The sequence below is a fragment of the Erwinia sp. 198 genome, assembly GCF_003937915.1.
GTDB classification, from domain to species: domain Bacteria; phylum Pseudomonadota; class Gammaproteobacteria; order Enterobacterales; family Enterobacteriaceae; genus Erwinia; species Erwinia aeris.
The window spans coordinates 1-99,741 of sequence record NZ_RHUM01000004.1; the positions used below are offsets into that span (position 1 = coordinate 1).

At 55.5% G+C, this 99,741-nt stretch carries 106 protein-coding genes, 1 pseudogene and 1 riboswitch; of the genes and pseudogenes, 59 read left to right on the forward strand and 48 right to left on the reverse strand.

Annotation, left to right across the window (positions count from 1 at the left end; genetic code table 11):
- Positions 1–508 (forward strand): flagellin (locus EGK14_RS21565; RefSeq protein ID WP_255416520.1); only part of this gene is annotated, 508 nt, incomplete at its 5' end.
- 100 nt (positions 509–608) lie between these two features.
- Here the strand turns inward: EGK14_RS21565 and EGK14_RS06760 are convergent.
- Positions 609–842 (reverse strand): hypothetical protein, encoded by a 234-nt coding sequence (locus EGK14_RS06760; RefSeq protein ID WP_125288333.1) that lies wholly within the window; start codon positions 840–842, stop codon positions 609–611.
- 174 nt (positions 843–1,016) lie between these two features.
- Here EGK14_RS06760 and EGK14_RS21735 point away from each other — a divergent pair, with 174 nt between their 5' ends.
- The 6 genes from EGK14_RS21735 (at position 1,017) to EGK14_RS06785 (ending at position 6,192) form a co-directional block, all read left to right on the forward strand.
- Positions 1,017–1,142: a hypothetical protein gene (locus EGK14_RS21735; protein WP_255416521.1), complete on the forward strand. Its 126-nt coding sequence runs from the start codon at positions 1,017–1,019 to the stop codon at positions 1,140–1,142.
- Positions 1,143–1,239: 97 nt separating this feature from the next.
- On the forward strand, positions 1,240–1,440 hold the full coding sequence (locus EGK14_RS06765) for a hypothetical protein (RefSeq protein WP_125288334.1): 201 nt from the start codon (positions 1,240–1,242) through the stop codon (positions 1,438–1,440).
- Positions 1,441–1,675: 235 nt separating this feature from the next.
- Positions 1,676–2,350: a hypothetical protein gene (locus tag EGK14_RS06770; RefSeq protein WP_125288335.1), complete on the forward strand. Its 675-nt coding sequence runs from the start codon at positions 1,676–1,678 to the stop codon at positions 2,348–2,350.
- Positions 2,351–2,451: 101 nt separating this feature from the next.
- Complete coding sequence (locus tag EGK14_RS06775) at positions 2,452–3,912, forward strand: sugar porter family MFS transporter (protein WP_255416530.1); 1,461 nt, start codon at positions 2,452–2,454, stop codon at positions 3,910–3,912.
- Between the two features lie 378 nt (positions 3,913–4,290).
- Positions 4,291–5,580, forward strand: coding sequence for an MFS transporter (locus EGK14_RS06780; protein ID WP_125288337.1), 1,290 nt, complete (start codon positions 4,291–4,293; stop codon positions 5,578–5,580).
- A 315-nt stretch (positions 5,581–5,895) separates the two neighbouring features.
- Complete coding sequence (locus EGK14_RS06785; protein ID WP_125288338.1) at positions 5,896–6,192, forward strand: hypothetical protein; 297 nt, start codon at positions 5,896–5,898, stop codon at positions 6,190–6,192.
- Between the two features lie 25 nt (positions 6,193–6,217).
- On the opposite strand, the gene EGK14_RS06790 is transcribed toward EGK14_RS06785, so the two are convergent.
- Positions 6,218–7,261, reverse strand: a complete 1,044-nt coding sequence (locus tag EGK14_RS06790; RefSeq protein ID WP_125288339.1) for an FUSC family protein — start codon at positions 7,259–7,261, stop codon at positions 6,218–6,220.
- Positions 7,262–7,424: 163 nt separating this feature from the next.
- A riboswitch (Fluoride riboswitch) is annotated at positions 7,425–7,498 on the forward strand.
- Positions 7,499–7,567: 69 nt separating this feature from the next.
- On the opposite strand from EGK14_RS06790, the gene crcB reads away from it, so the two are divergent.
- Positions 7,568–7,948, forward strand: a complete 381-nt coding sequence (gene crcB, locus EGK14_RS06795) for a fluoride efflux transporter CrcB (protein ID WP_125288621.1) — start codon at positions 7,568–7,570, stop codon at positions 7,946–7,948.
- Between the two features lie 50 nt (positions 7,949–7,998).
- Here crcB and EGK14_RS06800 read toward each other — a convergent pair whose 3' ends face one another.
- Together EGK14_RS06800 and EGK14_RS06805 are read right to left on the reverse strand one after the other, a co-directional pair.
- Positions 7,999–8,781, reverse strand: a complete 783-nt coding sequence (locus tag EGK14_RS06800) for a hypothetical protein (protein WP_125288340.1) — start codon at positions 8,779–8,781, stop codon at positions 7,999–8,001.
- Between the two features lie 86 nt (positions 8,782–8,867).
- Positions 8,868–10,316: a sugar porter family MFS transporter gene (locus EGK14_RS06805; protein ID WP_125288341.1), complete on the reverse strand. Its 1,449-nt coding sequence runs from the start codon at positions 10,314–10,316 to the stop codon at positions 8,868–8,870.
- Between the two features lie 267 nt (positions 10,317–10,583).
- Here EGK14_RS06805 and iraP point away from each other — a divergent pair, with 267 nt between their 5' ends.
- Positions 10,584–10,874, forward strand: coding sequence for an anti-adapter protein IraP (gene iraP / locus EGK14_RS06810; protein ID WP_125288622.1), 291 nt, complete (start codon positions 10,584–10,586; stop codon positions 10,872–10,874).
- Between the two features lie 20 nt (positions 10,875–10,894).
- Entirely contained in the window at positions 10,895–11,371 is a 477-nt protein-coding gene (locus EGK14_RS06815) for a nuclear transport factor 2 family protein (protein WP_199746393.1), read from the forward strand.
- Between the two features lie 183 nt (positions 11,372–11,554).
- Here EGK14_RS06815 and EGK14_RS06820 read toward each other — a convergent pair whose 3' ends face one another.
- The gene (locus tag EGK14_RS06820) at positions 11,555–11,758 is read right to left on the reverse strand and encodes a hypothetical protein (RefSeq protein ID WP_125288343.1); all 204 of its coding nucleotides are present in this window, start codon (positions 11,756–11,758) and stop codon (positions 11,555–11,557) included.
- Between the two features lie 165 nt (positions 11,759–11,923).
- On the reverse strand, positions 11,924–12,181 hold the full coding sequence (yjbE, locus tag EGK14_RS06825; RefSeq protein WP_125288344.1) for an exopolysaccharide production protein YjbE: 258 nt from the start codon (positions 12,179–12,181) through the stop codon (positions 11,924–11,926).
- A gap of 573 nt (positions 12,182–12,754) precedes the next feature.
- Here yjbE and EGK14_RS06830 point away from each other — a divergent pair.
- Positions 12,755–12,985 (forward strand): hypothetical protein, encoded by a 231-nt coding sequence (locus tag EGK14_RS06830; RefSeq protein WP_125288345.1) that lies wholly within the window; start codon positions 12,755–12,757, stop codon positions 12,983–12,985.
- A 148-nt stretch (positions 12,986–13,133) separates the two neighbouring features.
- On the opposite strand, the gene EGK14_RS06835 is transcribed toward EGK14_RS06830, so the two are convergent.
- Together EGK14_RS06835 and EGK14_RS06840 are read right to left on the reverse strand one after the other, a co-directional pair.
- The gene (locus EGK14_RS06835) at positions 13,134–14,150 is read right to left on the reverse strand and encodes an acyltransferase (RefSeq protein ID WP_125288346.1); all 1,017 of its coding nucleotides are present in this window, start codon (positions 14,148–14,150) and stop codon (positions 13,134–13,136) included.
- 199 nt (positions 14,151–14,349) lie between these two features.
- Positions 14,350–14,601, reverse strand: coding sequence for a hypothetical protein (locus EGK14_RS06840; protein WP_125288347.1), 252 nt, complete (start codon positions 14,599–14,601; stop codon positions 14,350–14,352).
- Between the two features lie 649 nt (positions 14,602–15,250).
- On the opposite strand from EGK14_RS06840, the gene EGK14_RS06845 reads away from it, so the two are divergent.
- The gene (locus tag EGK14_RS06845; protein ID WP_125288348.1) at positions 15,251–15,445 is read left to right on the forward strand and encodes a hypothetical protein; all 195 of its coding nucleotides are present in this window, start codon (positions 15,251–15,253) and stop codon (positions 15,443–15,445) included.
- Positions 15,446–15,479: 34 nt separating this feature from the next.
- Here the strand turns inward: EGK14_RS06845 and EGK14_RS06850 are convergent, their stop codons facing one another.
- From EGK14_RS06850 to EGK14_RS06880, 7 genes are all read right to left on the reverse strand, one after another.
- Positions 15,480–17,051, reverse strand: a complete 1,572-nt coding sequence (locus tag EGK14_RS06850; protein WP_125288349.1) for an ABC transporter substrate-binding protein — start codon at positions 17,049–17,051, stop codon at positions 15,480–15,482.
- Positions 17,052–17,193: 142 nt separating this feature from the next.
- On the reverse strand, positions 17,194–17,856 hold the full coding sequence (locus tag EGK14_RS06855; protein WP_125288623.1) for an ABC transporter ATP-binding protein: 663 nt from the start codon (positions 17,854–17,856) through the stop codon (positions 17,194–17,196).
- The gene (locus EGK14_RS06860; RefSeq protein WP_370256051.1) at positions 17,849–18,697 is read right to left on the reverse strand and encodes an ABC transporter ATP-binding protein; all 849 of its coding nucleotides are present in this window, start codon (positions 18,695–18,697) and stop codon (positions 17,849–17,851) included. Before EGK14_RS06860 ends, EGK14_RS06855 begins: the two co-directional genes overlap by 8 nt.
- Complete coding sequence (locus tag EGK14_RS06865; RefSeq protein ID WP_125288351.1) at positions 18,687–19,547, reverse strand: ABC transporter permease; 861 nt, start codon at positions 19,545–19,547, stop codon at positions 18,687–18,689. The genes EGK14_RS06860 and EGK14_RS06865 overlap by 11 nt, the downstream gene beginning before the upstream one ends.
- Positions 19,544–20,596: an ABC transporter permease gene (locus EGK14_RS06870; RefSeq protein WP_125288352.1), complete on the reverse strand. Its 1,053-nt coding sequence runs from the start codon at positions 20,594–20,596 to the stop codon at positions 19,544–19,546. The genes EGK14_RS06865 and EGK14_RS06870 overlap by 4 nt, the downstream gene beginning before the upstream one ends.
- A complete protein-coding gene (locus EGK14_RS06875; RefSeq protein WP_125288353.1) occupies positions 20,596–22,161 on the reverse strand; it encodes an ABC transporter substrate-binding protein in 1,566 nt (521 codons plus the stop codon). Before EGK14_RS06875 ends, EGK14_RS06870 begins: the two co-directional genes overlap by 1 nt.
- Before the next feature lie 133 nt (positions 22,162–22,294).
- Entirely contained in the window at positions 22,295–22,963 is a 669-nt protein-coding gene (locus tag EGK14_RS06880; RefSeq protein ID WP_125288354.1) for a CPBP family intramembrane glutamic endopeptidase, read from the reverse strand.
- A gap of 222 nt (positions 22,964–23,185) precedes the next feature.
- On the opposite strand from EGK14_RS06880, the gene EGK14_RS06885 reads away from it, so the two are divergent.
- Together EGK14_RS06885 and EGK14_RS06890 are read left to right on the forward strand one after the other, a co-directional pair.
- Positions 23,186–25,783 carry an EAL domain-containing protein gene (locus EGK14_RS06885; protein ID WP_125288355.1) on the forward strand — a complete coding sequence of 866 codons (2,598 nt, stop codon included), beginning with the start codon at positions 23,186–23,188 and terminating at the stop codon, positions 25,781–25,783.
- A gap of 273 nt (positions 25,784–26,056) precedes the next feature.
- A complete protein-coding gene (locus EGK14_RS06890) occupies positions 26,057–26,353 on the forward strand; it encodes an I78 family peptidase inhibitor (protein ID WP_125288356.1) in 297 nt (98 codons plus the stop codon).
- On the opposite strand, the gene EGK14_RS06895 is transcribed toward EGK14_RS06890, so the two are convergent.
- Both EGK14_RS06895 and EGK14_RS06900 read right to left on the reverse strand, forming a co-directional pair.
- Positions 26,350–26,856 carry a redoxin domain-containing protein gene (locus tag EGK14_RS06895; RefSeq protein ID WP_125288357.1) on the reverse strand — a complete coding sequence of 169 codons (507 nt, stop codon included), beginning with the start codon at positions 26,854–26,856 and terminating at the stop codon, positions 26,350–26,352. The two genes, EGK14_RS06890 and EGK14_RS06895, sit on opposite strands and share 4 nt — an antisense overlap.
- A gap of 351 nt (positions 26,857–27,207) precedes the next feature.
- The gene (locus EGK14_RS06900; protein ID WP_125288358.1) at positions 27,208–27,462 is read right to left on the reverse strand and encodes a biofilm development regulator YmgB/AriR family protein; all 255 of its coding nucleotides are present in this window, start codon (positions 27,460–27,462) and stop codon (positions 27,208–27,210) included.
- A gap of 111 nt (positions 27,463–27,573) precedes the next feature.
- Here EGK14_RS06900 and EGK14_RS06905 point away from each other — a divergent pair, with 111 nt between their 5' ends.
- From EGK14_RS06905 to EGK14_RS06920, 5 genes are all read left to right on the forward strand, one after another.
- Positions 27,574–27,834, forward strand: a complete 261-nt coding sequence (locus tag EGK14_RS06905; RefSeq protein ID WP_125288359.1) for a hypothetical protein — start codon at positions 27,574–27,576, stop codon at positions 27,832–27,834.
- Positions 27,835–27,966: 132 nt separating this feature from the next.
- A complete protein-coding gene (gene cspA, locus EGK14_RS06910; RefSeq protein ID WP_125288360.1) occupies positions 27,967–28,179 on the forward strand; it encodes an RNA chaperone/antiterminator CspA in 213 nt (70 codons plus the stop codon).
- A 451-nt stretch (positions 28,180–28,630) separates the two neighbouring features.
- Positions 28,631–29,833 (forward strand): multidrug efflux MFS transporter, encoded by a 1,203-nt coding sequence (locus tag EGK14_RS06915; RefSeq protein WP_125288624.1) that lies wholly within the window; start codon positions 28,631–28,633, stop codon positions 29,831–29,833.
- 324 nt (positions 29,834–30,157) lie between these two features.
- The gene (locus EGK14_RS21570) at positions 30,158–30,307 is read left to right on the forward strand and encodes a hypothetical protein (protein WP_233598457.1); all 150 of its coding nucleotides are present in this window, start codon (positions 30,158–30,160) and stop codon (positions 30,305–30,307) included.
- Between the two features lie 236 nt (positions 30,308–30,543).
- Complete coding sequence (locus EGK14_RS06920; protein WP_125288361.1) at positions 30,544–32,073, forward strand: FAD-dependent oxidoreductase; 1,530 nt, start codon at positions 30,544–30,546, stop codon at positions 32,071–32,073.
- Between the two features lie 40 nt (positions 32,074–32,113).
- On the opposite strand, the gene proC is transcribed toward EGK14_RS06920, so the two are convergent.
- The gene (gene proC / locus EGK14_RS06925) at positions 32,114–32,923 is read right to left on the reverse strand and encodes a pyrroline-5-carboxylate reductase (protein WP_125288362.1); all 810 of its coding nucleotides are present in this window, start codon (positions 32,921–32,923) and stop codon (positions 32,114–32,116) included.
- A gap of 98 nt (positions 32,924–33,021) precedes the next feature.
- Between proC and EGK14_RS06930 the strand changes: the two genes are divergently transcribed.
- The 3 genes from EGK14_RS06930 to EGK14_RS06940 all read left to right on the forward strand — a co-directional run bounded on the left by EGK14_RS06930 (position 33,022) and on the right by EGK14_RS06940 (position 34,525).
- Positions 33,022–33,540 (forward strand): hypothetical protein, encoded by a 519-nt coding sequence (locus tag EGK14_RS06930; protein WP_125288363.1) that lies wholly within the window; start codon positions 33,022–33,024, stop codon positions 33,538–33,540.
- 9 nt (positions 33,541–33,549) lie between these two features.
- Positions 33,550–33,993, forward strand: coding sequence for a DUF421 domain-containing protein (locus EGK14_RS06935; protein ID WP_125288364.1), 444 nt, complete (start codon positions 33,550–33,552; stop codon positions 33,991–33,993).
- A gap of 79 nt (positions 33,994–34,072) precedes the next feature.
- Positions 34,073–34,525, forward strand: coding sequence for a YaiI/YqxD family protein (locus EGK14_RS06940; protein WP_125288365.1), 453 nt, complete (start codon positions 34,073–34,075; stop codon positions 34,523–34,525).
- Positions 34,526–34,619: 94 nt separating this feature from the next.
- On the opposite strand, the gene EGK14_RS06945 is transcribed toward EGK14_RS06940, so the two are convergent.
- A complete protein-coding gene (locus tag EGK14_RS06945) occupies positions 34,620–35,312 on the reverse strand; it encodes a DUF2076 domain-containing protein (protein ID WP_125288366.1) in 693 nt (230 codons plus the stop codon).
- 298 nt (positions 35,313–35,610) lie between these two features.
- On the opposite strand from EGK14_RS06945, the gene aroL reads away from it, so the two are divergent.
- The 4 genes from aroL to ppnP all read left to right on the forward strand — a co-directional run bounded on the left by aroL (position 35,611) and on the right by ppnP (position 37,881).
- Complete coding sequence (aroL, locus tag EGK14_RS06950) at positions 35,611–36,135, forward strand: shikimate kinase AroL (RefSeq protein WP_125288367.1); 525 nt, start codon at positions 35,611–35,613, stop codon at positions 36,133–36,135.
- 129 nt (positions 36,136–36,264) lie between these two features.
- Positions 36,265–36,456: a YaiA family protein gene (locus tag EGK14_RS06955; RefSeq protein WP_125288368.1), complete on the forward strand. Its 192-nt coding sequence runs from the start codon at positions 36,265–36,267 to the stop codon at positions 36,454–36,456.
- 382 nt (positions 36,457–36,838) lie between these two features.
- Positions 36,839–37,546 (forward strand): AroM family protein, encoded by a 708-nt coding sequence (locus EGK14_RS06960; protein ID WP_125288369.1) that lies wholly within the window; start codon positions 36,839–36,841, stop codon positions 37,544–37,546.
- Between the two features lie 44 nt (positions 37,547–37,590).
- Complete coding sequence (ppnP, locus tag EGK14_RS06965; protein WP_125288370.1) at positions 37,591–37,881, forward strand: pyrimidine/purine nucleoside phosphorylase; 291 nt, start codon at positions 37,591–37,593, stop codon at positions 37,879–37,881.
- 36 nt (positions 37,882–37,917) lie between these two features.
- Here the strand turns inward: ppnP and rdgC are convergent, their stop codons facing one another.
- On the reverse strand, positions 37,918–38,829 hold the full coding sequence (gene rdgC / locus EGK14_RS06970) for a recombination-associated protein RdgC (RefSeq protein ID WP_125288371.1): 912 nt from the start codon (positions 38,827–38,829) through the stop codon (positions 37,918–37,920).
- Between the two features lie 92 nt (positions 38,830–38,921).
- Positions 38,922–40,286, reverse strand: a complete 1,365-nt coding sequence (gene eat / locus EGK14_RS06975; RefSeq protein WP_125288372.1) for an ethanolamine permease — start codon at positions 40,284–40,286, stop codon at positions 38,922–38,924.
- A gap of 218 nt (positions 40,287–40,504) precedes the next feature.
- Here eat and EGK14_RS06980 point away from each other — a divergent pair, with 218 nt between their 5' ends.
- Together EGK14_RS06980 and EGK14_RS06985 are read left to right on the forward strand one after the other, a co-directional pair.
- Complete coding sequence (locus EGK14_RS06980; RefSeq protein ID WP_125288373.1) at positions 40,505–41,509, forward strand: phosphotransferase enzyme family protein; 1,005 nt, start codon at positions 40,505–40,507, stop codon at positions 41,507–41,509.
- 62 nt (positions 41,510–41,571) lie between these two features.
- The gene (locus EGK14_RS06985) at positions 41,572–42,624 is read left to right on the forward strand and encodes an AraC family transcriptional regulator (protein ID WP_125288374.1); all 1,053 of its coding nucleotides are present in this window, start codon (positions 41,572–41,574) and stop codon (positions 42,622–42,624) included.
- Here EGK14_RS06985 and EGK14_RS06990 read toward each other — a convergent pair.
- Complete coding sequence (locus tag EGK14_RS06990; protein ID WP_125288375.1) at positions 42,621–43,022, reverse strand: cell envelope integrity TolA C-terminal domain-containing protein; 402 nt, start codon at positions 43,020–43,022, stop codon at positions 42,621–42,623. The genes EGK14_RS06985 and EGK14_RS06990 overlap by 4 nt on opposite strands.
- A 238-nt stretch (positions 43,023–43,260) precedes the next feature.
- Between EGK14_RS06990 and EGK14_RS06995 the strand changes: the two genes are divergently transcribed.
- The 3 genes from EGK14_RS06995 to EGK14_RS07005 are packed head-to-tail and all read left to right on the forward strand — an operon-like array spanning position 43,261 to position 44,950.
- Positions 43,261–43,938, forward strand: a complete 678-nt coding sequence (locus tag EGK14_RS06995) for a CsgG/HfaB family protein (protein WP_125288376.1) — start codon at positions 43,261–43,263, stop codon at positions 43,936–43,938.
- A gap of 11 nt (positions 43,939–43,949) precedes the next feature.
- Entirely contained in the window at positions 43,950–44,303 is a 354-nt protein-coding gene (locus EGK14_RS07000; RefSeq protein ID WP_125288377.1) for a DUF4810 domain-containing protein, read from the forward strand.
- Entirely contained in the window at positions 44,303–44,950 is a 648-nt protein-coding gene (locus tag EGK14_RS07005) for a DUF799 domain-containing protein (protein ID WP_125288378.1), read from the forward strand. Before EGK14_RS07000 ends, EGK14_RS07005 begins: the two co-directional genes overlap by 1 nt.
- 238 nt (positions 44,951–45,188) lie before the next feature.
- On the opposite strand, the gene EGK14_RS07010 is transcribed toward EGK14_RS07005, so the two are convergent.
- Both EGK14_RS07010 and EGK14_RS07015 read right to left on the reverse strand, forming a co-directional pair.
- Complete coding sequence (locus EGK14_RS07010; protein ID WP_125288625.1) at positions 45,189–45,659, reverse strand: DMT family transporter; 471 nt, start codon at positions 45,657–45,659, stop codon at positions 45,189–45,191.
- Positions 45,660–45,666: 7 nt separating this feature from the next.
- Complete coding sequence (locus EGK14_RS07015) at positions 45,667–46,101, reverse strand: DMT family transporter (RefSeq protein ID WP_125288379.1); 435 nt, start codon at positions 46,099–46,101, stop codon at positions 45,667–45,669.
- Between the two features lie 98 nt (positions 46,102–46,199).
- Between EGK14_RS07015 and EGK14_RS07020 the strand changes: the two genes are divergently transcribed.
- Positions 46,200–47,132, forward strand: coding sequence for a LysR family transcriptional regulator (locus tag EGK14_RS07020; RefSeq protein WP_125288380.1), 933 nt, complete (start codon positions 46,200–46,202; stop codon positions 47,130–47,132).
- Here EGK14_RS07020 and EGK14_RS07025 read toward each other — a convergent pair.
- On the reverse strand, positions 47,129–50,797 hold the full coding sequence (locus EGK14_RS07025) for an AAA family ATPase (RefSeq protein ID WP_125288381.1): 3,669 nt from the start codon (positions 50,795–50,797) through the stop codon (positions 47,129–47,131). The genes EGK14_RS07020 and EGK14_RS07025 overlap by 4 nt on opposite strands.
- Positions 50,794–52,002 carry an exonuclease subunit SbcD gene (sbcD, locus tag EGK14_RS07030; protein ID WP_125288382.1) on the reverse strand — a complete coding sequence of 403 codons (1,209 nt, stop codon included), beginning with the start codon at positions 52,000–52,002 and terminating at the stop codon, positions 50,794–50,796. Before sbcD ends, EGK14_RS07025 begins: the two co-directional genes overlap by 4 nt.
- Before the next feature lie 198 nt (positions 52,003–52,200).
- On the opposite strand from sbcD, the gene phoB reads away from it, so the two are divergent.
- From phoB to EGK14_RS07065, 7 genes are all read left to right on the forward strand, one after another.
- On the forward strand, positions 52,201–52,890 hold the full coding sequence (phoB, locus tag EGK14_RS07035) for a phosphate response regulator transcription factor PhoB (RefSeq protein WP_125288383.1): 690 nt from the start codon (positions 52,201–52,203) through the stop codon (positions 52,888–52,890).
- Between the two features lie 23 nt (positions 52,891–52,913).
- The gene (gene phoR, locus EGK14_RS07040) at positions 52,914–54,227 is read left to right on the forward strand and encodes a phosphate regulon sensor histidine kinase PhoR (protein WP_125288384.1); all 1,314 of its coding nucleotides are present in this window, start codon (positions 52,914–52,916) and stop codon (positions 54,225–54,227) included.
- 16 nt (positions 54,228–54,243) lie between these two features.
- Positions 54,244–55,167: a PstS family phosphate ABC transporter substrate-binding protein gene (locus tag EGK14_RS07045; RefSeq protein ID WP_125288385.1), complete on the forward strand. Its 924-nt coding sequence runs from the start codon at positions 54,244–54,246 to the stop codon at positions 55,165–55,167.
- A gap of 175 nt (positions 55,168–55,342) precedes the next feature.
- A complete protein-coding gene (locus tag EGK14_RS07050; RefSeq protein ID WP_125288386.1) occupies positions 55,343–56,446 on the forward strand; it encodes a cobalamin-independent methionine synthase II family protein in 1,104 nt (367 codons plus the stop codon).
- A 368-nt stretch (positions 56,447–56,814) separates the two neighbouring features.
- Positions 56,815–58,137, forward strand: coding sequence for a branched-chain amino acid transport system II carrier protein (gene brnQ, locus EGK14_RS07055; RefSeq protein ID WP_125288387.1), 1,323 nt, complete (start codon positions 56,815–56,817; stop codon positions 58,135–58,137).
- A gap of 67 nt (positions 58,138–58,204) precedes the next feature.
- Positions 58,205–59,560 carry a proline-specific permease ProY gene (gene proY / locus EGK14_RS07060; protein ID WP_125288388.1) on the forward strand — a complete coding sequence of 452 codons (1,356 nt, stop codon included), beginning with the start codon at positions 58,205–58,207 and terminating at the stop codon, positions 59,558–59,560.
- Positions 59,561–59,798: 238 nt separating this feature from the next.
- A complete protein-coding gene (locus EGK14_RS07065) occupies positions 59,799–60,293 on the forward strand; it encodes an Hsp20 family protein (protein ID WP_125288626.1) in 495 nt (164 codons plus the stop codon).
- Between the two features lie 157 nt (positions 60,294–60,450).
- Here EGK14_RS07065 and EGK14_RS07070 read toward each other — a convergent pair whose 3' ends face one another.
- Positions 60,451–61,029 (reverse strand): Ail/Lom family outer membrane beta-barrel protein, encoded by a 579-nt coding sequence (locus EGK14_RS07070; protein WP_125288389.1) that lies wholly within the window; start codon positions 61,027–61,029, stop codon positions 60,451–60,453.
- Between the two features lie 889 nt (positions 61,030–61,918).
- Between EGK14_RS07070 and EGK14_RS07075 the strand changes: the two genes are divergently transcribed.
- On the forward strand, positions 61,919–62,110 hold the full coding sequence (locus EGK14_RS07075; RefSeq protein ID WP_125288390.1) for a SymE family type I addiction module toxin: 192 nt from the start codon (positions 61,919–61,921) through the stop codon (positions 62,108–62,110).
- Between the two features lie 180 nt (positions 62,111–62,290).
- On the opposite strand, the pseudogene EGK14_RS07080 reads toward EGK14_RS07075, so the two are convergent.
- Both EGK14_RS07080 and EGK14_RS07085 read right to left on the reverse strand, forming a co-directional pair.
- Positions 62,291–62,740 (reverse strand): annotated as a pseudogene (locus EGK14_RS07080) (POTRA domain-containing protein); the annotation flags it as partial.
- A gap of 224 nt (positions 62,741–62,964) precedes the next feature.
- A complete protein-coding gene (locus EGK14_RS07085; RefSeq protein WP_125288392.1) occupies positions 62,965–64,206 on the reverse strand; it encodes a histidine-type phosphatase in 1,242 nt (413 codons plus the stop codon).
- 268 nt (positions 64,207–64,474) lie between these two features.
- Between EGK14_RS07085 and ycgZ the strand changes: the two genes are divergently transcribed.
- The 3 genes from ycgZ to EGK14_RS07100 all read left to right on the forward strand — a co-directional run bounded on the left by ycgZ (position 64,475) and on the right by EGK14_RS07100 (position 65,481).
- Positions 64,475–64,720, forward strand: a complete 246-nt coding sequence (gene ycgZ / locus EGK14_RS07090) for a regulatory protein YcgZ (protein ID WP_125288393.1) — start codon at positions 64,475–64,477, stop codon at positions 64,718–64,720.
- A 173-nt stretch (positions 64,721–64,893) separates the two neighbouring features.
- On the forward strand, positions 64,894–65,187 hold the full coding sequence (locus EGK14_RS07095) for a hypothetical protein (protein WP_125288394.1): 294 nt from the start codon (positions 64,894–64,896) through the stop codon (positions 65,185–65,187).
- A gap of 45 nt (positions 65,188–65,232) precedes the next feature.
- Positions 65,233–65,481 (forward strand): biofilm/acid-resistance regulator YmgB/AriR, encoded by a 249-nt coding sequence (locus tag EGK14_RS07100; RefSeq protein ID WP_125288395.1) that lies wholly within the window; start codon positions 65,233–65,235, stop codon positions 65,479–65,481.
- Positions 65,482–65,964: 483 nt separating this feature from the next.
- On the opposite strand, the gene EGK14_RS07110 is transcribed toward EGK14_RS07100, so the two are convergent.
- Positions 65,965–66,567 (reverse strand): peroxiredoxin C, encoded by a 603-nt coding sequence (locus tag EGK14_RS07110; RefSeq protein WP_125288397.1) that lies wholly within the window; start codon positions 66,565–66,567, stop codon positions 65,965–65,967.
- A 177-nt stretch (positions 66,568–66,744) separates the two neighbouring features.
- A complete protein-coding gene (locus EGK14_RS07115; RefSeq protein ID WP_125288398.1) occupies positions 66,745–67,326 on the reverse strand; it encodes an ACP phosphodiesterase in 582 nt (193 codons plus the stop codon).
- A 168-nt stretch (positions 67,327–67,494) separates the two neighbouring features.
- Between EGK14_RS07115 and queA the strand changes: the two genes are divergently transcribed.
- From queA to secF, 5 genes are all read left to right on the forward strand, one after another.
- The gene (queA, locus tag EGK14_RS07120) at positions 67,495–68,565 is read left to right on the forward strand and encodes a tRNA preQ1(34) S-adenosylmethionine ribosyltransferase-isomerase QueA (RefSeq protein WP_125288627.1); all 1,071 of its coding nucleotides are present in this window, start codon (positions 67,495–67,497) and stop codon (positions 68,563–68,565) included.
- A gap of 94 nt (positions 68,566–68,659) precedes the next feature.
- Positions 68,660–69,784 carry a tRNA guanosine(34) transglycosylase Tgt gene (gene tgt, locus EGK14_RS07125; protein WP_125288399.1) on the forward strand — a complete coding sequence of 375 codons (1,125 nt, stop codon included), beginning with the start codon at positions 68,660–68,662 and terminating at the stop codon, positions 69,782–69,784.
- 24 nt (positions 69,785–69,808) lie between these two features.
- Positions 69,809–70,141, forward strand: a complete 333-nt coding sequence (gene yajC, locus EGK14_RS07130) for a preprotein translocase subunit YajC (RefSeq protein WP_125288400.1) — start codon at positions 69,809–69,811, stop codon at positions 70,139–70,141.
- 27 nt (positions 70,142–70,168) lie between these two features.
- Positions 70,169–72,016 carry a protein translocase subunit SecD gene (gene secD, locus EGK14_RS07135; RefSeq protein WP_125288401.1) on the forward strand — a complete coding sequence of 616 codons (1,848 nt, stop codon included), beginning with the start codon at positions 70,169–70,171 and terminating at the stop codon, positions 72,014–72,016.
- Between the two features lie 10 nt (positions 72,017–72,026).
- Positions 72,027–72,995, forward strand: a complete 969-nt coding sequence (gene secF / locus EGK14_RS07140) for a protein translocase subunit SecF (protein WP_125288402.1) — start codon at positions 72,027–72,029, stop codon at positions 72,993–72,995.
- A 46-nt stretch (positions 72,996–73,041) separates the two neighbouring features.
- Here secF and EGK14_RS07145 read toward each other — a convergent pair whose 3' ends face one another.
- Positions 73,042–73,590, reverse strand: coding sequence for a DUF3251 domain-containing protein (locus EGK14_RS07145; protein WP_125288403.1), 549 nt, complete (start codon positions 73,588–73,590; stop codon positions 73,042–73,044).
- A gap of 6 nt (positions 73,591–73,596) precedes the next feature.
- The gene (gene lysM / locus EGK14_RS07150) at positions 73,597–74,037 is read right to left on the reverse strand and encodes a peptidoglycan-binding protein LysM (protein WP_125288404.1); all 441 of its coding nucleotides are present in this window, start codon (positions 74,035–74,037) and stop codon (positions 73,597–73,599) included.
- Between the two features lie 193 nt (positions 74,038–74,230).
- On the opposite strand from lysM, the gene nrdR reads away from it, so the two are divergent.
- The 6 genes from nrdR to pgpA all read left to right on the forward strand — a co-directional run bounded on the left by nrdR (position 74,231) and on the right by pgpA (position 78,290).
- Positions 74,231–74,680: a transcriptional regulator NrdR gene (gene nrdR / locus EGK14_RS07155; RefSeq protein WP_125288405.1), complete on the forward strand. Its 450-nt coding sequence runs from the start codon at positions 74,231–74,233 to the stop codon at positions 74,678–74,680.
- Positions 74,681–74,683: 3 nt separating this feature from the next.
- The gene (gene ribD / locus EGK14_RS07160; protein WP_125288406.1) at positions 74,684–75,784 is read left to right on the forward strand and encodes a bifunctional diaminohydroxyphosphoribosylaminopyrimidine deaminase/5-amino-6-(5-phosphoribosylamino)uracil reductase RibD; all 1,101 of its coding nucleotides are present in this window, start codon (positions 74,684–74,686) and stop codon (positions 75,782–75,784) included.
- An 89-nt stretch (positions 75,785–75,873) separates the two neighbouring features.
- Positions 75,874–76,344 carry a 6,7-dimethyl-8-ribityllumazine synthase gene (gene ribE / locus EGK14_RS07165; RefSeq protein WP_125288407.1) on the forward strand — a complete coding sequence of 157 codons (471 nt, stop codon included), beginning with the start codon at positions 75,874–75,876 and terminating at the stop codon, positions 76,342–76,344.
- Between the two features lie 16 nt (positions 76,345–76,360).
- Positions 76,361–76,780, forward strand: coding sequence for a transcription antitermination factor NusB (nusB, locus tag EGK14_RS07170; RefSeq protein ID WP_125288408.1), 420 nt, complete (start codon positions 76,361–76,363; stop codon positions 76,778–76,780).
- A 54-nt stretch (positions 76,781–76,834) separates the two neighbouring features.
- Positions 76,835–77,806, forward strand: a complete 972-nt coding sequence (gene thiL, locus EGK14_RS07175; protein WP_125288409.1) for a thiamine-phosphate kinase — start codon at positions 76,835–76,837, stop codon at positions 77,804–77,806.
- Entirely contained in the window at positions 77,790–78,290 is a 501-nt protein-coding gene (pgpA, locus tag EGK14_RS07180) for a phosphatidylglycerophosphatase A (protein WP_125288410.1), read from the forward strand. The genes thiL and pgpA overlap by 17 nt, the downstream gene beginning before the upstream one ends.
- 163 nt (positions 78,291–78,453) lie before the next feature.
- Here pgpA and EGK14_RS07185 read toward each other — a convergent pair whose 3' ends face one another.
- From EGK14_RS07185 to xseB, 5 genes are all read right to left on the reverse strand, one after another.
- Positions 78,454–79,428: an aldo/keto reductase gene (locus tag EGK14_RS07185; RefSeq protein WP_125288411.1), complete on the reverse strand. Its 975-nt coding sequence runs from the start codon at positions 79,426–79,428 to the stop codon at positions 78,454–78,456.
- Positions 79,429–79,619: 191 nt separating this feature from the next.
- On the reverse strand, positions 79,620–79,889 hold the full coding sequence (locus EGK14_RS07190; protein ID WP_125288412.1) for a hypothetical protein: 270 nt from the start codon (positions 79,887–79,889) through the stop codon (positions 79,620–79,622).
- Positions 79,890–80,115: 226 nt separating this feature from the next.
- Positions 80,116–81,981 (reverse strand): 1-deoxy-D-xylulose-5-phosphate synthase, encoded by a 1,866-nt coding sequence (gene dxs / locus EGK14_RS07195; protein ID WP_125288413.1) that lies wholly within the window; start codon positions 81,979–81,981, stop codon positions 80,116–80,118.
- A gap of 19 nt (positions 81,982–82,000) precedes the next feature.
- The gene (ispA, locus tag EGK14_RS07200; RefSeq protein ID WP_125288414.1) at positions 82,001–82,900 is read right to left on the reverse strand and encodes a (2E,6E)-farnesyl diphosphate synthase; all 900 of its coding nucleotides are present in this window, start codon (positions 82,898–82,900) and stop codon (positions 82,001–82,003) included.
- Entirely contained in the window at positions 82,900–83,142 is a 243-nt protein-coding gene (xseB, locus tag EGK14_RS07205; RefSeq protein WP_125288415.1) for an exodeoxyribonuclease VII small subunit, read from the reverse strand. Before xseB ends, ispA begins: the two co-directional genes overlap by 1 nt.
- A gap of 231 nt (positions 83,143–83,373) precedes the next feature.
- Between xseB and thiI the strand changes: the two genes are divergently transcribed.
- Positions 83,374–84,822, forward strand: coding sequence for a tRNA uracil 4-sulfurtransferase ThiI (thiI, locus tag EGK14_RS07210; RefSeq protein WP_125288416.1), 1,449 nt, complete (start codon positions 83,374–83,376; stop codon positions 84,820–84,822).
- A 161-nt stretch (positions 84,823–84,983) separates the two neighbouring features.
- Here the strand turns inward: thiI and yajL are convergent, their stop codons facing one another.
- A complete protein-coding gene (yajL, locus tag EGK14_RS07215; RefSeq protein ID WP_125288417.1) occupies positions 84,984–85,583 on the reverse strand; it encodes a protein deglycase YajL in 600 nt (199 codons plus the stop codon).
- Complete coding sequence (panE, locus tag EGK14_RS07220) at positions 85,543–86,457, reverse strand: 2-dehydropantoate 2-reductase (protein ID WP_125288418.1); 915 nt, start codon at positions 86,455–86,457, stop codon at positions 85,543–85,545. The genes yajL and panE overlap by 41 nt, the downstream gene beginning before the upstream one ends.
- Positions 86,458–86,607: 150 nt before the next feature.
- Between panE and EGK14_RS07225 the strand changes: the two genes are divergently transcribed.
- On the forward strand, positions 86,608–87,099 hold the full coding sequence (locus tag EGK14_RS07225) for a YajQ family cyclic di-GMP-binding protein (protein ID WP_125288419.1): 492 nt from the start codon (positions 86,608–86,610) through the stop codon (positions 87,097–87,099).
- A 162-nt stretch (positions 87,100–87,261) separates the two neighbouring features.
- On the opposite strand, the gene EGK14_RS07230 is transcribed toward EGK14_RS07225, so the two are convergent.
- The 8 genes from EGK14_RS07230 to EGK14_RS07265 form a co-directional block, all read right to left on the reverse strand.
- A complete protein-coding gene (locus EGK14_RS07230; RefSeq protein WP_125288420.1) occupies positions 87,262–88,626 on the reverse strand; it encodes an MFS transporter in 1,365 nt (454 codons plus the stop codon).
- A gap of 126 nt (positions 88,627–88,752) precedes the next feature.
- Entirely contained in the window at positions 88,753–89,640 is an 888-nt protein-coding gene (gene cyoE, locus EGK14_RS07235) for a heme o synthase (RefSeq protein ID WP_125288628.1), read from the reverse strand.
- A 13-nt stretch (positions 89,641–89,653) separates the two neighbouring features.
- The gene (locus EGK14_RS07240) at positions 89,654–89,983 is read right to left on the reverse strand and encodes a cytochrome o ubiquinol oxidase subunit IV (RefSeq protein WP_125288421.1); all 330 of its coding nucleotides are present in this window, start codon (positions 89,981–89,983) and stop codon (positions 89,654–89,656) included.
- The gene (locus EGK14_RS07245) at positions 89,983–90,597 is read right to left on the reverse strand and encodes a cytochrome o ubiquinol oxidase subunit III (RefSeq protein WP_125288422.1); all 615 of its coding nucleotides are present in this window, start codon (positions 90,595–90,597) and stop codon (positions 89,983–89,985) included. Before EGK14_RS07245 ends, EGK14_RS07240 begins: the two co-directional genes overlap by 1 nt.
- Positions 90,587–92,578 (reverse strand): cytochrome o ubiquinol oxidase subunit I, encoded by a 1,992-nt coding sequence (gene cyoB, locus EGK14_RS07250; protein WP_125288423.1) that lies wholly within the window; start codon positions 92,576–92,578, stop codon positions 90,587–90,589. Before cyoB ends, EGK14_RS07245 begins: the two co-directional genes overlap by 11 nt.
- A gap of 4 nt (positions 92,579–92,582) precedes the next feature.
- A complete protein-coding gene (gene cyoA, locus EGK14_RS07255) occupies positions 92,583–93,512 on the reverse strand; it encodes a cytochrome o ubiquinol oxidase subunit II (RefSeq protein WP_125288424.1) in 930 nt (309 codons plus the stop codon).
- Between the two features lie 788 nt (positions 93,513–94,300).
- Entirely contained in the window at positions 94,301–95,776 is a 1,476-nt protein-coding gene (gene ampG, locus EGK14_RS07260; RefSeq protein ID WP_125288425.1) for a muropeptide MFS transporter AmpG, read from the reverse strand.
- A gap of 44 nt (positions 95,777–95,820) precedes the next feature.
- Positions 95,821–96,399 carry a lipoprotein gene (locus EGK14_RS07265; RefSeq protein ID WP_125288426.1) on the reverse strand — a complete coding sequence of 193 codons (579 nt, stop codon included), beginning with the start codon at positions 96,397–96,399 and terminating at the stop codon, positions 95,821–95,823.
- A 285-nt stretch (positions 96,400–96,684) separates the two neighbouring features.
- Here EGK14_RS07265 and bolA point away from each other — a divergent pair, with 285 nt between their 5' ends.
- From bolA to clpP, 3 genes are all read left to right on the forward strand, one after another.
- Positions 96,685–96,999, forward strand: a complete 315-nt coding sequence (bolA, locus tag EGK14_RS07270) for a transcriptional regulator BolA (RefSeq protein WP_125288427.1) — start codon at positions 96,685–96,687, stop codon at positions 96,997–96,999.
- 321 nt (positions 97,000–97,320) lie between these two features.
- Entirely contained in the window at positions 97,321–98,625 is a 1,305-nt protein-coding gene (tig, locus tag EGK14_RS07275; RefSeq protein WP_125288428.1) for a trigger factor, read from the forward strand.
- A gap of 326 nt (positions 98,626–98,951) precedes the next feature.
- Positions 98,952–99,575 carry an ATP-dependent Clp endopeptidase proteolytic subunit ClpP gene (gene clpP, locus EGK14_RS07280; protein ID WP_125288429.1) on the forward strand — a complete coding sequence of 208 codons (624 nt, stop codon included), beginning with the start codon at positions 98,952–98,954 and terminating at the stop codon, positions 99,573–99,575.
- Positions 99,576–99,741 lie beyond the last annotated feature (166 nt).

The window sequence follows — 99,741 nt, forward strand, 5'->3', positions numbered from 1 at the left end:
CACCAACAGCGCCGACGATATCGACTCAATCCAGAAAGAAGTTGACGCGCGTCTGTCTGAAATCAACCGTATCGGTAAAGCTTCTACCTTCAACGGCACGGCGATTTTTGATACTACCGGCAGCGTAAAAATTCAGGTTGGCGCCAACGACGCTTCCGACGCTAACGTGATCAACATCGACCTGTCAGGCGCAGGCTTCCAGACTTCTGGCCTGGGCGCAACCTTCAGCGTGACCGGCGGCGACCTGTCTGACCTGGACGCGCGTATCAAGAGCGTCGATACCGCACGTAGCGGCCTGGGTGCGATTCAGAACCGTTTTGAGTCCACCATCAACAACCTGAACACCTCTGTGACCAACCTGACCGCGTCACAGTCACGTATCCAGGATGCTGACTACGCAACTGAAGTTTCTAACATGTCGAAGGCGCAGATCCTTCAGCAGGCTGGTACCTCCGTGCTGTCAAAAGCCAACCAGGTTCCACAGGGCGTGCTGTCTCTGCTGCAGTAAGTCTTACGCTACAGGACAAAACCCGGCTCAGGCCGGGTTTTTTTATGCATCAAAAAGGTTATGACACGCTTACATCCAAATAGCCGTACGGCTACAGCACTTATTTGTGGGTAAAAATAAAATGCTGTGGCACTTCATCGCTCAAAATATAATCTTCCTCACCTAATCGTTCGGATTCAAAATTAAATGTTTCCTGTAGTGCGCCGCTGAACAGCGCCGTGCTTTGCTCGGTTTTGGCAATAATTAGCGTTTTATCAAGGCCGCCGCCGGTCTGCGTTTCGCTGTATTCGGCCGGAAAGGTTAAATTGCCATACTTGACCGTCATTTTTTCCATTATTTTCCCCTTAAAGCGTTAACCAGTAAAAATTCAGCGTCATAACCTGTTAAAACCTTAGAGCAGCCTGGTTAAAAAGTCACCATGCCACGGGTTCGCCTTTCCGCCTTTCGGGACTCAGATCTTAAAATTGCGTTTATACTTATATTTCATTCGCTATTCAGGAGGTCACCTATGTTCATTTCTCATGCTACCGATCCGCGTTTTTCCGGTTTGCAGAATTGGATCGAAAAAGATCCCAAAGAGCAGAAAGACAGCCCGGATGATGCGCCAGAATCGGGCGACAAGCTCCCCGAATAAATCGCCGCGGGTTTTGTCGGATCTGTGATGCAGCGCGGGATCGGTTTGGTGCCAGCTTCTATAGTTAACTGACCCATATGGGGTGATGGAGGTGGCTATGTCTGAACGTCCGGATTACCAGGAACCGGTTCCTGATGACGCTGAATATCCAGCCGATGATGACCATGAAGATATTCCCGAAGGCAGCGATGAACTCGTCGATCCGCTGGAAGATGACGAAGAAATCGATGCGCCGCTGGAGGATGACGATCTCGATGATGAAGAAGAGGACGACGAGGATCGCCAGGAGGATGTCTGATTGAACCCGTGTCGTGAGCCGCCTCCGGAAACTGAGGCGGCTCGCTTTATTGTGCCTTACGCTGAGGCGATCCCTGCGGAAAGGGCAATAAAGAGCCGGCCTGGAGCATTATTAAAAGCAACGTGCTGGCAATCTTTAATAACAAAGAGCCGCTGGCATTGCCTAGTCGCTGTTTGCCCTTTCTCTCCCGCTGCTTCTACACTGGCATGCTTAACAGCGAACGGGGGAACACAGGGTGGAAGAGAAAAGCCTTACGCAAATCTATCATCAGCGCTCGCAGGAAACGCTGCACATCTGGCGCAATCCAACAACGGCTAAAGCGTACAGCGGCTTTTATCCGGAAAATCTAAAAGCCATCGCCACCGGTATTCAACCCGCGTTGACCCAGCCGATAAGCACGTTGCTGGCAGAGCTGCGGGAGGTGGTGCTGGACGATCCGCTTGCCGATATCATGCAGCCTGACCATTTTCATCTGACCTTTCTGGCCGTTACGCCTTCTTGTTACGATCAACGCCATCAGCCTGAGGGCGTCGAGGGACTAACGCGAATTGCCGCGGCGCACTGCCTGGAAAAAGAGCTTGTCGTCCGCGAGCTGCGGCTGGTGGCTTTGCCTAATCAATTACTTATCGCCGGTATAGCGAATGCGGCGGATATCGCCAGAAGAGAAGCTTTCTGGCAGGCGTTGCAGCATTCCGACTATGCGGGCCTGCTAAAAGAAAGGTATAGCGGCAGCGCCCGGCCACCGACATTCTGGCACAGCACGCTGCTGCGCTATAACGCTGCGGTTTTGCCCGAACGCCTACAGCAGTTTTTTAAAGCGCGTATGAATCAGCGATATGGCGAAATTACCGGCACTATCCAGCTACGTCTGGTGACCTATAACTGGTCGCAAACCGCCGCGCTGTCCTGAGCATGGCGCAGAGGAATGCGATCGTCATCACAACTTCGTGCGCCACAGCCATTTTATCCATGCCTGTGGACTTTTTAACATAACCTCCGGCCTGCGCGAGTCTGTATGTTACCGGCAGACAGGATAAAACCGGGGTTAAAAATATGTCTTCGATCAATAACAGTATGGTGCTGCCGCAGGCGCAGAAAAATAAAGTCCGGCGGATGAATCTCTTTATTTCCTTTTCGGCAGGTCTGGCCGGGCTGCTGTTCGGGCTGGATATCGGTGTGATTTCGGGGGCGCTGCCGTTTATTACCCAGCACTTTACGCTCGACAGCCATGAGCAGGAGTGGGTAGTCAGCAGCATGATGCTGGGCGCGGCAATTGGCGCCATCTGTAACGGCTGGGTGTCGCATCGGCTGGGAAGGAAATATAGCCTGATGGCGGGCGCACTGCTGTTTATCGTCGGTTCGCTGGGATCGGCGCTGGCAGTCAATCTGGAAGTTCTGCTCGCTTTTCGCGTGCTGTTAGGCATCGCCGTCGGCATCGCTTCCTATACTGCGCCGCTTTATCTTTCTGAGATGGCGACGGAAAATATTCGTGGCAAGATGATAAGCACCTATCAGCTGATGATCACCTTCGGCATTCTGCTGGCATTTTTATCGGATACGGCCTTCAGCTACAGCGGCAACTGGCGTGCCATGCTGGGTATTCTGGCGCTGCCCGCCGTTTTGCTGTTTGTGATGGTGATCTTCCTGCCCAACAGCCCGCGCTGGCTGGCGGCGAAAGGCCTGCATGTGGAGGCGGAAGAGGTGCTGCGGATGCTGCGCGATACGTCCGATAAGGCCAGGCAGGAGCTGAACGAGATCCGCGAAAGCCTGAAAATGAAGCAGGGCGGGCTGTCGCTGTTTCGCAAAAACAGCAATGTCCGCCGCGCCGTGTTTCTCGGCATGCTGTTGCAGGGAATGCAGCAGTTTACCGGCATGAATATCATCATGTATTACGCGCCGCAGATTTTTAAAATGGCGGGATTCCAGAGTACTCAGCAACAGATGATGGCGACGGTGGTCGTTGGCGTCACCTTTATGCTGGCGACCTTTATTGCGGTCTTCACTGTCGATAAGGCGGGCCGCAAACCTATTTTGAAAATCGGTTTCTCTGTGATGGCCTTTGCCACACTGATCCTCGGCTATTGCCTGATGAAAGTGGGGCAGGGCGAAGCCACCATGAACCTCTCCTGGGTGGCGGTCGGCATGACTATGCTTTGTATTGCAGGCTACGCGATGAGCGCTGCGCCGGTGGTGTGGATCCTCTGTTCGGAAATCCAGCCGTTAAAGTGCCGCGACTTTGGTATCACCTGTTCCACTACCACTAACTGGGTAGCGAACATGATTATCGGCGCGACCTTCCTGACCCTGCTGGGCAGCATCGGCGCGGCGGGCACCTTCTGGCTTTATACCGGCTTTAATCTGGTATTTATTGTAATCACCTTCCTGCTGGTGCCGGAAACCAAAAACATTACGCTGGAACATATCGAAAAGAATCTGATGGCAGGGAAAAAACTGCGGGATTTGGGGCAGTAATGCTGCTGCTACGTTAAAAGGTGTTGGCCCTGAGCCGACCAGGCTCAGGGCCAACAAATAGTGCTTATGCATTATTTATTGCGCGGTAAAGAATTACTAATCTGATTAAATAATCAGCCATAAAGATTGCGTTAAAGGTGAGAGTAATATATTCCCATTTGCTTTGTATTTGCTCACCGAACGGTGCAATTCAATGTTTCTGCTGAAGAAAATAATTGTCACTCCGCCTTTTTCTTGATTATTACAATGGCCTCGTCACAAGCTACGTGTTGTTTTTTGTCTGTTTTTCTGCCAGTTAAGCTTGCTGCCACGGCAAAAGCACGACTACCTTTTACAGTGCAGGTTTGCTTTTGTGGAATAAAAAAGACAGGAAGCGCAATGAAGAAAGTTCTCGGCACCTTTTTACCTTTATACAGCACCACGCTGCTGATGCTGTTGGGTTCCGGCCTGCTGACCACCTATGTTTCCCTGCGTCTGGCGCAGGAACAGGTTAGCGGCAGCCTGATCGGCGGTATTATCGCAGCCAACTACATCGGCCTGGTCATTGGCGGCAAAGTAGGGCATAACCTGATCGCGCGCGTAGGGCATATTCGCGCCTATGTCTCCTGCGCAGGCATCATTACGGCTTCCGTGCTGGGACACGGGCTGACGGAATGGCTGCCTGCCTGGATAGGCCTGCGGCTGATTATCGGCCTGTGCATGATGTGCCAGTATATGGTGCTGGAAAGCTGGCTGAATGACCAGGCGGAGCCGGGCCAGCGCGGTTTGATTTTTGGTTTCTATATGGTCGCCACCTATCTGGGACTGTCGTCCGGCCAGATTATCCTGATGACCCAGGCGGCAACCGGTAGCGCAAGCCTGCTGATTGTGGCGCTTTGCTTCGCGCTTTGCCTGGTGCCTATTGCGCTTACCACCCGTACCAACGCGCAGCCAATGTCGCCCGCGCCGATGGAGCTGGGCTATTTTTTTCGCGCGATCCCTCGCATCCTGCTGATTACGCTGGCGACCGGCATGGCCGTTGGCGCGTTTTACGGCATGGCCCCCGTTTACGCCAGCCAGCTTGGGTTTACCACGCAGCAAACCGGCTTGTTTATGGCCATTACGATTTTCGCCGGGCTGGTGTCGCAATTCCCTTTGAGCTGGCTCTCCGATCGTTTTAACCGCCATCGTCTGCTTTGCGGCACCGCGCTGTTTTATTCGCTGACGGCGCTGTTACTGACGCTGCCGCTGCATTTCACGTTCATCTGGGTGACCGGTGCGGCATCCATCACCAGCATGATGCAGTTCTCGCTTTACCCGCTGGTGGTGGCGATGGCCAACGACAGCGTGGCCCCGGAAAGGCGCGTTTCGCTGACCGCCTGCCTGCTGATGGCATTCGGCGTTGGTGCCTGCATCGGACCGATGATCACCGGCGCCCTGATGCAGCCGCTGGGCGGACACATGCTCTATCTGTTTTTCGCGCTTTGTGGCGTAATAATTGCGGTAATGAGCTGGCACCGTAGCGAAATCCAGCAGGAAAATGCCGAAAATCCTACGCCGCATGTCGCCGTACCGGACAGCCTGGCCAGTTCACCGCTGGCCGTCGCGCTGAATCCCTCGCTGGATGAAGAAGAAATTCAGGCGGCAATGGTTAACAGCGAGGAAGAGCAGGCCGAAGCGACTTCCTGAAAGCGCTAATCCACGGGCGGTGCCCCGGCATCGCCTTATTGGGATTAATTTTTATATGGAGTTTTTAAGTTAATAAAATCCGTTAATTTTGGAATAAAATAGTATTTATCTTTCCTGATGTATTACTAATAAAAAATATTACCAGCGGTTAACTATTGGAAGGGTGTTCTTAAGTATTTTATGTAATTAAAATAGAGCTTTTGAAAGTTAGTTGTTGAAATTTAAAGTACTGTCTTTTTGTTTAAAATTGATTGTGGCAGATCCCCTGTTGCGGAAATAATAAATGGATAGTTAATTTAGCCGCTATATTTTATAGTGGCGCTGTTTCTGACAGAGATAAGGAGCGTCAATGGGAAAATATTTATCAGTTCGCGGAAAGGTCTGGCTGATGATTGTGCTGGGCTGTCTGATATTCTGGATACTGTTGCTGCTGTGGGGGATAGCTTAATGACTACGCTTCCTGAAAAATCATGCCTGAAGGGCTGGAAAATGAATCAGCGACAGCGCCGTTTTCTGGAATCTTTCTTTCCTGAGGAAGAGAAAAAACCAAAACCCGCCGCAGAGGAACCCATTTTGCACACGGCTGAAAAACGCTCTGCAGCAAAGCGGTAAGCTCCAGCCGGAAAGGGCACCCTGTTCAGGCCGATTTACGCCGTCGCAGCAGGATCTGTTTGCGGGTAAACAGACGGGTCATCACCAGGGCAAACAGCGCGAACAGGCCGCCAATAGCGGTGGTTTCCAGACGATGAGTAGCAACAACAATTTGCGACGTTCCCAGACTGGCAATCATAAACACCACCATCATGGTAACGATAAAGGCAAATACGAAATAGGATTTCGCTATCAGCGAATAGGACCAGGTAAAGGCGGCGTAGCCAAACAGCATAAATCCGCCGATCAGATAAAGCGGAGAGTCACACAGATCGATAAGCGCCGCCGCCGCAATACTGCCCATCAGCGTGCCTGATACGCGTGCGCGCACCCGCGACAGCGAATCCCGATAGTTGTTACGCAGACAGATTAACAGCGTCATGCCCGCCCAATAGCCGTTTTTAAGATGAAAAAATTCCACGCCGGAGAGCGCCAGCCCCATCGCCATTAGCGCAAAGAAAACCGACCATTGCAGATGGATTTTGTGTTTATATTTGCCGGTTGTGACGCGTAAAAAACGCAGCCAGGCGCGCGGATAAACGTCTTTCAGATAAAAAGGGTAGCGGCGGAACACCAGATAGAGGAAAAACATCTGGATCAGGCCGCCAGCACCAACCAGCATAGCCCTGTCGGCGGCGTGTTCCGGCGAACCGGCAAAATAACCGGAGACCAGCCAGGCAATCGACCATTGCAACAGCATCCACCATGCACTGTCATCCACGTTTGCCATCGTCACGTAAACGGCCGCATAAAGCATCGCTCCGGCAATATAGAGCGGCGTGACGTTGCCCGCCAGACAGCCCAGTCCGGAAGAGAGCGCCACCCCCAGCGTGGTGGTGAAAAGCAGTGAAAAAGAAGAGCCGCCCCAGGTTTTATTGGCGCCGAACGCCAGCGTCAGCGCGCCGCTGGCAACCAGGCCTGCTGCCTGCACCTGTCCGAAGGTAAAGCCGCTCAGATAAATAACGAGCAGCGCCGGCAGGCAACACAGGCCCAGCAGTAAGTCATGTCGCGGCAGGGGAATTAAACGCATGCGGTAGCCAAATGTCCTTGTAGCCAATAACGAAAGAAAGCATAGCGCAGCCTGGCCGATCTGCTGTAAATTCTAATAAATTCATGGGAATGCTGCTGATGCCGTCGCCGGGGCCGTGGCCGGGCCGCAGGCTTGCAAAAGTTCACGCGACTGATTACGCTCAATGGCCCGAGGCGATGGTGTGCCGCCTTTCCCAACCGCCCTGGCTTATAAGGGGCTGATGACACCTGACAACGCTCTCTTTTAACCAGGAGGACTGCGTGTCGGGCTTCTTACGCAATCCTCGTCATTCTATTGAGGAAGATGATGTTTAAACCTCTGCTCGCTGTGATTATCGGCGGTTCGGCCGGCTGCGTTATTCGCTGGCTGCTGGCCGTCCGTCTTAACTCGCTGTTTCCAAATCTGCCGCCGGGTACGCTGCTGGTGAATCTGCTGGGCGGATTTATTATCGGCGCGGCGATGGCGTGGTTTTTACGTAATCCGCAGCTTGATCCTGCCTGGAAACTGCTGATCACTACCGGCCTGTGCGGCGGCATGACTACGTTTTCCACCTTTTCGCTGGAAATCGTTACGCTGATGCAGGCGGGAAACTATCTGTGGGCGATGGTTTCCGTATTAACGCACGTGGTTGGTTCGCTGCTGATGACCTTCGCCGGCTTCTGGCTTATCACTTTAATGATGGGCTGATGGGCTGATGGGCTGATGGGCTGATGGGGCGCACCAGCCCGAAAACCGCATCACTGCGGCGGCTGTTCCTCATCCTCGTCGCTATCGAAAGCTAACGCGCTGGCGCTGGCGGCATCAAACAGCGACAGGCTCTCTATTTGACTGAGCAGAATAACTTTACGGAACGCCATCGCGGACTTCGGTTCCGAATCCAGCGTAATATTATGCTCCGCATACCACTTGCTGTAGTTGTGCTCTACGCATAAATTCAGCGTCTTGCCGTCACGATAGCCGCTCAGCATCGGGATCAGCACGATATTAGCGGTATTCTCGATTTCATAGGAAGCCGTGTGGATCATACCTATATAGATGCGGCGCGATTTCAGCGTCACCCAGGCCAGCTCGCCTTCTTCCATGCACTGAAACAGAATGCCTTCAACGCCGTTAGAGCGCGAGAGTTCTTTATAGAGCTTTTTACGCCCCTTGCTGTTCAGCCTGGCGCTGCCGGACCAGTTAGAGCGGTAAAGACAAAATGCGACGGCAAAAGAGAGCATCACCACAACTGGCGCCTGGATGCCGAGAAAGCTCCAGTTCATAAATTCCATTTGCCAGTTGTGGTGATGACCGCCCGTAAGCTCAGGCATGATGTTCAGCAGAGTGGAGCAGGCGAGCAGAACGAGCCAGATTAGCCCGGTGGCAATCACGCCCTGCAAGACAAAAATACAGCCGTAAAGGGCGACCAGAAAGTAGACGTCCCAGCCAAAAGAACGCTTGATTTTAAAGCGGGTAGAAAGGTCGCGGCTGGTATACCAGTAGCCGCAAACCATCAAAACCATAAATATCGCCGTTCCCATTTCAGGCCTCTTTATTTGTTTACCTGCCCTGCAGGCTCAGAAAGTTTCCTTTGTCAGAAAGTTGTGCGCCGTCCCTGGCGCCTCGATTAGTTGTCCGTTTGCGGTACAGGATCGTCCTGGAGATGCTTTTTAAAGTGCTTCTCGATCTGTTCCAGCGTTTTCCCCTTCGTTTCCGGCGCGAACAGCACCGCGAAGATGCCGCCAGCGATACCGATAGCGGCAAAGGCAAAGAAGGTATTGGTCAGGCCGAATTTTTCCAGCAGCGTTGGGAAAAGAAACGCGATGGAGAAATTAGTCATCTGCATGGCAAAAACCGAGATGCCGTTAGCCATGCCACGGATACGCATCGGGAACATTTCCGACAGCAGCAGCCAGGTGACCGGCGACAGCGCGCCCTGCTGGAAGCAGAGGAAAATCAGCATGCCGGCCAGCACCAGATAGCTGCGCAGCACGTCCGGGTGACCATCAACCGTTTCCGGCATCAGCCAGGTCAGCAGCCCAATCGCCAGCAGCGTGCAGGTACAGCCGATCTGGCCGGTCAGCAGCAGCGGACGACGGCCAAAGCGGCTTAGCAACATAATCCCCACGAAAGTCATAATCACGGAAATGACGCCGTTAGCGATGGTTGCCAGCAGCGAGGCGTTAGTGCCCAGGCCGGTCGCCTGCAGCATAGTCGGCGCATAGAACATAATAGTATTTACGCCGGAGAGCTGTTGCAGCATCGCCACGCCAATACCCAGCGCCACCAGGCGCTTCATCCAGGTCGAAATCGTTTTTTTACGACGGGCGTTTTTCTCGCTTTTCGAGGTCATCGATTTACGGATCTCGCCCATCTCTTTCTCTACCATGCGCGAATGGCGGGTGCGCTCCAGCACGTCGCGCGCCTCACGATAGCGGCCGTGCATCGCATACCAGCGAGGCGTATCCGGCAGGAACAGCATTCCGACCCACAGCACAACTGCCGGGACGCAGGCTACGCCCAGCATCCAGCGCCAGGTGGTTTCACCGCCCCAGACCTCGTTTATCGCGGCGTTACTGGTATAGGCGATCAGCTGGCCAGAAACAATCATCAGCTCCTGAAGCGTCACGAACTGCCAGCGGCGATTGGCCGGCACGATTTCCGCGATATACACGGGAACAATAGCCGCCGCGCCGCCTACGGCCAGGCCGAGGATAAAGCGGAAGCCGATCATCATCTCCACGTTTGGCGCGGTGGCGCAGCCCAGCGAACCGGCCATAAAGATCACCGCCATCACCAGGATGACTTTTTTACGACCGAAGCGATCTGCCACGCGCCCGGCGAAGATGGCGCCGATGGCGGAACCCAGAATTAAGAAGCTGGTGACCATCCCGGTGGTCAATGACGTTAAATGCAGGTCATGCTTCATAAAAAGCAGGGCGCCCGCAATTACCCCGGTATCATAGCCGAACAGTAAACCGCCAAGCGTCGCGATAAACGCGATCACTTTTACCAGGGGTTCGGTCGGGGTACTCGTTTGAGTGCCGGCTGTCCCGCCGTTTGATGTCTGATTCACAAGTTACTCCCTTGCCAACGTTATTATTGTGATAATGATGTGATAAGCATCACAGGATTAAATCTACTCCACGCCGGGCATTTAGCCAGGCGAAACGGGAAATATAATTGCTTTTTCCCAGGGAAAATGGACATCTTGCTTATAAAACGCGCTAAAAAGGAAGAAAGTGGATCAGAATGCAACAGAAGGTGCAGCCAGCGGCGTTTCAGTTTGCTCGTCTCTGAGCGTAATGGTAATTTCTGGAATAATTTATTGCGGGGAGTAATGATGAAGCAGCTGGTTATCGATATCTTAATGAAGATGGCTAAAATTGAAGTTGATGCGAAAGAGCTGACGGCGCAGGTGGAAGCACAGTCGCTGCTGGTGGCGGCGCTGGTGCTGACGGCGGGGAAAGGCGACGGCGCATCGACAATTTCAGACAATATTCAAAACGCCATTGTGGCGGCCACGACATCCGGCGAAAGCTTTTTGCAGTCGGATATCGATCTGTTGTTAACCCATATTAATCGACTGCTGGCGGTTACGCGCTACGTCGATGAAAAAACTGAGGCACAGTAGCCTCGCCGCGAGGAAAAATGATGGCTGAACAGGAACGTCGTTTGCCGCTTCCGCCTTTTACGCGTGAAACGGCAGCAGAGAAGGTGCGCCTGGCGGAAGACGGCTGGAACAGTCGCGATCCGCAAAAAGTGGCGCTGGCCTATACGATGGATACGCAATGGCGCAATCGGGCAGAGTTTATTCATGGTCGCCAGGAGGCAGAGGCTTTTCTGAGGCGTAAATGGGCGCGCGAGCTGGAGTATCGCCTGATTAAAGAGCTGTGGGCTTTTACAGACAACCGCATCGCGGTGCGCTATGCCTACGAGTGGCGTGATGATTCCGGCAACTGGTTCCGCTCTTACGGCAATGAAAACTGGGCGTTTGATGACAATGGCCTGATGACCACGCGCTATGCCTGTCTTAACGACCTGCCTGTCAGGGAAAGCGAGCGTAAATTTCACTGGCCGCTGGGTCGTCGGCCGGATGACCATCCCGGTCTGAGCGAGCTGGGGCTCTAGCGTCAAGGCAAACCAGAAGCGGGCAGCCTGTACCAGACCGTCTGCTTCCGGGCCGTTCTGAGCAAACTTTCTGACGTTTGACGGGCATCGTACAGAAGCGCAACCAATAACCTGCTCAGTCAGCATCATGGCTTTTGAAGAGCCATCTTCATCTTTGTCACTGAACGCTCAAGAAAGACTGTCTCAGGGGTTTATATCCATCGTTTCGCTGCCATGGTTACGATAGACCTCGCCGCACAGCAATACCGCGGAAGGGCGGCGCTCATGAATACGCTCTGCCATGCGCTCACAGGATGCACGCGTCGGGAAAATATGCTCGGACACCGGTAAAGCGTCGCAGGCGTCGTGACCGCAGGCGCTAACCAGCAAAACGAAGCCGATTAACATTGTTCCCTCCCTAATAAAACCAAATCAGTCCCAAAGTATAGGCGAAAAGCGAGGCGGCCGACGAATGTCAGCTGACGATGCGGTACAGCCACGGGGTTAAAAAGCGAAGTGGACATTAACAAAAAGCCGGCCCTGTATGGCTAAAAGGCCGGCTGCATAACAAGATTAATGCGCCGTGGTGGAGGTGGTCGTTGTGGTGGTCCCGGTGTTGGAACCGTCGCCGCCACCGCCCATGGTCGCCAGAGCGATACCGAGCAGCGCGCCGACCGCGCCGACGCCAACGGCGTTGGAGTTACCGTCAGAAAGCGTGGTGGCTTCACTGCCGGCGGCGACGCCTGCGGCGGCGGCTGGTGCTGGTGCGGCAAAAGCGGCATGGCTGCCCGTCATCATCAGGAACAAAGCCAGCGCGGTGATTTTTTTCATTATTTTTATCCTCAGGCGTTATACAGGTGTTGTTGGCGGAAAGCTTAGTTTTAATCCTTTATGTTGCAAATAGCCGTAAAACAGCCCTTTTGCTTATTTTCTGTTTAAGAATGGCGTAAACAGATCCAGCAATTAACAGAGTGTGGAAAGTAAAAGAGGCTGGCACAGAAAGCGTTAAATCCGGCAGGCAGCAGACAGAGCGAGGTGAGCCGATAAAACTACAGAATAATCTTAATGTCCCGGACGGCGAGAAAACGATCGGGTCTGGCCATAAATAAGATCCGCTTAATACCAGAGGTTTGGCGCATTTTTAAGAATAAACGACGGCGTAAAATCTTCGATGTTAATCGCTGTTGCGACTTAAGGTAAATTTCGGCCCGAAAAGATGTGTGCTGATATTATTTCTCGTTAGTAAGTATGACCAAAAGATGACGGGGAACGGCTCAGTGACTGATTTCATTACAAAAAGATAAAAATAGCGACAGCAGAACGATAACCAGTTTAAAAGACTGAGAGATGGCAATCTCCCCAGCGTCTGCCAGACTTAAAATTTACCGGCAACAGGAGGAGACGATGAGTACAGATCACGATCTACTGGCTTCGAGCGATGAAGAGGTATGCACCATTATTGGTAAAGCGGTGGTTGACCTGAGCATAACAGGACAGCCTGTTAATAAAGCCACGCTGGCGCTTAAGCTGTTGGCGATGGCGGATCAGGACAGTGATGAAGAGCGAATTTTACTCTACTGGATTGCGCGTAGAGCAATCAATCAGCCACACAGGTTTGCCGCAGCCAGTTACTGACGGTCCGTGGCGCACCGGTAGTTTGCCGGAAGAACGGCCGCTTTTCGAGGCGGCCGTTCTTACTGCTTCAGGCGATCGGGCAAGACGACGTACCCGGGGGATATCGCGCCATCAGCCAATGCGGAGCGCGATAGGGGCCGTCGGCTCATCAGGTGATACGACGTATCCAGGGGATCTGCCGCAGTAGCCAGGTAATAGCGGCGGAAACAGCGAAGCAGGCCAGCGCGACGGCCGGAATAGTCAGCGCGGATGAATATCCTTCAAATTCGATATGCAACAGATGCAGCAGCGACTCCAGCACCATCAGGTGCACAAAGAAAATCCCCAGGCTCAGCCGGGATAGCTCATGGATAAGCCGTATGGCGCGCCTGCTGTAGTGGAAGGGCGCATTCAGCAGCATAAAGAAGCAGGCCAGCGAAACCACCACCAGCGTCGGCGCGGAATAAAACAGAAAAATGGCGTTGGGCGCAAAAGTGCTGATTGAAAGCGAGTAGGTCATTACTGCCGTTAGCACCGCAGACAGAATAAAGATAATGCCTGAAATCACGACCTTAGGATTGATATCAAAACGCCTCGCCACGCCGCCGATAATATAAAAACCGGACAGGTACACCACCATATCAATATTGCTGGGGGCGGGAATAGCGTGGCCTTCGAGCAAGTTCGCCTTGACGTTATCAAACAGCATATACACTGAAGCCAGCACAAACCAGACGGTAACGGTGTAATTAACACGCTGCTGGCTACCATTTTGAATAAAGGTATTCAGCAACGGCGTCACCAGATAAAGCAGGATCATTGTATAGACAAACCACATATGCGGATAGGCGGGCGTGCTCAGCAGCTCCAGCAGGCTGACCGGTGAAGTATCCGCGTTAACTTGTTTATTATAAATAATATAAATAACGGACCAGACAACCAGCGGGATCACCAGATCCAGCACGCGCGTTTTTAGCGTACTGAGCAGCGACTCATTTTTATTAAGCGAAACGTAGCCGGCAATCAGTAAGAAAAGGGGGAAGGCGATGCGCCCGAGCGCTTCATACATCACGGACACTGACCAGGCCAGATGGAAATAGCTGAAAGGAACGGCCGCCGTATGGAGCAAAACAACCAGATAGGTGGCAACCAGCGTCAGCAGCTTAATATTCATTTTTTTCAACACTTAACTCCTTGTCAGGAAGCGTAATCAGACGCGAGCAGTCAGATTATAGCCATTCGGCTAAAGGTAACATACTCCGTCGTACAGACGTATCTCCGGACAGGAAAAAAGCGTTCAGGTTTGACGCCTGGCCGCCCCGGTGGTTAGCGTAGCAGGGCAAAGCCGATCGGGCATGATGCGTTGCCGCCTCGCCGTTAACCTGTCAGGGCAAAGCCGATCGGGCGTGGTGCGTCGCCGCCTCAATAGTTAGGGTACCGGGGCAAAGCTGGTCAGGCTTGACGAGACGGTATTCTGCCTGGCCCTGGTGGATATACATGCAGGCGCGTCCTGCGGATCCGCCATCCTGCTCCTGAGAGAGCGTCAGCGTGACCTGCTGCGCCAGCGCGTTCAGCGGCAGCAACACGGCAAAAAGCGCTGGCACGGCCAGAGTAAGAAAAGTATTTGATCCATTCATTATAAACAGCCAGAAGTTAATAGAAGAGGCCCGGCTCTGCTTTTGCGGGGCACTGCCAGTCATAAGCTATGACGGTAGCGTCCCGACACGGCGACCTGCAAGCTTTCACGCATAATATCGGACGAAGCCTGGTCAAATCAGCTGGAAAACTCTTAATATAACTGGAGTCAAACCTTTTGCCGGTTTTACAGGGAAAGTGCACTAAATATCAAGAGGTTTTGATCGTCAGGAAAACAAGTTATTTTCTTTTCAGGGCCAGCATAATGTGGAACAAGATGAGAAGAGAGGGAATTTGGCTTAGAGGGAAAAATTGCCTCGGGAAGTGGGAAACCCTACTGCACTTCCTGAGGCTATGCAAATGCATAATACGTTACGCACGGGAATGTAGACTTTTTTAACGTCTTGTACAAGTTTTATTTAGGGTTGTACAACTTTTCGTTAATGCATAGTTATGCAGTGGCAATAAACGTTACGTCTGAAGGATCGCGCGAGAGAGGATCGCGATCGATCGGGATCGAAAAAGCGGGTGGCAACGCGTGTCAGTAGCAACAACCGCAAGCCGATACGGCGCTGGAAACAGAGAAAATATTCTGCCGAAAAGGACGAAAGTTGTTAAAATTACTCTTTACTCTTTTTCATGGAAGCCGCTATGTCATCAGAAATCGCTCATCCTTCAAGCAGCCCTAAACAGGCCGCGCTCCAGCTGGTTATTGAACTGGTTCGCGCCGGTAAACTCAGTCCGTTACAGGGCGATGCGTCGAACATGATCTCTATTTACGAGCAGTTTAAAACGCATTTTGAGTCCGATAAGCACAAGCACTCTGCCGACTCCGCTATCTCCTGATATCCCGGCGGGCGGTAAGCCGCCCGCTTCGCGCTTAACTCTTACTGACGCGGTCGTAGTAAAGCATACTCACGCCAATGCTCTGACGGGCGCCCTGTACGTTGCTGCGCAATCCGACCAGCTTCTGCCCCTGAAGCGTCACTACGTAAGGCGAATCCTGCTGGATCTGCGTTTGCAGCTGCTGATAAAGCGCGCTGCGCTTTTGTGCGTCGCTCTCGGCCGCTGCGGCCCGCGTCTCCTGGCTCAGCTGCGGGATGGCCCAACCCAGTCGCCAGGCCAGGGTTTTCGGCCCGCCCGGCACGTTGTAGGCAAAGGCGCTGGCGTTGGTGTTGGGATCGATATAGTCCGCGCCCCAGTAGATAAAGATCGACTGAAAATCCCGCCCGCGCATTTTCCCCCACAGCTCGGCTTCCGCCACCGGCTGAATAGCCAGCTCAATATCCGCTTTGGCAAAGCTGGCCTGTAACGCCTGCGCCACGTCGGTGTAAGGCGGTTGGTTAACGATAGTCAACGAAAAGCGGGTGCCAGGCTTAATGCCGCCCTGCGATAAAATTGCTTTAGCCTTTGCCAGATCGTAATGAAAGGGCTGGTTTTCCAGCGCGCCGTCGAAACCCTGCGGCAGAAAGCTTTGATGCACCTGATATTGCCCTTTCAGCAGCTGCTGCGAAATAGCCTGATAGTCGACCAGCCAGCGCGCCGCCTGCCACAGCGCCGGATTGCCTAAGGCGGGCTGCTGCTTATCCCGGGTATTGAAACCCAGATAGTAGACAAGGCTGGAAGGGAAGCTGGCGACGGTGACGCCCGGCTGGTTTTTCAGCGCCGCGAACTGATCTGCCCCTAAATCATAGGCGACGTCCGCATCGCCCTGTTGCAGCAGCAGACGACGCGAACCGGCATCAGCCACGCCCTTCAGGATGACTCTTTTTAGCTTCGGTGCCGGGACGGCGTGCGTGTTTTCCTCCAGCACCAGCGCCTGCTGCGGCACAAAGTTGCGAATGCCATAGGCGCCGCTGCCGGCGGAGTGCGTACGCAGCCAGCCGTTGCCGTAATCGTTGCCGCTGGCATGCTGTATGGCCAGCCTGCGGTCAATGATGGAAGCCACAGGCGCGGTCAGCAAACGCAGCGCCAGATCGCGGCCGATAGCGGCAGGCCACCGGATTTCCACCTGACTGTCGCTGTGGCGGATCAGCTGCTGGTCTATGTTCTCCGGCGTCCAGCCGAACCCGGCCAGGATAAACGAAGGCGTTTTATTCAGCTTCACTACGCGGCTCAGCGACCAGATAATATCGTCAACGGTAACCGGATTACCGCTGGCGAAGGTCGCGCCCGGCTTCAGGGTAAAGAGCAGGCTGTGTTCGCTGCCGCCCGGCTGCCAAGCTGTCGCCAGCTGTGGCGCCAGTTTAGTTGGATCGTCGCGATTGGCATCGACCAGCTTCTGATAGAGATTGATCAAACTGCTGGTGCTGACGGTTTCAAAGCTTTCCGCCGGATCGAAGCTGATGATGCCGTCCAGCGGAACGGCTACGATCAGCGTGTCGGCGGGCGTAGCGGCGTAAGCCTGCGCGGCGAACAGGCTGGCAAAAAGAGCAGAGGCAATCTTGCGCATCGGCATATCCTGAAGAGGGAGATATCAGGACTATAGGCGGAAAAAAGCGGCGGGGAAATGCGTATTCCGGCAAGGGTTAGCAGTTTAAGACATTAGCCAGATCAAGCGCTTATGGCTGAACACCGCGTTCAGCCATCGCCCATTATTTAATGTAGCCGCGCTCCATTCTCACCGCACGGTCGCACATATGATCGATCACGTCCGGATCGTGGCTGACCAGCACCATCGTCAGGTTATCCTGCTGCTTCAGATTGTTCAGCAGGTTGAGGATTTCGGCCTGCACCGACATATCCAGCGCGGAGGTCGGCTCGTCCAGCAGCAGAATTTTCGGCTCCAGCAGCAGCGCGCGCACGATAGCAACGCGCTGACGCTGGCCGCCGGAAAGCTGATGCGGATAGCGATCGGCCAGCGCCGGATCCAGCCCGACATGGCGGAATCCCTGCTCGATACGGTCATCGATATCGCGCACCTTCAGCAGCTTCAGCGGCTCCGCCAGCGTGCGCTTCAGACGATGGCGCGGATGCAGCGAAGCATAGGGATCCTGGAACACCATCTGCACGTCCCGACGCAGCTGCCCGGTAAAGGGTTTGCCGGACGTCGCCTGATGTCCGGCCAGCGTCATCGCGCCCTGCCAGTTTGGATTCAGACCGGCCATCACCCACAGCAGCGACGATTTGCCGCAGCCGGAGGGCCCGACCAGGCCGAAGCATTCGCCCGCCGCAACCTGAAGCGACACGTCATGCACCACGGTGCGCTGTTCATAGCCCTGGCGATGCGCGACGCTGAGGTTCTGTAAATCAATCATGCTCACGGTAAGCCTCCAGCGCGGCGCGATCCAGCGTCGGCAGCGGTTTGCCCTGCGTGGCTTTACTCGGGCGACACGACCACAGCGTGCGGGTATAGGGGTGCGTGGCCTGCGGCAGATTAGCGGCCGGCAGGGTATCCAGAATGTTGCCCTGATACATCACCATCACGCGCTCGCAGTGTTCGGAAACCTGCTGTAAATCGTGGCTGATCAGCAGCAGGCCCATATTCCGTTGTTCCACCAGACGGCGGATTAACGCCAGCACCTGATCGCGCATGGCATGATCCAGCGCGGAAGTCGGCTCGTCGGCAATCAGAAACTGCGGGTCGGCAATCAGCGCAATCGCCAGCATCACGCGCTGGCCCATGCCGCCGGAAAGCTGATGGGGATAACGCTGCATCAGCTGCGCGGGCTGCGGCAGGCCTACCGCATCCAGCATCTCGCAGACTTTCTCTTTGATTTCGGCGCGGCTGAGGCGGGCGTGCAGCTTCAGCGGCTCCGCCACCTGCCAGCCAATGGTGCGCATCGGATTCAGGGCATATTTCGGATCCTGCATCACCATCGCCAGCCTGCTGCCGCGCAGCTGGCTCCAGCGGTTTTCGCTCAGCGTCAGCGCGTTTTCGCCCGCTACGCTAAGGGTGGAAGCCTGTAAATGCAGGGCAGGAGAGAGCAGGCCCATCAGGCTGCGCGCGGTCAACGACTTGCCGGAGCCGGATTCGCCCACCAGCGCCACGCGCTCGCGGCCCAGCGTAAAGCTGATGTTTTTGACCAGCGCCACACCGGCAGCGCTGCTTATTGTCAGGTTGTCCGCCACAACCAGCGGCATAGAGTCAGTTGGCATTTCGGGTATCCAGTCGGTCACGCAGGCCATCGCCCGTCAGATTAAAGGCCAGGCTGGCGAACAGGATCGCGCCGCCCGGCGCGGCGGCTACCCACCACTGGTCAAAGATGACCTTGCTGCCTTCGGCGACCATCGATCCCCATTCCGCCGTCGGCGGCTGCACGCCCATGCCCAAAAAACCGAGGCCGGCGGCAGAAAGGATAATGCCGCCCAGGCTCAGCGCGGCGCGCACCACGGCGCTGGGCAGGCAGAGCGGCAGAATATGGCCGAACATCAGGCGCAGGCCGTTGATACCCTGCATTCTGGCGGCGGCCAGATAGTCGCTGCGGCGCAGCGCCAGCGTTTCGGCTCGCGCCTGACGAGCGAAAGGCGGCCAGCTGGTTAACGCCAGCGCCAGCGCACCGTTAAGCAGGCCCGGGCCGAGCATGGCCACCAGCGCCAGCGCGATCACCAGATTCGGCAGCGACAGGAAAATATCGGTAATGCGCATCAGCACGCGCTCCGTCCAGCCGCCAAGGTAGCCTGCGCAGATGCCGACCAGCATCCCGACCGGGATAGTCAGCAGCAGGATCAGCGATACCAGCAGCAGCGTAGGGCGAGAGCCGTAAATCACGCGGGAAAGCAGATCGCGGCCAAAGCCGTCGGTGCCCAGCCAGTGCGCGGAAGACGGCGGCAACAGGCGCGCCGAGATAATCTGCGCGTTGGGATCGAAAGGCGCTAATAGCGGCGCAAACAGCGCGGCCAGCAGCAGGATAGCCACCAGCGTGCCGCCGATAGCCAGCGACGTGACGCGTGGTCGAGGGCGTCGGCGCGGGGCGGCGGGTTCAAGATCGGTAAGATTTTGCGTCATCGGGTTCTCGGATCGGTGAGATAAGTTAACGCATCCGCCAGCCCGTTCAGCAGAATAAAGCAGCCGCCGATCAGCAGCGTAGAGCCGAGGATGGCTGGCGTATCGGACGCAAACAGGGCGGTGGTCATATAGCGGCCCACGCCGGGCCAGGCAAAGACGGTTTCGGTCAGCACCGAGCCTTCCAGCAGCGTGGCGTAAGAAAGCGCCAGTACGGTGATGAGGGTGCCGCGCACGTTAGGAAAAACGTGCAGCAACAGAATGCGGCCACGGCTGGCGCCTTTTGCCCGCGCCAGCGTCACGTACTCTTTACTGCTCTCTTCCAGCAGCGCCGCGCGCAGCAGACGGGTAATGCCCGCCATCGCCAGCAGGCCCAGCACCACGACCGGCAGCCACAGATGGGCAACCGCATTGCGGAACATCTCGGGATCGCCGGAAAGCCAGCTGTCGATCAGCACCAGGCCGGTTTTAGGCTCCAGCGTATAGATCCAGATATCGTCCAGGCGACCCGGCCCGGCTGACCAGTGCAGCACGGCGTAAAACAGCAGCAGGCCGAGCAGGCCCAGCCAGAACACCGGAACGGAATAGCCCAGCAGCGAAATCAGACGCGCCAGGTTATCCACCAGGCTGCCCGGTTTCCACGCGGCGACCAGCGCCAGCACGATGCCGAAAAAGGCGCCGAAAATCATGGCGCAGGTAGCCAGCTCGATGGTGGCTGGAAAAGTGCGTAGCAGATCGCTGGCGACGGGAGAATTGGTCAGGCGTGAAATCCCTAAATCGCCGTGCGCCAGATGCGTCAGATAATGCCAGAACTGCATCAGCAGCGGCTGATCCAGGCCCAGCTCGCTTCTTACCTGCGCGTAGGTTGATTCGCTGGCGTGATCGCCGGCAATCTGCAAAACAGGATCGACCGGCGACAGATGCGAAAGCGTAAAGGTGAAGGCGAGCAGGCCGAGCAGCGTTACCGTCAGCGAGACCAGGCCGGTCGCCAGGCGGCCGCCGCGCAGCCAGAACAGCCGGGCAGACCCGGCTTCAGCGGTAAAACGCGCCATTACTTACTGACCTGGCTGTAGTAGACCATATCCGGGTTGATGCCCTGCACGTAGCCTTTGAGATTGGCGCGCAGCGCAATCAGGTTGCGAGCCTGTAAGCCAATCACGTAAGGCGAATTTTTCTGCACTTCGCGCTGCATGTTTTCATACAGTTTGATGCGCTTTTCCTTGTCGCTTTCCGCCGTGGCCGCCAGCGTCTGCTTGTTCAGCTCGGGAATATGCCAGTTAGAGCGCCATGCCAGCGTTTTACTGCCGTCTTCCGGGTTGTAGGCGAAGGCGGAGGCGTTAGTGTTAGGATCGAAATAATCCGCTCCCCAGGCGTTTAGCGTGGCCTCATACTGATGGGCTTTGACGGCGGTCGCCACTTCGGTACTGATACCAGGGAGTAGCTGAACCTTGACGCCGCCGCGCGCAAAGCTGGCCTGCAACGCCTGAGCGATATCCAGGTAAGGCGGCTGGTTGCTGACGCTCAGCTTGAAGCTGACGTTTTTCAGTCCCGCTTTCGCCAGAATCGCCTTAGCTTTATCCGGATCGAAAGTGTAAGGATTGTCGTTCAGCGCGCCCAGGAAGCCCTGCGGCAGAAACGACTGATGCACCTGGAACTGGCCTTTCAGCAGATCGTCCGCGATGCCTTTATAATCGAACAGGTAGCGGGAAGCTTCCCAAAACGCCGGGTTTTTCAGCGCCGGGCTGGCGTCGATATTAAACTGCATGTAATACAGCGAGGCCATCGGCACCGCCATCGGCTTCACGTCCGTTTTGCCCTTGAGCGACGCCATCTGATCGGCGCCCAGGTTGCGGGCGATATCCGCATCGCCCTGTTCCAGCAGCAGGCGGCGCGCAGCCGGTTCCGGCACGTTTTTGATCAGCACGTTTTTCAGTTTTGGCGCACCCGCTGGCGAAGAAGCGTTAGCGGAAAGCAGCAGCACCTCATGCGGAATATATTTGCGGATCTGATAAGGGCCGCTGCCTGCCGAGTGCGCGATCAGCCAGCTGTTGCCGAAATCATTTTTTTGCGCATTAGCCATCGCCACTTTTTCATCCACGATGGAGGAAACCGGCGCGGCAAGCAGGCTCAGCACATAGGTCGGGCTGACGTCAGCCGTCCAGCTAATCTGCACGTGGCTGTCGTCGATCTTTTTCAGATGCGAGTCCACGTTTTCTTTGGTCCAGCCCAGCTGGGTCAGGATGAAAGAGGGGTCAAGGTTTAGCTTGACCACGCGTCCCAGAGAGAAGATCACATCTTCCGGGCGCAGCGGGTTACCGGAGGAGAATTTTGCGCCGTCGCGAAGGGTAAAAGTCAGGCTGCGGTTATCGCTGCCCGGCTGCCAGGCGCTGGCCAGCGTTGGCTGCAGATCGACGGGGTTTTGCGGGTCCGGCTGTACCAGACGCTGATAGAGATTGGTAAACGCCTGTACCGAGGTCAGCTCAAAGCCCTGCGCGGGATCGAAGCTGTTGGCGTCATCAATAGACTGCGCGATAACCAGCGTATCCGACGGCGTAGCGGCCTGTGCCGCAAAAGAACCTGCCAGCGCGACGGCAATGGCGGGAAGCAGAAGTTTCATGACGTTTCCTTACCCTGTTTTAATTTGTTGGCGAGTGTAGATTACCTGCTTACCGGATAAATAGTAGATTATCGGCTATCGATATGCGAATTGGTTATAAGCAAAACCTATTGGTTATAAACACTAACCATTGCTACCGCAGGAAGGTGGCCCACAGCCAGGGCGCGACGCCGATAAAGTTATTCAGCATATGCAGCACGACGGGCAGCTTCAGGCCGCCGGAATAAAAGCGGGCCAGGCAGAGCAGCAAAGAAAGCGCCGTGAGCGCCAGGAGCGTTTGCAGATGAACATACTGGGTGTGGAGTCCGGCAAAAATCAGCGAAGTGAGTAGCGCACAGGCCAGCCGCTGTCCCGGCACCATCGTTAACAGTGCCTGCAGTAAAAATCCCCGGAAAACAATCTCTTCCGCTACGGGCGCCAGGATCACCACCGCCAGCGAAAAGGCCAGCGTGCGCCAGGCTTCGATCTGTTCGTCGCCGTTTAGCTGCGTGGCGGTCCAGCTTTCCGGCTGTAAATAAAAAGACTGGGAAAAAATCAGGGTAAGCAGCAGCAGGCCGAACAGGAGCAGCGGGCGGAGCCGCAACGCGCCTGACGGCACGCCGTCATGATACCGGTTATACCAGCGCCAGAGCGGCACCAGCACGCTAAATTCCAGCAGGCAGAGCACCGGCATCAGCACGCCGTTTTCCGTTAAAAAAGCATGAAGCGGCGTGATGCCGATTAGGAGCGTTATACCGTACCAAATCAGGCAAATCCCCGTACAGAGCAGGGTTTCAGTCGCTTTATCCGTTTCTTTATTCATTAGCATGGGCGTGGGAAGCGTATCAGCCGATGGTAGCAAGGGCGAAGGGGAGTGTCGAGGCGGCAGAATTAGTGCGCGCTGCATCTAAATTGTTCTGCCTCCAGGCCGATAGTGCATTAACGATCGCGTCTGGAAGGGAAAAAGGACCTGCGATTTTCAGATAGCAGTCAGGGCGGGCAAACGGGAGACGTTTGTCTGCCCGCAGGATAAGGTTCGGAGTAAATGAATTTTCCCCCCATGCTTAGTCCCCAGGTGCCCTACGGCCAGAAATCCACCTTCTTTACCCGACGAATAGCCTTATCGCTTATTTTGTTGATGAGCGGCGTGACGCTGCTCGCCATGCTTATGGTGGTCGGTATCGCCTGGCGTCAGAACGAAGAGGCCGTTAAGCAGGAAAGTTTTTTACTGCATAACGCCTGGCAGGATGCTCGTCACGAGTTGATGACCAATATCCGCGATTATGCCTTTTGGGGTGAAGCCTGGAACCATTTACATCTGACGATGGATAAGGCCTGGGCATTTGAGCAGCAAAACCTGGGGCCGGGTTTATACAGCGAATTCCATTATGACGGCGTCTTTGTGGTCGACGGCGAAGGGCGCACCACCTATTCGGTGATTAACGGCCAGCTGGACGATCTCCAGCTGGAAAGCTGGCTGGGTATTCAGACCGCGCCGCTTATTGCCAGGGCACGTCTGCTGGCAAAGGAAGAGGGCGCGACCTCGCTGAATATGCTTATCGGTTCTACGCCGGCTATCGTAGCCGCTGCGCCGATCACCACAGGAAGAGTGCTGGGGTTGAAAGCCCGCTCGGGGCCGCCTTCGGTCATGGTGTTTGTCAGCCGCTACACGCCGGAAAAGCTGGCGCAGTTCGGCCGGACGGTGGGCGTGATGAATGCTCGCGTGCCGGGCAACGCGCAGGATACCGCTACCGAGCCTTTTTTGCTGGAGGCGGTATTCGACGGGATGCCGGTGGTGATCCGCTGGGATTCGCAGCAGCCGGGGCGGGCGCTGCTGCTGCTGCTGTTACCTGTGCTGCTGCTGGCAGTGGTGATGCTGACATTGGTGACGCGGCGCGTTATCAGGCATGCGATGTACAACGCCAGGCTTTGCGACGAGCGTTTTTTACAGCTGATCCACAGTCAGCAAGAGCTGGCCGTTAGCGAGGCTCGCTTTCGCGACGTGGCCGAAACCGCGTCTGACTGGATTTGGGAAACCAACGCCGAAGGCGTGCTGATCTACCTTTCCCGGCGCTTTACCGTCGCCACGGGCTTCGCGGTGGACAAGCTGCTGGATAAATCGATCGACGCGATCCTGCAGCACGATACGCAGCCGGTTTCCGAATGGTTGTTTCAGCAACGGCAGGGTGGGCATCGCCATACCCTGCGCTGCTATTCGATATCGGCCAGCGGCGAAAAACGTATCTGTAGCCTGGTGGCTAACGCTGTAGAAACGGACGGGCAGATTAGCGGCTATCGCGGCACGGTTTCCGACATTACTCAGGAAATCGAGTCTCAGGCGCGCATTCACTATCTGTCACAGCACGACGCGCTGACCGGGCTGCCAAACCGGCTCTATATGAGCGAGTTTTTGCTGAGCAGGCTACAGGCTCAGCCCACGGCGGAAAAACCGCTGGTGTTGATCAGTCTCGATCTCGATCATTTTAAGCCGATCAATGACACATGGGGCCATGCAGCGGGCGACAGCGTGCTGAATGAGGTTTCACACCGGTTGCGCAGCGTACTCAAAGCCGGCGATCTGGTGTCACGGCAGGGCGGCGACGAATTTATTATTATCGTTTCCGATCTGAACGGCGAACATGAGATCGACGCTTGTTGCCAGGCGCTGCTGGACGAGGTTTGCCGACCTTTCCAGCTGGGACAGCAGGAAATTTTTATCGGCGCGAGCATGGGGATTGCGCTGGCGCCTGACGATGCGATGCAGGCTGACGAACTGCTGCGGCTGGCGGATATTGCGCTTTATGAGTCGAAGCGGGAAGGGCGAAATCGTTGGACATGGTACAGCGCGGAAATGGCCGAACAGCTGGTGCTGCGTCGCGAGATGGAGCGCAATTTGCGTAAGGCTATCGCCGGAAACGAACTGAAGCTCTTTTACCAGCCGCGCTTTTGTCTGAGAAACACGCGGCTGGACGGCGCGGAAGCGCTGATCCGCTGGGAGCATCCGAGCCAGGGCCTGATTATGCCGGATAGATTTATTTCGCTGGCGGAAGAGACCGGGCTGATTATTGATATCAGCGACTGGGTGCTGCGTCGGGCCTGCCACGATGCGCTGGGCTGGCCGGAGCCGATGTACGTTTCGGTGAATATTTCGCCGGTGGAGTTTCGTAGCGGCAATCTGGCGCAGCGCGTAGCCAGCGCGCTGGCCGCCAGCGGTCTGGCAGCGCACCGGCTTGAACTGGAGATTACTGAAAACATTACTCTTGAAAATCCGCAAAGCGCGCTGGAAGTGATGCAGTCGCTCAAAGCGCTGGGCGTAAAGCTGACGGTGGATGATTTTGGTGCGGGCCATGCTTCGTTGGGCTATCTGAAAATGTTTCCGTTTGACGGCATGAAGATGGATCGATCCTATATGTGCGATTTCCCACACTCTCCGCAGGCGCTGTCGATTGTTGAAGGCATTATCGGGCTGGGCAAAGCTTTCTCGCTGACGGTAACGGCGGAAGGCATTGAAACGCAGGAGCAGTTGCAGGAGCTTCAGGCTATCGCCTGTCAGGAAGGGCAGGGCTACTATTTGGGTCGACCGATGCCGCTGGATCGCTTCAGGCAGCTGCTGGACGCGCCCTGCGACATTGTCCGCGGCTGAATAGCAACAGCCCGCTTTAAGCGGGCTGTTGATTAACGGACTTTCACCGCGACCAGCGTCATCATGGCCGCAATCAGCATGAACACTATCAGATCCATGAGTCGCTCCTTTGTTGAGATAATTCCTAAATTATAGCGGATTTTTCTGATTAAAATAAAAGCAATCCGTGCCATTTTCTGCTGGAATCGCTGCGCGAAAAGGCCGCATTTTTGCACCCTGGCGCTTATCTGCTACCCTTGCGACGACAAAAAAAGCAAGCTGAGGAGAAAAATCATGATCGGTAAGAAAACACTGGCCGCGTTCGCGGCGGCGATTCTGCTGGCGGGTTGTCAGTCGGGCGAGCAGTCCAGCGCGGCGTCCGGCCCGACGGATCCAGAGCTGGATCGCTGCGGCGCTTCCGACTACCAGCAGTACGTTGGTAAACCGCTTTCCGCCATTGACGGACTCCGCTTTGAACACCCGGCCCGTGCGGTGCCATGGAACGCAGCGGTTACCATGGATTTTAATCTTAACCGTTTGAATTTTATGGGCGACAGCCAGAATAAAATCACGCGCGTCTACTGCGGCTAATACCACTTATTCACCCACCAATGGCGCAGCCGAATACCGGTGGCGCTGGTCCAGCCGGTGGTGCTTTGCACCACCTTGCTTTTCTTCACGATTAACAGCGTTGGCATCACGTTTGTCTGCCAGCGTGCGGCTATAGCGCCGGTGGGATCGTTAATAACCGGCAGGGTAAGATGTTGACCGTTCAACAGACGGACGATCTGAATATCGCTGCCGGCATGTTGCACAATGGCCAGTACGCTATAGCCGCTGTTGCTCAGGTTAACGATATCGCGGGTGGTATAACGACAAACGCTACAGTCTCCACTCCAGAAGTAAATCAGCAGCGGTTTTTTTGCGCTTAGCTCGGCAATAGTCATCGTCCGGCCATCAATGGTATGGAAAATCTGTTGGGCAAAATCTTCTGGTGGTTTCGGTGCACGCAGCCAGTCCATCAGCCATAACACAAAAGCAATCGCCAGCAATAATGAAGAAATTGCCCGCAAGCCCTGTCTGATATTAGCCATGAGCTTGCCCCGCCGCGCGCGCCCGGGTCAGATAAGCGCAATAAGTCGTCGTAAAGCCTGTAAGCATGTCCCTTTACCTGAGTAGAAGCAACGGATCCGACCGTTGCTAATAAAGTGAAGTCCGTTCACTTTATCATTTGAAATGTCAGTCTCTTTCACGATACGAAAGGTTATCTGATTGTCATACGCCTGCAACAGGCGCGCTGTAGTTTACGCTATTAACAAAGGTGGAATTTTGATCTCGCCACAGACAGCTACGCCCGTTTGCTTCCCGCCTCGTGCGGGTTTTTTTTGGGGCGGGCATTAGCAGAAAAAGAATAAGACAAGCGCACTGCCGCCGCTTCAGAGGCGTTACCGGTCAGGGCGTTTTTCTTCCAGTAGCTGGGTCAGCAAGTTGCGATAGCCCTGCAGCCGGGTTTCGTCTATCTCGCCCTCCAGCCTGGCGATAACGGTAGCGATAATCGCTTTGCTGGTGGTTGGTCTGCCGTTACGCATCAGTTCGGTCATGATGGCTGCCAGCAGCTCGCTCTCTTTCGGCGCGTTGAAGGCGGGGCTATTAAAATATTCGGTAATTTCCCGGCCTGCGCCGTTAGCGTGATAAACCATGGTAAACCTCCTGCAAAGCGCCATCGACAGCCCGGCAATGAGATCGGGAAAGGCTTAACGGGCTAATTTATCAAACCGAATAAATTGCCGCTTAGCCTGGAAAATAACCAGATGGGGGTTTTTATTATTCTGGATGGGCCTGGCGGAATGTCCAGCGCCGCCGCAATATTTTTTTGTCGTTATGCCTTAGCAAAAGGCGTTGCGGGTGAGGTTTTAACTGAACGCGACGCAAAGACGAAAATTATCTCTATAAAAATCATCCAATTGACATTAAATTACTTTTTTTTAGTCATCAAGGCTTGTGCCGCAGCGCTGGTTATGAGTAAATGCACCGTCGGTTTTGAAACAGACAACGTATGCGAGCAATTTTAGTAAAGCAGTTTTCAGTTAAAGCGTTATCTCAGATATCTCTTCTTCCTGACTTCCTTCTTGAGTGCCCCATAAGTCTACCCTGTTGACAAACCTCGTGCCTTAACGGCTTTATACTTATTGAAGGAAAGACAAATGTCTAATAAAATGACTGGTTTAGTAAAATGGTTCAACGCTGAGAAAGGTTTCGGCTTTATCTCTCCAACTGACGGCAGCAAAGACGTGTTCGTACACTTCTCTGCAATCCAGAACCAGGGTTTCAAAACTCTGGAAGAAGGTCAGAAAGTTGAATTCTCTATCGAAAACGGCCAGAAAGGCCCGGCAGCTGCTAACGTAACTGCGCTGTAATTCGAGAGAAATTTCTGCCGCGACCTCGTCGGGCAGAAAAACAAAAACCCGCCTTATGGCGGGTTTTTTGCGTTTTACACCCTGCTCGCCGCCTGATACTGCTGTCTGTCTTCTGAGTTTATTTTTTGGCTTCTGTTTCTGGCCTGTGACTTCTTGCCCATTTCCGCCTTGTGTCATCCTCTGTTGTCTCCGTTTGCTGTATGGCCATGCGGCCTTTTGCGCTTTTACCTTTCCTGTGTTTTCTGCTCTCTTGCTTTGCCGTTATCCAGACTTTGTTACTTACCGCTTTGCTATTTATCGCCGGTGAGCGCGTATTGCGGACAGGGTCTCCTCGCGAAAACAACCGCTTATCAACCCTGCCGATGACCTTTAACGATGCCTGACCGTTTTGGCGTTCGGGCAGGGAGTTGTTACACTCATGGCTCGCATTCTCCTGCAGAGCATAAAAAACATGGAATCCTGGAAGGTTAACCTTATTTCGGTCTGGTTCGGCTGCCTGTTTACCGGCCTTGCTATCAGCCAGATTATTCCTTTTCTGCCGCTCTACGTGGAGCAGTTGGGCGTCACCGATCCCAGCGCGCTGACGCTGTGGTCAGGATTAATCTTCAGCATCACCTTTATGGTTTCGGCCATCGTCTCGCCGATGTGGGGCAGCCTTGCCGATCGTAAAGGGCGCAAGCTGATGCTGCTGCGCGCTTCGCTGGGCATGGGAATAGTCATCTTTTTACAGGCTTTTGTGACCAATGTCTGGCAGCTGCTGCTGTTACGGGCGTTGATGGGGCTGACCTCAGGCTATATTCCCAACGCCATGGCGCTGGTCGCCTCACAGGTGCCGCGCGAGCGCAGCGGCTGGGCGTTAAGCATGGTTTCCACCGCGCAAATCTGCGGCGTAATTATGGGGCCGCTGCTGGGCGGCTTTCTGGCCGACTGGGTCGGGCTGCGCGCCGTATTTTTTATTACCTCCTGCCTGCTGCTGACCAGCTTTATGATCACGCTGTTTCTGATCAAGGAAACCGGGCATCGTAAAATCAGCAAAGCAGAAAAGCTCAGCGGCACCATGGTTTTTCGTTCGCTGAGTCATCCCGGATTAATCATTAGCCTGTTTATCACCACGCTGGTTATCCAGCTTTGCAACGGCTCTGTTAGTCCGATCCTGACGCTGTTTGTACGTCAGCTGGAGCCGAACGTAGAAAATATTGCCTTTATCAGCGGGGTAGTGGCGGCCATCCCCGGCGTATCGGCGCTCTTTTCCGCGCCCCGGCTGGGCAAGCTGGGCGACCGCATCGGTGCACAGCGCATTTTGTTTGCCGCGTTAATGCTGACAATAGTGCTGTTTCTCGCCATGTCATGGGCAGGCAGCGCCTTGCAGCTCGGTGCGCTGCGTTTTCTGCTGGGTTTTGCCGAAGGCGCCATGATGCCGGCGGTGCAAACGCTGCTGCTGCGCTACTCCAGCGACCGCATTACCGGACGGATTTTTGGCTATAACCAGTCTTTTATGTATCTGGGTAACGTGGTCGGGCCGCTGATTGGCTCAGGCGTTTCCGCCATTGGCGGTTTCCGCTGGGTATTTACCGCCACGGCGATCGTGGTACTGATTAATACCGTACAGCTGATGCTGGTCTGGCGGCGCAGAAAAGCGGGTGCGGCGGCCTGATCACACCTCGTTTGCGGCTTTAAGCATCATGGCGTCGTCGCGGCCCGGTAAAAAAACAAAGTCGCCCTCAGGCTGCAAAGCGCCGGCGGCGATCTTCCGACCGTTTTGTCCAATCTGCCAGCGCAGCGCTGTGTTATCGGTTCCGCCCGCTGCAAATCCACCGCGCTTTTCCGGCGGCTTTTAAGGTTTTTCGCGCTTTCCCGCAAGGAAAGCGTTAAGCGTGGTTACGCCGGGTAAAAACAGGGGCTAACAGGATTTTTCTGCATTGTCGGCCCGTGCGGCGACGCTTACTATCAGCGCCATTGTTACCACGAGGAAAGAGCAATGAGTCGTTTGATTAAGGCAGTAAGTGTGGTCGCGCTGGTAACAGCATTAAGCGGGTGTCTGTTCCCGCCGCCGGGCGGTGGTGGCGGTCACGGAGGCTGGGGCGGTGGCGGCCCACGCGGCGGTTTCTCCCAGGGACCGGACCGCTAATAAATGACGGGCCGGCGTGATATGCGCCGGCCCGTTTTTCATCAGTATGCTTCTTTCCATCTCTTGCCAACAGCATGGCCTGCCCTTTAACCGGCATAAAATTTAATTAATATAAATAACAATAAGTTATACCAATTTGCGCGTGCGATGTTTCGCTTTAAGATGGCCGAACTCCCTGTTAATGCCAGGCTTATCAAGTCTGATAATACAAAAGCATAACAAGAAAGGAGCCTGTCGTGAGCTATCAAAACGCTATCGTCCTGCAGGATTTACCGCAGCTGAAACCGGTCAGGGTGCCCATTGGCGAGCAGGAGATCCTGCTGATTCGGCAAGATAATGAAATCAAAGCCTACCAGGCCAAATGTCCGCATTCCGGCGCGCCGCTGGAGCAGGGCGCTATCCGCGACGGCTATCTGGTTTGTCCCTGGCATAAGGCCAATTTCGATATCAGCGACGGCAGTCTGTGCGAGCCGCTGGCGCTAAGCGATCTGCAACGTTATCCGGTCAGGGTCGAGAACGGCATGGTGCAGGTGGATCCCGAAGCGCTTCCTCCGCTGTATCAATTCGCAGAAGAAGAAGACGAGCCGGTTTTCGCGATCCTGGGCAGCGGCGCGGCAGGCGCGGCGGCGGCCTGGACGCTGCGTCGGGAAGGCTTTAAGGGAAGGCTGGTGCTGGTCGATCGCGAAAAGCAGGCGCCCTACGATCGCACCGTGCTGAGCAAATTCGTGCCGTCCGGCAATATGGCGATTGATGAAGTGCCGCCTCTGCTGGATGATGATTTCTGGCACTATGCCGAACGTAAGCATGGCGATGTGGAACAGCTGGACAGCCGCGAGCAGCTGCTGCGCTTTGCTGATGGCACCACTCTGCATTATGACCGGCTGCTGATCGCCACCGGCGGGATCCCGCAGCGGCCCGCTTTCAGCGGCAAGGCGCTGTTCGGCGTACACGTGCTGCGCAGCCTTGAACAGGCGGCGACGCTGTTGCAGGAGGTGGATGAAAGCAGTCAGCTGGTGATTGTCGGCAACAGTTTTATCAGCATGGAGCTGGCTTCTGCGCTAAGAGCAAAAAAAGTGCAGGTGCAGGTTATCGCGCCCGATGCGCTGCCGTTTAAAAAGCAGTTCGGCGAGCAAATAGCGCGCTATTTTCGGGAGCTGCACGAAGACAACGGCGTGGAGTTTATCGAAGGCGAAGTGGCCGCGCTGCAGGGCGAGGCAGGCCACGTCAGCGGCGTCGAGCTTAAAAACGGTCGCGTGGTGCCCGCCACTGCCGTGCTGCTGGCAACGGGCGTCGCGCCCGGCACCGGGTTTATTCACGATCTGCCGCTGAACGATGACGGCAGCCTGACGGCCAGCGAGGAGCTGGAAATCGCCACCAACGTCTGGAGCGCGGGCGATATCGCCACCTGGCCCGCCGCTTCCGGCCCAATGCGTATCGAACACTGGCGCGTGGCGCAGCAGCAGGGCCGGGTGGCAGCGAAGAACATGCTGGGTCGTGGCGAGAAGTTCGATCGCGTGCCCTTTTTCTGGACGGCGCAGTTTGGTACGCGCTACGAGTATCTGGGGCATGCCAAAGAGTGGGACGACTTTCGGCTGTTTGGTTCGCTGAAGGAAAAAACCTTTGTGGCGCTCTATGGGCAAAGAGGGCAGCTGGCCGCGGTCGCCTCCTGCGGGCTGTATACCTTTACCGCCGATCTTGTGCGTCGGATGCAGCAGCCGATGACCATGGCCGAAGGCGCGGCGCTGGCGCAAAAAGCGCTGGGGTGAATACGCATTCAGCCCCTCCGTCACGAGGGGCTGAAGTCGGTCAATCTTTACTCATCCTTTCCGACTTGTTCATGCACTGCTGCATCGCTTCCATTACCGCCGCACGAAATCCTTTCTCCTCCAGCACTTTTACCGCTTCGATCGTGGTGCCGCCTGGCGAGCAGACCATATCCTTTAGCTCACCAGGATGCTTGCCGGTTTCCAGCACCATCTGCGCCGAGCCTTTTACCGCCTGCGCCGCAAACTGATAGGCCTGCGCTCTTGGCATCCCGCCGAGCACCGCCGCGTCGGCCATCGCCTCGATAAACATAAAAACGTAGGCCGGCGCAGAGCCGCTGACGCCGACCACGGCGTGGATTTGATATTCCGGCACCAGCGCCGCCTTGCCGAAGCTGTTAAAAATCGCCACGATTTCGTCCGCTTCTTCTTTAGTCACCAGCACGTTCGGCGTCACGGAGGTCATGCCCTCATTGACCAGCGCTGGCGTATTGGGCATTACGCGTACCAGTTTGCGATCGTGTCCCAGCGCCTGCGCCAGAGAATCAAGCGTGACGCCAGCCGCGATGGAAACCACCAGGGTATCCTTGTTCAGGCAGCCGGAAATGTCCTTGAGTACGTTAAGAATAACGTTGGGCTTCACCGCGCCGAATAAAATATCGGCCTGTTTCGCGACTTCCTCTGCGCTGGTGCCCGGTGTAATGCCGTACTGTTCATGCATCGCCTGGTTCGTTTCGGGCTTGCGATCGTAAACCCAGATGTCTTCTGCCTTGACCTGACCGGCGGCAACCAGGCCACCAATAATAGCTTTCGACATATTACCGCAGCCGATAAACCCGATTTTTTTCGTCATCCTTCTGCCTCTTTTTGTCTTTTCATTCCGTTCAGCTTACGTCATTACCCGGCTTAATTCAGCTTCGGCTACGCTTAAGCGACAACCAGGAGCCGCAGATGAATCTGAAGAAACAAGATGAAATGGACAGCCGCTGCTATCCGGTTCAGGAGCATATGCGCCTGCAGCGGATTGAATGGCGGATACAGCGTATTGGCTATCTTTTTCTGTTTGCCATCGTGATGCTGGGCGCCTGCGGGCTTTTCTCAAAAGGGGTGCTGAGCAACAAACAGGTGAAGTCGGCGGACGGCGCCCTGCAGGTGGAATACGAGCGTTTCGGGCGGCTGGCGAGCGATATGTCGATGACTATCCGCATCAGGCCGCAGCAGAACGGTGACTTCAGGCTGGTGCTCAACGGCGAGGAAATGGACAACTTTCAAATTCAGTCGCTTCAGCCGCAGCCGCAGCAGGCGTTCAGCCGAGGCAATGCCCTTGAACTGCATTGGTCTTCTGCTCGCTATCGCGACGGCGCGACGGTGTGGATTGGCCTACAGGCGCAGAACCCGGGGCGCTATCCGGTTACCGTAACGCTGGACGATAAAACCAGCGTGCAGTTTACCCAGTGGATTTATCCTTAGGAGCCAATTATGGAAACCGTTTTGCGGGCTGCCAGCATGTATTTATTGCTGCTGGTAGTGTTGAAAATCGCCGGACGCCGCACGCTGATGGAGATGACCTCGTTTGATTTGATCCTGCTGCTGATCATCAGCGAGGCAACGCAGCAGGCGCTGCTGGGCAACGATTTTTCGGTCACCGGCGCGTCGCTGACGATTATCACCCTGGTGGTGGTCGACATCCTGTTCGGCATGTTGAAGGCGCGTTTTCCCCGGCTGGATATGCTGATTGACGGCACGGCGCTAATCCTGGTGGAAAACGGCATCCTGCTGCCGGAACGGGCCAGAAAAGCGGGCATCTCCGAAGAGGATATCCTGAATTCTGCCCGCAGCACCGCCGGGCTGGAGCGGCTGGATCAGATCAAATTCGCTATTCTGGAGAAGAACGGCAAGATCAGCATTATCCCGCAGCGATAAGATACGTGAATAACAGGTTGCCATTCCTGAAAAGCCAGGCAAGATCGCAGGCAGTGTTGTGTTGATAAAGGAAAGGGCGATGCCAGTCTGGGTAGATGCCGATGCATGTCCAAAGGTGATTAAAGAAGTGCTGTATCGTGCGGCGGAGCGCGAGCAGGTCATGGTGACGCTGGTAGCGAATCAGTCGCTGAGCGTGCCGCCCTCGCGTTTTTTACGCACGCTGCGAGTACCGGCAGGTTTTGACGTGGCGGATAATGAAATTGTTCAAAGGGCGCAACCCGGCGATCTGGTGATCACGGCGGATATTCCGCTGGCGGCGGAAGTGATGGAAAAAGGGGCGGTGGCGTTGAATCCGCGCGGCGAACGCTACAGCGAGGCGACGATAAAAGAGCGGCTGACCATGCGCGATTTTATGGACACAATGCGGGCGAGCGGTGTACAAACCGGCGGCCCGGCGACGCTGAACCAGCGTGACCGTCAGCAGTTCGCCAACGAGCTGGATAAATGGCTACAGGCGCAGCGCAGCAAATAGCAAAAGGCGGGGAACTCCCCGCCTTTCATTTATGCGGCCAGCCCGGACTTTATTCAGACAAAGCTGTTTGTCTGTGGGGGCAGCCGGACTTTATTCAGACAAAGCTGTCGTCGTCGTCAAACCCGCCGTTGTCGAAATCATTATCGTAGTCGCTGGCGTAATCCTGCGGCAGTCCGGCATCCTGATTCAGGAACGGCGCGTCGGTGCCGTTGTTAAACGTATCCAGATTATTGTCGAAACTTTCCTGCGGTAGCGCCGGTTCGTTAATAATGTTTACGATCTCTTCCGGCTGCGAGTGGTGGAACATGCTGGTCAACATGTCCGCCATCACTACGCCGCCCGCCACGCCAACCGCCGTCTGTAGCGCGCCGCCTAAAAAGCCGCGGCCAGCCGAAGGCGCTGCGGGCGCAGAATAGGGCTGCTGCGCGTTATTCCACGGCTGCTGCTGCTGCGCATTGCCCCAGGCCGACTGCTGCTGTGGCGCGCTGTAGGATTGCTGCTGCTGCTGACGGCCGCCGCCAAAAAGGCCGGAAAGAAAGCCACCGCTGCTCTGCTGCGGCTGGGCCGCCAGCTTCGCTTCTAATTCGCTCACCCTATTGTTCAGCTGTTTCAGGGCCGCCTCCTGGATCAGGATCGCCTGCGCCATGTAATAGGGCGCGCCCGGCTGCTGCTGAAGCTGCTGCTGGATCAGTTTCTCCGCGGCGGCATCACGCGGTCCGGACTGGGTTTCAGCCTGTTTCAGTCGGCCAAACAGGCTTTCAATTAACTTTTGTTCTTCGCTCTGCATAAGAGATCCTCATTAACGGGCTGTTCCCTTATTTTGGGGCAGAATCGGGGAAAGTAAACGGGGTTCGGGTAAGGAAATGTTGCCGGGCCTGCCGCCGGGTCAAAATGCGTGTAACGCAATATTTACATGCTATTTTTGTTTTATATCAAAAAGATGAATAGTTCAGCCCCGGCAGGTGGTGTAAAGAAAAAGTGACTGCTGGTGACGGACAAAAATTCTCGGTATGATGCCTGCCTCTCATTATTCACTGCCGGTTGCTGCTAAGCGGCCAGTAAACAAGGCTGAGGAATTTTTCGCCATGTCCTTACCCCTCTATCTTATCGGCGCGCGCGGCTGCGGAAAAACCACGGTTGGTCAGGCATTGGCGCTGGCGCTGGGCTACGCCTTCAGCGATACGGACAAACATCTGCAGCAGATCACCGGACTGACCGTCACCGAAATTGTTGCGGCTGAAGGGTGGCAGGGATTCCGGCAGCGCGAGTCGCTTTCTTTACAGGCGGTAACGGCCGATCGGACGGTTATTGCTACCGGCGGCGGCATGGTGCTGGCAGGGGAAAATCGGCAATTTATGCGCGAGCATGGCCAGGTTATCTATCTGAAAGCCGATGCCGCCGTGCTGGCCGCCAGGCTGGAAGCCTATCCGGAACAGGCGCAGCGCCCCACGCTGACGGGCCGTCCTGTCGCTGAGGAGATGGTCGAAGTGCTGGCCGCCCGTGATAAGCTTTATCATGAGGCGGCCCACTATATTATCGATGCCATGCAGCAACCTGAGGCCGTGGTGGAAGAAATTATTAGCGCGCTGGCGCTGGCTCGCGCCAGTTAAACATACGATTTTTCCCAAGTTGTGCAGAGCGGACAGAGAATTATCAGGCTTTGTCTATACTTGAAGTACGGAAGCTGGCCATGCGGTAAATCCCGGCCAGCTCGGTAACACTTTAAGGAGGGAAAAGATATGCCTGGCAGACCGCCCTATCCTCGTGAAGCGCATATTGTTCCGATAAAAAAAGGAACGGAAGAAAATTGTGTCACCTGGTACGAACTTCGTGCCGATCATCCTAAACCGGATACGCTAATCAGTGAGCACCAAAGCGAGCAGGAAGCCGTCGACGCTAAAGCTCGTTATGAAGATATCGAAAAAGAGTAACGTATGACGGCATGGACGCCGTAAAACACCGGGACACAGCAAAGCGTGGTTAAAATGTAAGCGCTACCAATTGTAATTCAGGCGAATCTTCTGCCAAAACGACCGCTGCTGTTGCGACAGCAAGCTGTTTGGTTCAAGCGAAAAATAATTTTGCGGCAGAAGACAAATTACCAACATAATTTGCTGTGTATTCATATTTATATCATGGGATGCGGGCTTGACCTGAAGCGACTGGCGTCATATTTTCGCTGCAAGTTTATAAGCCTGACGCTTCCATCGCCTTTAACTGGACAGACCATTGACCGAGATCTTCACCACTCCGCTTTCCCATCCAAATCCGTCTTCTTTTTCCGGAACTGATATCCTGTTTTCCGGAAGTTTTATGTCCGATGTGTTCAATGATGCAGAAAGCAACACCCATAAACTGGCTACCTTAACTTTAGGAAAGGCGCCCCGCAGAGATCTGCTGCCTCTGCTGCTGGAACACCTGCCTGAAGAGAATATCGCGCACTTCGGATTGCTTGACGGTCTTTCAGCGGCCGACATCGAACAGCGTTATGGGCCGGTAGCGGGCGAAAAGGTGACGATGACGCACATGGAGGATGGTTCTTTCGTCATTCTCTCTGCTGCCAGGGTCGAGGCATCCCTGCAAACGCTGATCGCCAGGCTGGAAGCGGAAGGGTTTGAAAATATTCTGGTTCTTTGCGCAGGCGAGTATAAAAACCTGAAGACGAGCAGCGCTGTTGTGCTGGATCCATACCGTATGCTGCCGCCGCTGGTTAACGCCATTACCGATGGTCATCAGGTCGGCGTCATGGTGGCGCGAAAAGAATATCTGGGCGAGCAGGCCTATAAGTGGCAAAGTCTGTCTTCAAGACCTCGCTTTGCCGTGGCCAACCCCTGGGTAAAACACGACGACGAACTGATTGACGCCGCGCTGCAGCTTCAGGAGCAGGGCGCCGATGTCGTGGTGCTGGACTGCCTGGGCTATCAGCAGCGCCATCGTGATTTCTTACAAAAACTGCTGGGTATCCCTGTACTGCTCTCCAACGTGCTGCTGGCCGGACTGGCCGCAGAGCTGGTAGCTTAACGATTACGGGCCGCCCGTTTTCATCTCTGATAAAGGATAGTGCCATGCTCAACGTCAGCGAGTACTTTGAAGGAAAAGTGAAATCGATCGGTTTTGACAGCGCCAGCACAGGGCGCGCCAGCGTCGGCGTGATGGCGGAAGGGGAGTATACTTTTGGCACCGGCGATCCGGAAGAGATGACCGTGGTCAGCGGCTCGCTTAAAGTGCTACTACCGGGCGAAACCGAATGGCGTCACTACGATCCGGGCCAGGTTTTCAACGTCCCGGGCCACAGCGAGTTTCACCTGCAGGTGGCCGAACCTTCTTCCTACCTTTGCCGTTACCTGAAAGCGTGATGCAGAGAGGCCGGGCATCCGGCCTCCGTGCTTTGCTTAACGCTGCGCCTCGCCGCCCAGCGCTTCGATAGTATTGGCTATCAGTGCAGACAGCTCGCTGGTCATCAGGATAAAGTCGGCATCAAAGCGTGCCGCCACGTCTTCCCTGTCGATATCGTCATTCTGCTCGCGCAGCGTATCGGCGAACTTCAGGCGTTTCAACGATCCGTCGTCCGACAGCAGCAGCTGCACGCGTTCCTGCCAGTCCAGCGCCAGCTTCGTTACCAGCTTGCCCGCTTCGATATGATTGGCGATCTCATCGCACACCAGATCCTGCTTCTTACAGCGGATAACGCCGCCGTCTTCCAGCAGCGCTTTCAGCTCCGCTTCATCCATCAGCGCAAAGCCCGCTGGCGTATCGCCGGAGCGAACCCATTCGGTCAACGTCAGCTCAATCGGGCTTTCCAGCGTTAGCGGCACCACCGGCAGCGACCCCAGGCTTTTACGCAGCAGGGCCAGCGTATCTTCCGCTTTTTTGGCGCTGGCGCAGTCAACCATAATCATGTTGTTAACGGTGTCGATCCAGACAAAGGACTGGCTGAAGCGGCTGAAGGCGCGCGGCAGCAGGCTGTGCAGCACTTCATCCTTTAACGAATCCTTTTCTGTTTTCTTCAGCTTGCGCTGCTGCTCCGCTTCCAGCCTGCTGATTTTCGCTTCCAGCGCCTGTTTGATCACCGGCGACGGCAGAATTTTTTCCTCTTTGCGGGCGCAGATCAGGATTTGTCCGTTATTGACGTGGGTCAGCGCATCGCTTTTGGAGCCCATTGGCGCGACCCAGCCGGTTTTCGCCATGTCCTGACTGCCGCAGGGAGTGAAAGAGAATGCCTCAAGTTGTTTTTCCATTTCGTCTGCCGCCAGCGGGATCTCGCGATTCAGACGATATACCATCAAATTTTTAAACCACAGCATTGTACTTTCCCTCTCCGGCGCGTCATGCGCGCTCATTCAAAGTCAGCGCGCATGATAGCGAATCGGCGACGGGGTTTCATTGCCTTTTGTCGTTATTCTCCGGCCAGCATCGTATCGCGCGGCGCGCTGGCGCGCTGGGCTTTCGTCAGCAGGAAATAGCCGTAGCCAGCGGCCATTAACAGCGCAAACAGCCCGCCGATAACCGGGTTGAACCACAGCATCGCCCCCAGGCAGACCAGCGCCAGCAGCAGCGCGATGCCGGGCACGACAGGGTAGCCCGGCGCGCGAAAACTGCGTTCCAGATCCGGCGCGCTACGCCGCAGGCGGAACAGGCTTAACATACTCATCAGGTACATTACGATGGCGCCAAACACTGCCATAGCGATCATCGCCGCCGTCAGCGTCATGCCCTGAAGGTTGATCCAGCCGTCGCTTAAAATGGCGGCGATACCAATCACGCCGCCTGCGATAATAGCGCGGTGCGGCGTCTGAAAACGGGAAAGCTTCGCCAGCCCGGCGGGCAGGTAGCCCGCGCGCGAAAGCGCGAAGAACTGGCGCGAATAGCCAAGAATAATGCCGTGGAAGCTGGCGATCAGGCCAAAAAGACCGATCCAGACCAGCATATGCATCCAGTTAGAATGCTCGCCAACAATCATTTTCATGGCCTGCGGTAACGGATCGTTGATGTCCGAAAGCCTGCGCCAGTCGCCGGCGCCGCCCGCCAGCAGCATCACGCCAATCGCCAGCAGCACCAGGGTCAGGATCCCGGCGATATACGCCTTAGGGATGGTGCGTTTGGGATCGCAGGCCTCTTCGGCCGCCATCGCCGCGCCTTCAATGGCCAGGAAAAACCAGATGGCGAAAGGGATAGCGGCAAAAATGCCGGAGACGGCGGGCAGGCCGAAGCTCTCGCTACCCGCCCAGCCGTGCGCGGTAAAATTGCTCAGGCTGAAGCCCGGCGCGACCACGCCCATAAACACCAGCAGCTCGATCACCGCCAGCACCGTCACCACCAGTTCAAACATCGCCGCCAGCCTGACGCCCAGGATATTCAGCGTCATAAAAATCAGGTAAGCGCCGACCGCGGCATACTTAGGATCCAGCCCCGGATACTGCACGTTAAGGTAGGCGCCGATGGCCATAGCGATGGCCGGGGGAGCGAAGACAAACTCAATCAGCGTTGCCATACCGGCGATCAGCCCGCCGATTTCGCCAAAGGCGCGGCGGCTGTAGGCGAAAGGGCCACCCGCGTGCGGAAGCGCCGTCGTCAGTTCGGTAAAGCTGAAGATAAAGCAGGTGTACATAAGGGCGATCAGGGAGGTCGTCACCAGAAAGCCCATCGTGCCCGCCACGCCCCAGCCGTAGCTCCAGCCGAAATATTCGCCGGAAATGACCAGGCCCACCGCAATGCCCCACAAATGTATCGTGCCCAGACCAGGCTTTAGCTTGCTTGTCATATCGCTGTTCCCGCCAGTAAGTGTTGATTGATAATGCAGCCGTCGTCCCGGGGAAACTTGACGCGGGCGTAAGGATTTTTGCGCTCTGCTGTCAACTCACAAGCAAAAAAAGTGCCCGCTGTACGCTAAAGTCAAAAGAGGGTTACCTGCGGTCAAGCGATTGAGGAAGCGTCACGCCATGCTGGTTCAGGCCGTATAAACTTCTTTCGGGAGCTACACTGATGACCAGCCAATATGACGACCTTACCAATGCCGCGCTGCTGGCGCTTGCTCACCGCGCGCTGAGCCGCTATCCGGCCGCTTTACAGGGCAAGCTCAGCCTGCTTTGCCGCTCAGAGAACGCCACCTTTCTGCTGGAGGCCGCCGGAAAACGCTATGCGCTGCGCCTGCATCGCGGCAATTATCATCAGCGCGCCGATATCCTCAGCGAGCTGCACTGGCTGGACGCGCTGCGCGAAACGGGCATCGTGGTGCCGCAGGCGCTTGCCGATCGGCAAGGGCAGAACGTCCAGGATTTGCGGCTGGCGGACGGCAGCCTGCGCCACGCAGTGCTGTTTGACTGGATCGAAGGCGAAATGCCGGGCACCGATGTCGATCCTCGAGCGTTTCAGGATCTTGGCCAAATCACCGCGCGGCTGCATCAACACAGCAAAAGCTGGCAGAAACCGGCGGGTTTCCAGCGCATCATCTGGGATCATCACACCATGGTCAGCCCGCAAAGCCACTGGGGCGACTGGCGGGACGCGCCGGGCTTACCGCGCGCCGATTGCGGCGTGGTTGAGCAGGCGATAGTCCGCATTGGTGAGGAGCTGGCCGGATTTGGCAAAGATCCTAGCCGTTACGGTCTGATCCACGCCGATCTGCGTCTGACCAATTTGCTACAGCACAAAGGCGAAACGCGAGTGATTGACTTCGACGATTGCGGTATGGGCTGGTATCTGCACGATCTTGCGGCAGCCATCAGCTTTGTAGAGCACCATCCTCGTGCAGCGGAATGGATAGAGAACTGGATCAAAGGCTATGAGCAGGTGGCGCATATCAGCGACGCGGAGCTGGCGCTGGTGCCGACGCTGCTTATCCAGCGCCGTATTCAGCTGCTGGCCTGGGTCGGCTCGCACGCGCAAACCGCGATGGCGCTGAGCCTGGGGCCGCAGTGGGCTAATCATTCGGTACGCCTCTGCCATCGCTACCTTGAAACCAGCGAGCTGCCGGTGGGCGCCTAGCCGCCAGCTGGTATAGAAATTGCTGAGTAAGCAGAATGTTTTTTGCAGCGAGGCGATAAACGATGGAAAGTGGAGCGATCAAACGGCCTGAGATGGCGGCGGTGCTGAATGCTGGCTGTAACCATGGCGTGCTGGCCGCCGCTGCCAGCGGCCTCGGTGAATTTATCACGGAAAAAGGCGGCGACGTCGACCGCATTTTCGGCGTCAGCGGCATCGATCCGGAGCAGCTCGCCAGCCCGACGCTGAGCCTGGGGCTGGTTAATTACTGCCGGGTGATGGAGGAGGCGGCGCGCTGCTCGGGGTTTGATAACTTCGGTTTGCACTACGGCAGACAGTTTAAACCGCAGTCATTGGGCCTGATTGGCTATGTCGGGCTTTGCTCCGCCACGCTGGAACAGGCGCTGCACAATGTCGTCAACGCTTTTCCCTGGCATCAGCATGATACCCTGACGCGGCTGACCGACAAAGGCGACTGCTGGCGTCTGGACTACCAGGTGCGCCACGGCGCGATTTTATGCCGCAGGCAGGACGCTGAGCTGACAATGGGCATGTTTATGAATCTGATCCGCCACGTTGCCGGCAGGCACTGGGCGCCAAGAGAAGTGCACTTTGAACATCCTCGCCCCGAGCAGTGGCATGAACACTGCAAAGTCTTTGACGCGCCGGTTTGGTTTGAACAGCCCTGCAATGCCATGATCATTCCTAAAAAAGATCTGGCGCGCGCAATGCCGGAAAGCGATCCGATGCTGCTGCTGGTGATGCAGGACGCGATTCGACGTCTGAACAGCGCGACGCCGCGCCAGACAGTGGTCGATCGGGCGCGTTCGCAGGTGCGTCTGATGCTGATGCAGGGCGAACCGGCGCTGCCCGAGGTGGCGGAAAAAATGGGGATGTCGAGCTGGTCGCTGCAGCGCCGCCTGCGCGAAGAGAACCTGAGCTTCACCGCGCTGGTGGACAAGGTGCGCTGCGAGCTGGCGACCTGGTATTTGCAGCAGCGGCAGCTGCCGGTATCCGAAATGGCGCTGCTGCTGGGTTATTCAGAGGCCAGCGCCTTTTCGCGCGCTTTTCGGCGCTGGTTTGGCGTCAGCCCGCGCCAGTGGCGGCAGGCCAGCTAGTCAGGCTTCAGCTCGATAACCATTGAGGCCGGCAGCGAAGGTGGCGGCGGCGGCAGGTTTTCCGCGCTGCCGATCACGCCCCATGCCTTCAGGCAGAGCTGTTCATCGCCCTGGGTACTCTGTACGCCGTAGCGGCCGTTCTGGCGCCAGGTGACGGTGACGGTACAGGCGCGTCCATGATAGCGATGCGCATTGTAAAAATTGCGCTGGATGCCGTACTGCATCTCGGCAAAATAGCGACAGTTATTCTCCGTGCGGCCGCTACAGGCTTTGTCCGCCCACGCCTGCATCTCCTGCGGCGTGGCCGGTACAGGACGCGGCTCTTCTGGCGGAGAGTGGCAGGCCGTCAGCAGCAGCGCCAGCAGCGTCAGTCCGCTTTTAATCATTCCCGATGGCATTTTTTTCCCATGATTACTAAAGGTTTTCTGATGTAAGCCGATAGTTTAGCCTGTTAGCCTCAGGCTGACAGGTTATTCCGGCGATCCTGGGCCATTTACAGATTATTTCCCTGTCGGGGCCATGCAGTAAAATACCGCTTATTCGTCAATCGCTATTATTTCCTGTGTTTTTCTGCATCATTATTGTATTCTGCCCGCGGACGCTGGATGTGTTTTTTTATTCATGGAAAAGAAAAGAATGAAATATCGTTATAACCTTGTTGCTTTTTCTTTATTAAGCTGCACGCTGCTTAGCGGCTGCGCCACCGAATCCTCCCGAGCTATTGAAGCACCGCAGGTAGCTGCCGCCAGCCAGCCGGTATATCAGGGCGCAAAAAGCCCGATAGCCATTGGCAAATTCGATAACCGCTCTTCTTATATGAACGGTATTTTCTCTGACGGCGTGGATCGCCTGGGCAATCAGTCCAAAACCATTCTTATTACTCATCTGCAACAGACCGGGCGTTTTAACGTGCTGGATCGCGCCAACCTTGATGAGCTGAAAAATGAAGCGGGCTATAAGCACAGTACCCAGTCTATTAAAGGCGCGGATTACGTTATTACCGGCGATATTACCGAATTCGGTCGCAAAGAAGTTGGCGATCAGCAGCTGTGGGGTATTCTGGGCCGTGGTAAAACCCAGGTAGCCTACGCGAAGGTCAACCTCAACGTTGTCGACGTGGCGACCTCAGAAGTGGTCTACTCCGTGCAGGGCGCGGGCGAATACGCACTCTCCAACCGCGAAGTTATCGGTTTTGGCGGCACCGCCAGCTACGACTCCACGCTTAATGGCAAGGTCATGGATCTGGCGGTGCGCGAAGCGGTAAATCATCTGGTCAGCGGTCTGGAATCAGGCGCGTGGCGTCCGGTTAAATAACGGAGAAAAAAATGCAAGTGATAAAATATACCGCAGCGGTCGCCACGGCACTGCTGTTAACCGCCTGCGCGCAGAAAAAAGAAAATATCTATTACTGGGGCGATTACCAGAATTCGCTTTACAGCTTCTATCAAAACGGCAGCGCGCCGGAAAAAGAAATCGACACCCTGAATAAAGTGATTGAGCAGGCGAAAGCTAAAAATAAACCGGTGGCGCCGGGCTTACATGCGCAGCTGGGATTACTTTATGCTAATGCCGGCCAGCCCGATTTAGCTTTTCAGCAATTTACCGCCGAGAAAACGGCTTTTCCTGAATCCGCTTCTTATATGGATTTCCTGATGCGTAATAAGCAGGGAGCAAAATAATGAAAAAGCTTTTCGCCTTTACCGCTCTGCTGGCCGTTATAACGCTGACCGGCTGTGCAAAGAAAACGCCGCATGACTACAGCGCGTTTCGCGCCAGCAAGCCCGCTTCCATTCTGGTATTGCCTGCGGAAAACCATACGACGGATATCGCGGCGGCGCACAGCCTTACTTCGCTGGTCACCCAGCCGCTGGCGGAGTCCGGCTATTACGTTTTCCCGGTGGCGGTGGTTGAGGAAACCTTTAAGCAGAACGGTCTGAATAACGCCACGGATATTCGCAGCGTCTCCACCACTAAGCTGCACGATATTTTTAACGCCGACGCGGCACTGTATATCGATATCAACACCTACGGCACTAAATACCTGATCGTGGACAGCGAAACGCGCGTGACCGCTTCGGCAAAACTGGTGGATTTACGCAGCGGCAAGCAGATCTGGAGCGGGTCGGCGACGGCCTCCGATAATGAGAGTAGCAACAACAATCAGTCCGCGCTGGGGATGCTGATCGCCGCCGCCGTGCACCAGATCGCCAGCAACGTCTCGGATAAAGCCCACGATGTTGCGGCCATTACCAGCGCCCGCCTGCTGACGGCTGGCGACGACGGCGCGCTTCTGCCAGGTCCGCGCGCTAAGCCCGCGAAAATTTGATGATTTTTCGTCTGGCTAAGCAAAACGGGGAAGCCTGATGGTTTACCGTCTGGCTAAGCAAAACGATGAAATTTGATGATTTGCCGTCTGGCTAAGTAAAACGGCGAAATTTGCTGGTTTGCCGTCTGGCTATGTAAAACGGTAAAACCTGATGGTTCACCGTTTGGCCAGGGCAAAACGGCCCGGCCCGCATGAATACGTGCCGGGCCGTTGCTTTTTCAGGGCACAGCGGCGTGAGTCAGTCGCGCCCGACGGCCGCCGCGTTTTTACTGCGGTTGCTGGCGTAGATAAAGAACAGGGCAATGCCGAGACAAACAATGGCACCCAGACGGCTGGCCGAAAACGACACGGCCGCGTTGCCCAGCCAGCCAAAATTATCAATCAGCATACTCATCGCCAGCTGGCCGAAGATCACCGCTACCGTGGCGACCGCCGTGCCGATACGCTGTACCGCCAGCACCATAATCACAATGTAGGGAACGCCGCATAGCGCGCCCAGCAGCTGCCACTTCGGCACGTCAAGCAGGCTGACCGCCTGCCTCGGTTCAAAGAAAAAGATCAGCAGAGCCGTAATCAGCGCGCCGACGGAAAATGTCAAAAAGGCGCAGCGGAACACGCCCACTTTACTGCCCAGCTGGCCGTTGATGGCGGCCTGAATGCTCAGCATCGCGCCGCCAGCCACGGCCAGAATAATCATCAAAATCGTTATCATTGTTTTACCCCCTTGCCACCAGCACCAGCGCGGCGACGATAAATAGCAGTGCGATCAGGCGTTTGCCGTCCGTTTTCCTTTGCGGCGTGCCCAGCAGGCCGAAGTGATCGATAATCAGGCTCTTAAATACCTGCCCGGCAAGAATGCCGATCATGGTCATTGCGACGCCAATGGTCGGCGTGGCAACGGTGAGGATCACCACGTAAATCGGCCCCAGCACGCCGCCCAGCAACTGCCAGCCGGGCTGGGCAAAAAATGACGGGCTGTTACGCGGGCTGAAAAAAAGCATCAGCAAAAAGGTCAGCGCGGCGCCAACGCCGAAAATGCTGAAGGTTGCCCACAGGTCACCGACTTCTCCCCCCAGCGGCCCTAACAGACCGGCCTCTACGGACAGGCCCATGCCGCCAGCAATAACCAGGACAATCAATAAAAGTTGCATAGAAAAATTCCCCCGTTAATCAGGCGCGGAAGGTTAACGCGGTCGGGGGATGAGAGAAATGCTATAGTGCGGTAAACACTTTTGCAGGATATGCATTAATGCCGGGTCTGGAATCGGTCAATCTGCGCGCGATAAAACTTTTTATTGCGGTTTATGATGCGCAAAACTTCTCGGCGGTAGCCAGACGTGAGGGCATCTCCGCCTCTCAGGTGTCGCGCGTGATCCATCAGCTGGAGGATTCGCTGGGTCAGCAGCTTTTTTATCGTAATACCCGCGCGATAGCGCCCACGGAAAGCGGGCGGCTGTTTATCGACTATGCGCGCGGCATAACCGGCAATATGGAGGAGGCGCGCAGAACGCTGCATGAAAGAACGCTGGCGCCTTCCGGTCTGGTACGGATTAACGCGCCGATCTACTTCGGCCAGCGGCACGTCGCCCCCGGCCTTGCGGCATTAGCCGAACGCTATCCGCAGCTGACCATCGAGATGATGCAAACCGATGACTATATCGATCCGCATAAAGAACCGGCTGACGTGATCTTTCGTATCGGCGCGCTGACCGATTCTTCTTTTCACGCCCGCGTATTCGGTACGCAATACTATTATCTGGCCGCTTCGCCTGAGTATGTGCGTAAGCATGGCGCGCTTGCCCATCCCGACGAACTGCATCGCCACCGCTGTCTGGTTTACCGCGGCTCGTCCGGCCCGAACCGCTGGTTTTTCCGCCAGCCTGGCAGGGAGTGGATGCACTATCCCGTGTCGCCGCTGCTGGCGTCAAATCATGCGGAAACGCTGCTGGTCGCCGCGCTGGGGGGCATGGGGCTGCTGCTCTACCCGGACTGGCTGATCGGCGAGAGACTGCAAGCGGGCGAGCTGGTCAGGCTGCTGCCGGATTTTGCTGCCGCTATCACTACCGAGCCGCAGCATATCGCTGCGATTTACCCCCATACGCGGCATCCTCCTCTTAACGTCAGGGCGGTCATCGACCATTTTGTTGAGGCTTTCGGCTCGCCGCTTTACTGGCAGATTTAGCCCGGCACTTCCAGTCGGCTGTAGCCCAGGCCGTTGATTTTGCGCACCTTGATCTGTACCGGGATGCGCTCTTTCATCGCTTCCACATGGCTGATTACGCCAATGGTTTTACCACTGGCGTTCAGCGCATCCAGCGCATCCAGCGCGCCGTCCAGGGTGGCGGCATCCAGCGTGCCGAAGCCTTCGTCCAGAAACAGCGATTCGATCTGCGTTTTATGGCTGACCAGATCCGAGAGCGCCAGCGCCAGCGCCAGGCTCACCAGAAAACTTTCGCCGCCGGAAAGGGTGCGCGTATCGCGCAGCGCGTCTGCCTGCCAGGTATCCACGACCTGCAGCTCAAGCGCCTCCTGCGACTTGCGCTGGAGCAAATAGCGACCGTGCAGGCGGTTTAGCTGGTTGTTCGCCAGCCAGACAAGATGATCCAGCGTCAGGCCCTGGGCGAATTTGCGGAACTTATCGCCTTCCTTTGAGCCGATAAGCTGATTGAGATAGCTCCAGTCTTCCACCTGGCGTGTTTCCTGCTCAATGGTCGCCAGCAGATTTTTTTGCTGTTCGCGGCGGGCCGCGTCGCTGCTGAGCTGCTGCCGCGTCTCGCCCTGCTGACGGGCGTTTTCTTTCAGCTGTTGCGAGAGGCTCTCCACGGCGGCGTGTAGCGCTGAAGGATCTTCCGGCAGATCGTGCGGTTTTTCCGGCAGCGCCGTCAGATTTTTTTCTGCCTGAGCCAGCAGGATCGCCGCCTGCTGGCGTCGCTGCTCGTGCATTTTCTGTAGCGTTTGCAGCTGCCGCAGCCGCTCTTCATCCAGCAACGCCGCCGTAAAGGCCGCCTCGCTGCTGAAGTCGCTGGCTTCCAGCGCCGCGCTAAAGGCCTGCTGCGCCTGTTCCAGCCGCTGCGTCAGCACGGTCAGCTGTTCGTTCAGCGAATTATGCTGTCCGGTCAGGGTATTCAACTGGTTCTGCCGCTGCTGCCACTGCTGCTGTAGCTGCTGGCCGTGCTCAAGGTGCTGCTGCGACAGCGCACGCAGCTGCTGCTGCACTTCGGCCGCCACCTTATTGCCAAACAGCTGTCGCCGCTGGTCGCGCAGGAGGGCCAGCGCCTGTTGACCGGCCTGGCTGCGCTGCTCGCGCTGGATCAGCTGCGCCTGTTCGTGCGCGATCTCTTCCTGCAACGCCTGCTGCTGTGCGGCCAGCGCGGTCAGCTGCGAAGCCGAAGCCGTAAGCGACTGCGCAACAGTGTTCCACTCGTCCCACTCTTTCTGTCGTTCATGCAGCCAGTTTTCGGTTTCCTCCGCCGGCGGCAGCGTCAGATCCAGTCCGGCCAGCGCAGCGCGCAGGCTTTCAAGCTGCTGCTGCGCCTGCTGCTGCTGCTGGGCGAGCGACTGCTCAAGCTCTTCCTGCGTTCTGACAGAAGTAAGCAGTTGCTGACCTGCCAGTTCCTGCTGTTGCTGCATCTCGCTAAGCGCTTTCTGCATTTCCGCCAGCCGATCTTTCTGCTGCTGAAGCTGGCGGGCGCGCTGCTGCAGACCCAGCAGCCGCGTCTGCGTTTCGCTTTCCAGCCGTTCCTGAGCGGTCAGCCAGTCGCTGGTCTGTTGCACGTCGTCCGGCGAAGCGATCAGGCCCAGCGCCTGCGCCGTGGTCTGCCACTGTTCGCGCAGGCGCGCCGCTTCGCTGTCGCTTTCCGTCAGCTCGCGCTGCAGCTTGTCCAGCTGCGCCTGCAGGCTTTTCACCTGTTCGCCTCTGGCCGTGCCGCGATCCTTCAGCCGATCGACTTCCAGCCTTAAGGCGGCAAGACGCTGCTGGTTTTCAGAAAGCTCAAGCGCCTGATAGTCGGCTACGGCGGGATGCTGGCAGGAGCCGCACAGCGGGCAGGGCTGTTCCGGCTCCAGACGGGCGCGATACTGCTCAAGATCGGCAATGCGCTGTTCCAGCTCGCAGCGTTTTTCCAGGTCCTGCAAATGCTGCCGCTTCTCTTTCCAGCCGTTACGCAAGCTTTGCAGATCGCTCTGCGCCTGCTGGAGTTGCTGCTGCAACGCGGCGCGATCGCTCTGCTGGCGCTGGCTTCGCTGCATCAGCGGCGGCCACTGCGAGGCGATCAGCGCCAGGCGTTGCCGCAGCGGTCGCTGCTGCTGTAGCCTGGTCAGCGAGGCCTGGAGCTGCTCTTCGGAACACTGCTGCCGCTGGCTGGTCAACGCCGCTTCGGCTTCTGCGACCTGTTTTTGCTGCGCTTCAAGCTGAGCCTGTTGCGGCTTCGCCTGCTGTTCCGTCTGGACGATCTGCTGCCGTAGCCGGCTGACCGCCTGCTGCTGTTCGTGGATACGCTGGCGCAGCGCGGCCAGCGCCTGTTCGCTTTGCTGCCGCTGTTCGAAGCGCGCGTGCCATAGCGGCAGCGATTCCCCCCAGCGGGCAAAATGGGCGTGCTGCTGCTGCCAATGCTGCTGCTCCTGCTGGCGCGCCGCGCTTTCCTTGTGCTGGCTTTGGGCCTGATGCAGAGCGGCCTGGCGCGCGTTAAGATGAAGTTGGTGATCGCTCACTTCTTTTTCCAGCGCCTGGTTCTGCTGGGCCAGCGTGTCGATACGGTTATCCAGCGGCAGCAGCTGTTCGGCGATCAGCGTCTCCTGCTGCTGCCTGTCGTTTTCGTGCTGCTGCCGGGCCGCCTCCGCCTTTTTCAGCTCGTCGGCCAGCTCGTCCAGTTGTTTTTGAGTCTGCTGGCGCTGCGCATTGATATGCTGCTGCTGCTCGGCGAGCGCGAGCCGATCCTGCTGGTGCTGATTGCGCAGCAGCCACTGAGGGCGCAGCTTTTCCGCCGGTTCGGCCTGTTGCAGCGGGTTCAGCTGCGGCATCGCTTCCTGCCAGGCCGCTTCTACCTCCTGCTGCCCGGCAACGGCCGCTTCTTTTGCCTGTAGCGCCGTCTGGTACTGCTGGTGCCAGTGCAGCAGCTGCTGCCGATGCTGAAGCTGAGAAGTGAGCGCCTGCTCCTCTGCCAGCAGCCGGGCTGACTGTAACCTAAGCTGTTGAACCTGTTCATTATCCAGCAGCGCCATCCCGGCGGCCTGCGCCCGCAGATTCTCCAGCGCGCCACGGGCGTTTTTATGTCGTTCAAAAACGCTGGCGGAAAGGCGGCCGTAGATTTCCGTGCCGGTCAGCTCCTCCAGCAGCTCGGCGCGGCTGTTGGCATCGGCGTTAAGAAAGGCGGCGAACTGTCCCTGCGAGAGCATCATCGACTTGGTGAAACGCTCAAAATCCAGCCCGGTCAGCTCGGTCAGCATCTCCAGCTTGTCTTTTACCTTGTCGGCGACGATTTTATTATTTTCGCAGCGGGCCAGCTCGACGCGCGGCGCCTGAAGATTACCGTCTACGGCGCCGCGCGCGCGGTTCTGGCTCCAGAATGCCCGCCAGGCCACACCTTTTACTTCAAACTCCACCTCGGCCAGGCATTCTGAGGTATCCCGCGTCATCAGGTCGTTCTGCGACTGTGACAGTTTCCCCAGCCGCGACGTTTCGTGATAAAGCGCCAGGCAAATGGCATCCAGCAGCGTGGTTTTGCCCGCGCCGGTTGGGCCGGTAATGGCGAACAGCCCGTTACTGGCGAACGGTTCGGCGGTAAAGTCGATTTTCCATTCGCCTTTCAATGAGTTGAGGTTTTTAAACCTTAGCGTCAGGATCTTCACGATGGCTCCTCCATGTCCGCCAGCGTCTGGCTGAACAGCAGCGTGGCGCGCGCGATGCGCTCCGGCTCTTCTTCTTCAGCGGCCAGGCGGCGCTGAAAGACTTCCTGCACGCTCAGCTCGCTCAGGGTTTCATTGTTCTGTCGGCTGATAATACTGTCGCGCTGCTCGCGGCTGCGGCGCAGCAGCACCACCTCGACCGGCAGGCTTTCCGTCAGTTCCTGGATACGCCGCTGGAGGTCGTTGAGCCAGGTTTGCGTAACGATTTCGATATCCAGCCAGACTTTCTGCCCGGTTTCCGGTGGCTGGATCTCGCGCAGCTGGCGCTCTATCTCTTCCAGCGAGCCTTTAATCATCTGCATGGGCTGAAAAAGCGGCACCGTCAGCGGCACGACCTGCTGTAGCTGGCCGTCGGCGAAATCGACCAGAAACACGCTTTTTTCGCGTCCCAGCTCGTCAAAGCTGAGCGGGATGGGCGAGCCGCTGTAGCGAATATAATCCGTATCGGCGATGCGCTGCGCGCGGTGAATATGGCCCAGCGCGATATAATCCGCAGGCGGAAAGGCCTGGGCGGGAAAAGCGTCCAGCGTGCCGATATAGATATCGCGTACGGCGTCGCTTTTGGTAACGCCCATCGTGGTCAGATGGCCGGTGGCAATAATGGGCAACGGCAGCTCGCCGCGCATTTGCACGGCCGCCGCGTAGCTGCGCTGATAATGGTGGGTAATCGCTTCCAGCAGCGTCTGCTGTTTTTCCCGTCCCGACTGGCCCGCTTTGCTGACGGTAATATCGCGTGGACGTAAAAATGGAATAGCGCAAAGCACCGCGCCAGGCTGGCCGTCCCGCTGGTTCAGCATCAATACCTGATCGGCCGGATCCTCGCTGGCGGCGGCAATGACGCGCGTATTCAGACAGGCCAGCAGCTCGCGCGATTCGTTCAGCATGGCGACGGAGTCGTGATTGCCCGCCAGAATAATCAGCTGGCAGCCGGTCTGATGCAGCCTGACCACAAACCGGTTGTAAAGCTCGCGCGCGTAGCTGGGCGGCGAGCCAGTATCAAACACATCGCCCGCGACGATCACGGCATCGACCTGATGTTGCTCAACCTGTCCGACCAGCCATGTCAGAAAAGCGTCATGCTCCGGCGCCCGGCTTTTGGTGTAAAAAAACTGGCCCAGATGCCAGTCGGCGGTATGAATAAGTCGCATAGCGTCCCTTCAGTGTCAGGTAAGCGAAACGCCGATTATAAACGCCTGGCCAAAAAACCTCAGCTACGCATTTCCATCCTGCTGAAAGTGTTATAAAACTGATGATTGGCAGGCGCTTTTTTCATAAAAGTGTCATAAATCTGACGCATAATGACGCCGCATATCCAGTGACATTCCGTCACAAACGCAGGAGCAATAATGGCTAAGCGCATTCTGGTGGTCGAAGATGAAGCCCCAATCCGTGAGATGTTGTGTTTTGTGCTGGAGCAAAATGACTATCAGCCGATAGAAGCGGAAGATTATGACAGCGCCATTAATCTGTTGATTGAGCCGTGGCCCGATTTGATCCTGCTGGACTGGATGCTGCCCGGCGGCACCGGTATTCAGTTTATCCGCCATCTGAAGCGCGAGGCGATGACCCGCGATATTCCGGTGATGATGCTGACCGCGCGCGGCGAAGAGGAAGATCGCGTGCGCGGGCTGGAAGTGGGCGCGGACGATTATATTATCAAGCCTTTTTCGCCCAAAGAGCTGGTGGCCCGCATCAAAGCGGTGATGCGCCGTATTTCGCCCATGGCGGTGGAAGAGGTAATTGAAATCCAGGGCCTGAGCCTGGATCCCTCCTCGCACCGCGTGATGTCGGCAACGCAGCCGCTGGAGATGGGGCCGACAGAATATAAGCTGCTGCACTTCTTTATGACGCACCCTGAGCGCGTCTACAGCCGCGAGCAGTTGCTTAATAACGTCTGGGGCACTAACGTGTACGTGGAAGATCGTACTGTAGACGTGCATATTCGCCGTCTGCGTAAAGCACTTGAACTGACCGGGCACGATCGTATGGTGCAGACAGTGCGCGGAACGGGTTACCGCTTCTCTGCGCGTTACTGATTGTCCCCACTGGAGTTTTCATCGTGCTGGAACGCCTCTCCTGGAAGAGATTGCTGCTTGAGCTGCTGCTCGCCTGCCTGCCAGCGCTGATTGTCGGTCTGCTGGTCGGCGGGCTGCCGTGGTGGCTGCTGCTGGCCGTACTGGCCGTGCTGGGCTGGCATTTTGCTAACCTGCTTCGTCTTTCCCACTGGCTGTGGATCGATCGCAGCATCACGCCGCCAACCGGACGCGGCAGCTGGGAACCGCTTTTTTACGGCCTTTACCAGATGCAGGCGCGCAACCGTCGCCGTCGCCGGGAGCTGGGCCATCTGATTAAACGCTTTCGCAGCGGCGCGGAATCCTTGCCGGATGCGCTGGTGCTGACCACGGAAGAGGGCACGATTTTCTGGTGCAACGGTCTGGCGCAGCAGCTGCTGGGGCTGCGCTGGCCGGAAGACAACGGCCAAAATATCTTAAACCTGCTGCGCTATCCCGAATTTACCCTTTATCTGCGCCAGCGCGATTTTTCGCGACCGCTGACGCTGGTGCTGAACAGCCATCGTCATCTTGAGTTCCGCGTGATGCCCTATAGCGAAGGCCAGTGGCTGCTGGTGGCGCGGGACGTGACGCAAATGCATCAGCTGGAAGGCGCGCGGCGTAATTTTTTCGCCAACGTCAGCCATGAGCTGCGCACGCCGCTTACCGTACTTCAGGGCTATCTGGAGATGATGAGCGACGCGGTGCTGGAAGGCCCGGCGCGCAATAAGGCGCTGCATACCATGCAGGAACAAACCCGCCGCATGGATGCCCTGGTTAAACAGCTGCTGACGCTGTCGCGGATCGAAGCCGCGCCCGCGCTCGATTTACAGGAAAAAGTCGATGTGCCACTGATGCTACGGCTGCTTCAGCGCGAGGCGGAAACGCTTAGCCAGGGTCGGCACGACATCCACTTTTCCGCCGATCCGCAGCTGCGGGTATTCGGTAACGATGAGCAGCTGCGCAGCGCCATTTCCAATCTTGTCTATAACGCCGTCAACCATACGCCGGACGGTACGCGTATCACCGTCAGCTGGCAAAAGACTTCGCACGGCGCGCAGTTTAAGGTCTGCGATAACGGGCCTGGCATCGCCGCCGAGCATATCCCTCGCCTGACCGAACGTTTTTATCGCGTCGATAAGGCGCGCTCGCGACAGACCGGCGGCAGCGGGCTGGGGCTGGCTATCGTCAAACACGCGCTCAGCCACCACCATGCTCGTCTGGAAATTACCAGCCAGCCAGGTAAAGAAACCTGTTTCTGCTTCTCGCTGCCTGCAAGGTTGATCGTCAACGGCGAACTGGCTCAGAATGCGGTTCACTGAGTTGGCGGATAAAAAAATGAAAAAGTGGTTTTTGGCGCTGCTGCTGCTGTGCGGCACGGCAACTGGCGCGAATGAAGGGATGCTGGCGGGTAACCTCAGCAGCGTGGGGTCGGATACGCTCGGCACGCTGATGGCGCTGTGGGGTGAAAGCTTTAACCGCCATTATCCGGGCGTCAACGTACAGATTCAGGCTGCGGGATCGTCGACGGCGCCTACCGCGCTGGCGGCGGGCGCAGCACAGCTTGGCGCGATGAGTCGCCCTATGCAGGCGGTGGAGCGCCAGCTGTTCGAGAACCGCTACGGCTATGCGCCGCTGGCCGTGCCGGTAGCGATGGACGCGCTGGTGGTGGTGGTCAATCAGGATAATCCGCTACAGGGCATCAACGCTCAGCAGCTCGACGCTATTTTCTCCGTAACCCGCCGCTGTGGCGCGACGTTTACCGTACGCAACTGGGGCGATCTTCAGCTTAAGCAGCGGGAATGGGCGCAGCGGCCTGTGCAGCGCTTTGGCCGCAATTCCGCATCCGGCACCTGGGGATTCTTTCGCCAGCAGGCGCTGTGCAACGGCGATTTTCGTAACGACGTGGGCGAATATCCCGGTTCTGCTGCGGTGATCCAGGCGGTGGCGAGTACGCTGAACGGTATCGGCTACGCGAGCATGGGGGCGCATATGACCGGGGTAAAAACGCTGCCGGTCGCCCTTGACGGCGCTCGCGAGGTTGCGCCTTCGGTAGAGAATATTCGCAGCGGCCGCTATCCCTACGCGCGACCCCTCTATATCTATGTCAACAAAGCGCCGGGCCAGCCGCTGGAGCCGCTGACGAAAGCTTTTTTACGGCAGGCGCTGTCAACGCAGGGCCAGGCGCTGGTTACGCAGGCGGGCTATCTGCCGCTGTCGGACGATCAGCTGAAGAAGGCCAGAGCAATGGTGGAGGAGTAAGCGCCACCAACATGAATTTTTTTCATGGGTAGTGAAATTTCCTCGTTTGCCGCTGAATCTTTCTCATGACATTCTTGCATTCAGCCATTTAGACATCCAGATGTCTTGAGATAACAAGCAGTAACTATTTCACCATGAAATTATGCGCCGCTGCGCAGGCCAGGAGTGACCGATCATGCAAAGAGATTCAGCCCAATACCGCGCCGAAGTTGTAGGAAGTTTTCTGCGTCCTGCCGTTATCAAGCAGGCCCGCGAGCAGTTTCAGGCCGGTGAAATCGACGCCGCCGCCCTGCGCCAGATCGAAGACAAGGCGATCCGCGAGGTTGTGGAGCACCAGCGCGCCAGCGGCCTGAAAGTGGTCACCGACGGCGAGTTCCGCCGCGCGTGGTGGCACTTCGATTTCTTTGACGGCCTGGACGGCGTGGAGCGCTATGAAGCGGAGCAGGGCATTCAGTTCAACGGCGTGCAGACCAAAGCGCGCGGCGTGAAGGTCACCGGCAAGCTGGGCTTCGGCAACCATCCAATGCTGGAAGATTTCCGTTTCCTGAAAAGCATCAGCGGCGATGCCATTCCTAAAATGACTATCCCAAGCCCAAGCGTGCTGCACTTTCGCGGCGGCCGTAAAGTGATTGATGCTAATGTCTATCCTGACCTGAAGGATTACTTTAACGATCTGGCGCTGACTTACCGCGATGCGATTAAAGGCTTTTATGACGCCGGCTGCCGTTATTTGCAGCTGGACGATACCGTCTGGGCTTACCTGTGTTCGGAAGACCAAAAGCAGCAAATCCGCGAGCGCGGCGACGATCCACATGAGCTGGCGAACATCTATGCTCAGGTGCTGAATAAGGCGCTGGAAGGCAAGCCTGACGATATGATCGTGGGCCTGCATGTTTGCCGCGGCAACTTCCGCTCGACCTGGATTTCCGAAGGCGGCTATGAGCCGGTCGCGGAAATTCTGTTCGGCACCGTGAATATTGACGCCTTTTTCCTGGAGTACGACAACGAGCGTTCCGGCGGGTTTGAGCCGCTGCGCTTTATCAAACCGGGCAAACAGCAGGTGGTGCTGGGGCTGGTAACGACCAAAACCGGCGAGCTGGAAGATTCGGAAACGGTGAAGAAGCGCATCGCGGAAGCGGCACAGTTTGTCAGTCTGGATCAGATCTGCCTTAGTCCGCAGTGCGGTTTCGCCTCGACGGAAGAGGGCAACAGCCTGACCGAAGCGCAGCAGTGGGCCAAGCTGCGCCTGGTAGTGGATATCGCTAAACAGGTCTGGTAGGCCGGGCAAAAGATGCAAAAGGCGCGTTTATACGCGCCTTTTGTGCATCCACTGGCTAAATAGTGCAGAAAATAACGCCGTGAAGTTCAAAAAAAATACAAATCATGTAAGGCATCTCGCCTGTAATCTGAAGTGATTATCTGGCTTAAGCAATTTCTACGCTATATCACTCTGCTTTCTCGATCCCGTATTGCCTTTCTCCGCTATAAACGTTTTACTTACCGCCGTTTTATTTATATCCCTGTATAAAAGATCATAAACAGCATATTCGCACCGATAACACCGTTCAACGAGGCGGATCGGCGGCTGAAGACGCACAGGGAAACAGAACCGACATCGCGATTTCACTCAACATCAGTACGGGCCTTATGACAAATCGTTTAACCTCCAAAGACATCCTCGCGCTGGGCTTTATGACATTTGCCCTGTTTGTGGGTGCCGGTAACATTATTTTCCCGCCGATGGTGGGTATTCAGTCCGGGGAACACGTCTGGATCGCCGCGCTTGGCTTTTTGCTGACCGCCGTCGGCCTGCCGGTTATCACCGTTATCGCGCTGGCGCGCGTGGGCGGCGGCATCGATGCGCTCAGCTCGCCGATTGGCAAAGCGGCGGGCATCGTGTTGGCTACCGTCTGCTATCTGGCCGTCGGCCCGCTGTTCGCCACGCCACGCACCGCGACCGTCTCTTTTGAAGTGGGTATTGCGCCGATGACCGGCGACAGCCCGCTGCCACTGTTTATTTACAGCCTGGTCTATTTCGCGCTGGTCATTGGCATCTCCCTTTACCCGGGCAAGCTGCTGGACACCGTCGGGCATATCCTGGCGCCGCTGAAGATTGTGGCGCTGGCCGTACTGGGCATCGCCGCGCTGATCTGGCCTGCGGGCGGCCTGGCGCCGGCTACCGAGGCTTATCAGCATGGCGCTTTCTCCAGCGGCTTTATTAACGGCTACCTGACGATGGATACGCTGGGCGCCCTGGTGTTTGGCATTGTTATCGTGAACGCGGCGCGCTCTCGCGGCGTTAGCGAAGCCGGTCTGCTGACGCGCTATACCGTTATTGCGGGCCTGATCGCCGGCGTTGGCTTGACGCTGGTTTACCTTGCTCTGTTTAAACTGGGTTCTGACAGCGCCTCTATTGTCGATCAGAACGCCAACGGCGCTGCTATTCTGCACGCCTATGTGCAGCATACCTTCGGCGATCTGGGCAGCCTGTTCCTGGCAGCGTTGATTTTTGTCGCCTGTATGGTGACGGCAGTTGGTCTGACCTGCGCCTGCGCCGAGTTCTTCCAGCAGTATCTGCCGCTGACCTATCGCCAGCTGGTGTTTATTCTGGGCCTGTTCTCAATGCTGGTGTCCAACCTGGGGCTGAGCCAGCTGATCCAGTTCTCTATACCCGTGCTGACGGCTATCTATCCGCCTTGCATCGTGCTGATTGTGCTGAGCTTTACGCTGCGCTGGTGGAATAAGAGTACGCGTATTATCGCGCCGACCATGCTGGTGAGCCTGATTTTCGGCGTTATCGACGCTATTAAAACCACCGGTTTTAAGGATACGCTGCCTGCATTTACGGCCAACCTGCCGCTGGCCGAGCAGGGTCTGGCCTGGCTGCCGCCTTCGCTGGTGATACTGGTCGTCGTGGCCATCTGCGATCGCGTTATGGGACGCGCGCAGGTGAATGCGCACCAGCAGTAAAAGTGTGATACCTTCTCCTGCCCGATCTCCGGCAGGAGAAGTTGACAGAGTTCAGGCAGAATGAAAGATGAAAAATAATACGCTCAAGAAGGGACTGAGTACCCGCCACATCCGCTTTATGGCGCTCGGTTCGGCCATCGGCACGGGTCTGTTTTATGGTTCGGCTGACGCAATGAAAATGGCCGGGCCAAGCGTGATCCTCGCCTATATCATCGGCGGTGCTATCGCCTATATCATCATGCGTGCGCTGGGCGAAATGTCGGTGAACAACCCGCAGGCCAGCTCGTTTTCGCGCTACGCTCAGGATTATCTTGGCCCGCTGGCGGGTTATATCACCGGCTGGACCTACTGCTTTGAAATTCTGATTGTCGCCATTGCCGACGTAACCGCTTTCGGCATCTATATGGGGGTCTGGTTCCCCGACGTGCCGCACTGGGTATGGGTGCTGAGCGTGGTGCTGATTATCGGTGCGATTAATCTGGCCACGGTAAGAGTTTTCGGCGAGGTGGAATTCTGGCTGTCGCTGTTTAAGGTCGCCACTATCATTATTATGATCGTAGCGGGCATCGGTATTATTTTCTGGGGGATCGGCAACGGCGGCCAGCCTACCGGCATCAGCAATTTATGGACTAACGGCGGCTTCTTTGCGCACGGCGTTATCGGCATGGTGCTGTCGCTACAAATCGTGATGTTCGCCTACGGCGGCATTGAGATTATCGGTATCACCGCTGGCGAAGCGAAAGATCCCGCCACGTCGATCCCACGGGCGATTAACACGGTGCCGCTGCGTATCCTGGTGTTTTATGTCGGCACGCTGTTTGTGATTATGTCCATCTATCCCTGGAACCAGGTTGGCACTAACGGCAGCCCGTTCGTGCTTACTTTCCAGCATATGGGCATAGCCGCTGCGGCAGCCATTCTGAACTTTGTAGTGATTACGGCCTCGCTTTCGGCGATTAACAGCGACGTTTTCGGCGTGGGGCGGATGTTGCACGGTATGGCGGAGCAGGGCCATGCGCCTAAAATGTTCGCCACCGTTTCGCGTCGCGGTATTCCGTGGATCACCGTGCTGGTGATGATGTTAGCGATGCTGATTGCGGTATACCTGAACTATCTGATGCCGGAAAAAGTCTTCCTGGTGATCGCCTCGCTGGCGACGTTTGCCACCGTCTGGGTATGGATTATGATCCTGTTTGCCCAGATTGGCTTCCGCCGCACGCTGACGCCCGCGCAGGCGAAAGAGCTGAAGTTCGCCATGCCCGGTGGGATATTCACGGCCATCGTCGGTATTCTGTTCCTGTTCTTTATCATCGGCCTGATTGGCTACTTCCCGGATACCCGCGTATCGCTTTACGTCGGTATTGGCTGGATAGCCCTGCTGCTGGTCAGCTGGACGCTGGTGAAGAAGAGAATCAAGGCGTAGGCCGGAAAGCAAACGGCATTTCGGCCTGTCGCCCTGAAAAAGCCTGAGTCCGGCAGTACGTCCGGCTCAGGTTTTTTTATGCGTCACACTCAGGGCGACGATGGCAAACAGCCGGTAAAAAAAATTTTATTTGTAACGCTTGAAACAGGTTCAGCCGACCCTATTTTACTTACGAGCAGGCGGCGAACCTGCCCGAAATGAGCTTTTGAATAGAGACTGTATTCAGGAGGTTATGATGATGACCGTACGCAACTTCTCCCTGATCCCTTCTTTAAGCGACGCGCTGTTTTCAGACCGTTTCAACCGTATGGATCGGCTGTTCAGCCAGCTGACCGGCGACACGCCCGTAGCCGCTACGCCCGCCTATGATATTCGTCGCGTAGATAAAGATCGCTATGCGCTTGCGGTGAGCGTACCCGGCTGGAAAGAGAGCGAGCTGTCTATTGAAACGGTAGGCGGACAGCTAACCATTTCCGGTAAGAGGGAAGAGCAGAAAGAAACGGAAAGCGCAGAAAATGGCTGGCTGCATCGTGGCATCAGCCGTGCCGACTTCCGTCTTAGCTACACGGTGCCGGAGCATGTAAAAGTCACCGGCGCGAAACTGCAGGACGGCATTCTTGCTGTGGATTTGTATCAGGAAATCCCTGAAAGCGAAAAACCACGCCGCATCCCTATCACGCACAGCCAGCAGGCGATTGAAAACCAGCAGGCTATTGAGCATCAGTCTGCGTAAAAGCTTCGTGGCATAATAAAGACCGCTATCTTTTGGTAGCGGTCTTTTTTAATGGAGCAGGCGGAAAGCTATTACGAACGGAAAAAAAATTCCGGAAGAAAAAATCCTCCGGCATTTGTTGAAAGCGCTGTTTATACAATGGCGAAAATAGCAGATTTTAAAAGCTATAGCCCAGGCCAATATTAAAACCATTGATAGAGTGGTTTTTATTTCCAGCGTCCAGGCGAGAGCCTTCATAACCAATATCAATGGCCAGGTACTCTACCGGGTTGATTTGCAAGCCGATGCCGTACATCAGAGAGGCTTTGTTTTGATTGCCGGACTCTTCTCCCTTGTTAATATACCCTCTGTCACCCTCATAATTATTCCAGTTTGAGCGGTGATCCAGCTTGTTATAATTTACACCTAATAATCCATAGGCGCTGATATACTCATTGAACCGATATGTCGGTCCAGCTGCGGAAGAATAATATTTTAAATCGATATAGTTATTTATTATATCCCGGTATGCCATAGAAGTACTGTTTTCTTTACCGCTCATATAAGTAAAGGAGCCGATAATACCAAACGGTGAATTCCACTCGTAACGGTATTTCATATTAACCCCTCTGATATTTTTAAAATCCTGCACTTTGCTTTGTGAGTAACCGATGCTGAAGGTCTGTTGATCGGCATTCGCGGTCGCGCTGAAACCCAGAGTTGCAAAAACAATGCTGACAAGAGCCAGGTTTTTCATAAATCATCCTTAATTTAAAATTGACGTTGTGTTACGTATTCAGCTAAATGGTGTGCGTACTATAAGATTGAATATGTCTGTAATTCTGCTGAATCAGCCGCATAATAACGTGATGGTATCATTTTTAGGGATGGTGAGGTTTAAATTGTGATCCAGGTATTATTTTTTATCCCATTGATTTTTTCATGAAATTTTGAAGCGGCTATCTGAAATTTTTACTGCTCTGTCTGGCTGGTTTAACAGGATAGATTATATAAATTAACGTAATTAACATGGGTTGTTATTATTTTAATTTTTTATTAATTATCTGATATCGATTACCCTGCTATCAAAAATCAAAAATCAAAAATCAAAAATCAAAAATCAAAAATCAAAAATCAAAAATCAAAAATCAAAAATCAAAAATCAAAAATCACAAATCACAAATCACAAATCACAAATCACAAATCACAAATCACAAATCACAGATTACAGATTGCTAAACACATACTTTAAAGCTGATTGCGTAAAACCTGATTTATATAAAGTTTTATACGGGCCTGTATCGTTTGATGCCGTATAAGAAAAGAAAGCGTAACAGTATGTTATTTATAACTTCGGTGCGGCAGTCGGCCTGAAATTTATTCTATGCTTTGTGGCACGGAATGCTGATAATCCCTGCCGATTGTAGTTTACCTGTCATTCTGAAAGGGTAGGGGAGAACAATTCATTTTTCCGAGTCTCCTCGCATTTTAATATTGTCTTTTCAGTGAGTTTGCATGGGGGAGGTTGTATATTTAAACAGGTAAAAGCAAGAAGAGTAAAAGTGGATAGATGATTTTTAGCGCGGCGATATTGGGAGGCAACCCTTTACCGCCGCTGACCACAACTAACTGTTAGGGAGTTAATTATGGCTGAGACACATCATAAGCCAGAGAGAGCCACACACACAACCCGCTGTTATACCGTGGGTTATGTCAGTGATGCGAAGTACAAGCCCGTTCCGGCGGCTACTCTGAAGGGCCACTGGCTGAAGGAGATAGGGTTTGATACTGGGACGGCGCTGGAGGTGAAAGTTTTACCAGGCTACCGGCTGCCGTAAGAGAGGCTGACGCCGACGGTCGCATTGTTGGCCGGATCGTCACCTTTTGCCGCGTCCAGCCGTGCTGCCTGGGTCGCGCTCACGCCGCTAAGCGCCGCCTTCATGCCCTGTAGCCCCGCCACCGTCGCTCTCTTCTTTTACCTGCCGCGCCGTGGTCACCGCCGTGCCCGCCGTGCCGGAAAGCGCCAGCTTGAGTTCGCCGCTGTTAAGATCCTGCTGCGGAGCCAGCACACGAGTCGTGATATAACCGTGATCGATCAGGCGGTTTTGCAGCGCGCTCATCAGCAGATTAATGCCTTTCCCGCCCAGACAGTGACCAACAGCCTGACCGGCGATCCGCTGCAAAGGCAGCCAGTGCGGTAGCGCGCCTGCTCCCGTCAGAACAACCCGGCTCAGTGGGAAACAGGGCTTTTCCTGGGGAAAGACCAGCCCACTGAAACCTGAGGCCGGTGGCGTAAGGCGCATGTCCGGCACCGTGGGCCGCAACTGCTGCTCCAGGGCATTTTGCCGCTGCAAAATCAGCGGTTCGTTAGCGGGCGTTACGGCAAGTGTTTTTAACGGCAATATAGCGGTTATGAAAATGAAGCTGTAAAGGCAAAGCGGGGCGAAACGATGGCTGAAAACCAACATTGACGAATCCTTGTCAAATAATTAGTTAATTAATAAAGAATTTTTCAGCGTAACGATCGAGGGTCGATCGGGCAGCGTAACTCTATCGCCTTATGATAAGTAGGGTTTTTCTGGTTTACAATCAGAAATATTGTCTGGTCAGGAAGGTGAGGGGCCGAAGCCGATCCTGCTGTCGGCCACAACTAAGGAAGCAGCGCTTCAGAGAAAGGCGATCGGCCCCTCCCTTACAAAGGGGCGATATGTTTTTCTATCCGTTGCATAGCGGCCTGCCAGGGGCACAGCGTGCCTACGCTCGTTTGCCTGCATCCCGAAAACGTCAGCTCGCTCAGCAGCAGAGGGTGCTGCTTATCAAGCGGCGTAAGCTCGCGCAGCTGGGCAAGGCTTTGCGCCTGAAAATAGATGCGAATAAAACGCTCGTCCTTATGCCGCCACCGCTCGAACACCAGACTGCCGCCGGGCGGAATATTGCCGTGCGGATAATCGGCCTGCTGCCAGCGGAAATCCAACAGGGTACGCAGCCAGGCAATATTGATATCATGAGCGACATAGAGCAGCCAGCGCACGTCCGGCGGCGCGTCGGTTGCTCTCTCTCCGGTCACGCCAGCGCGCAGCGCGCCGGCAATCTGGTTCATCAGCCCTGAAGTGCCACGGCTGGCCAGCGTGGGCAAATCGTTGGTGTAATCATACTTAGCGCTCAGCAGCGGCAGCAGCGCGGCCAGTTCCGCCTGATTATTAACCTTGCCGAAGGCCACTTCGCCGGGCGGCTGGTTTTCGCTCCATTCCAGCCGCAGCGTTTCCGCCATTGCAGCCAGCGTATCCAGCCCCTGAATGCCGACCGTGCCGTTCGACCAGGTGGCAAGCTGCCAGGGCTGGCTGAAAACAGGGCAGGGACGATCGGGCTGACAGACGGCTTTTTTTAACGCGTCGATTTGCGGTTGCAGCCGCCGCTGCGCGTCTGCCAGGCTGCCGCCCATCGCGCGTAGCGCTTCCTGACGGTGCGTCGCGGCCTGCTCCGGGCTAACTTTCTCGTTGGGAAGCTGAAACAGCGAGGCAGCCATGACATGCGTCTTAATGCCGCAGCCCGGAAAAGCCGCCTCGGCTAATGCCTGCGCGGTTGCCTGGGTACGCTGCATCGGACTGGCTATCAGATGAAAATCCCGTTCCCCCGGGCAGCCTTTGTCCAGCAGGCCTGCTTCACGATAGTAACTGCTCTCGTAACGTCCTTTCAGCCAGGCGGCCGTATAGCCGTGACCGGTCAGGTTACCGTCTGCGGTCAACCAGTCGGGCCAGCGCCTGGCCGAACCGTTTTCGATAGCTCGTCGGTTATCCGGTGAAGGCGGGCGAACGCCGTGTCGGCTGACCTCCACCACCTTTTCCAGCACGTAGTCCGCCTGTACGGGCTGGCTAAAAAAAGCAGTGAGGCCAGCAAAAAGCACGGCCGCGGGTGAGAGCAAAAACTTGTACATCCATACATCCTTAAGGATTTGTGCTGCGAAAAGCATCCTGGTGAATATTCAATCTGTAGAGAGCGAAAAACGCAACTTCACCTGCTAGAACACCTGAATATCCCTCTCAAAAAACATGCTGGCAGAGTATTACACTGTGGGTCGCACTTTTTGCTACAAAAAAATGGCTTGTACAACTTCAAAATAGCTGTACACATTTGCCGAAACTGGTTAACTTAAGCGCAGAGTTATTTAAACACGTTTTAACCTACCAACTGAAGGGGGCTGTATGCGTCAGGATGGATCTAACCCGAAAACTGCAGGTGATATCAGTCGCTACTTCAGTGAAGCGATGATGCCCTCTCAACAGGAAACGTTGGGGCAGATTGTGGTGGAGATTCTGCGTTCAGGTAAAAATATTAACCGCAAGGCGATCTGTTCTAAGCTACTGAGGCGGCTTGAACTGGCCTCCGATGCTGGACAGGAAAAGCATTATCACGAGCTGATAGGCATGTTGTTTGGCCGTGAGGACTGAGTTTCAAAGCCTGGATGATGATTACCAGACGTCCTAACTTTTCTGCTCGGCCCGGCCTGCTTTCCCGCCTGGCCCTTTGATCGGCGGTGGTTGGCAAACCTGCTGCCTCCCAGGGTTACTTCCGGGAACTGTGGCTATTTATGTGCCCACATCACTGATACAGAGAAGCTGGTATGTACAGAAACGACGATGAAAAACTGATTGATATAGTGCTGGGTGAGGCCGTACTGGTGCTGTTAAAAACCGATGCTACCATCAATAATGCCGCGCTGATCCGTCAGCTGCAGGCGATGGCCGCCGTGGAAAAAAGCGCCGCCAGGCACCGTGCCTGCAAACAGGCTATTACCGATGTCAGAAATAATATAAAGACGGGTAACAATCGCTATACGCACGAAATTCGCGACGTGGATAACGTCACGCATCTTTTTACCAGCGAAGGCCCGCCAGACGGCACTAAAAAACATTGAGTCAATTCAGGTGGGGACATCCCGCCCTTTATAAAGGCGAATACTATGCAGCAGCACTCTTCAGAGCCGGGCATCCTTGAACATTTTCAGGGAGAAGGTGATTTACTGGCTCAGGAAACCAAAGTTATCGGCGCCGTGATCAGAGAAATTGCGGCAGCCGGTGGCTACGTAACAAACAAAGCGATTATCCTGAAGCTGATTGAAAAGCTGGAAAACACCTCTGATGTCGTCCAGCTGGATATCTTCCGCCAGGCGCTGGAAGTAGTGGTGGCCCGCACGCCTGACGACGCATAGCCTTTACCAACATCCCAGGCGGCCTGTGCCGGTCGGCATAAGGCAATAGCCGAAGCCTGCTGCCTGGGACTGTTGAAAAAAGGGTTTGTACAGGGACTATAAGGGTTAATGGAAGCGGTCGAGTATCGATCGGAAAGCGCGCTGAATAGCGGCCTTCATGTTTTCGTCTGTAGTTTGTGCGCTGTGGATCTGAAGTCTAATCAGGATGTTATGTCTTCCTACCGGTTCGCCGCTTTCCAGCAGCTCTGCTACGGCTCTGCCGATGAGGGCACAGATTTCTGAAGAATACGCCTGCTCGTTTTTGGGCACTCTTTTCCCTCTTTGAACTGTACCTGTAAACAGACTATCACAGCCCGCCGCAGTGGGTATACTTCTGCTGTATATTTAACCTGGTGCGCCCGCATCAAAAGCTTACGCCGCCTGAATTGCCCGCATAAAAAAAGCTCGCCGAGGCGAGCTTTATTCCGCAGTCTGCAAATGATATTACAGCTTGCCAGCGTTCTCAGACAGGTATTTCGCTACGCCGTCCGGAGAAGCGCCCATGCCTTCTTTGCCTTTTTCCCACTGAGCCGGGCACACTTCGCCATGTTCTTCGTGGAACTGCAGCGCGTCAACCATACGCAGCATTTCATCAACGTTACGGCCCAGCGGCAGATCGTTAACAACCTGGTGGCGAACCACACCGGCTTTGTCGATCAGGAAAGAGCCGCGCAGCGCAACGCCGGCATCCGGATGCTCGATGCCGTAGGCTTTCTGGATTTCACGTTTGATATCCGCAACCATCGCGTATTTTACTTCGCCGATGCCGCCTTTATCGATTGGGGTCTTACGCCATGCGTTGTGAACGAACTCGGAGTCGAAAGAGACGCCGACCACTTCCACACCGCGCTTCTGGAATTCTTCGTAACGCTTGTCGAAAGCGATCAGCTCAGAAGGGCAAACAAAAGTGAAGTCCATTGGCCAAAAGAACACAACGGTGGCTTTACCAGCGGTGTGTTTTTTAAAGTTAAAGTTTTCTACGATTTCACCGTTGCCCAGCACGGCTGCGGCGGTGAAATCAGGGGCCTGACGAGTTACGAGAACCATAGTCACTCCTGTAAGGATAAATTAAGGGAAACGGCCGCCAGTATGGGGCGCGATAGCATTGTAAACCAGCGATAAAAGCCGATTTCTGTGATAGGGCTTACCTATCAAAAAGCTTTTTTATTCAACGTGTTCGCCAACAATAACCTTTTGCAACAAAAGGGCAAGCGGCAATTGTGGCTACAGTGACTGCTGACGGGCTTTAACCATCATCTGCGGATAAAACTGCCGGAAAACAACGTCGAGCTGTTGATAATTATCAACAAAGTCCTGATAGCAATCTGCCAGCGCGGCCAGGCGAGGACGGCGGCTGGCCATCCCACTCAGCACGTCCTGCAAATAGGACGCTTCCGCATACTTTTCCATCCAGCGATCCGCCCACAGATAGCGGTTCAGATTCTGGAAACGCTCCGGCGTGGTGGCCAGGTGCGGGCCGATTTCCGCCCGCGCCTGACGTAAAAAATCCGGTAAAGCCGTTTCCGGCACGATCTCATCCCAATGACGGGATAAAAAGTGATCCCAGATGACGTCCAGCGCGATAGACGATACGCGATAGGTTTCGGGGCGGAAAAAACCGCGTGCGATCCGGACTTCCGGTAAGGCGTCGGTCATGACGTCAACGCGTCGGTGCAGCAGAATGCCGGCGGCAACGTTATCAGGCCAGACGTCACGCGGATTGCCGCGCACGAAGTCAGCCATCAGGTTGCCGAGCAGGGAACTGTTGGCCAGCCGGGCCAGATGAAGGTGAGCAAGAAAGTTCATCGCGGCAGTATATCGGCTTCTGCCGTGTCGGGATACTGCTGATAGCGGCGCGCGGAGCGCATCGACGCCCGTTGGCGGACGGTTTAACCGATAGATGCGGCGAATGGTTCAGAATTGGCGGGTTTTCAGCTAGAATGTGCGCCCTGATTTCCCTGACTGTGAATGACCATGCGCGTTGCCGATTTTTCTTTTGAGTTGCCCGAATCTTTGATTGCCCACTATCCGCAGGCCCAGCGCAGCGGATGCCGTCTGCTGTGCCTTAACGGCCCGGACGGCGCGCTGACCCACGGGGTGTTCACCGATTTACTGGATTTGCTCAATCCGGGCGACCTGCTGGTTTTTAACAATACGCGCGTGATCCCGGCGCGTATTTTCGGCCGTAAAGCCAGCGGCGGCAAAATCGAAGTACTGGTTGAACGGATGCTGGACGAGCACCGCGTGCTGGCCCATATTCGCGCCTCTAAAGCGCCGAAAGCGGGCGCCGAGCTGCTGCTTGGCGACGACGAAAGCGTCAAAGCGACGATGGTTGCCCGTCACGACGCGCTCTTTGAGCTGCATTTCGACGACGAGCGCGCCGTGCTGGATATTCTGGACGCCGTCGGCCATATGCCGCTGCCGCCTTATATCGACCGTCCTGACGAAGATGCGGATCGCGAGCTTTACCAGACTGTTTACAGCGAACGTCCCGGCGCGGTGGCTGCGCCTACTGCTGGCCTGCATTTTGACGAACCTATGCTGGAAGCGCTGCGGGCGAAGGGGATTGAAACCGCTTTCGTTACGCTGCACGTCGGCGCGGGCACGTTCCAGCCGGTACGCGTGGACAGCATCGAAGATCATATTATGCACGCCGAGTATGCCGAGGTTCCGCAGGAAGTGGTGGATGCGGTACTGGCCTGTAAAGCGCGCGGCAACCGTGTCGTCGCCGTAGGTACAACTTCCGTCCGCTCGCTGGAGAGCGCGGCGGCGGCGGCCAAAGACGCGCTGATTGCGCCGTTTTTTGACGACACCAAAATTTTTATTTATCCCGGCTATGCGTATCAGGTTATTGATGCGCTGGTCACCAATTTCCATCTGCCGGAATCGACGCTGATTATGCTGGTTTCCGCTTTCGCGGGCTACCGTCACACCATGCACGCTTACGAGCAGGCGGTGGCGGAGAAGTATCGCTTCTTCAGCTATGGCGACGCGATGTTTATCACCCGCAATCCGCAGGCGATAAACGAGCAGGTCGGTAAATAATGCCATAACCGGCTTTGTCCGGTTGCGACGCCTGCGCCCGACCGGGGCGCAGGTCAACTCTTAAGCATCAGACTGTTTCTCTGATGGAGGCAACGTGAAGTTTGAATTAGATACTACTGATGGGCGCGCGCGCCGTGGCCGTCTGGTTTTCGATCGCGGCGTGGTGGAAACCCCGGCCTTTATGCCTGTGGGCACCTACGGCACCGTAAAAGGCATGACGCCGGAAGAAGTGCAGGATACCGGCGCGCAGATTATTCTCGGCAACACTTTCCACCTGTGGCTGCGTCCCGGCCAGGAGATCATGAAGCTGCATGGCGATCTGCACGACTTTATGCAGTGGAAAGGGCCAATCCTGACCGATTCCGGCGGTTTCCAGGTGTTCAGCCTGGGCGACATTCGTAAAATCACCGAAGCGGGCGTGCATTTCCGCAACCCGATTAACGGCGATAAGATCTTCCTCGATCCTGAAAAATCGATGGAGATCCAGTACGATCTCGGTTCCGATATCGTGATGATTTTCGACGAATGCACGCCTTATCCTGCCGACTGGGATTACGCCAAACGCTCAATGGAGATGTCGCTGCGTTGGGCGCAGCGCAGCCGCGACCGCTTTGATTCGCTTGAAAATAAAAACGCGCTGTTCGGGATTATTCAGGGCGGCGTTTACGAAGATTTACGAGATGTCTCCGTAAAAGGACTGGTAGAGATCGGCTTTGATGGTTACGCTGTGGGCGGCCTGGCGGTCGGCGAGCCGAAAGAGGACATGCACCGTATTCTGGAGCACGTCTGTCCGCAGATCCCTGAGGACAAACCGCGCTATCTGATGGGCGTCGGCAAACCGGAAGATCTGGTTGAAGGCGTACGTCGCGGTATCGATATGTTTGACTGCGTGATGCCTACCCGCAACGCCCGTAACGGCCACCTGTTCGTTACTGACGGCGTGGTGAAAATCCGTAACGCGAAATATAAAGATGATACGGCTCCGCTGGATGCAGAGTGCGATTGCTACACCTGTCGCAACTATAGCCGCGCCTATTTGTATCATCTGGACCGTTGTAACGAAATACTGGGTGCGCGTCTTAACACTATTCATAACCTGCGCTACTACCAGCGCCTGATGGCTGGTTTACGCAAGGCTATTGAAGAGGGTAAATTAGAGCACTTTGTTACCGAATTTTATGCGCGGACGGGCAAAGCGGTTCCGCCGTTAAACGTCTGATAATTAATCAATGAGGGAAAATTAATGAGCTTGTTCATTTCTGATGCAGTGGCTGCTGCGGGTGCGCCAGCACAGGGAAGCCCGTATTCGCTGGTCATCATGCTGGTGGTTTTTGGTCTGATCTTCTATTTCATGATCCTGCGCCCACAGCAGAAACGTAGCAAAGAGCATAAAAAACTGATGGATTCCATCAGCAAGGGTGACGAAGTGCTGACCACCGGCGGCCTGGTCGGACGCGTAACCAAAGTGGCGGATACCGGCTATGTAGCTATCGCGCTGAACGAGACGACGGAAGTTGTGGTCAAACGTGATTTCGTGGCTGCCGTTCTGCCGAAAGGTACGATGAAGGCGCTGTAATTTTTTGTTTTCCCTAAGGGAACTGCCGTGTTAAACCGTTATCCTTTGTGGAAGTACATCATGCTGATCGTCGTGCTTATCGTCGGTCTGCTCTATGCGCTTCCCAACCTGTATGGTGAGGATCCGGCTGTTCAGATCACCGGCGCGCGCGGAAGCGCCGCCAGTGAACAGACGCTGAATCAGATCCAGAATGCTTTAAAAGAAGAGAATATCCAGAGCAAATCCATTGCGCTGGAAAACGGCGCTATCATGGCGCGCTTCGCTAACGGCGACGTGCAGCTGCGCGCTCGTGACGCCATCATCAAAACGCTGGGCGAAGACTACGTGGTCGCGCTCAACCTTGCTCCGGCCACGCCAGGCTGGCTGAGTATGCTGGCCGCAGAACCGATGAAGCTCGGTCTCGATCTGCGCGGCGGGGTACACTTCCTGATGGAAGTCGATATGGACACCGCCCTGGGCAAGCTCCAGGAGCAGAATATCGATAACCTCAGAAGCGATCTGCGCGACAAAAATATTCCCTACACCAACGTGCGTAAAACCGATAACTATGGTCTGGAAATTCGTTTCCGTGACGCACAGGCGCGTGACGACGCCGTCAGCTATCTGACCGGCCGCCATCGCGATCTGGTGATCAACGCCAGCGGCAGCAATCTGCTGCGTGCGGTAATGTCGGATGACCGCCTGCGTGAAGCGCGCGAATATGCGGTTCAGCAGAACATCACTATCCTGCGTAACCGCGTGAACCAGCTTGGCGTTGCCGAACCGCTGGTGCAGCGTCAGGGCGCTGACCGCATTGTGGTCGAGCTGCCGGGTATTCAGGACACCGCACGTGCTAAAGAGATCCTGGGCGCGACCGCCACGCTGGAATTCCGTCTGGTTAACACTTCCGTCGATCCAACTGCTGCCGCCAACGGCCGCGTACCGGGCGATTCCGAAGTGAAAAATACCCGCGACGGCCAGCCGGTAACGCTGTACAAGCGCGTGATCCTGACCGGTGACCATATCACTGACTCGACGTCGAGCATGGATGAGTACAACCAGGCACAGGTCAATATCTCGCTGGACAGCGCGGGTGGCAACATCATGTCCAACTTCACCAAGGATAATATCGGTAAGCCGATGGCGACGCTGTTTGTGGAATACAAAGACAGCGGTAAAAAAGACGCCAACGGCCGCGCTATCCTGGCGAAGCAGGAAGAAGTGATTAACGTTGCGAATATTCAGTCCCGACTGGGCAACAGCTTCCGCATCACCGGCATCAGCAATCCAAACGAAGCGCGTCAGCTGTCGCTGCTGCTGCGTGCGGGCGCGCTGATTGCACCAATCCAGATTGTGGAAGAACGCACCATTGGTCCAACCATGGGCGCGCAAAACATTACTCAGGGTCTGGAAGCCTGCCTGTGGGGCCTGATCGCCTCTATCGTGTTTATGGTGGTTTACTACCGTAAGTTTGGCGTGATTGCGACCACCGCGCTGGTTGCGAACCTGGTGCTGATTGTGGGGATTATGTCTCTGCTGCCTGGGGCCACGCTGACCATGCCGGGTATTGCCGGTATCGTGCTGACGCTGGCGGTCGCTGTTGATGCTAACGTACTGATTAACGAACGTATCAAGGAAGAGCTGAAGAACGGGCGTTCCGTTCAGCAGGCGATCCATGAAGGCTATAGCGGCGCGTTCTCCAGTATTATCGACGCCAACGTCACCACGCTGATCACGGCTATTATCCTTTATGCTGTCGGTACGGGATCCATTAAAGGCTTCGCCATCACCACGGCTATCGGTGTAGTGACCTCTATGTTTACCGCTATTGTCGGTACCCGCGCCATCGTCAACCTGCTGTACGGCGGTAAACGCATCAACAAGCTGTCTATTTGAGGAGTGCGTTGTGGCACAGGACTATAGCGTTGAACAACTGAACTACGGCCGTAAAGTCCATGACTTTATGCGCTGGGACAAGCTGGCCTTTACTCTTTCCGGCCTGCTGCTGATCGCCTCTTTTGCGATCATGGGCCTGAAAGGGTTTAACTGGGGTCTGGATTTCACCGGCGGTACGGTGATTGAAATTACCCTGGAGAAACCGGCCGAGCTGGATAACCTGCGCGGCGCGCTGGAGAAAGCAGGCTTTACCGATCCGCAGGTGCAGAACTTCGGCAGCAGCCGCGATGTGCTGGTGCGTATGTCGCCACACGAAGGCAACGCGGGCCAGGAGCTGGGCAACAAGGTCGTCAGCATTATCAATCAGGCGACGGCGCAAAACGGCACCGTGAAGCGCATTGAGTTTGTTGGCCCAAGCGTGGGCAGCGATCTGGCGCAGACCGGCGGCATGGCGCTGCTGGTAGCGTTGATTGCTATCCTGGTTTACGTTGGTTTCCGTTTTGAGTGGCGACTGGCGTTAGGGGCCGTACTGGCGCTGGCGCATGACGTGATCATCACCATGGGCATTCTTTCTCTGTTCCATATTGAGATTGATTTGACCATTATCGCGTCGCTGATGTCGGTTATCGGTTACTCGCTGAACGACAGCATCGTGGTATCGGATCGTATTCGTGAGAATTTCCGCAAGATCCGTCGCGGTACGCCTTACGAAATCTTCAACGTCTCGCTGACGCAGACGCTGAGCCGTACCATTATGACCTCCGCCACCACGCTGGTGGTGGTACTGATGCTGTTTATCTTTGGCGGCGCGCTGCTGGAAGGCTTCTCGCTGACCATGCTAATCGGCGTGTCCATCGGGACAATTTCATCTATCTATGTGGCTTCGGCGCTGGCGCTGAAACTGGGGATGAAACGCGAGCATCTGATCCAGCAGAAAGTGGAGAAAGAAGGCGCCGATCAGCCTTCGATTTTGCCTTAAGGCTTTCCGCTGTAAAATAAAAAGCGCCGCATCTGCGGCGCTTTTTTTATGGTTGCGTCTGGGCCACGACATCGTGAACCCGGACATAGCCCAGCTGTTCCGGCGGCAGATTGCTCAGGCGCAGCGGCACCGTAACTTCGCTACGAGGCAGCAACGAGGCCGTCACGCTGAAAGTCTGGCTCTGGCTGTTTACCTGCAGCGGTTTACCGGTGGTCGGATCCAGCTCGCCCCATTCTACCGTTGCGCTGAACGCCGGCAGGTTGTTGTCTCCGGCAGAGCGAATATGCAGTATTGCTCGCGTACCGTTGGCTTCATTTTCTATGTGGCTCAGCGACAGCTTCACCTCGCCCAGCTGGCTTTGCAGCGGCACGGCCGTGTTGGTGGCCGGCAGCAGCCATGCGCCCTGGCTGGAATTGCCGTTAAGCATATTCTGGCGCGTCAGCGCCGTTGCCTGCTCGGTAAGCTGCTGCATCTCATTGTTGAGCTTGCCCACCTGGTTATGCAGCCTGTTGATCTGCGGCTGCTGCGGTGAAGCGCAGCTTGCCAGCAGAGCGACCAGCGGCAGCAGCGAGGCCTTTTTCAGGTATCCGGCCATAGTTGCCTACTGAGGAATACGTAAGGTCTGACCCGGATAGATCTTATTCGGATCGGAGAGCATCGGCTTGTTAGCCTCAAAGATTTGATTGTACTTATTCGGATCGCCGTACACTTCTTTTGAGATCGCGCTCAGCGTGTCACCTTTCTTCACCGTATAGAATTTGGCTTCGGTCGCGGTTTCAGCCACCTTTACATTATCCTCAACGTGGGTGATACCGGCTACGTTACCGGCCGCCACCAGGATTTTTTCCTTCAGCTCTTGCGAAATGCTGTCGCCGCTGATGCTGGCCTTATCGCCATCCACCTTAACATCAACCTTGTCGCTGCCCGGCAGGCCCAGCTTATGGATATATTCTTTCAGCTTCGCGCTTTGATCTTCGCCAGCGCCGCTTACGGAATCCCACAGTTTCTCGCCAGCTTCTTTTACAAAGTTAAATAAACCCATATTTCCTCCGGCTAATCCTTGTTTTTAAAAAAGTTACGCCTGAGCGTTCTCTCATTATAGCGGAAGAATAAGGAGATACCTGGTCAGATGCCAGACAAAGCGATACGGCAGGGGAAAGAAGGGCAGCCCGATATTTTGTTGCTCGCCACTTCGCGCTACACTGTGTTCACTTTTCCAGGATCCAGGAATTATCATGCATTGCCCGTTCTGTTCTGCTGTGGATACCAAAGTCATCGATTCCCGCCTTGTGGGGGAAGGAACCTCGGTGCGCCGTCGCCGTCAGTGCCTGGTGTGCCATGAACGCTTCACTACTTTTGAAGTGGCCGAGCTGGTGATGCCGCGCGTGGTGAAAAGCAATGATATCCGTGAGCCTTTCAATGAAGACAAACTTTGCAGCGGCATCATGAAGGCGCTGGAGAAGCGGCCGGTCAGCTCGGACGACGTCGAAAACGCCGTCAGCCATATCAAAAGCAAGCTGCGCTCTACCGGCGAACGGGAAGTACCCAGCAAGATGATCGGCAATCTGGTAATGGACGAGCTGAAAAAGCTGGATAAGGTAGCCTATATTCGCTTCGCCTCGGTTTACCGGAGCTTTGAAGATATCCGCGAATTCGGCGAAGAGATCGCCCGCTTACAGGATTAAGGCATGGATGAAATCTATATGGCCCGCGCGCTTGAACTGGCCAGACGCGGACGTTTTACCACGATGCCCAATCCGAACGTAGGCTGCGTTATCGTGCGCAACGGGGAGATTGTCGGCGAAGGCTATCATTTTCGCGCAGGCGAACCCCATGCTGAAGTTCACGCTCTGCGTATGGCTGGCGAAAAGGCGCGCGGCGCGACGGCTTACGTCACGCTGGAGCCTTGTAGCCACCATGGCCGTACCCCGCCATGCTGCGAGGCGTTGATTGCCGCAGGCGTAGCCCGAGTCGTCGCCGCCATGCAGGATCCCAACCCGGAAGTGGCGGGGCGCGGCCTTTACCGTTTGCAGCAGGCCGGTATCGAGGTCAGCCACGGGCTGATGATGCAGGAAGCGGAAGCGCTGAATCGCGGCTTTCTGAAGCGGATGCGCACCGGCTTTCCCTGGGTGCAGCTGAAGCTGGGCGCGTCGCTGGATGGCCGTACGGCGATGGCAAGCGGCGAAAGCCAGTGGATCACCTCACCGGAGGCACGACGCGACGTGCAGCGCCTGCGGGCGCAAAGCGCCGCGATCCTGACTACCAGCGCGACGGTACTGGCGGACGATCCCTCCCTGACCGTGCGCTGGGACGAGCTGAACCAGCACGTACGCGCAACCTATGCGCAGCAGGATTTACGCCAGCCGATTAGAGTGGTTATCGACAGCCACAATCGCGTCACGCCGCAACATCGGCTGATTTCTCAGCCGGGAGAAACCTGGCTGGCGCGTCAGCAGCCCGACGGGCTAAGCTGGCCGGCTAACGTGGAACAATTTTGCGTGCCGCGTCACAATGAGCAAACCGATCTGGTGTCTTTGCTGATGCTGCTGGGACGCCGCCAGATCAACAGCGTTTGGGTAGAAGCAGGCGCTGCGCTTTCGGGTGCATTGCTGAGCGCGGGCGTGGTTGATGAGCTGATTGTTTATCTTGCGCCGAAATTACTGGGCGATGCGGCACGCGGTTTGTGCCATCTGCCCGCTTTAGCACAACTTGCTGAAGCGCCGACGTTTATATTCAGCGATAGTCGTCAGGTTGGGCCAGATTTACGCCTGACGCTGACGCCGCGATAGCGCCCTGCAGAAAAGCGGAAGCAGAGCGTTAAAGAGTGTGATAGAATCCGCCCCCCTGCGGGGCCATAACAAACCCTGAAAGGAAGATTATGAACGTTATTGAAGCTGCTGTTGCTACTCCTGACGCGCGCGTGGCCATTGTTATTGCGCGTTTCAACAACTTTATCAACGACAGCCTGCTGAGCGGTGCCCTTGATGCGCTGAAGCGTATCGGCCAGGTAAAAGATGAAAACATCACCGTTATCTGGGTGCCGGGTGCTTATGAAATGCCAATGACGGCGCGTGCGCTGGCGAACGCCGGCAAATACGACGCGGTTGTGGCACTGGGTACCGTGATCCGCGGTGGCACCGCCCACTTCGAATATGTTGCTGGCGAAGCCAGTTCTGGCCTGGCCAGCGTCGCTATGAACAGCGATATTCCGGTTGCCTTTGGTGTTCTGACGACGGAAAACATCGAGCAGGCCATTGAGCGCGCCGGAACCAAAGCGGGTAACAAAGGGGCGGAAGCCGCTCTGACCGCACTTGAAATGATTAACGTATTGAAAGCCATCAAAGCCTGATTTTAAGGGGAATTTTGTGAAACCTGCTGCTCGTCGCCGCGCCCGTGAATGTGCTGTCCAGGCGCTTTACTCCTGGCAGTTGTCAAAGAACGACATCTCTGATGTCGAATACCAGTTTCTGGCGGAGCAAGACGTCAAAGACGTTGATATCAGCTATTTCCGCGAGCTGCTGGGCGGCGTTGCGACCAACAGCGCGTACCTTGACGGCCTGATGAAGCCTTACCTTTCTCGCCAGCTGGAAGAGCTGGGCCAGGTGGAGAAGGCGATTCTGCGCATTTCGCTGTACGAGCTGAGCAAGCGCTCCGACGTTCCCTACAAAGTGGCTATTAACGAGGGGATTGAGCTGGCGAAAGTGTTTGGCGCTGAAGACAGCCATAAGTTTGTTAACGGCGTGCTGGATAAAGCCGCTCCGCATATCCGCCCCAATAAGAAGTAATCCTCTCAGGCCGGTCTTATCCGGCCTTCTTCCTTTTTTCTGCTGGAAAGCATTATGGCATGTGGCGAATTTGAACTTATCACGCGCTATTTTGATCGTATAACTAGCTCTCGTCGTGATGTGGAAAAAGGCATTGGTGATGACTGCGCCCTGCTTAACCTGCCTGAAAAACAGACGCTGGCGATCAGCACCGATACGCTGGTGGCGGGCGTACACTTTCTGCGTGACATCCATCCCGCCGATCTCGGCTATAAAGCGCTGGCGGTCAATCTCAGCGATTTGGCGGCAATGGGCGCCGATCCCGCCTGGCTTACGCTGGCGCTGACGCTGCCCGAGGTCAACGAGGCCTGGCTGAAAGAGTTCAGCGACAGCCTGTTTGAACTGCTGGATTATTACAATATGCAGCTGATCGGCGGCGATACCACGCGCGGCCCGCTGAGTATGACGCTGAGCATTCATGGCCTGGTGCCGCAGGGCAGGGCATTGAAACGGTCTGGCGCAAAGCCCGGCGACTGGATTTACGTTACCGGCACGCTGGGCGACAGCGCGGCAGGCCTGGCGCTGTTGCAGCACCATATCAAAATTAACGACCCCGCGGCGCATGAAGCCTTAATCAAACGCCATCTACGTCCGATGCCGCGTATTCTGCAAGGGCAGGCGCTGCGCGACCTGGCCAGCGCCGCTATCGATATCTCCGACGGGCTGATCTCTGATTTGGGGCATATTCTGCAAGCCAGCGGCTGCGGCGCTCGTCTGCATCTGGATGCGCTGCCGCTTTCCGTGGTAATGAAAAGCCATTTTGATCCGGAGCAGGCAATCAGCTGGGCGCTGGGCGGCGGCGAAGACTACGAACTCTGCTTTACCGTGCCGGAAATCAATCGCGGCGCGCTGGACGTGGCGCTGGGGCATTATGGCGTGCCTTTTACCTGTGTAGGCCAGCTGGCACCGCAGTCAGAAGGTCTGGTGCTGCTGGAAAACAACAGGCCCGTCGAGCGCAAACTGAAAGGATTTGATCACTTTGGATAAGCACGAGGCGAAAAAACGCCTGAAGATGAGCAATCCCTGGCACCTGCTGGCAACCGGTTTTGGCAGCGGATTAAGTCCGGTGGTGCCCGGCACCATGGGATCGCTGGCGGCTATTCCTTTCTGGTATCTGATGTCGTTTCTGCCGCAGGACATCTACTCGCTGCTGGTGATGTTCGGCATCTGCATCGGCGTTTATCTCTGCCATCGCACCGCGAAAGATATGGGCCTGCACGATCATGGCAGCATCGTCTGGGACGAGTTTATCGGTATGTGGATCACGCTGATGGCGATCCCGGTGAACAGTTGGCAATGGGTGCTGGCCGGATTCGTGATTTTCCGCATCCTGGATATGTGGAAGCCGTGGCCGATCCGCTGGTTTGACCGCAACGTACACGGCGGCATGGGCATTATGGTAGATGATATTGTCGCCGGCATTATTTCCGCCGGTATTCTCTATTACGCCGGGCACCATCTGGCGTTGTAGCTGGCCTGAGTTTGTCATCAGGCTGCATTCGGGCCGGTGAAAAGGCAGGGTTGCTGTAAAAAAATGCCAGGATGCAACCGCTATTCAGGTTTGTCAGTAGCTTGAGGCCAGCATAGCTGGCCTCCTGGCTTATGCTTCAGCCCTGCCGCAGCAGCGGCGCGGCTTATTCAAATCCCACCACGTGATGCGGCTGATAAACGCTTTCCAGTTCGGTCATCTCATCCTGCGTCAGTTCAACATCTACCGCTTTGACCAGATCGGCCAGCTGTTCTGAACGGGAAGCGCCGATAATCGGCGCGGTCACCACCGGTTTCGCCAGCAGCCACGCCAGGGCGATTTGCGCCCGGCTGACGCCGCGAGCTTCAGCAAGCGCGGCCACGCGCCCGGCGATAGCGGCATCGTTCTCTTCGCTTTGCGCATAGAGCGAGGTGCCATATTCGTCGGAAGCGGTGCGCGCGGTAGCTTCGCCCCATGGGCGCGTCAGGCGGCCACGAGCCAGCGGGCTCCACGGCAGCACGGCGATATTTTCCGCCTGGCAGAGCGGGTGCATTTCGCGTTCTTCCTCACGTTGGATCAGATTGTACTGATCCTGCATACTGACAAACCTTGTCCAGCCGTGACGATCCGCCGTGTAGAGCGCCTTAGCGAATTGCCAGGCATACATGGATGAGGCGCCAATATAGCGCGCTTTACCCGCCTTCACCACGTCATGCAGCGCCTCCAGCGTCTCTTCCAGCGGCGTGTTATAGTCCCAGCGATGGATTTGCAATAAATCCACATAGTCGGTACCCAGACGAGTCAGGCTGTCATCGACGGACTGCATAATGTTGGCGCGGGAAAGGCCGCCGGAAAGATTGCTCAGCGGAAAGTAAACTTTCGTTGCCAGCACGATCTCTTCGCGGCGGGCATAGTCTTTTAGCGCGCGGCCGACAATTTCTTCGCTACTGCCGTCGGAATAACTGTTGGCGGTGTCGAAAAAGTTAATGCCGGCCTCCAGCGCTTGTTTGATCAACGGGCGACTGCTCTCTTCGGGCAACGTCCAGGCATGGCGGCCGCGACTCGGCTCGCCATAGGTCATACAGCCCAGGCACAGGCGGGAAACGGTAAGATCGGTATTGCCTAACTGAAGGGTTTTCATGCGTGCTCCTGCTGTAAATAATGATTTGCACTTTCAGAAGCTGTAAGGATAGCAGCTAATAAAAGGCTTATCCCGGAATAAGCGCGCACTTGAATAATACTGGATAATTTAAAACAGAGAAGATAACGTATTTTTTCAAAAAAGGATGTGCCAAACAGCACCGTCTTACACATCCTTTATTTAATAGCAAATTAGCCAGCGTTTTTAACAATATTATTAAAGAAGTTCTCTACCTCTGCAGAAGTGTGCGTGAAGCCATAAAGCGCACCGCCAACGCCGCCAATCACCAGACCCAGCGCTACGCCAACTGCCTGACCGATGCCAAAGTTAAGAATACTTAATCCACCCCATTTACCGCCGATATAAGCATAGGTTGTTGCGCCAATAACCGCACCATCAAAAGCGCTTGCAAGATCGGCACCAGAAACAAGGGTAACTTCTTCCATAGTCAGTTCTTTCATTTTTAAGTTCCTTCTAAATGTAGAAATAAAGTTGGCTGGATAACCAACAAGAGGAATTATATGCAGAAATAAGCTGACATCAACCCATAATTTATTTATTTTACGATGAAGTGTTTATCTGGAATTATTGATGCGTTAATGGAATATTTTATAAAATAGATTACATGAGAGGCATTATTATAACGAAAATAACCTGCGGAGCAGCGTTCGCTCCGCAGGCTTTGTATTACAGCGCCAGCCAGGCTTCGATCTGCTGTTCGATACCCTCAGCGTCAAGCTGGTAATCGTGCCGGATCTCTTCCTGGGTTCCCTGCGGAATAAACTCATCCGGCAGGCCGATATTCAGTACCGGCACCAGCACGCGCTTCGCCATTAGCGTCTCAAGAACGCCGCTGCCCGCGCCGCCTTTGATGGCGCCTTCTTCCAACGTCACCAGCGCTTCATGGCTGGCGGCCAGCTCAACGATCAGCGCCTCGTCCAGCGGCTTCACAAAACGCATATCCACCAGCGTGGCGTTCAGCGATTCCGCGACGACGGCGGCTTCCGGCAGTAGCGTGCCAAAGTTGAGGATGGCCAGCTTTTCGCCTTCGCGTTTTATCACGCCTTTGCCTAACGGCAGCGACGCCAGCGGTTCCAGTTCGGCGCCGGTTCCGGTGCCGCGAGGATAGCGTACCGCGCTTGGGCCAGCACTATAGTGATAGCCGGTATAGAGCATCTGACGGCATTCGTTCTCGTCGCTTGGCGTCATAATCACCATATTTGGAATGCAGCGCAGGAACGAGATATCAAAAGCGCCCTGGTGCGTTTGACCGTCCGCGCCAACGATACCGCCGCGATCGATAGCAAACAGCACCGGCAGCTTCTGGATCGCCACGTCGTGGATCAGCTGATCGTAGGCGCGCTGCAAAAACGTCGAATAAATGGCGACCACGGGCTTATAACCGCCAATCGCCAGACCGGCGGCGAAGGTGACGGCATGCTGTTCGGCAATCGCCACGTCAAAATATTGCGCCGGATAGTCGCGCGAGAAGCTGACCATGCCGGAGCCTTCTCGCATGGCAGGCGTCACGGCCATCAGCTTGTTGTCGTCGGCGGCGGTTTCGCTCAGCCACTGACCGAAAACCTTCGAGTAGCTCGGCAGACCCTCAATCGCTTTCGGCAGCAGGCCGCTGGCCGGATCGAATTTCGGCACGGCGTGCCAGCTGATCGGATCTTTCTCCGCCGGGGCGTAGCCTTTGCCTTTTTTGGTCATGATGTGCAGGAACTGCGGGCCTTTCAGATCGCGCATGTTTTTCAGCGTCTGCACCAGCGTCAGCACGTCGTGGCCGTCGACCGGGCCAATATAGTTAAAGCCCAGCTCTTCGAACAGCGTGCCGGGTACCACCATGCCTTTCAGATGCTCTTCGGTGCGTCTGACCAGCTCTTTGATAGGGGGCAGGCCGGTCAGCACTTTTTTGCCGCCTTCACGCAGCTTCGAGTAGGTTTTACCGGAAAGGATTTGCGCCAGACGATTGTTCAGCGCGCCGACGTTTTCCGAAATCGACATTTCGTTGTCGTTCAGCACTACCAGCAGATCGGATTTGATATCGCCCGCGTGGTTCATCGCCTCGAACGCCATGCCCGCCGTGATGGCGCCGTCGCCGATCACGCAGGCGGTGCGGCGGCCTTTGCCTTCTTTCTCTGCGGCGACGGCCATGCCCAGTCCGGCGCTGATTGAGGTACTGGAGTGGCCGACGTTCAGTACGTCATATTCGCTTTCGTCGCGCCACGGGAACGGATGCAGGCCGTTTTTCTGACGGATAGTGCCAATACGATCGCGGCGGCCGGTCAGAATTTTATGCGGATAGGCCTGGTGGCCCACGTCCCAAATCAAATGATCAAAAGGAGTGTTGTAGACATAGTGCAGGGCAACGGTCAGCTCTACCACGCCCAGTCCGGAGGCAAAGTGGCCGCTGGAGCGGCTGACGCTATCGAGTAAATACTGTCGTAGCTCATCACAGAGTTTTGGCAGGCTCTCTTTAGGAAGCGAACGTAGTTCTTGTACCGAAGCGGCCTGCGCCAGCGTTGGATATTTTGCAGTATCAAAACTCATCAGAGACTCATTGTGAAAGTTATTTATTGCGTTCAATTATGTAACTTGCAAGCAGCTGTAGTGATGCTGTGTCAAAGCCTTGCGCGGCAAGTATTTCCAGTGCGCTGAGCGACTCCTGACAGAGTTCCCACGCTTTTGCCCGCGCGCTCTCAAGTCCCATCAAGGCCGGGTAGGTACTTTTTCCTAATTGCTGATCGGCTCCCTGCCGTTTGCCGATGATGGCGGTGTCGCCCACCACATCCAGAATATCGTCCTGCACCTGAAACGCCAGGCCGATGGCTTCCGCGTAGCTATCGAGCGCGGGCAGCGCGTCGCGTCCTCTGTCGCCGGCGGTCAAAGCGCCCAGGCGAACCGCGCAACGGATCAGCGCGCCGGTCTTATAACGGTGAATTTGCTCAAGCTCGCTCAGACCGACCTGCTGACCTTCTGCCGCCAGATCCAGCGCCTGGCCGCCACACATGCCCGCAACGCCGCTGGCCTTAGCCAGCTCGGAAATCATCGCGATACGGTATTCTGCCGTTACGTCAGGCAAAGGCGTATCGGCAAGTATAGTGAAGGCCAGCGTTTGTAGCGCGTCGCCGGCCAAAATAGCCGTATCTTCGCTGAATTTAATATGGCAGGTCGGCTGGCCGCGACGCAGGCTGTCATCGTCCATCGCAGGCAGATCGTCGTGGATCAGCGAGTAGGCATGGATGCACTCGACTGCCGCAGCGGGCGCATCCAGCGCGGCATCGTCAGCATGAAGCATTTTGCCGGTAGCATACACCAGAAACGGGCGCAGGCGTTTGCCGCCGAGCAGCGCGCCGTACTCCATGGCATTCACCAGCGGAGACTGCTGAAAGGGCTGCGCGGCAATAAAGCGTTGTAAAGCCTGGTTGACGCGCGCGTGATACGCGGTAAGAAGAGCGCTAAAATCCATCAGTCGTTTTCCGGCGTGAAGGGCTGAAGATCGCCATTTTTGTCGTCGTTAAGCAGGATTTGCACACGCTGTTCCGCCTGCTGCAGTTTCTGCTGGCCCGCTCGCGCCAGCTGCACGCCGCGTTCGAATTCGTTGAGCGCCTCTTCCAGCGGCAGCTCGCCGCTTTCAAGACGGGAGACAATTTGCTCCAGCTGGGCAAGCGAGGTTTCAAAACTGGCGGGCTGTTCGGCTTTTTTCGGCATAATAACGGTTGCTCGGTGATGTTTTAGTCTGTCAGGTCACTCATGGTAGCCGACTCAAATTGATTAGCAAAATAATGATTCCGGGCGCTGTTGAAGAAGCAGTCGCCGGGCAGATGTGATACACTCATCTCCCCTGGATGTGAAGGGCGTAAGCTACTTTGCAATTCTCTGATTTTACCAGCTAAGTGCGCTCCATTTCAGCACTTAATTGCCCGTTGAGCCCGTGCCGCCATGAAGTTTATCATTAAATTATTCCCTGAAATCACCATCAAAAGCCAGTCTGTTCGCCTGCGTTTTATCAAAATGTTAACCACGAACATTCGTAACGTATTGAAACAGTGCGACGAGACGCTGGCCGTGGTGCGCCACTGGGATCATATCGAAGTCCGTTCCAAAAACGAAAGCCAGCGCGGCTATATTATTGATGAACTGTCGCGTATTCCCGGTATTCATCACGTGCTGGAAGTTGAAGAGCGCGGCTATACCGATCTGCACAACATTTTTGAGCAGACGCTGGCGATGAACCGCGAGCGTATTGAAGGCAAAACCTTCTCCGTACGCGTAAAGCGTCGCGGCAAGCATGAGTTCAGCTCGCAGGACGTTGAGCGCTATGTAGGCGGCGGGCTGAATCAGCACGTCCAGAGCGCGCAGGTCAAGCTGAACCATCCGCAGGTCACGGTCAACTTAGAGATTGAAGACGATCGTCTGCTGCTGATCACCGGACGCTATGAAGGCATCGGCGGTTTCCCTATCGGCAGCCAGGAAGACGTACTGTCGCTGATCTCCGGCGGCTTCGACTCCGGCGTGTCCAGCTATATGCTGATGCGTCGCGGCTGCCGCGTGCACTACTGCTTCTTTAATCTTGGCGGCGCGGCGCATGAAATCGGCGTGCGTCAGGTGGCGCACTACCTGTGGAACCGCTTTGGCCGTTCGCACAAGGTGCGCTTCGTGGCCATCAACTTTGAGCCGGTGGTTGGCGAGATTCTGGAAAAAGTGGACGACGGCCAGATGGGCGTGGTGCTGAAGCGCATGATGGTGCGCGCGGCCTCGACTATCGCCGAGCGCTACGGCGTGCAGGCACTGGTGACCGGCGAAGCGCTGGGCCAGGTTTCCAGCCAGACGCTGACTAATCTGCGGCTAATCGACAACGCTTCCGATACGCTGATCCTGCGTCCGCTGATTTCGCATGATAAAGAGCACATCATCAAGCTGGCGCGCCATATCGGCACGGAAGATTTTGCCCGCACCATGCCGGAGTATTGCGGCGTGATCTCGAAAAGCCCAACGGTAAAAGCGGTAAAGGCGAAAATCGAGGCGGAAGAGCAGAACTTTGATTTTGCCGTGCTGGAGAAAGCTATCGAAGAAGCCACCAATGTCGATATCCGTCAGATTGCGGAAGAGACCGAGCAGGAAGTGGTGGAAGTCGAAACCGTGGTGTCGTTTGGCGACAACGACGTGGTGCTGGATATCCGCTCGCCTGACGAGCAGGATGACAAGCCGCTGGAGCTGGAAGGCGTAGAGGTAAAAGGCATGCCGTTCTATAAACTCAGCACCCAGTTCGGCGATCTCGATCAGAGCAAAACCTGGCTGCTTTACTGCGATCGGGGCGTAATGAGCCGTTTGCAGGCGCTCTATTTACATGAGCAGGGCTTTAAAAACGTGAAGGTTTACCGCCCGTAAGCGGAAAGGTAAAAGGCGCTGGCTTCAGCGCCTTTTTTATCTAACCTCGCTTTTGCTCGCGACAGGCTGCCGGCTAAAGCGCTGGCCTGGCTGCTTCTCAGTTGCCAGCAGGCCTTTTACGTCGGCGACGCCGCTCAGGCGGGTAGCCGCGCCGGGCGGCTCTATTCCACCCACTCCCGGTAATCAAAAATACCTGCGGCCGGCACCAGCTGCTGCGCCACCTCATGCGCTTTCTCTTTACCTGCCAACAGATCGATCAGCTTCAGGGCAAAATCGATTGCGGTGCCGGGCGCCTGGCTGGTGAGCAGATTGACACGGCGATCCCAGACCACGCGCTTATCCATCCACTGGCTTTCGGGAATGGTTTCCTTCAGGCCGGGAAAGCCGGTCATATTGGCAATCGGAAACAGCTTATGCGGTACCAGCACGGTGCCGGCCGCGGCGCAGATCGCCGCGACAATACGGCCGGACTGGTGAAACTGCCGCACCGTTTCCACCAGCAGCGGGCTGTCGCGAAAGGCTTCCGCGCCTTTCAGGCCGCCGGGCAGCACGATGGCGGCAAAATCGTTGTCGGCTACCTCAACCAGCGTGGCATCGGTTAACAGCCGTACGCCGCGCGAACAGCGGATTTCTTTGCTGCCGTCATCCGTTACGCTGGCGGTAGTGACCGTGAAACCGGCGCGCACCAGCAGATCGATAGTGGTAACGGCTTCGGTTTCTTCACTGCCAGGTGCCAGGCAAACCAGTACGCTCGCGCTCATAGTCTTGTTCCTTACGCTTAATCATTTCATAAAGTCGGCTGTTTTCCGGCGTGGCCAGACCCTGCGCCCGCGCGCGCCGGATAACGTAGCCGGTAATATAGTCAATTTCCGTACGCCGCTGCGCGCGGATATCCTGCAGCATGGAAGAGGTATTGGCGGCGGTCGCGGTAATAATCTCTTTCACGTAGTCCAGCAGCGCCTCGCGAGAGGTATGTTCACCTTCACGCTCCATCACCATCGCTACTTCATCGCAGAGCAGGGCCACCTCCTGCGGATGGTTAAGCAGCTCGCCGTTGGTGCAGTCATACTGAACCGTCAGCGGGTTAATCACGCAGTTAACGGCCAGCTTTTGCCAGGCGGCGGAGGAGACATTGTTATGCCAGGCGACGTCCGGCAGCGCCTGCTGCAGTGTTTCTGCCAGCCTGCTGAGCATGGCGCCGTCCGCAGAAGTTGGGCCGATATGGGTGATGCCGGAAGCAACATGGGTAACCATAGTGCCGTCGCGCTTTGCCGCATGGGTCGTGATCCCGCGCAGCAGCGGCTGCGTCAACATTTTAAGCTCGTCAAGCGTGCCCATACCATTATGCAGCAGCAGGATCGGGCAGGCTTCACGCAGAATGAACCGCAAATTTTTTACCGCTTCGGATACCTGCCAGGCTTTCAGCGTTACCAGCAGCAGGTCGCTTTCCGCTAAAAAAGCAGGGTCGTTGGCAATAAAGGTTTTGTTACTTATGTTGCCCTCAAGATCCACCACGTTGACCAAGCAATAAGGCTGCGGTACCCGTAGCCATCCCTGCACCTCATTGCCCTGAGCGTCCAGCGCAGCCAGCCAGATCTGCCCTAAAGCGCCGCATCCCAATACGGTAATCTTCATTCTTCCTCTCCGCAGCGGGTTGGATTAATTCTGCCGGGCCGAAGGCCGCGCTGGCAGAGCTATTCTTATTATAGCTTTCCATGCCGATGGTTTTTTTACTGATGCTAAGTGGGTATTATGCCTGTCACAACAGAATCAGGAGAAAAAATCATGCCATCATTCGATATCGTATCTGAAATCGACCTGCAGGAAGTGCGCAACGCCGTTGAAAACGCCAATCGTGAAATTTCCACCCGTTTCGATTTTCGCAACGTGACGGCCAGCTATGAGCTGAACGAGAAAAACGAAACGATTAAGGTGCTGAGCGAGTCTGATTTTCAGGTGAAGCAGCTGGTGGACATTCTGCGCGAGAAACTGCTCAAGCGCAGTATTGAAGGCGGCGCGCTGGAAGTGCCGGAGGAAATTGAGCACAGCGGCAAAAGCTGGAGCGTGGAAGTCAAACTGAAAAAAGGCATCCCGTCCGACGTGGCGAAAAAAATCGTTAAGCTGATCAAAGACAGCAAGCTGAAAGTGCAGTCTCAGGTGCAGGGTGAAGAAGTCCGCGTGACCGGTAAGTCCCGTGACGATCTGCAGGGAGCGATGGCGCTGGTGCGTGGCGGCGACCTGGGGCAGCCTTTCCAGTTTAAAAACTTCCGCGATTAATGATAAAAGGGCGATGCGTCGCCCTTTTATTCAATTTTCCCCGCCTCCGCCAGACGTTGGTCATCGTAAAGGTTTTATCGCGGCATGACGCAGCCCGGCAAAGAGGGGAGGGCGGGATGCGAGGCAGGACATAATGGGGCGACAGACCCCATCAACAGGTAATCAGCAGCTGCCGACCAGCGCTTCCAGCTCCGGGCGATTGGTGACTTTGCTGTCAATCTTCACGTAGGCGCTTCGCTCTTCCGGGACGATAAAGACGGCGGCTACGCCAGGCTGCGCCCTCAGGCGTTTTTCCAGCGCGGCAGTGTCGGTAATATCATCATGCAGTACGATACGCAGGCTGCTGACGTACGGCGGCTCCTGCATGGTGCAGCTCACCAGCAGCCAGACTACGGCGATAATAGCGCCGACCACAAAGACGGTGGACGCATCAAAGTGGCCATATAGCCAGCCGCCCAGGCTACCGCCGATCGCCACGCCGATAAACTGGCTGGTGGAGTAGACGCCCATCGCGGTGCCCTTGTAGCCCGGTGGCGATTCTTTACTGACCAGCGAAGGCAAAATCGCCTCCATCAGGTTAAAGCCGATAAAGAACAGCTGCACCCCCAAAACCTGCGTCCAGAAGTGGTTGCCCGCGCCCCAGAGCACGATTTCTGCGATCAGGATAATCGCCACGCAGGCGATAAACACCCGCTTCATCTGGCGCTTCACTTCCGCATAGATAATAAACGGGATCACGCCGCAGAAAGCGATCAGCATGGTGACCAGATAGACTTTCCAGTGCTGTTCTGCCGGGAATCCAGCCTGCTCGAACTCGCCGGGCAGCGCCACGAAGCTGGACATCAGCAGAATGTGCAGGCACATAATGCCGAAGTTCAGCTTGACCAGGCGGCTGTTGGCCAGCACCGCGCGAAAGCTGCCCTTAACGATGCCGGATTCGCGGTTAAGCATATGGTTAGAGGCAGAAGGCACCACCAGCAGCGTGATCGCAATGCCGCTGGACGCCAGCAGCGCAATCATCCAGAACAGCGCATGCAGACCAAGCGCATGGGTGACAATCGGCCCAAGCACCATCGCAATCGCAAAGGTGACGCCGAAGCTGATACCGATAAAGGCCATCGCTTTGGTGCGGTTCTGCTCGCGCGTCAGGTCGGAAAGCAGGGCCATTACCGCCGCCGCAATCGCGCCGGAACCCTGTAAAGCACGACCCAGGATCACGCCCCAAATAGAGTTGGTGCTGGCGGCAATCACGCTGCCGAGCACGAAAATTAGGAGTCCGCCGACGATCAGCGGCTTGCGGCCGATACGGTCGGAGAGCAGTCCAAAAGGAATTTGAAACACGGCCTGCGCCAAACCATAGATGCCGATAGCAAGGCCTATCAGCGCTTCGCTGGCTCCCTGTAATGCCATGCCGTAAGTGGTCAGGACGGGCAGAACCATAAACATGCCCAGCATACGCAGGGAGAATACCGTTCCCAAACCCCATGTCGCACGCAGTTCGACCGGAGTCATTTTATTATCGTTCATTACTACCTCAGTTTATCTGGTGAGCATATTTTAAGGCGTAGGGAAAGGTGGGTAAAATTATTATTAACGAGAAGTGGTAACAAAAAGAAAGGGCGCGATAATCGCGCCCTTCGGAGGAGGTGGAAGTTACCAGACGTAAGTCAGTAAATCCTTTGAGGCCGGCGTCATAAAGTCGACCGACATCATCACGCTTAGCGCGGTGATGGCGACGATGGAGAAAACGAACAGCTTGCGTGCCCAGACGCGATCGTTCTGCGTCTTGTAGCCCGAAAGCGCCATTCCCAGCCACCATACGCTCACGGCGGCGGCGACCACCAGATATTTGTAGCCCGCGTAGCCCACCAGCGTCAGCATCAGTGTCGCAACCATAAACGCCAGGATGTACAGCGTGATATGGTTTTTCGCCACCGAAATGCCTTTTACCACCGGCAGAACCGGGATATTCGCTGCCTGGTAATCTTTAAAGCGGAAGATAGCAATCGCATAGGAATGCGGCATCTGCCACAGGCTAAAGATAGCCAGCAGGATCAGCGCGCCAGCGTCGAACTGGTTGCTGACGGCACAGTAGCCGATAACCGGCGGCGCAGCGCCGGAAAGGCTACCAATCAGCGTGCCGTAGACGGATTTACGCTTCATATAGAGGCTGTAAATACCGACGTAAACCACAAAGCCCATCACCGCCAGCCACATGGCCAGCGGGTTTGCTCCGAGATACAGCAACGCGAATCCAGCAATACCCAGAACGGTTGCATAAACCAGAGAGACTGTCGGAGAAATGAGGCCTTTTACCAGCACACGGTTTCTGGTTCTCTCCATTTTTACGTCGATGTCGCGGTCAATAAAGTTGTTATAAACACAACCCGATGCGACCACCAGCGAGACGCCGACTAAGGTGGTGAGAAACAGGGAATAGTCAATGCTGCCTTTAGAAGCCAGCAGAAATCCCCCGATGACAGAAATTAAATTCCCGAAAATAATTCCTGGTTTCGTTACTTGCAGGTATTGCTTAATCATCACAGGCGACTCTTTAACGGACCATCATGTTGTAATTGAGGTTCCACATAATCCATATAGAGCCCACTACGACAATCAGAATGATGACGGCGGAAAAGACTATCGCCACCAGATTCCAACGCTGATCGGTAGACGTGCTGAGGTGCAGGAAGTAATAAAGATGCACCAGCACCTGTACCACGGCTGCAATCACCACCACGGCCAGCATCGTCGTTTTAGACGCGCCGCCTTCCATGACGATCCAGAATGGAATCGCAGTCAGAATGATCGACAGAATAAAGCCGATCATATAAGTCTTCACGTTACCGTGCGAGGTACCATGATCGCTTAATGTCTTGCTCATTACATGGCCCCCAGCAGATAAACAATGGTAAATACGCAGATCCAGACAACGTCCAGGAAGTGCCAGAACATGCTCAGGCACATCACGCGGGTATGGTTGGTGGAGGTCAGGCCCTTAGTGGCAACCTGATACATCAGCACCAGCATCCAGATCAGACCTGAAGTCACGTGCAGACCGTGCGTACCTACCAGCGTGAAGAACGCCGACAGGAAGCCGCTGCGCTGCGGACCAAAGCCTTCGGTAATCAGGTGATGGAACTCATAGATTTCCATCCCGATAAAGCCGAGACCAAACAGGAAGGTCAGGCCCAGCCAGCCGAGAACGGCAGACTTAGACCCTTTTTCCATGCTGATAACGGCAAAGCCGTAGGTAATGGAGCTGAACAGCAGCAGGGCGGTTTCAACCAGAACAAACGGTAATTCAAAAATATCTTTCCCTGACGGGCCGCCAGCGGTGTTGTTGACCATAACAGCATAGGTCGCAAACAGCGTGGCGAAGATGATGCAGTCGCTCATCAGGTAGATCCAGAAGCCAAACAGCTTATTGGCTCCTGCATCGTGATGCCCATGCTCCGCATGGGCGTCGTGGTGCTTAGTCAGAGTTTCAGTTGACATTTTTCAGACCTGCTTTGCTAATTTCGTCAAAGTGCTGATTCTCGATTTTTTCGATCTCGGCAACGGGAACGTAGTAATCCACGTCATCGTCGAAGCTCTTGATAATCCAGGTAAGGATCATGCCGAGGAAGGTGAGACCAGCCAGCCACCAGATGTGCCAGATAGCGGCAAAACCAAACACCATGCTGAACAGACCGATGATCAGACCCGCGCCGCTGTTTTTCGGCATGTGGATCTCTTCATACTTAGCAGGACGTTTGTACGCTTCGCCTTTCTCTTTCATTTCCCAGAACGCATCGCGCTCGTGGATAACGGGCACTTCAGCAAAGTTGTAGAACGGTGGTGGTGAAGAGGTTGCCCACTCCAGCGTACGACCGCCCCACGGGTCACCGGTCAGGTCGCGCAGCTGCTCGCGGTCGCGTACAGATACCCAGAACTGAGTAAGCTGGCACAGCACGCCACAAGCGATCAGCGCAGCACCGACTGCCGCAACCACCAGCAGAGTATGGAACTGTGGATCGATATTCTGACTCAGACGACGGGTCATCCCCATGAAGCCCAGCGCGTACAGCGGCATAAAGGCAACGAAGAAACCGATGATCCAGAACCAGAAGGCGCGGATACCCCATTTTTCATTCAGGCAGAAGCCGAACGCTTTCGGGAACCAGTAAGTCACGCCAGCAAAGCAACCGAATACCACACCACCGATAATAACGTTATGGAAGTGGGCAATCAGGAACAGACTGTTGTGCAGAACGAAGTCAGCACCCGGCACCGCCAGCAGAACACCGGTCATACCACCGACAGAGAAGGTGACCAAGAAGCCTACGGTCCACAGCATGGCAGAGTGCATCTGAATGCGGCCCTGGTACATGGTGAACAGCCAGTTGAAGATCTTAACACCGGTCGGGATGGCGATGATCATCGTCATAATACCGAAGAAGGCGTTAACGTTCGCACCGGCACCCATCGTAAAGAAGTGGTGCAGCCACACGATGAAGGAAAGGACGGTGATAACAACCGTTGCCCAAACCAGCGAGGTGTAACCGAACAGGCGTTTTTTCGAGAAGGTTGCGACCACTTCGGAGAACACGCCGAAGACAGGCAGAACCAGGATATATACTTCCGGATGTCCCCAGACCCAAATCAGGTTGACGTACATCATCATGTTGCCGCCCATTTCGTTGGTAAAGAAATGGAAGCCCAGATAACGGTCAAGGGTCAGCAGCGCCAGCGTCACGGTCAGAACCGGGAAGGAGACGATGATCAGCACGTTAGTACACAGGGATGCCCAGGTGAACACAGGCATTTTGAACATGGTCATGCCCGGTGCACGCATTCTCAGGATAGTAACGAAGAAGTTAATACCTGTTAATGTCGTCCCGATACCGGAGAGCTGTAGACTCCAGATCCAGTAGTCGACCCCGACCCCCGGACTGTATTCCGCGCCGGAAAGCGGTGGATAAGCCAGCCAGCCGGTCTGAGCAAATTCGCCCACGCCCAGTGACAGGTTAACCAGCACCACGCCCACAGCCGTGAACCAGAAGCTCAGGTTGTTCAGGAACGGGAAGGCCACGTCGCGCGCGCCGATCTGCAAAGGAACAGCAATGTTCATCAGACCGATAACGAACGGCATTGCTACGAAGAAGATCATGATCACGCCGTGAGCGGTGAAGATCTGGTCGTAGTGATGAGGCGGCAGGAAGCCTGGATCGCCCATCGAGGCCATCACCTGCTGGCTACGCATCATGACCGCATCGGCAAAGCCGCGCAGCAGCATGACGAAAGCCACGATGATATACATGATACCCAGTTTTTTATGGTCGACTGACGTCAGCCATTCAGACCACAGGTATTGCCACTTACCGAAGTAAGTGATTGCTCCAGCAACAGCCAGACCACCAAGAATGATGGCGGCAACCGTAACCATGATAATCGGCTCATGGTACGGAACAGCATCAAGGGTTAATTTTCCCAACATCGTATTATTCCTCGGCTCCCGCGTGAGAGGCGTCGTTCATGTCCATGCCTTCATGCTCAGAGGACATAGCCATATTCCCGTGGTTCATCTTGAATTTGCCAATAACCTGCTTGAACAAATCAGGATTCGCCGTAGAGAAGAACTCCACCGGATGGTTTTCGCTTGGCGCTGCCAGTTTCTCGAAATCATCCATGGTCATCAGCTGGTTAGAAGACTCTTTCGCTTTCGCTACCCACTGATCGAATGCTGCATTATCAGGTGTGGCGATAGCTTTGAACTTCATGCCGGAGAAGCCGCGACCGCTGAAGTTAGAGGAGATACCGTCAAACGTGCCGGCTTCATTCGCGATCAGGTTCAGCTGAGTCTGCATACCCGCCATAGCGTAAATCTGGCTACCGAGGGTAGGAATGAAGAAGGAGTTCATCACGGAGTTCGAAGTGATCTTAAAGGTCACTGGCGTGTTGGCCGGGAAAGCAATCTGGTTAACGGTTGCAATACCCTGTTCAGGGTAAATAAACAGCCATTTCCAGTCCAGCGCCACCACATCAATCTCAATGGGTTTCACGTTGGAAGCCAACGGTTTGCTTGGTTCCAGCGCGTGGGTTGATTTCCACGTCAGGACGCCAAGGAAGAGAATGATAAGGATGGGCACAGTCCACACTACGGCTTCCACTTTATTCGAGTGTGACCAGTTTGGACTGTATTTTGCTTCGGTATTCGATGCCCGATACTTCCAGGCGAATACCACGGCCATCAGGACTGCGGGAATAACGACGATCATCATCAAGCCGAAGGCTGTCAGTATCAGCGAACGTTGCTCCATTGCAACCTGTCCTTTGGGACTCAACAATGCACTATCACAGCCACTTAACAATACAGTGCCTGCGATTAATGACAGAATCCCCAAACTTTTATTGTATTTCCTGAGTCTCATTTAACGACCTCAATGACAAGGGCTCTATTGTCGTTTAAGTGTGGCGGCATTTTACGGGAACGTTTCAGTACTGTAAACCAGCAACAGCTTGTGTCAGCGAGGTGTTGACACCTTTTGCAAACACTGTCACACATGTTTCGGAGGGTGACAAAATATGAATAATAGCAGGGCTTTGGGGGTGATATAACAAAAACCGATGGAAAATCCCCTTCAGAAAACAGGGTCGCTATAAACAGCGAAATTGGTACTCAATTATTTAACATAGTTGTAGCATTTGATCTATGTCAAATAAACAAAAATAGTTTCGCAGCGGTTGTGTTTTCTCGTTTTATTGTAAATGTAAAGACGAGAATCTTTAGGAAATAACGGACGAGACAAAATAAGCGCAACGGTGGAATTGTTAAAAAATGATTAAATTACCTGCACCACTGTCGCTATTTACAGCGAAAAAAAAGGGTGTTTGTTACGTTGCTGTTAGCTTATTTTCTGCTATGGGCGATAAATAATAGCCTTAAAGAGTATATATAACAGCGATGCTAATGTATTGGGGCTATTTCAACCCTGACCCGCTATAAAAAGATGGCACTGAGTTTGCCTTAAATCGGGTACGGTCTGCATCCGCTTTCTCTGGTGGATGCGCCTGTTACGTGAGGCTTATCACACTATTCACGCTGGTTATCAATTGTGGTTGACAATATCAAACGCATATCAACGAATGAAGCACAGCACAGCCCGAATAGCCAGGTGACAACAGGAATTGCCGTCCGCTAGCCGGACGGCAAATGACCTCAGTCCTGCGCGCTGCGCAGCGCCAGATAATCGAGCAGCGAACCCAGTATTACGCCCGCCAACCCCAGCAGCGCCGCGCCGCCAAACAGCGTAGCAAGTAAATGGTCGATATGTGCCACGCCCAGGGCATCCAGCGCCAGCAGCGCCAGCGCAACCCCCGCCAGCGCGCAGCCCAGCAGCAGCAGACGAATTGCCCAACGATAGGCCTGCGGCCAGCGGTCGCGGGGGGCGAACTCGCGCGTTTTCTCTGCCCTGTCCAGCGTGCGCCTGCAGCCCGCCAGCAGCACCAGTCCGGGCAGCGCCGCCGCGACGGAAAAGGCGTAAAAAGCGGGCCAGCCCCAGCCTGCCACAAACCAGCCCGCAACCGGCCCAACGTAGACGCGACCGACGGCGGAAAGGGCAGAAAGCAGCGCGAACTGCGTAGCGGAAAACGATTTGTTGCATAGCGTCATCAGCAGCGCCACAAAGGCCGCCGTGCCCATACCGCCGCACAGATTCTCTGCAAAGACGGCCGCCGCCATGCTGTAAAGATGTTTGTCGGTCACCGACAGCAGCCAGTAAGCCAGGTTTGACAGCGCCTGTAGGATGCCGAACAGCATCAGCGCGCGATAAAGGCTCAGCCGCTGCATCAGTAAGCCGCCGAACAGCGCGCCGATAATCGTGGCGAACAGGCCAAGCGTTTTGTTCACCAGCCCCACATCGCCTGCGTCAAAGCCCACGCCGCGAATAAGGAAGATAGTGGTCAGGCTGGCGGCAAAGGCGTCGCCAAGCTTATAAAGGACAATCAGCGACAGGATCAGCCAGGCGTTGTTACGGGTGAAAAAATCCCGCAGCGGCGCAACCACCGCCTCTTCCAGCGAGCGTGGCTGCACTATTGCCTCATCCGGTTCCTTTGCCAGCAGCGTGGCGATAACACCCGGCGCCATCATCGCGGCCATCAGCCACCAGATGGCCTGCCAGCCCAGATAACGGTCGGCCAGCCACAGCGCCAGCCCGCCGGAAACCAGCATCGCCAGCCGGTAGCCGAACACGCTGATTGCCGCGCCGCTGCCGCGCTCTTCGGCAGGCAGAATATCCGTTTTCCAGGCGTCAAAAACAATATCCTGCGAGGCGGAACAGAAGGCGACCAGCACCGCCAGCGAGGCGAGCAGCGTCAGATCGCGTGAAGGCTGCATAAAGCCCATCAGCGCAATAGCGACGATCAGCAGCAGCTGGGTCAGCAACAGCCAGCCGCGCCGACGTCCTAAAAACGGCGGCGTATAGCGGTCCATCAGCGGCGACCAGAGAAACTTAAAGACGTAAGCCTGCCCAACCAGCGAAAAAAAGCCGATGGTTTTAATATCGACATTTTCCACGGCCATCCAGGCCTGTAACGTGCCGGACGTCAGCGCCAGCGGCAAACCGGAAGAGAAACCGAGCAGGAGCAGAAGGGCGGCGTTACGACGGGTGAAAATTTGCAGATAGTGACTGGACATACAAACCTTAAACAGTGCCCGCCAGCGCGGCGGGCAAGGCTATATTAACGGGCGTTTTGCTTGATAAACTCGTGAATGCTGGTGTCCTGCGCCATATCGTCGATGACGTCGCCCAGCGTTGCGTTAACCGCGGTGGTGATCTTATCGTTGGTGGCGTTGAACGCGCCTTCGACGCTGTAGGTCTGACGGTAGTTTTTCACCTGCTTGTTGCCGTTTTTGGCGGTAGCAATAATAGAGATATCGGCTTTGGTGGTAATGCTGTAGCGCACGTTGCCCTGGGTAACGTCTGAATAAAGGTTGTTAACCACGATCTGCAAATCAACCGCGCCGTTCGGGCCAATCATATAGCCGCGCGCGCCCATCTGTTTCTCCAGCACTTCCTGTAGAAGGAAACGCAGATCGCGAGACGGTGTCAGCGTAACCAGCTGGCCGTCGCGGTTCACTTTAGCGAGCGCTTTATCGCTGCGCTGATCGGCGCCGTTGATGCTGACGGTGATGCCCATCAGGCTGGGATCCTGCTGCGGTAGTTTGATGACTGGCGAAACGTTCAGCGTGGTGCTGTTGGTCGCGCAGCCGGCCAGCATAAATACCGCCAGCAGAGGGAAAAGTAATTTTTTTAGCATGCTTATGTTCTCGATTTTATGGGGTGTAGTCCGGACAAAACCGAGGTCATCATAACATTGCCTGTAGCAAGAGGAAGCCCCGGCGACGCGCAAATTCATTACCTTATCTTTCCACCCGAGCGGTTGGACGCGCTTTCTACGGCCGGACAGTTGCAGCCGCCAGCCGGAAAATGCACAGTAGCGTGCCTGAACGGCGGATATTTTTCCGCAAACGGATCGGCAGGCAGCGAAATCCGGCTAATATTGAATAAGATGGGGCGCATCAGGTCGTAGAGGAGTGTGGTTATGATCCGCGAACAAATAGAAGAAAAGTTAAGAACGGCATTTACACCCGTGCACCTGGAGGTTCATGACGAAAGCTATCGTCACAATGTGCCTGCAGGGGCGGAAAGTCACTTCAAGATAGTTATCGTCAGCGACAGCTTTCTTAACCAGCGCTTTCTGATGCGGCATCGCGCCATTTATGGCGTGCTGGCCGACGAGCTGGCAGGAAGCGTCCACGCGCTGGCGCTGCATACCTATACCGAAAAAGAGTGGGCAGGGTTACAGGATACGGTTCCGGCTTCGCCCAACTGTCGCGGCGCCGGTACGCTGGCCTGAGGCAATATCTTAAAAATCTGAAGCGGCCTGCGGGCCGCTTTGTTGTTTCTGGTCGAAAAAACCGCTGTAACCTTTTCTTTTACCCCTTTCAGATGCAAAAAGCGTGAACGTTAACAAAATGGCGGCGTGTTGCAGCCTCGACTCGCTTTGCCGTTGCCGCTATAATGCTGCGTCTGTTTTTCCGAATGTCTTCGGGACGCTTCTGACAACAGGGAATGCGGTTCTGACATCAGAGGCCGTCCCGGTTCTTAGTCTTACTTTGCCCTGACGGGTAGAGCGAGTCTGAAGTTGACCGAGCACGTGATTTTTTGAGGTAATAAGATGCAAGTTTCAGTAGAAACAACTCAGGGCCTGGGCCGTCGCGTTACGATTACCGTTGCTAAAGATGTGATCGAAAACGCGGTGAAAAATGAGCTGGTCAGCGTAGCGAAAAAAGTGCGTATCGACGGTTTCCGTAAAGGGAAAGTGCCGATGACCGTGGTTGCACAGCGTTACGGCGCGTCTGTTCGTCAGGACGTTCTGGGCGATCTGATGCAGCGCAACTTTGTTGATGCGATCATCAAAGAGAAAATCAATCCGGCCGGCGCGCCAAACTACGTGCCGGGCGAATATAAAACCGGTGAAGACTTCACTTTCTCCGTAGAGTTCGAAGTCTATCCGGAAGTCGAGCTGAAAGGCCTGGAAGCAATCGAAGTTGAAAAACCGGTTGTTTCCGTGACCGATGAAGACGTCGATGCCATGCTGGACACCCTGCGCAAGCAGCAGGCGACCTGGAAAGAAACCGATCGCGCAGCGGAAGCTGAAGATCGCGTGACCATCGACTTCTCCGGCTCAGTAGACGGCGAAGAGTTCGAAGGCGGCAAAGCGTCTGACTTCGTACTGGCGATGGGCCAGGGTCGTATGATCCCAGGCTTTGAAGACGGTGTGGTTGGCCATAAAGCGGGCGAAACCTTCACTATCGACGTAAACTTCCCGGAAGACTACCACGCTGAAAACCTGAAAGGGAAAGCAGCGAAGTTTGAGATCGTGCTGAAGAAAGTTGAAGAGCGCGAACTGCCAGAATTCACCGAAGAGTTCATCAAGCGTTTCGGCGTGGAAGATGGCTCCGTAGCGGGTCTGCGTACCGAAGTGCGTAAAAACATGGAGCGCGAGCTGAAAGGCGCCGTGCGTAACCGTGTTAAGACTCAGGCTATCGACGGCCTGGTCAGCGCTAACGAAATTGACGTGCCGGCTGCCCTGATCGACAGCGAAATCGACGTGCTGAAGCGCCAGGCAGCACAGCGCTTCGGCGGTAACGAGCAGCAGGCTCTTGAGCTGCCTCGTGAACTGTTTGAAGAGCAGGCAAAGCGCCGCGTTGTTGTTGGCCTGCTGCTGGGCGAAGTTATCCGCAGCCACGAGCTGAAAGCGGACGAAGATCGCGTGAAGACCCTGATCGAAGAGATGGCGTCTGCTTACGAAGATCCGGCTGAAGTAATCGAGTTCTACAGCAAAAATAACGAGCTGATGAACAACATGCGCAACGTCGCGCTGGAAGAACAGGCGGTGGAAGCCGTACTGGAAAAAGCCAAAGTGACCGAAAAAGCGACAAACTTCCAGGAACTGATGAACCAGACCCAAACGGCCTGATTATCTGATTTTTCAGGATAAATTAAAGCCCGCGATCGTTATGACCGCGGGCTTTTTTCTTTTATCCATCGCATGGCATGACATTATGGGCCTTATTCGCTCATTAAAGCGGCAAATTATCGACTATGCTACTTTTCCTGGTTAGCAGCCGCCTGAAAACGTTGTTATGCTTGAATTAGCGGGGGTGTATCCCCAAATAGTAAAGTTACGGTAAGGCTTTAGGATCGCCGATAGCTTTCGGGTGAGTAAAGTTGGGGACATAGTGTTCCGGAACGCTCTCAAGTAGAATTGGTAGTGTGGCCAAATGAAAAATCCAGGAGACGGTAATGTCATACAGTGGCGAACGTGAACAAACAGCACCTCATATGGCTTTAGTGCCAATGGTGGTTGAACAAACTTCTCGCGGAGAGCGTTCTTACGACATCTTTTCCCGCCTGCTGAAGGAACGCATTATCTTCCTGACCGGCCAGGTTGAGGATCATATGGCGAATCTGATCGTCGCGCAGATGCTGTTTCTGGAAGCAGAAAACCCGGAAAAAGATATCCACCTTTATATTAACTCTCCTGGCGGCGTAATTACTGCAGGCATGTCTATTTACGACACCATGCAATTTATCAAACCTGACGTCAGCACCATCTGTATGGGCCAGGCCTGCTCAATGGGGTCTTTCCTGTTGACCGCCGGTGCGAAAGGCAAACGCTACTGCCTGCCGCATTCCCGCGTGATGATCCACCAGCCGCTGGGCGGCTTCCAGGGTCAGGCGTCGGATATCGATATTCACGCGCGTGAAATTATCAAAACCAAGCAGATGATGAATGAGCTGATGGCCAAACATACCGGTCAGAGCGTCGAAACTATCGAGCGCGACACCCAGCGCGATCGTTTCCTTTCTGCCAGTGAGTCGGTGGAGTACGGTCTGGTCGACGCCATTTTGAACCAGCGCGGTTAAGCGACGCTGGTTGGTAAAAGAGATTGCTGCCGTCACAAAGGCAGACTGACGGCCCGGGCCGTCAGCGTTAAACAAGAGGGGCAAGTTAATGACAGATAAGCGCAAAGACGGTTCAGGGAAGCTGCTGTACTGCTCTTTTTGCGGCAAGAGCCAGCATGAAGTCCGC

Excerpts from the sequence above, each read along its gene's own strand:
- EGK14_RS06760 (WP_125288333.1), bottom strand. The coding sequence starts at position 842 with ATGGAAAAAATGACGGTCAAGTATGGCAATTTAACCTTTCCGGCCGAA.
- EGK14_RS21735 (WP_255416521.1), top strand. The coding sequence starts at position 1,017 with ATGTTCATTTCTCATGCTACCGATCCGCGTTTTTCCGGTTTGCAGAAT.
- EGK14_RS06765 (WP_125288334.1), top strand. The coding sequence starts at position 1,240 with ATGTCTGAACGTCCGGATTACCAGGAACCGGTTCCTGATGACGCTGAA.
- EGK14_RS06780 (WP_125288337.1), top strand. The coding sequence starts at position 4,291 with ATGAAGAAAGTTCTCGGCACCTTTTTACCTTTATACAGCACCACGCTG.
- EGK14_RS06790 (WP_125288339.1), bottom strand. The coding sequence starts at position 7,261 with ATGCGTTTAATTCCCCTGCCGCGACATGACTTACTGCTGGGCCTGTGT.
- crcB (WP_125288621.1), top strand. The coding sequence starts at position 7,568 with ATGTTTAAACCTCTGCTCGCTGTGATTATCGGCGGTTCGGCCGGCTGC.
- EGK14_RS06800 (WP_125288340.1), bottom strand. The coding sequence starts at position 8,781 with ATGGGAACGGCGATATTTATGGTTTTGATGGTTTGCGGCTACTGGTAT.
- iraP (WP_125288622.1), top strand. The coding sequence starts at position 10,584 with ATGAAGCAGCTGGTTATCGATATCTTAATGAAGATGGCTAAAATTGAA.
- EGK14_RS06815 (WP_199746393.1), top strand. The coding sequence starts at position 10,895 with ATGGCTGAACAGGAACGTCGTTTGCCGCTTCCGCCTTTTACGCGTGAA.
- EGK14_RS06820 (WP_125288343.1), bottom strand. The coding sequence starts at position 11,758 with ATGTTAATCGGCTTCGTTTTGCTGGTTAGCGCCTGCGGTCACGACGCC.
- yjbE (WP_125288344.1), bottom strand. The coding sequence starts at position 12,181 with ATGAAAAAAATCACCGCGCTGGCTTTGTTCCTGATGATGACGGGCAGC.
- EGK14_RS06830 (WP_125288345.1), top strand. The coding sequence starts at position 12,755 with ATGAGTACAGATCACGATCTACTGGCTTCGAGCGATGAAGAGGTATGC.
- EGK14_RS06840 (WP_125288347.1), bottom strand. The coding sequence starts at position 14,601 with ATGAATGGATCAAATACTTTTCTTACTCTGGCCGTGCCAGCGCTTTTT.
- EGK14_RS06845 (WP_125288348.1), top strand. The coding sequence starts at position 15,251 with ATGTCATCAGAAATCGCTCATCCTTCAAGCAGCCCTAAACAGGCCGCG.
- EGK14_RS06850 (WP_125288349.1), bottom strand. The coding sequence starts at position 17,051 with ATGCGCAAGATTGCCTCTGCTCTTTTTGCCAGCCTGTTCGCCGCGCAG.
- EGK14_RS06855 (WP_125288623.1), bottom strand. The coding sequence starts at position 17,856 with ATGATTGATTTACAGAACCTCAGCGTCGCGCATCGCCAGGGCTATGAA.
- EGK14_RS06860 (WP_370256051.1), bottom strand. The coding sequence starts at position 18,697 with ATGCCAACTGACTCTATGCCGCTGGTTGTGGCGGACAACCTGACAATA.
- EGK14_RS06865 (WP_125288351.1), bottom strand. The coding sequence starts at position 19,547 with ATGACGCAAAATCTTACCGATCTTGAACCCGCCGCCCCGCGCCGACGC.
- EGK14_RS06870 (WP_125288352.1), bottom strand. The coding sequence starts at position 20,596 with ATGGCGCGTTTTACCGCTGAAGCCGGGTCTGCCCGGCTGTTCTGGCTG.
- EGK14_RS06875 (WP_125288353.1), bottom strand. The coding sequence starts at position 22,161 with ATGAAACTTCTGCTTCCCGCCATTGCCGTCGCGCTGGCAGGTTCTTTT.
- EGK14_RS06880 (WP_125288354.1), bottom strand. The coding sequence starts at position 22,963 with ATGAATAAAGAAACGGATAAAGCGACTGAAACCCTGCTCTGTACGGGG.
- EGK14_RS06885 (WP_125288355.1), top strand. The coding sequence starts at position 23,186 with ATGAATTTTCCCCCCATGCTTAGTCCCCAGGTGCCCTACGGCCAGAAA.
- EGK14_RS06890 (WP_125288356.1), top strand. The coding sequence starts at position 26,057 with ATGATCGGTAAGAAAACACTGGCCGCGTTCGCGGCGGCGATTCTGCTG.
- EGK14_RS06895 (WP_125288357.1), bottom strand. The coding sequence starts at position 26,856 with ATGGCTAATATCAGACAGGGCTTGCGGGCAATTTCTTCATTATTGCTG.
- EGK14_RS06900 (WP_125288358.1), bottom strand. The coding sequence starts at position 27,462 with ATGGTTTATCACGCTAACGGCGCAGGCCGGGAAATTACCGAATATTTT.
- EGK14_RS06905 (WP_125288359.1), top strand. The coding sequence starts at position 27,574 with ATGGGGGTTTTTATTATTCTGGATGGGCCTGGCGGAATGTCCAGCGCC.
- cspA (WP_125288360.1), top strand. The coding sequence starts at position 27,967 with ATGTCTAATAAAATGACTGGTTTAGTAAAATGGTTCAACGCTGAGAAA.
- EGK14_RS06915 (WP_125288624.1), top strand. The coding sequence starts at position 28,631 with ATGGAATCCTGGAAGGTTAACCTTATTTCGGTCTGGTTCGGCTGCCTG.
- EGK14_RS21570 (WP_233598457.1), top strand. The coding sequence starts at position 30,158 with ATGAGTCGTTTGATTAAGGCAGTAAGTGTGGTCGCGCTGGTAACAGCA.
- proC (WP_125288362.1), bottom strand. The coding sequence starts at position 32,923 with ATGACGAAAAAAATCGGGTTTATCGGCTGCGGTAATATGTCGAAAGCT.
- EGK14_RS06930 (WP_125288363.1), top strand. The coding sequence starts at position 33,022 with ATGAATCTGAAGAAACAAGATGAAATGGACAGCCGCTGCTATCCGGTT.
- EGK14_RS06935 (WP_125288364.1), top strand. The coding sequence starts at position 33,550 with ATGGAAACCGTTTTGCGGGCTGCCAGCATGTATTTATTGCTGCTGGTA.
- EGK14_RS06940 (WP_125288365.1), top strand. The coding sequence starts at position 34,073 with ATGCCAGTCTGGGTAGATGCCGATGCATGTCCAAAGGTGATTAAAGAA.
- EGK14_RS06945 (WP_125288366.1), bottom strand. The coding sequence starts at position 35,312 with ATGCAGAGCGAAGAACAAAAGTTAATTGAAAGCCTGTTTGGCCGACTG.
- aroL (WP_125288367.1), top strand. The coding sequence starts at position 35,611 with ATGTCCTTACCCCTCTATCTTATCGGCGCGCGCGGCTGCGGAAAAACC.
- EGK14_RS06955 (WP_125288368.1), top strand. The coding sequence starts at position 36,265 with ATGCCTGGCAGACCGCCCTATCCTCGTGAAGCGCATATTGTTCCGATA.
- EGK14_RS06960 (WP_125288369.1), top strand. The coding sequence starts at position 36,839 with ATGTCCGATGTGTTCAATGATGCAGAAAGCAACACCCATAAACTGGCT.
- ppnP (WP_125288370.1), top strand. The coding sequence starts at position 37,591 with ATGCTCAACGTCAGCGAGTACTTTGAAGGAAAAGTGAAATCGATCGGT.
- rdgC (WP_125288371.1), bottom strand. The coding sequence starts at position 38,829 with ATGCTGTGGTTTAAAAATTTGATGGTATATCGTCTGAATCGCGAGATC.
- eat (WP_125288372.1), bottom strand. The coding sequence starts at position 40,286 with ATGACAAGCAAGCTAAAGCCTGGTCTGGGCACGATACATTTGTGGGGC.
- EGK14_RS06985 (WP_125288374.1), top strand. The coding sequence starts at position 41,572 with ATGGAAAGTGGAGCGATCAAACGGCCTGAGATGGCGGCGGTGCTGAAT.
- EGK14_RS06990 (WP_125288375.1), bottom strand. The coding sequence starts at position 43,022 with ATGCCATCGGGAATGATTAAAAGCGGACTGACGCTGCTGGCGCTGCTG.
- EGK14_RS06995 (WP_125288376.1), top strand. The coding sequence starts at position 43,261 with ATGAAATATCGTTATAACCTTGTTGCTTTTTCTTTATTAAGCTGCACG.
- EGK14_RS07000 (WP_125288377.1), top strand. The coding sequence starts at position 43,950 with ATGCAAGTGATAAAATATACCGCAGCGGTCGCCACGGCACTGCTGTTA.
- EGK14_RS07005 (WP_125288378.1), top strand. The coding sequence starts at position 44,303 with ATGAAAAAGCTTTTCGCCTTTACCGCTCTGCTGGCCGTTATAACGCTG.
- EGK14_RS07015 (WP_125288379.1), bottom strand. The coding sequence starts at position 46,101 with ATGCAACTTTTATTGATTGTCCTGGTTATTGCTGGCGGCATGGGCCTG.
- EGK14_RS07020 (WP_125288380.1), top strand. The coding sequence starts at position 46,200 with ATGCCGGGTCTGGAATCGGTCAATCTGCGCGCGATAAAACTTTTTATT.
- sbcD (WP_125288382.1), bottom strand. The coding sequence starts at position 52,002 with ATGCGACTTATTCATACCGCCGACTGGCATCTGGGCCAGTTTTTTTAC.
- phoB (WP_125288383.1), top strand. The coding sequence starts at position 52,201 with ATGGCTAAGCGCATTCTGGTGGTCGAAGATGAAGCCCCAATCCGTGAG.
- EGK14_RS07045 (WP_125288385.1), top strand. The coding sequence starts at position 54,244 with ATGAAAAAGTGGTTTTTGGCGCTGCTGCTGCTGTGCGGCACGGCAACT.
- EGK14_RS07050 (WP_125288386.1), top strand. The coding sequence starts at position 55,343 with ATGCAAAGAGATTCAGCCCAATACCGCGCCGAAGTTGTAGGAAGTTTT.
- brnQ (WP_125288387.1), top strand. The coding sequence starts at position 56,815 with ATGACAAATCGTTTAACCTCCAAAGACATCCTCGCGCTGGGCTTTATG.
- proY (WP_125288388.1), top strand. The coding sequence starts at position 58,205 with ATGAAAAATAATACGCTCAAGAAGGGACTGAGTACCCGCCACATCCGC.
- EGK14_RS07065 (WP_125288626.1), top strand. The coding sequence starts at position 59,799 with ATGACCGTACGCAACTTCTCCCTGATCCCTTCTTTAAGCGACGCGCTG.
- EGK14_RS07070 (WP_125288389.1), bottom strand. The coding sequence starts at position 61,029 with ATGAAAAACCTGGCTCTTGTCAGCATTGTTTTTGCAACTCTGGGTTTC.
- EGK14_RS07075 (WP_125288390.1), top strand. The coding sequence starts at position 61,919 with ATGGCTGAGACACATCATAAGCCAGAGAGAGCCACACACACAACCCGC.
- EGK14_RS07085 (WP_125288392.1), bottom strand. The coding sequence starts at position 64,206 with ATGTACAAGTTTTTGCTCTCACCCGCGGCCGTGCTTTTTGCTGGCCTC.
- ycgZ (WP_125288393.1), top strand. The coding sequence starts at position 64,475 with ATGCGTCAGGATGGATCTAACCCGAAAACTGCAGGTGATATCAGTCGC.
- EGK14_RS07095 (WP_125288394.1), top strand. The coding sequence starts at position 64,894 with ATGTACAGAAACGACGATGAAAAACTGATTGATATAGTGCTGGGTGAG.
- EGK14_RS07100 (WP_125288395.1), top strand. The coding sequence starts at position 65,233 with ATGCAGCAGCACTCTTCAGAGCCGGGCATCCTTGAACATTTTCAGGGA.
- EGK14_RS07110 (WP_125288397.1), bottom strand. The coding sequence starts at position 66,567 with ATGGTTCTCGTAACTCGTCAGGCCCCTGATTTCACCGCCGCAGCCGTG.
- EGK14_RS07115 (WP_125288398.1), bottom strand. The coding sequence starts at position 67,326 with ATGAACTTTCTTGCTCACCTTCATCTGGCCCGGCTGGCCAACAGTTCC.
- queA (WP_125288627.1), top strand. The coding sequence starts at position 67,495 with ATGCGCGTTGCCGATTTTTCTTTTGAGTTGCCCGAATCTTTGATTGCC.
- yajC (WP_125288400.1), top strand. The coding sequence starts at position 69,809 with ATGAGCTTGTTCATTTCTGATGCAGTGGCTGCTGCGGGTGCGCCAGCA.
- EGK14_RS07145 (WP_125288403.1), bottom strand. The coding sequence starts at position 73,590 with ATGGCCGGATACCTGAAAAAGGCCTCGCTGCTGCCGCTGGTCGCTCTG.
- lysM (WP_125288404.1), bottom strand. The coding sequence starts at position 74,037 with ATGGGTTTATTTAACTTTGTAAAAGAAGCTGGCGAGAAACTGTGGGAT.
- nrdR (WP_125288405.1), top strand. The coding sequence starts at position 74,231 with ATGCATTGCCCGTTCTGTTCTGCTGTGGATACCAAAGTCATCGATTCC.
- ribD (WP_125288406.1), top strand. The coding sequence starts at position 74,684 with ATGGATGAAATCTATATGGCCCGCGCGCTTGAACTGGCCAGACGCGGA.
- ribE (WP_125288407.1), top strand. The coding sequence starts at position 75,874 with ATGAACGTTATTGAAGCTGCTGTTGCTACTCCTGACGCGCGCGTGGCC.
- thiL (WP_125288409.1), top strand. The coding sequence starts at position 76,835 with ATGGCATGTGGCGAATTTGAACTTATCACGCGCTATTTTGATCGTATA.
- EGK14_RS07185 (WP_125288411.1), bottom strand. The coding sequence starts at position 79,428 with ATGAAAACCCTTCAGTTAGGCAATACCGATCTTACCGTTTCCCGCCTG.
- EGK14_RS07190 (WP_125288412.1), bottom strand. The coding sequence starts at position 79,889 with ATGAAAGAACTGACTATGGAAGAAGTTACCCTTGTTTCTGGTGCCGAT.
- dxs (WP_125288413.1), bottom strand. The coding sequence starts at position 81,981 with ATGAGTTTTGATACTGCAAAATATCCAACGCTGGCGCAGGCCGCTTCG.
- ispA (WP_125288414.1), bottom strand. The coding sequence starts at position 82,900 with ATGGATTTTAGCGCTCTTCTTACCGCGTATCACGCGCGCGTCAACCAG.
- xseB (WP_125288415.1), bottom strand. The coding sequence starts at position 83,142 with ATGCCGAAAAAAGCCGAACAGCCCGCCAGTTTTGAAACCTCGCTTGCC.
- thiI (WP_125288416.1), top strand. The coding sequence starts at position 83,374 with ATGAAGTTTATCATTAAATTATTCCCTGAAATCACCATCAAAAGCCAG.
- yajL (WP_125288417.1), bottom strand. The coding sequence starts at position 85,583 with ATGAGCGCGAGCGTACTGGTTTGCCTGGCACCTGGCAGTGAAGAAACC.
- panE (WP_125288418.1), bottom strand. The coding sequence starts at position 86,457 with ATGAAGATTACCGTATTGGGATGCGGCGCTTTAGGGCAGATCTGGCTG.
- EGK14_RS07225 (WP_125288419.1), top strand. The coding sequence starts at position 86,608 with ATGCCATCATTCGATATCGTATCTGAAATCGACCTGCAGGAAGTGCGC.
- EGK14_RS07230 (WP_125288420.1), bottom strand. The coding sequence starts at position 88,626 with ATGAACGATAATAAAATGACTCCGGTCGAACTGCGTGCGACATGGGGT.
- cyoE (WP_125288628.1), bottom strand. The coding sequence starts at position 89,640 with ATGATTAAGCAATACCTGCAAGTAACGAAACCAGGAATTATTTTCGGG.
- EGK14_RS07240 (WP_125288421.1), bottom strand. The coding sequence starts at position 89,983 with ATGAGCAAGACATTAAGCGATCATGGTACCTCGCACGGTAACGTGAAG.
- EGK14_RS07245 (WP_125288422.1), bottom strand. The coding sequence starts at position 90,597 with ATGTCAACTGAAACTCTGACTAAGCACCACGACGCCCATGCGGAGCAT.
- cyoB (WP_125288423.1), bottom strand. The coding sequence starts at position 92,578 with ATGTTGGGAAAATTAACCCTTGATGCTGTTCCGTACCATGAGCCGATT.
- cyoA (WP_125288424.1), bottom strand. The coding sequence starts at position 93,512 with ATGAGACTCAGGAAATACAATAAAAGTTTGGGGATTCTGTCATTAATC.
- ampG (WP_125288425.1), bottom strand. The coding sequence starts at position 95,776 with ATGTCCAGTCACTATCTGCAAATTTTCACCCGTCGTAACGCCGCCCTT.
- EGK14_RS07265 (WP_125288426.1), bottom strand. The coding sequence starts at position 96,399 with ATGCTAAAAAAATTACTTTTCCCTCTGCTGGCGGTATTTATGCTGGCC.
- bolA (WP_125288427.1), top strand. The coding sequence starts at position 96,685 with ATGATCCGCGAACAAATAGAAGAAAAGTTAAGAACGGCATTTACACCC.
- tig (WP_125288428.1), top strand. The coding sequence starts at position 97,321 with ATGCAAGTTTCAGTAGAAACAACTCAGGGCCTGGGCCGTCGCGTTACG.
- clpP (WP_125288429.1), top strand. The coding sequence starts at position 98,952 with ATGTCATACAGTGGCGAACGTGAACAAACAGCACCTCATATGGCTTTA.